Source organism: Cytophagaceae bacterium ABcell3, assembly GCA_030913385.1.
GTDB lineage: Bacteria > Bacteroidota > Bacteroidia > Cytophagales > Cytophagaceae > ABcell3.
This window is the reverse complement of the sequence record CP133159.1, coordinates 1,444,902-1,560,244: the sequence shown is the minus strand read 5'-3', so window position 1 is coordinate 1,560,244 and position 115,343 is coordinate 1,444,902. Positions and strand designations below refer to the sequence as shown.

Annotated in this window: 95 protein-coding genes, 1 tRNA gene, 2 pseudogenes and 1 riboswitch (2 of these 99 cut by a window edge); of the genes and pseudogenes, 48 read left to right on the top strand and 50 right to left on the bottom strand. The window is 39.2% G+C overall.

What is annotated here, in order from left to right:
• Positions 1-155 carry the start of an endopeptidase La gene (gene lon, locus RCC89_06510; GenBank protein WMJ75646.1) on the bottom strand. Its footprint begins 2,290 nt before the window's first position, so only the first 155 of its 2,445 coding nucleotides appear in the window; the start codon lies at positions 153-155; the stop codon falls past the left edge of the window.
• 288 nt (positions 156-443) lie between these two features.
• On the opposite strand from lon, the gene RCC89_06505 reads away from it, so the two are divergent.
• Positions 444-2,501, top strand: coding sequence for an OmpA family protein (locus RCC89_06505; GenBank protein WMJ72813.1), 2,058 nt, complete (start codon positions 444-446; stop codon positions 2,499-2,501).
• Positions 2,502-2,536: 35 nt separating this feature from the next.
• Here RCC89_06505 and RCC89_06500 read toward each other — a convergent pair whose 3' ends face one another.
• The 3 genes from RCC89_06500 to ribD form a co-directional block, all read right to left on the bottom strand.
• Entirely contained in the window at positions 2,537-3,415 is an 879-nt protein-coding gene (locus RCC89_06500; GenBank protein WMJ72812.1) for a hypothetical protein, read from the bottom strand.
• Positions 3,416-3,787: 372 nt separating this feature from the next.
• The gene (locus RCC89_06495) at positions 3,788-7,780 is read right to left on the bottom strand and encodes an AAA domain-containing protein (GenBank protein ID WMJ72811.1); all 3,993 of its coding nucleotides are present in this window, start codon (positions 7,778-7,780) and stop codon (positions 3,788-3,790) included.
• 385 nt (positions 7,781-8,165) lie between these two features.
• Positions 8,166-9,197 (bottom strand): bifunctional diaminohydroxyphosphoribosylaminopyrimidine deaminase/5-amino-6-(5-phosphoribosylamino)uracil reductase RibD, encoded by a 1,032-nt coding sequence (gene ribD, locus RCC89_06490; protein ID WMJ72810.1) that lies wholly within the window; start codon positions 9,195-9,197, stop codon positions 8,166-8,168.
• Positions 9,198-9,237: 40 nt separating this feature from the next.
• Here ribD and prmC point away from each other — a divergent pair, with 40 nt between their 5' ends.
• The 12 genes from prmC (at position 9,238) to RCC89_06430 (ending at position 21,163) form a co-directional block, all read left to right on the top strand.
• On the top strand, positions 9,238-10,086 hold the full coding sequence (prmC, locus tag RCC89_06485; GenBank protein ID WMJ72809.1) for a peptide chain release factor N(5)-glutamine methyltransferase: 849 nt from the start codon (positions 9,238-9,240) through the stop codon (positions 10,084-10,086).
• A gap of 142 nt (positions 10,087-10,228) precedes the next feature.
• Positions 10,229-11,119, top strand: a complete 891-nt coding sequence (locus tag RCC89_06480) for an SPFH domain-containing protein (GenBank protein WMJ72808.1) — start codon at positions 10,229-10,231, stop codon at positions 11,117-11,119.
• A 597-nt stretch (positions 11,120-11,716) separates the two neighbouring features.
• Positions 11,717-11,809, top strand: a riboswitch (TPP riboswitch).
• A 65-nt stretch (positions 11,810-11,874) separates the two neighbouring features.
• Positions 11,875-12,078, top strand: coding sequence for a sulfur carrier protein ThiS (gene thiS / locus RCC89_06475; protein ID WMJ72807.1), 204 nt, complete (start codon positions 11,875-11,877; stop codon positions 12,076-12,078).
• 52 nt (positions 12,079-12,130) lie between these two features.
• Positions 12,131-13,990 carry a phosphomethylpyrimidine synthase ThiC gene (thiC, locus tag RCC89_06470; GenBank protein ID WMJ72806.1) on the top strand — a complete coding sequence of 620 codons (1,860 nt, stop codon included), beginning with the start codon at positions 12,131-12,133 and terminating at the stop codon, positions 13,988-13,990.
• Positions 13,991-14,104: 114 nt separating this feature from the next.
• Entirely contained in the window at positions 14,105-14,785 is a 681-nt protein-coding gene (locus RCC89_06465; GenBank protein ID WMJ72805.1) for a thiamine phosphate synthase, read from the top strand.
• Positions 14,760-15,509 (top strand): hydroxymethylpyrimidine/phosphomethylpyrimidine kinase, encoded by a 750-nt coding sequence (locus RCC89_06460; protein WMJ72804.1) that lies wholly within the window; start codon positions 14,760-14,762, stop codon positions 15,507-15,509. The genes RCC89_06465 and RCC89_06460 overlap by 26 nt, the downstream gene beginning before the upstream one ends.
• Positions 15,502-16,149, top strand: coding sequence for a thiamine phosphate synthase (locus RCC89_06455; GenBank protein WMJ72803.1), 648 nt, complete (start codon positions 15,502-15,504; stop codon positions 16,147-16,149). The genes RCC89_06460 and RCC89_06455 overlap by 8 nt, the downstream gene beginning before the upstream one ends.
• On the top strand, positions 16,146-16,922 hold the full coding sequence (locus tag RCC89_06450; GenBank protein WMJ72802.1) for a thiazole synthase: 777 nt from the start codon (positions 16,146-16,148) through the stop codon (positions 16,920-16,922). Before RCC89_06455 ends, RCC89_06450 begins: the two co-directional genes overlap by 4 nt.
• Positions 16,923-16,937: 15 nt before the next feature.
• Entirely contained in the window at positions 16,938-18,068 is a 1,131-nt protein-coding gene (gene thiH / locus RCC89_06445) for a 2-iminoacetate synthase ThiH (GenBank protein ID WMJ72801.1), read from the top strand.
• A gap of 30 nt (positions 18,069-18,098) precedes the next feature.
• Complete coding sequence (moeB, locus tag RCC89_06440) at positions 18,099-19,244, top strand: molybdopterin-synthase adenylyltransferase MoeB (protein ID WMJ72800.1); 1,146 nt, start codon at positions 18,099-18,101, stop codon at positions 19,242-19,244.
• 133 nt (positions 19,245-19,377) lie between these two features.
• Positions 19,378-20,097, top strand: a complete 720-nt coding sequence (locus RCC89_06435) for an outer membrane beta-barrel protein (protein WMJ72799.1) — start codon at positions 19,378-19,380, stop codon at positions 20,095-20,097.
• Between the two features lie 673 nt (positions 20,098-20,770).
• Positions 20,771-21,163, top strand: a complete 393-nt coding sequence (locus RCC89_06430) for a hypothetical protein (GenBank protein ID WMJ72798.1) — start codon at positions 20,771-20,773, stop codon at positions 21,161-21,163.
• A 454-nt stretch (positions 21,164-21,617) separates the two neighbouring features.
• Here RCC89_06430 and RCC89_06425 read toward each other — a convergent pair whose 3' ends face one another.
• Positions 21,618-25,391 carry a two-component regulator propeller domain-containing protein gene (locus tag RCC89_06425; GenBank protein ID WMJ72797.1) on the bottom strand — a complete coding sequence of 1,258 codons (3,774 nt, stop codon included), beginning with the start codon at positions 25,389-25,391 and terminating at the stop codon, positions 21,618-21,620.
• 395 nt (positions 25,392-25,786) lie between these two features.
• Between RCC89_06425 and RCC89_06420 the strand changes: the two genes are divergently transcribed.
• Positions 25,787-26,398, top strand: coding sequence for a hypothetical protein (locus RCC89_06420; protein ID WMJ72796.1), 612 nt, complete (start codon positions 25,787-25,789; stop codon positions 26,396-26,398).
• Between the two features lie 340 nt (positions 26,399-26,738).
• On the opposite strand, the gene gcvP is transcribed toward RCC89_06420, so the two are convergent.
• The 3 genes from gcvP to RCC89_06405 form a co-directional block, all read right to left on the bottom strand.
• Positions 26,739-29,600: an aminomethyl-transferring glycine dehydrogenase gene (gcvP, locus tag RCC89_06415; protein ID WMJ72795.1), complete on the bottom strand. Its 2,862-nt coding sequence runs from the start codon at positions 29,598-29,600 to the stop codon at positions 26,739-26,741.
• Positions 29,601-29,787: 187 nt separating this feature from the next.
• Complete coding sequence (locus RCC89_06410) at positions 29,788-30,882, bottom strand: AI-2E family transporter (protein WMJ72794.1); 1,095 nt, start codon at positions 30,880-30,882, stop codon at positions 29,788-29,790.
• 63 nt (positions 30,883-30,945) lie between these two features.
• Entirely contained in the window at positions 30,946-31,263 is a 318-nt protein-coding gene (locus RCC89_06405) for a hypothetical protein (protein WMJ72793.1), read from the bottom strand.
• 239 nt (positions 31,264-31,502) lie between these two features.
• Here RCC89_06405 and RCC89_06400 point away from each other — a divergent pair, with 239 nt between their 5' ends.
• Entirely contained in the window at positions 31,503-32,063 is a 561-nt protein-coding gene (locus RCC89_06400) for a methyl-accepting chemotaxis protein (protein ID WMJ75645.1), read from the top strand.
• A gap of 180 nt (positions 32,064-32,243) precedes the next feature.
• Positions 32,244-33,656, top strand: coding sequence for a T9SS type A sorting domain-containing protein (locus tag RCC89_06395; GenBank protein ID WMJ72792.1), 1,413 nt, complete (start codon positions 32,244-32,246; stop codon positions 33,654-33,656).
• Positions 33,657-33,745: 89 nt separating this feature from the next.
• Here RCC89_06395 and RCC89_06390 read toward each other — a convergent pair whose 3' ends face one another.
• The 5 genes from RCC89_06390 to RCC89_06370 all read right to left on the bottom strand — a co-directional run bounded on the left by RCC89_06390 (position 33,746) and on the right by RCC89_06370 (position 39,631).
• On the bottom strand, positions 33,746-34,336 hold the full coding sequence (locus tag RCC89_06390) for a hypothetical protein (GenBank protein WMJ72791.1): 591 nt from the start codon (positions 34,334-34,336) through the stop codon (positions 33,746-33,748).
• Between the two features lie 46 nt (positions 34,337-34,382).
• Positions 34,383-34,835 (bottom strand): hypothetical protein, encoded by a 453-nt coding sequence (locus RCC89_06385; protein WMJ72790.1) that lies wholly within the window; start codon positions 34,833-34,835, stop codon positions 34,383-34,385.
• Positions 34,836-34,986: 151 nt separating this feature from the next.
• Complete coding sequence (locus RCC89_06380; GenBank protein ID WMJ72789.1) at positions 34,987-35,349, bottom strand: transposase; 363 nt, start codon at positions 35,347-35,349, stop codon at positions 34,987-34,989.
• 720 nt (positions 35,350-36,069) lie between these two features.
• Positions 36,070-37,920: a monovalent cation:proton antiporter-2 (CPA2) family protein gene (locus RCC89_06375; GenBank protein ID WMJ72788.1), complete on the bottom strand. Its 1,851-nt coding sequence runs from the start codon at positions 37,918-37,920 to the stop codon at positions 36,070-36,072.
• Between the two features lie 400 nt (positions 37,921-38,320).
• Positions 38,321-39,631: a DEAD/DEAH box helicase gene (locus tag RCC89_06370; GenBank protein ID WMJ72787.1), complete on the bottom strand. Its 1,311-nt coding sequence runs from the start codon at positions 39,629-39,631 to the stop codon at positions 38,321-38,323.
• Between the two features lie 86 nt (positions 39,632-39,717).
• Here RCC89_06370 and RCC89_06365 point away from each other — a divergent pair, with 86 nt between their 5' ends.
• Together RCC89_06365 and RCC89_06360 are read left to right on the top strand one after the other, a co-directional pair.
• A complete protein-coding gene (locus tag RCC89_06365; GenBank protein WMJ72786.1) occupies positions 39,718-41,052 on the top strand; it encodes a dihydroorotase in 1,335 nt (444 codons plus the stop codon).
• Positions 41,053-41,118: 66 nt separating this feature from the next.
• Positions 41,119-41,192, top strand: a tRNA-His gene (locus RCC89_06360).
• A 299-nt stretch (positions 41,193-41,491) separates the two neighbouring features.
• Here the strand turns inward: RCC89_06360 and RCC89_06355 are convergent.
• Entirely contained in the window at positions 41,492-41,893 is a 402-nt protein-coding gene (locus RCC89_06355) for a response regulator (protein WMJ72785.1), read from the bottom strand.
• A 298-nt stretch (positions 41,894-42,191) separates the two neighbouring features.
• Between RCC89_06355 and RCC89_06350 the strand changes: the two genes are divergently transcribed.
• Complete coding sequence (locus RCC89_06350; GenBank protein WMJ72784.1) at positions 42,192-44,330, top strand: hypothetical protein; 2,139 nt, start codon at positions 42,192-42,194, stop codon at positions 44,328-44,330.
• A gap of 50 nt (positions 44,331-44,380) precedes the next feature.
• A complete protein-coding gene (locus RCC89_06345) occupies positions 44,381-44,749 on the top strand; it encodes a heavy-metal-associated domain-containing protein (protein WMJ72783.1) in 369 nt (122 codons plus the stop codon).
• Positions 44,750-44,834: 85 nt separating this feature from the next.
• Here RCC89_06345 and RCC89_06340 read toward each other — a convergent pair whose 3' ends face one another.
• From RCC89_06340 to nusB, 8 genes are all read right to left on the bottom strand, one after another.
• Positions 44,835-45,224 (bottom strand): hypothetical protein, encoded by a 390-nt coding sequence (locus tag RCC89_06340; GenBank protein WMJ72782.1) that lies wholly within the window; start codon positions 45,222-45,224, stop codon positions 44,835-44,837.
• Between the two features lie 89 nt (positions 45,225-45,313).
• Positions 45,314-45,946: a dephospho-CoA kinase gene (gene coaE, locus RCC89_06335; protein ID WMJ72781.1), complete on the bottom strand. Its 633-nt coding sequence runs from the start codon at positions 45,944-45,946 to the stop codon at positions 45,314-45,316.
• On the bottom strand, positions 45,927-46,784 hold the full coding sequence (locus tag RCC89_06330) for a hypothetical protein (protein WMJ72780.1): 858 nt from the start codon (positions 46,782-46,784) through the stop codon (positions 45,927-45,929). The genes coaE and RCC89_06330 overlap by 20 nt, the downstream gene beginning before the upstream one ends.
• 101 nt (positions 46,785-46,885) lie before the next feature.
• Complete coding sequence (gene yajC / locus RCC89_06325) at positions 46,886-47,203, bottom strand: preprotein translocase subunit YajC (protein WMJ72779.1); 318 nt, start codon at positions 47,201-47,203, stop codon at positions 46,886-46,888.
• Between the two features lie 33 nt (positions 47,204-47,236).
• Entirely contained in the window at positions 47,237-47,713 is a 477-nt protein-coding gene (locus RCC89_06320; protein ID WMJ72778.1) for a DUF1573 domain-containing protein, read from the bottom strand.
• 11 nt (positions 47,714-47,724) lie between these two features.
• Positions 47,725-48,735, bottom strand: coding sequence for an isocitrate/isopropylmalate family dehydrogenase (locus RCC89_06315; protein WMJ72777.1), 1,011 nt, complete (start codon positions 48,733-48,735; stop codon positions 47,725-47,727).
• A complete protein-coding gene (locus RCC89_06310) occupies positions 48,728-49,036 on the bottom strand; it encodes a YtxH domain-containing protein (GenBank protein ID WMJ72776.1) in 309 nt (102 codons plus the stop codon). The genes RCC89_06315 and RCC89_06310 overlap by 8 nt, the downstream gene beginning before the upstream one ends.
• A gap of 13 nt (positions 49,037-49,049) precedes the next feature.
• Positions 49,050-50,219: a transcription antitermination factor NusB gene (nusB, locus tag RCC89_06305; protein WMJ72775.1), complete on the bottom strand. Its 1,170-nt coding sequence runs from the start codon at positions 50,217-50,219 to the stop codon at positions 49,050-49,052.
• Positions 50,220-50,398: 179 nt separating this feature from the next.
• On the opposite strand from nusB, the gene RCC89_06300 reads away from it, so the two are divergent.
• Positions 50,399-52,192, top strand: a complete 1,794-nt coding sequence (locus RCC89_06300) for an ABC transporter ATP-binding protein (GenBank protein ID WMJ72774.1) — start codon at positions 50,399-50,401, stop codon at positions 52,190-52,192.
• 112 nt (positions 52,193-52,304) lie between these two features.
• On the opposite strand, the gene RCC89_06295 is transcribed toward RCC89_06300, so the two are convergent.
• The gene (locus RCC89_06295; protein WMJ72773.1) at positions 52,305-53,384 is read right to left on the bottom strand and encodes a mannose-1-phosphate guanylyltransferase; all 1,080 of its coding nucleotides are present in this window, start codon (positions 53,382-53,384) and stop codon (positions 52,305-52,307) included.
• A gap of 27 nt (positions 53,385-53,411) precedes the next feature.
• Positions 53,412-54,380: a KpsF/GutQ family sugar-phosphate isomerase gene (locus tag RCC89_06290; GenBank protein ID WMJ72772.1), complete on the bottom strand. Its 969-nt coding sequence runs from the start codon at positions 54,378-54,380 to the stop codon at positions 53,412-53,414.
• 71 nt (positions 54,381-54,451) lie between these two features.
• On the opposite strand from RCC89_06290, the pseudogene RCC89_06285 reads away from it, so the two are divergent.
• The 7 genes and pseudogenes from RCC89_06285 (at position 54,452) to RCC89_06255 (ending at position 62,745) form a co-directional block, all read left to right on the top strand.
• Positions 54,452-55,162: pseudogene (locus RCC89_06285) on the top strand (RecQ family ATP-dependent DNA helicase).
• 89 nt (positions 55,163-55,251) lie between these two features.
• Positions 55,252-56,790: an IS5 family transposase gene (locus tag RCC89_06280; GenBank protein WMJ72771.1), complete on the top strand. Its 1,539-nt coding sequence runs from the start codon at positions 55,252-55,254 to the stop codon at positions 56,788-56,790.
• A gap of 23 nt (positions 56,791-56,813) precedes the next feature.
• A pseudogene (locus RCC89_06275) lies at positions 56,814-58,286 on the top strand (RecQ family ATP-dependent DNA helicase).
• Positions 58,287-58,468: 182 nt separating this feature from the next.
• Positions 58,469-59,767 (top strand): phosphoribosylamine--glycine ligase, encoded by a 1,299-nt coding sequence (gene purD, locus RCC89_06270; GenBank protein ID WMJ72770.1) that lies wholly within the window; start codon positions 58,469-58,471, stop codon positions 59,765-59,767.
• A 72-nt stretch (positions 59,768-59,839) separates the two neighbouring features.
• Entirely contained in the window at positions 59,840-60,994 is a 1,155-nt protein-coding gene (ricT, locus tag RCC89_06265) for a regulatory iron-sulfur-containing complex subunit RicT (GenBank protein WMJ72769.1), read from the top strand.
• On the top strand, positions 60,978-61,472 hold the full coding sequence (locus tag RCC89_06260) for a gliding motility lipoprotein GldH (GenBank protein ID WMJ72768.1): 495 nt from the start codon (positions 60,978-60,980) through the stop codon (positions 61,470-61,472). Before ricT ends, RCC89_06260 begins: the two co-directional genes overlap by 17 nt.
• A 157-nt stretch (positions 61,473-61,629) precedes the next feature.
• Positions 61,630-62,745 (top strand): AI-2E family transporter, encoded by a 1,116-nt coding sequence (locus tag RCC89_06255; GenBank protein ID WMJ72767.1) that lies wholly within the window; start codon positions 61,630-61,632, stop codon positions 62,743-62,745.
• 2 nt (positions 62,746-62,747) lie between these two features.
• Here the strand turns inward: RCC89_06255 and RCC89_06250 are convergent, their stop codons facing one another.
• The 3 genes from RCC89_06250 to aroC all read right to left on the bottom strand — a co-directional run bounded on the left by RCC89_06250 (position 62,748) and on the right by aroC (position 66,045).
• Positions 62,748-63,326: a NifU family protein gene (locus RCC89_06250; GenBank protein WMJ72766.1), complete on the bottom strand. Its 579-nt coding sequence runs from the start codon at positions 63,324-63,326 to the stop codon at positions 62,748-62,750.
• A gap of 362 nt (positions 63,327-63,688) precedes the next feature.
• Positions 63,689-64,954, bottom strand: coding sequence for a dicarboxylate/amino acid:cation symporter (locus RCC89_06245; protein ID WMJ72765.1), 1,266 nt, complete (start codon positions 64,952-64,954; stop codon positions 63,689-63,691).
• A gap of 8 nt (positions 64,955-64,962) precedes the next feature.
• Positions 64,963-66,045 (bottom strand): chorismate synthase, encoded by a 1,083-nt coding sequence (gene aroC, locus RCC89_06240; protein WMJ72764.1) that lies wholly within the window; start codon positions 66,043-66,045, stop codon positions 64,963-64,965.
• 582 nt (positions 66,046-66,627) lie between these two features.
• Between aroC and RCC89_06235 the strand changes: the two genes are divergently transcribed.
• Positions 66,628-66,813 carry a hypothetical protein gene (locus RCC89_06235; GenBank protein WMJ72763.1) on the top strand — a complete coding sequence of 62 codons (186 nt, stop codon included), beginning with the start codon at positions 66,628-66,630 and terminating at the stop codon, positions 66,811-66,813.
• A 9-nt stretch (positions 66,814-66,822) separates the two neighbouring features.
• Here the strand turns inward: RCC89_06235 and queG are convergent, their stop codons facing one another.
• The gene (queG, locus tag RCC89_06230; protein ID WMJ72762.1) at positions 66,823-67,752 is read right to left on the bottom strand and encodes a tRNA epoxyqueuosine(34) reductase QueG; all 930 of its coding nucleotides are present in this window, start codon (positions 67,750-67,752) and stop codon (positions 66,823-66,825) included.
• A 426-nt stretch (positions 67,753-68,178) separates the two neighbouring features.
• Entirely contained in the window at positions 68,179-69,207 is a 1,029-nt protein-coding gene (ruvB, locus tag RCC89_06225) for a Holliday junction branch migration DNA helicase RuvB (protein ID WMJ72761.1), read from the bottom strand.
• A 120-nt stretch (positions 69,208-69,327) separates the two neighbouring features.
• On the opposite strand from ruvB, the gene RCC89_06220 reads away from it, so the two are divergent.
• From RCC89_06220 to RCC89_06210, 3 genes are all read left to right on the top strand, one after another.
• On the top strand, positions 69,328-70,068 hold the full coding sequence (locus RCC89_06220) for a class I SAM-dependent methyltransferase (GenBank protein WMJ72760.1): 741 nt from the start codon (positions 69,328-69,330) through the stop codon (positions 70,066-70,068).
• A gap of 12 nt (positions 70,069-70,080) precedes the next feature.
• Positions 70,081-70,824: a ZIP family metal transporter gene (locus RCC89_06215; GenBank protein WMJ72759.1), complete on the top strand. Its 744-nt coding sequence runs from the start codon at positions 70,081-70,083 to the stop codon at positions 70,822-70,824.
• A gap of 172 nt (positions 70,825-70,996) precedes the next feature.
• A complete protein-coding gene (locus tag RCC89_06210) occupies positions 70,997-71,788 on the top strand; it encodes a hypothetical protein (GenBank protein ID WMJ72758.1) in 792 nt (263 codons plus the stop codon).
• Between the two features lie 50 nt (positions 71,789-71,838).
• On the opposite strand, the gene RCC89_06205 is transcribed toward RCC89_06210, so the two are convergent.
• The 6 genes from RCC89_06205 to RCC89_06180 form a co-directional block, all read right to left on the bottom strand.
• A complete protein-coding gene (locus tag RCC89_06205; GenBank protein WMJ72757.1) occupies positions 71,839-72,378 on the bottom strand; it encodes a hypothetical protein in 540 nt (179 codons plus the stop codon).
• A gap of 282 nt (positions 72,379-72,660) precedes the next feature.
• The gene (gene yiaA, locus RCC89_06200; protein WMJ72756.1) at positions 72,661-73,110 is read right to left on the bottom strand and encodes an inner membrane protein YiaA; all 450 of its coding nucleotides are present in this window, start codon (positions 73,108-73,110) and stop codon (positions 72,661-72,663) included.
• 233 nt (positions 73,111-73,343) lie between these two features.
• The gene (locus tag RCC89_06195; protein WMJ72755.1) at positions 73,344-75,134 is read right to left on the bottom strand and encodes a LysM peptidoglycan-binding domain-containing protein; all 1,791 of its coding nucleotides are present in this window, start codon (positions 75,132-75,134) and stop codon (positions 73,344-73,346) included.
• A 31-nt stretch (positions 75,135-75,165) separates the two neighbouring features.
• Entirely contained in the window at positions 75,166-76,476 is a 1,311-nt protein-coding gene (gene rseP / locus RCC89_06190) for an RIP metalloprotease RseP (protein WMJ72754.1), read from the bottom strand.
• A 22-nt stretch (positions 76,477-76,498) separates the two neighbouring features.
• On the bottom strand, positions 76,499-77,677 hold the full coding sequence (locus tag RCC89_06185) for a 1-deoxy-D-xylulose-5-phosphate reductoisomerase (GenBank protein ID WMJ72753.1): 1,179 nt from the start codon (positions 77,675-77,677) through the stop codon (positions 76,499-76,501).
• Between the two features lie 98 nt (positions 77,678-77,775).
• Complete coding sequence (locus RCC89_06180) at positions 77,776-79,272, bottom strand: GH3 auxin-responsive promoter family protein (protein ID WMJ72752.1); 1,497 nt, start codon at positions 79,270-79,272, stop codon at positions 77,776-77,778.
• Between the two features lie 161 nt (positions 79,273-79,433).
• Here RCC89_06180 and RCC89_06175 point away from each other — a divergent pair, with 161 nt between their 5' ends.
• A complete protein-coding gene (locus tag RCC89_06175; GenBank protein WMJ72751.1) occupies positions 79,434-80,861 on the top strand; it encodes a trypsin-like peptidase domain-containing protein in 1,428 nt (475 codons plus the stop codon).
• Positions 80,862-81,312: 451 nt separating this feature from the next.
• On the opposite strand, the gene dnaA is transcribed toward RCC89_06175, so the two are convergent.
• Positions 81,313-82,734 (bottom strand): chromosomal replication initiator protein DnaA, encoded by a 1,422-nt coding sequence (gene dnaA / locus RCC89_06170; protein ID WMJ72750.1) that lies wholly within the window; start codon positions 82,732-82,734, stop codon positions 81,313-81,315.
• A 333-nt stretch (positions 82,735-83,067) separates the two neighbouring features.
• Here dnaA and RCC89_06165 point away from each other — a divergent pair, with 333 nt between their 5' ends.
• Together RCC89_06165 and scpA are read left to right on the top strand one after the other, a co-directional pair.
• Positions 83,068-84,126, top strand: a complete 1,059-nt coding sequence (locus RCC89_06165) for a methylmalonyl-CoA mutase family protein (GenBank protein ID WMJ72749.1) — start codon at positions 83,068-83,070, stop codon at positions 84,124-84,126.
• Positions 84,107-86,152: a methylmalonyl-CoA mutase gene (gene scpA, locus RCC89_06160; GenBank protein ID WMJ72748.1), complete on the top strand. Its 2,046-nt coding sequence runs from the start codon at positions 84,107-84,109 to the stop codon at positions 86,150-86,152. The genes RCC89_06165 and scpA overlap by 20 nt, the downstream gene beginning before the upstream one ends.
• 117 nt (positions 86,153-86,269) lie before the next feature.
• On the opposite strand, the gene RCC89_06155 is transcribed toward scpA, so the two are convergent.
• From RCC89_06155 to pyrR, 6 genes are all read right to left on the bottom strand, one after another.
• Positions 86,270-86,833, bottom strand: coding sequence for a DUF502 domain-containing protein (locus tag RCC89_06155; protein ID WMJ72747.1), 564 nt, complete (start codon positions 86,831-86,833; stop codon positions 86,270-86,272).
• Between the two features lie 13 nt (positions 86,834-86,846).
• Positions 86,847-87,734: a 4-hydroxy-3-methylbut-2-enyl diphosphate reductase gene (locus RCC89_06150; GenBank protein WMJ72746.1), complete on the bottom strand. Its 888-nt coding sequence runs from the start codon at positions 87,732-87,734 to the stop codon at positions 86,847-86,849.
• 2 nt (positions 87,735-87,736) lie between these two features.
• Positions 87,737-88,441 (bottom strand): (d)CMP kinase, encoded by a 705-nt coding sequence (gene cmk / locus RCC89_06145; GenBank protein WMJ72745.1) that lies wholly within the window; start codon positions 88,439-88,441, stop codon positions 87,737-87,739.
• 643 nt (positions 88,442-89,084) lie between these two features.
• Positions 89,085-90,455, bottom strand: coding sequence for a pyridoxal-phosphate dependent enzyme (locus tag RCC89_06140; GenBank protein WMJ72744.1), 1,371 nt, complete (start codon positions 90,453-90,455; stop codon positions 89,085-89,087).
• Positions 90,456-90,599: 144 nt separating this feature from the next.
• Positions 90,600-91,529 carry an aspartate carbamoyltransferase catalytic subunit gene (locus RCC89_06135; GenBank protein ID WMJ72743.1) on the bottom strand — a complete coding sequence of 310 codons (930 nt, stop codon included), beginning with the start codon at positions 91,527-91,529 and terminating at the stop codon, positions 90,600-90,602.
• 3 nt (positions 91,530-91,532) lie between these two features.
• Complete coding sequence (gene pyrR / locus RCC89_06130) at positions 91,533-92,081, bottom strand: bifunctional pyr operon transcriptional regulator/uracil phosphoribosyltransferase PyrR (GenBank protein WMJ72742.1); 549 nt, start codon at positions 92,079-92,081, stop codon at positions 91,533-91,535.
• Positions 92,082-92,682: 601 nt separating this feature from the next.
• Here pyrR and RCC89_06125 point away from each other — a divergent pair.
• A complete protein-coding gene (locus tag RCC89_06125) occupies positions 92,683-93,069 on the top strand; it encodes a hypothetical protein (protein WMJ72741.1) in 387 nt (128 codons plus the stop codon).
• A gap of 381 nt (positions 93,070-93,450) precedes the next feature.
• On the opposite strand, the gene RCC89_06120 is transcribed toward RCC89_06125, so the two are convergent.
• Positions 93,451-94,533 carry an LptF/LptG family permease gene (locus tag RCC89_06120; protein WMJ72740.1) on the bottom strand — a complete coding sequence of 361 codons (1,083 nt, stop codon included), beginning with the start codon at positions 94,531-94,533 and terminating at the stop codon, positions 93,451-93,453.
• A 5-nt stretch (positions 94,534-94,538) separates the two neighbouring features.
• A complete protein-coding gene (tgt, locus tag RCC89_06115; protein ID WMJ72739.1) occupies positions 94,539-95,669 on the bottom strand; it encodes a tRNA guanosine(34) transglycosylase Tgt in 1,131 nt (376 codons plus the stop codon).
• Between the two features lie 71 nt (positions 95,670-95,740).
• Here tgt and RCC89_06110 point away from each other — a divergent pair, with 71 nt between their 5' ends.
• From RCC89_06110 to rsmG, 5 genes are all read left to right on the top strand, one after another.
• The gene (locus RCC89_06110) at positions 95,741-96,841 is read left to right on the top strand and encodes a glycosyltransferase (GenBank protein WMJ72738.1); all 1,101 of its coding nucleotides are present in this window, start codon (positions 95,741-95,743) and stop codon (positions 96,839-96,841) included.
• 132 nt (positions 96,842-96,973) lie between these two features.
• Entirely contained in the window at positions 96,974-97,360 is a 387-nt protein-coding gene (locus RCC89_06105) for a hypothetical protein (GenBank protein ID WMJ72737.1), read from the top strand.
• A 31-nt stretch (positions 97,361-97,391) separates the two neighbouring features.
• Complete coding sequence (locus RCC89_06100) at positions 97,392-98,312, top strand: transposase (GenBank protein ID WMJ72736.1); 921 nt, start codon at positions 97,392-97,394, stop codon at positions 98,310-98,312.
• A 541-nt stretch (positions 98,313-98,853) separates the two neighbouring features.
• On the top strand, positions 98,854-99,462 hold the full coding sequence (locus tag RCC89_06095) for a sigma-70 family RNA polymerase sigma factor (GenBank protein ID WMJ72735.1): 609 nt from the start codon (positions 98,854-98,856) through the stop codon (positions 99,460-99,462).
• A complete protein-coding gene (gene rsmG / locus RCC89_06090; protein WMJ72734.1) occupies positions 99,462-100,082 on the top strand; it encodes a 16S rRNA (guanine(527)-N(7))-methyltransferase RsmG in 621 nt (206 codons plus the stop codon). The genes RCC89_06095 and rsmG overlap by 1 nt, the downstream gene beginning before the upstream one ends.
• Before the next feature lie 179 nt (positions 100,083-100,261).
• Here the strand turns inward: rsmG and RCC89_06085 are convergent, their stop codons facing one another.
• Together RCC89_06085 and RCC89_06080 are read right to left on the bottom strand one after the other, a co-directional pair.
• Positions 100,262-100,867: a hypothetical protein gene (locus RCC89_06085; GenBank protein WMJ72733.1), complete on the bottom strand. Its 606-nt coding sequence runs from the start codon at positions 100,865-100,867 to the stop codon at positions 100,262-100,264.
• A gap of 523 nt (positions 100,868-101,390) precedes the next feature.
• Positions 101,391-102,281: a diacylglycerol kinase family lipid kinase gene (locus RCC89_06080; protein ID WMJ72732.1), complete on the bottom strand. Its 891-nt coding sequence runs from the start codon at positions 102,279-102,281 to the stop codon at positions 101,391-101,393.
• A 315-nt stretch (positions 102,282-102,596) separates the two neighbouring features.
• Here RCC89_06080 and dnaE point away from each other — a divergent pair, with 315 nt between their 5' ends.
• Entirely contained in the window at positions 102,597-106,100 is a 3,504-nt protein-coding gene (gene dnaE, locus RCC89_06075) for a DNA polymerase III subunit alpha (GenBank protein ID WMJ72731.1), read from the top strand.
• A gap of 52 nt (positions 106,101-106,152) precedes the next feature.
• A complete protein-coding gene (trxA, locus tag RCC89_06070) occupies positions 106,153-106,473 on the top strand; it encodes a thioredoxin (GenBank protein ID WMJ72730.1) in 321 nt (106 codons plus the stop codon).
• 472 nt (positions 106,474-106,945) lie between these two features.
• Here the strand turns inward: trxA and RCC89_06065 are convergent, their stop codons facing one another.
• Entirely contained in the window at positions 106,946-107,560 is a 615-nt protein-coding gene (locus tag RCC89_06065) for a redoxin domain-containing protein (GenBank protein ID WMJ72729.1), read from the bottom strand.
• 644 nt (positions 107,561-108,204) lie between these two features.
• Here RCC89_06065 and meaB point away from each other — a divergent pair.
• From meaB to RCC89_06050, 3 genes are read left to right on the top strand one after another with little or no spacing between them, the layout of a single operon-like run.
• On the top strand, positions 108,205-109,215 hold the full coding sequence (gene meaB, locus RCC89_06060; protein ID WMJ72728.1) for a methylmalonyl Co-A mutase-associated GTPase MeaB: 1,011 nt from the start codon (positions 108,205-108,207) through the stop codon (positions 109,213-109,215).
• 45 nt (positions 109,216-109,260) lie between these two features.
• Complete coding sequence (locus RCC89_06055) at positions 109,261-109,980, top strand: phenylalanine 4-monooxygenase (protein ID WMJ72727.1); 720 nt, start codon at positions 109,261-109,263, stop codon at positions 109,978-109,980.
• Between the two features lie 2 nt (positions 109,981-109,982).
• Positions 109,983-110,543: an acyl-CoA thioesterase gene (locus RCC89_06050; GenBank protein WMJ72726.1), complete on the top strand. Its 561-nt coding sequence runs from the start codon at positions 109,983-109,985 to the stop codon at positions 110,541-110,543.
• Between the two features lie 12 nt (positions 110,544-110,555).
• On the opposite strand, the gene RCC89_06045 is transcribed toward RCC89_06050, so the two are convergent.
• Entirely contained in the window at positions 110,556-112,595 is a 2,040-nt protein-coding gene (locus RCC89_06045; GenBank protein WMJ72725.1) for a Na+/H+ antiporter NhaC family protein, read from the bottom strand.
• A 112-nt stretch (positions 112,596-112,707) separates the two neighbouring features.
• Between RCC89_06045 and RCC89_06040 the strand changes: the two genes are divergently transcribed.
• Entirely contained in the window at positions 112,708-113,376 is a 669-nt protein-coding gene (locus tag RCC89_06040) for a class I SAM-dependent methyltransferase (GenBank protein ID WMJ72724.1), read from the top strand.
• Here RCC89_06040 and RCC89_06035 read toward each other — a convergent pair.
• On the bottom strand, positions 113,373-113,615 hold the full coding sequence (locus RCC89_06035) for a hypothetical protein (GenBank protein ID WMJ72723.1): 243 nt from the start codon (positions 113,613-113,615) through the stop codon (positions 113,373-113,375). The genes RCC89_06040 and RCC89_06035 overlap by 4 nt on opposite strands.
• 127 nt (positions 113,616-113,742) lie before the next feature.
• Between RCC89_06035 and RCC89_06030 the strand changes: the two genes are divergently transcribed.
• Positions 113,743-114,138: a response regulator gene (locus RCC89_06030; protein ID WMJ72722.1), complete on the top strand. Its 396-nt coding sequence runs from the start codon at positions 113,743-113,745 to the stop codon at positions 114,136-114,138.
• Between the two features lie 51 nt (positions 114,139-114,189).
• On the opposite strand, the gene RCC89_06025 is transcribed toward RCC89_06030, so the two are convergent.
• Positions 114,190-115,343 carry the end of a glycosyltransferase family 2 protein gene (locus RCC89_06025; GenBank protein ID WMJ72721.1) on the bottom strand. The gene runs 1,375 nt beyond the window's last position, so 1,154 of the gene's 2,529 nt are visible here — the last part of the coding sequence; the start codon falls outside the window, past its right edge — the gene reads right to left on this strand; its stop codon occupies positions 114,190-114,192.

Here is a 115,343-nt window from a genome sequence, read left to right as displayed (position 1 = left end):
TGCCTTCCTACAGTAACAGGTATAACTACTCCTGGGAACAAAACCGTATTTCTAACCGGGAGTATAGGAAGTTTTTCAGGGATATCAATTTTGTTTAAATTTTCCTCTTCTTCTGGAGACAGTAGAGGGATTAGGTCTCCTCCGTCAGATTCCATAAATCTGATCAAAAGATCCTGATTATTCTCTTTTTCCAATTCCTTCTTCGACTTATTCATTTACCACAAAATAGTGTTATGCCAATTTGACATAAAAAAATCATTATTTACCAGATCCTTCATTGAAATGGTATAATTTATATAATTACAAGACTTATGCCAATATTACGACTAATTTTTTTTAAATACGTAGTAATATTGCTGGCATGATTTAATTTAGTTAAATTTAGGCCATACAGCGAAAAATTTTAATACAATTACGGAATAGTTTTTGCAGCTTTCAACCCAATGGTAAATTATCTCTTACAGAAGTCATATTTTTTCATTCTCTTGTTGCTGATCATCACCTCTACCAATGTATTGGGGCAAAAGAGAAACAAGTACCATAGCTCCTCTCTGTCTTCAAAAGGAACATTGAACCAAATAAGTGCTGAGCATCAGTTTACATTTCATAATATCAATAAAACACCTTATTACCACAACCAGTCGAAATACAAAGAAATAAAAAAGCTGGAAGAAAAAGAGAACCTTGAGAAGCTGCTTCCGGCACTTGAGGAGTATGTACGTAACTTTGGTATTCAAAACTTTTCAAGAGACATCAGCTTGCTTTGGAAACTGGGACAACTTTATGAAGTTACCGGAGACAAAGAAAAGGCAAAGTTTATTTACACCATCGCTTTAAAAAACACGCCAAACAAAGGGGAGGATGAACGAGTCAAGCAGTATTTTTCTAATTGGGACAGGAATATTGAAAAAAACTTTTATGTGCCTTTGGAAGAATATTACGAATTGGTGGACTACAGGAGAAACATTGACACCCTAAGGCCTCCTAAAAGTGTATTTTTGAATATGGGGGAATTGGTAAATGATATCAAATACCCAGACTACGGCCCCACTATCAATGTGCAGAGCGACATGATGATATTTACCAAAAGGAAGAAAAGGTTACGCCAAGGCAAAATAGAGCTTGTAGAATCTGAAGACCTTTGGTATAGCAAAAACTACGATGGCTTTTGGGATGAGGCAGAACCTTTTGACCACCCGGTAAACTCGGCATGCAACGAAGGTTCCGCAACAATTTCCCGCGATGGCAAAACCTTATATTTTACGAGGTGCAAGGTAGCAGGCTTTCAATACGACTGTGCAGACGTAATAGGCAACTGCGACATTTATGTCACCCACAAGAAAGAGGACGGTACTTGGGGCAAGCCTGAAAATTTAGGGGAAAATGTAAACACAATCTACTGGGACAGTCAACCTACACTCTCTCATACCGAAGATACTTTGTACTTTGCATCAGACAGGCCTGGCGGCTTTGGGTTATCAGATATTTGGTACACCTATAAAAAGTCAAATGGCACCTGGGCCAAAGCAAAAAACATGGGACCGGTTATCAACACCCGTGAAAATGAGGTTAGCCCATTCTATCATCCCAAATACCATGTCCTTTATTTCAGCTCCAAAGGTCATTTGGTCAATTTTGGCAATTTCGATATTTATAAGTCCACAAGAATCAATGGACAATGGCAGGAGCCAAAAAACATTGGCCCGCTCGTCAATGGAGAAGGTAGCGAATACTACTTTACTATTGATTCAAAATCTAAAGACCTCTTTTACGCAAAGTCGGAGTTAAAGAACCCGGACAACCTAGACCTCCACTCTTTCCCTCTGCCCATGGAAGCTCAGCCCCTAGCCACAACAAAGTTCTCTGGCAGTTTGAAAGACTCCATTTCAGGAGAATCGTTTGAAGGGATTGTATCTATCATTGACATTACAAATGGTGTAGAAGTAGCGCCAAAGTTTATCAAGCTAGACGGGTCTTTTGAGTTTGACCTAATAGACCAAAACGAATACCTGCTTGTCATACAAGGTGACGATTTTTTCAGGATTGAAGAAAAGTTCTTCCTTGATGGGGATGTAAACTATGATATAAAAACCCCATCCATCAAATACAACAAATGGAAGTTTGCATCTCTTGAGTTCGAACCAGGAAAGTCCAAAATATTACCGAAGATGGAAGCGGACTTAAATAAAGTGGTAGACTTTATTGTAGACCACCCTACCTTTAAGCTTAAGATCTCTGGCCATACAGACTCTAAAGGAAACGCAGACCATAACCTCCAACTTTCCAAGCAAAGGGCTCAGTCTATTAAAGAATATATTGTTGAGAAAGGCAAGGTAGACAGAGATAGGATTGAAGCTTTGGGCTTTGGAAGTCAAAAACCACTGGTAGAAGAAAAAACCGAAGCGGACAGGCAGATTAACAGAAGGGTTGAATTTGAAATCATAAAACCAGGCGATAAAAACAAGGCTCCAGAAGACCCTGAAGCAATATCTGACTTTTAGAAATAAATAACAAAGTTCGATACTGACTGCCTATATTATTTCTCCTTTTGTTTCTTTTGCTCAAACAAGAACATCTGCCCTTGTTCATTAGACACAATAAAATCGGTTTTGTTGATAAATACCAATCCCTCAGCCTGTTTAGAACGAGGGAACCTTTGGCAAAGGGCAGGTACTGAAAAATCTATTCCCTCTTCCCCGACGCCATATACATAAACCCTTCCATAACCCAGCAAAGCGAACAAACTACCATCAGGATTAATATCTGCCGCAGTGATCATGCTTCCCAACCTGGCACTGTCAATAGGTGCTGCAATATACGATCCCGCCTGGTCAGATAAACTATACAGTTTCACATTTTTATCGCCCCAATTCTTTGAGAATAAATAGAGGCTGTCTTGGTACCAGTAAAAAGCTTCACAGTCAAAGTTTCTTTCTTTTTTTGGAGGAGGGAACGCTTCTTGGTTTTTATAGGAAAACTGAATCTTTTCTGCTTTGCCGTCCAGTCCTGCTGGCACTTTATAGATAACGAGATCCTTGCGTTTGTGGAAGTTGTTTCCAAAATCTCCTATGTAAATATTGCCTAACGAGTCTTGCGCCAGGTCTTCCCAGTCGTGGTTTACCGCCCCAGAGATCTTATATGAATCGAGCAGCTTTCCTTGTTTGGTAATCTTAAACAAATAAGGCTCGCCGCCACTGTCGTTGTGGGTATACAAAACAATAGAATCTTCACTTGCATAGGCCAAGGCCAATCCTGACGATTCTGGCACCTCTTCAGGCAGACTACCTATGCGCGACACTTTATATTTAAGGTTTTCAGGATATCCCTTAAAACCGTTATGTTTATTGTCAATGGCGCAAGGGCAAATAAGATTCTTAAGAAAAACGTAGAAAGTAAATATTTTAATTTTCAGCATTAGGGTTACCCATTTAGATATCTTATGCTTTATTAGCTTACATAGGCTAGCTTAGTTACTTTTTGCCTCGCCGGCAGGGCCTTACTTTTTTTCTTGGACAAAAAAAGTAAGCAAAAAAGTCAAGGCCTGTGATGAAATTTGCTAAACTTTATTAACCATTACGCTAAAAAATTTGAAACTCACCCTCCTTGCGTCGGGCTCAAACAGCAAATTTTTTGGCCGCTCCATGGTTATAAAGTTCTTAACGCAATTTCATCAATGGCCGCCTAATTTTCTAACAATGGCACATACCGCCATTTAAGGAATGGTCGTATAAAGCATTTTATCATACAAAAAAAACTTATTACTTCCTAGAAACTTAAATGGGTAATCCTATTCAGCATTAAAAGCTTTCCTTATCTGATCCATGGTTTGGGTTTTACTGTCCCAGAACTGTCGACTAAACACTTTGCGTACTTTCCATTTTTTCTCTTTCATTGACAAATGAGCGTATGCATGGAAATCTTTTACAGAAAGCGCCTGATGGTAAATATTGTCATCTGTTAGCAGCAAGCCTACATACCTGTTGTTCGCCTTAACAGAAAGATCTGCAAAAGGCATATCGTCAAGAAGTTCTGGGTCTTTTTCTGTCCTTACATCCAAAAGTCTTTTCCTCAAATACCAGTCACCTCTGTTAATATCCGTCTCTTGTCCTTTAGGCTTATAATTCCCATTTGAAACCTCCCAAGCATATTGGAGATAGTCTTTAAGCAATTTAGGCCCTAAATTCTTCACATGGTCTACCTTCAGTTGGTTCGGCAAAATACTACTTACCAAAAATATTTTATGCCGTGCACGGGTCACTGCTACATTCAGCCTGTTTTCCCCTTTCTCCGCATTTAGACTACCAAACTGCATAGCAAATCTTCCATTTTTATCAGGCGCATACCCAACAGAAAAGATAATTACATCCCTTTCATCACCTTGGACATTTTCAATATTTTTAACAAATAAACTCTCTGGAACAGTCTTTTTGTTTTTAATAGCCCACTCATCTAACAAGTCCCTAATATAGCTTTGTTGCTTATAGTTAAAAGTAACAATCCCCACGGACTGCTCACTATTCTCAAAATAAGCAGACGCCAGTTCCACTACTTTATCAGCTTCTTCACTATTAATGCTGTTTTCCCACAAGCCATCAACTTTCACATATTCAATAGCAGGCGCTTCGTCATTCACAACCCTTACATCAGGCAACAATTTTAAAGTGTTTCGATAAAAGTTTTGGTTAGAGAAACTGATCAATTCAGGCGAACGGCTACGATAGTGCCCCATAAGTTGCACCTGCATTAAATATTTAGAAGTCAAATCAAGAAGAGAATCTACGGCCAATTCTGGTGTGTCGTCTTCTTCTTCATCCCACCTCACTTGATACATATCATTAGGCGCTAATTGCTTGTCATCGCCAGTTACTACTATTTGCCGTCCTCTATACATCGCCGGGATCCCCTTTTCTGCATAACATTGCGAAGCCTCATCAAAAATGACCAAGTCAAACAATTGCTCCATAGGGAATATAGCCGAAACAGTTTCAGGTGACGCCATCCAACATGGCATAAGCTCAAAAAGTTCCTCAGAGAAAGCAGAAACCAGCTTTCGAATCGGCCAAATACGCTTCTTTTTGCTCACCTGGTGTGCCAAATCCCGGTAAGTGACCATATTGTTCAGGCGGTTATAACTGGCATTGGCATACGTCCTTTCACGGGCTTTCATTAAAAGAATCTCGCGGCTCAGCTTTATTTTTTCCTTCACCGCATCCTGAAGCCCTTTTTCAGCCTGCTCCATTTTCAACGAAGACACCATCCGCAATACAGGATACTTAGACTCAATTTGCTCTATCCATTCTAAGTGTAAGCTATTGATAAACAATTTTTCCGCACAGGAAGCACCTCCGTCCTTTACTTCATCAAATAATTTTTCCATGACACTCAGTTCATGGCTAGGCATCTCTGCCGTAATTTTATCAAACTCAGCCAATGAATCGAAGTCTTTTTTCAATGCTGCTGCTAGCTGAAGCGGGTATTCATAGTCTGCAAGAATCTTACTAATCTGCCTACCTGTAAAATACTTCAACCAGTGCGTTTTTTCCTGGGGCACTTTGTTCACAAGCGTCAAGACTCTTTTTATAGCCTTTACAAAGTCTTTCTGAGACGTAGAAGGAATATTAAGATAATCCTTAAGTACCCTCAGCTCAAGCAAAATTTCTTTGGCAGCCAAGGCAAGGTGTTGTCGGTGCATCCACTCCTCCATGGTATGCATGTTTTTGTCTTCTGGAACATCCAATAGCCATACCGCCTCGTTCATCTCTGTAATATTATGCTCCAGGTTCATACGGTTGTCTAACCGCTGGAGAATTTTCTCAAACCCTTCTCTGTTCCACTCCAAGCCATTAGCCACAAAAACCCTTTTCAACAAAAAACGATCTTTAGAGAACAAACGCCAATACAGCCATTTATGCGGTTGTTTACGGGCCTGAAAAGCTTTTTCCACTGCCTCCCGCACCACAACCAACTGTGAAGACTCAATGGATTTTTCTAAGTCCTCTCCTTTAAAACACTCCATAACCTGTTTCTCACGAATAAGAAACCAGTTTATATCTGTCTGTTTATTAAGTACAAACTGCAAAAACTCGTAAACTGCAGGATCGTCTACAAGCTCAAGCAGTTGCTCTGCTTTGTCCCTTCTGTCATTTAGCCACTCACATTCTTCAAAATCCAAAGGTGTATCCAGTACTTCCCTAAGATTATCAGCTAGTTCTGCCTGAAAAAACGGAATATAATCTAAAAGCCTTAAAATTTCTTTTTGGTCTGACAGTGCAAAATCCTTAAAAGACACCCTGTCGTTCCACAGGTATTCAAACCTTCTAAACCTTTCAGCATAAGGAAACCATGCATGAATTTTCCTTACAAATGCATCCTGATCTCCAGATTTAAAATGCCGAAACTCCTGCTTTAAAGGTATATGACGTTCTTCTGGGTCACTATTTAGGTAAAGCTCTTTAACAGATAGTCCAAACTCTTTGTCGTCGTACAAGGCCTGCCTGAACTCTTCAAGTTCTTCAGTAACCTGGTCAATCTGCCTGCTGGTTTGCAAAAACTGCCTTTCAAGAAAGATTGAATCCAAGCTGTTGTTCTTATACTTATACTCACTCAGCCGCTCAGTTTGATGATGAATCTTTTGATAAATAGCCCTTCTATCATTCTTAAAATCATGTACCAGCCCTACAAAGTCGGTAAGTTCATACGCTTGCAATCTTTTGTAAACCACATCAAGGGCAGCCCTTTTTTGACACACTAAAAGAACCCGCTTTCCGGTAGCAATAGAATCAGCAATCAGATTACAGATCATCTGAGATTTACCAGTACCGGGAGGTCCCTGCACTACTACAGAATTACCTTTTTTTACTGCTTTAATGGCATTTTCCTGAGAAGCGTCCATTTTATACGGCGTAAAAAACTGCTCTTCTTTAATTTTGCTCAGGAAGTGAAAACCCGTGCCACCTTTATCATCAATATTTGTTCTGGAAACAAAAAAGTCTTCGAGATCTTTAAAGTTATTGTTATCAATGATTTGCTCGTAGTCAGGAACCAGCCAAGAATCGGCCTGAGGGAAAATACCCAAAACAGCTTCAGGAAGAAGTTTAAGCTCACCATTGGCAGAACCTTCTTCAAAATCGGGCTTTTTAAATTGCTTAAAATCAACAAGCTTATCTATAAATAAATCTTGGTTAAAATTAATTTCCAGTGGACTTTCTTTGAGCAATTCATAAAGCTTAGTCCTAAACATCTGGCTTTCTGAACCAAAATCACTTATAGACGTTTCAATTAAATTTTCATCTAATGCAACCTGATTAAAATAGGCATAAGCCAACAGAAAAGATTTGTTTAGCGATGCGCTTTCTCCTTCTCTCTGAACCATCAGCCATTGATTACCTGAAATTTGCAATTCCACAGGAAAAAACATCAAAGGACATCTGACCAATGTACCGTCATTGAACCGCCCTTGCACAAAAGGCCAGCCAACATACAAGTCTTTCCCCCCTCGCTCTTCATAGATAAAATTGTCCCGTCTCATGACCATCCTCAGCCTACGGCTGGCATTATTTACCCGCTCTTCTCTGCTATCAGCCACATCACACAATGGAATTTTCGCCTTACCAGCTATCAATTGGTCAATTAATGTAAAAGAAGGCGTGTTTTTATAGAGAAAGTCAAAAGTATGTAGATCAATATCCTGCTGAGCAGACAAACGTAACAAAAGAAGCGATCTATTGGAACTGCTTAAGTTTGTCAACTTCCTCAAAAATGATGTTAATATCTTTTGCATTCAATTTTCTATATAATGATCCAAGTCAGCTTATAAACAAGGTTAATGATAAACCAGCCATAACCCTGCCAAAAAAGAATTTTCAAGAAATTCTTGCATCAAAAGCTGATTTAACCTGAATTACTCAATAGATTTCGTCATGAGAGGCAAATAAACAATAAATCAGCACATTGGGGTGGCAAAGCATAGCAGCGCTATGCTTTGCCCACCCAAATGTGAGCGAGACGACTGATTTGAAGTTATTTTGCTACGTAATAGAAAGTTCTATTGCATATTTCAGGTTTAATATACCGGTGATAATACTACATACCTTAGCACTTTGTTAACGAAAAAAACACTATCAGGTTTTAGGTCATTTACTAACCTAAATGAAACCCTCTTTAAATTAAGCTATAAGGTTACGAATTATTCTCAGTTCATCACCTGCGACGTCGTCAATGGTTACCGTTTCTCCTCTTAAACGGGGAGCTGCTATCCCTTCGCCAAAAAACGCTGCCCCTTTAAATATCCTAGCTTCATCCCACAGGTTGCAATCAACGAGGGCTTTAAACAAACCGCTCCCCCCCTCTACAAAGACAGACTGTACATTGCGTTTATATAAATCCTGCATTACATAGTACAAAAAAGGCTCCTGCCCACTGATTTTGACATACCTTTTATGGTCATGCTCCTCATCCTTTATTGAATTGTATACATAAGTGAGCCCTGATCCAAACATAGCGGCATTATCTGATATTTTGAGTTTGCGATCAATCAATGCCTTGATCGGATCTTTTCCATACCAGTCCCTGACATTTAACTTAGGGTCATCATAAAATGCTGTGCGGGTACCTACCATAATGGCATCCTCTTCTGAGCGCCACTTGTGCACCAACATCCGCGAATAAGAATTACTGATCCACTTTGAATCATAGTTAGACCTTGCAATAAAACCATCAGCTGTTTCTGCCCATTTAAAAATAATGTATGGTCGCTTTTTATTGATATAGGTAAAGAAGCGCTTATTAATTTCATCTGCTTTATCTTCCAATACGCCTGTATCCACCTCAATACCTGCTGCTTTTATCTTATCGTTGCCTTTGCCACACACCAAAGGATTAGGGTCGGCACTCGCCACCACAACCCTTGAAAAAGGATACTGAACAATTAAATCAGCACAGGGAGGCGTTTTGCCATAATGAGAGCATGGCTCAAGTGTTACGTACAAAGTGGCTCCCATAAGGTCTTGTTTATGTCTAACACTATTGATCGCATTTACCTCAGCATGAGCTTCTCCATATTTTTGATGCCAACCTTCTCCTATAATCCTTTTATCTTTAACAATTACACACCCTACCATGGGATTGGGGCTTACGTTGCCGGCTCCTTTTACAGCTAGCTCAAGCGCCCTTTGCATAAAAACCTTATCCTGATCCATAAGTATTCTTATATTTGAAAAGCTAAAATAGATAGTTCCAGTGGGAAATACAGCAAAAAAACTATTTGATTCAACATATTCAGCCTTACAATTGCCCGATGAAAATGAAAAAAAAGCCATTGCCTATGTGCTTTTGGAGCATTTTGGAGGAATTGAGAAAAAAGATATACTAGTTGACAAAGCACTTTCAGAATCCGTAGTCATCCCCAAAGAAATCATAACCAGGCTTAACCAAGAAGAGCCATTGCAATATATCCTTGGCGAAACTGAGTTTTATGGAAGGAGGTTTCTGGTAAACCCTTCCACTCTGATTCCACGTCCAGAAACAGAAGAACTGGTAAACCTGATGATCCAGCAACACAAAAACAAACCCAACCTTGAAATTTGCGATATAGGAACCGGTTCCGGCTGTATACCCATAACCTTGGCCGCCGAACTCCCACAATCCAAAGTTACCGCTACCGACTTTAGCAAAACGGCTCTTGAAACAGCCAAAAAAAACGCCGATCTAAACCATGTTCAAGTCCAATTTATACTTCATGATATATTAAAAGCCCCCCTTCCACAACCTTTTGATATTATAGTCAGCAATCCCCCTTACGTCACCGAGGCAGAAAAAGGACAAATGGAAAAGAATGTGCTGGACCATGAACCTGCCACAGCACTTTTCGTACCTAATGACAATCCGCTACTTTTCTATAAAAGGATAACCCAAGAGGCCTCCGAGAAACTAAAACCTGGCGGGTGCCTGTATTTTGAAATAAATGCACAATTTGGGAAAGAAACCGCTAATGAACTTAAAAAAGCCGGTTTTTCTGATATAAAAATCATTAAAGACCTCTGTGGAAAAGACAGGTTTGTCTCGGGCAGTTTGCAAACCACTGTTTAAGCAAATTAAACGCTATAACCACTACAGCTTTAAAAACTGGCAAAGTTATTGCATGATCGGTAAAAGAAGCAATCTAACAAACAAAACACAGTTTGCAGAAGATTGCCATTATGTTATTTTTTTACCACTTAAAAGCACGATTATGAAAAATATCATCCGTTCACTATTAATCGCCGTATTAGTCACTTCTCTTCTTACTAGCTGCGCAGTAGTCATGCCTGATCAAGTAGCGGTCAAAAGAAGACTAGGAAAACTGGACAATGTGTCTAAAGAACCTGGAACCGTAGTATTCAACCCTTTTACAACCAAAGTAGTTAGGGTGTATGTAAGAACAAAAAATGTAAACATCAACGAGAGCTTACCATCACGTGAAGGGCTTACCATTCAATCAGAAAGCTCTATACTGTATAGCTTAAAAGCCGCTGAAGCACCAAAAATTTTAAAGGAAACCGGTCTAAATTATGAAATAGATCTTATACTCCCAGTATACAGATCAGCAGCGGCAGACATCTGTTCACAATATGATGCCAAAGACATGCACAGTGCAAAAAGGGCACAAATAGAAATTGCCATTCAAGAACGTATGGCGAAAGTTTTAGAGCCTAAAGGCTTTATTATTGAACAAGTACTCTTAAAAAACATCCAGCTTCCTAGGCGGATAAGCGAGTCAATTGAAAGAAAGCTTGAAGCGGAGCAAGAAGCCCTGCGAATGGCCTTTGTTTCTGAAAGGGAGCGCAAAGAAGTGGAGCGTCAAATCATTATAGAGGAAGGCAACAAACAAATGGCCATTATCAAAGCAGAAGGTAAAAAACAAGCAGCCATTATAGAAGCTCAGGCAGAAGCGGAAGCACTGGAAATACAAGGGCAGGCTTTAAAGAAGTATAACCTACTGGTTGGAAATTCCTTATCACCTAATCTATTAAAGTTAAAACAAATAGAGGCATTCCAGGGACTTTCTCAAAGCCAAAACTCAAAACTCATGATCATGGACAAAGAGACCCCTATCATGAACATGTTTGGCGGCAAAGATTAAACGAATAGGATTACCCATTTAGTCATCTAATGTTTTAATTAACTTAGCAAGGCTCGAATAGTTGCTTTTTGCCTCGCCGGAAAGGCCTTACTTATTTTCTAACAATGGCACATACAGCAAATTTAGAAAGACAGCTTAAAGCATATTATTATACAAGTAAAAAAATATTACTAAATAGGTAGTCCTATAAACTAATAATAACTCCATATAAGCTCCGGCGCCTTAACATTAGGAGGCCGGAGTTCTTTTTTTCTAATTTCACCCGTTTTTCTTCTTCAAATACCACCCAAACGCCCACTCTCCCAAAACAAAAACTAAGGACATCAAACACTAAGCTTCTAAACAATAAATCAAGAAATTGGTTATACACCCAAAACCTGACTAGGTTATAACTTGAATTATGCAATAGCTTTTGCCATGAGGAGCGAAGCAAGAATCAATCAGCGCTTTTTGGCCGCAAAGCATAGCAGCGCCATGGTTAGAGCAAAGCGTCTGATATGAAATAGTTTTGCTGCGTAATAGAGCGTTCTAGAGCACAATTAAGGTTTAAATACCCAGAGAAACTTGAATTTTAAAATATATCTATCTACATTTACTCAAGTACTTTAGGGGTGCCTGAACAGGGCTGAGATTATACCCTTTGAACCTGATGCAGTTAGTGCTGCCGAAGGGAAAAGTTTCGTATAACGTACGACTCTCCTGTCATTTGTCATTCTCCCCTTCTGTTTATTCACACTTAAAATCTTCTGTGAAAAATGGAAATCTTTATTAACAACGAAAAAGCCACTGTTGACACTGGCAAAAACCTATCAGATTTACTGAAGGATATCTCCTTGCAGGAAACTCGTGGCATAGCCATAGCCATCAACAACCAAGTAATACCTAAAAAAGGATGGAGTGAATATGCCCTCAACGACAAAGACAGGGTAACCATAATCACTGCAACACAAGGAGGTTAAAAACTACTAAAAACAAATCCAGAATTATTTTCCCACTAAAAAATATCAAAGTATGAAAAAAGACAAAGTACCAGGACAGGAGAGCATAACCAGAGACCCTTTTCCGGCCTCAAAGAAAGTGTATGTTCCGGGAAAAATCCATGATATAAAAGTTGCGATGAGGGAAATATCCCTTGAAGATACTATTCATAAATTTGCCAACAAACCTGCTGAAAAGAACCCTTCTGTTACAGTTTATGACACAAGTGGACCTTACACAGATGACAATGCAGATATAAATCTAAAAAGCGGACTGCCAAGGCTCCGTGAAGAATGGATCCAAAAAAGAGGCGATGTTGAAGAGCTACCAGACGTAACCTCAAGTTACGGCAAGCAAAGGGCGGAAGACGAAAACCTAAAGCCTTTACGCTTTGAACACATCAAAAGACCTCTAAAGGCAAAGCCAGGTGCCAACGTTTCCCAACTGCACTATGCAAGAAAAGGTATTATAACGCCTGAGATGGAGTATATTGCCATACGTGAAAACCAAAGAATCGAAGAGGTAAAAGATACCATGGGCCAACATAAAGGCCAAAGTTTTGGTGCCAATACCCCAAAAGGTCTTATTACGCCAGAATTTGTAAGAGATGAGGTGGCGGCAGGAAGGGCTATAATCCCAGCCAACATAAACCATCCTGAAAGTGAGCCTATGATCATAGGCCGTAATTTTTTGGTAAAGATCAATGCCAACATAGGCAACTCTGCTGTTTCTTCAAGCATTGAAGAAGAAGTAGAAAAAGCAGTTTGGGCATGCCGTTGGGGCGCTGATACCATTATGGACTTGTCTACCGGCAAGAATATCCATGAAACTAGAGAGTGGATCATCAGAAACTCGCCAGTACCTATCGGAACCGTACCTATTTACCAAGCACTTGAAAAAGTAAACGGCAAAGCCGAAGACCTAACTTGGGAGATTTTCAAAGACACTCTTATAGAACAAGCAGAACAAGGTGTTGATTATTTTACTATTCACGCCGGAGTACTTCTACGTTATGTTCCGCTCACTGCCAAAAGGGTAACAGGCATCGTATCGAGAGGCGGTTCCATTATGGCCAAATGGTGCTTGGCGCATCACAAAGAAAGCTTCCTTTACACCCATTTTGAGGAAATATGCGAAATCATGAAGGCTTACGACGTTTCCTTCTCACTTGGTGATGGACTAAGGCCTGGCTCGATTGCCGATGCCAACGATGCTGCACAGTTTGCCGAACTAGAAACTTTAGGCGAACTGACCAAGATTGCATGGAAACATGATATTCAGGTAATGATCGAAGGCCCTGGTCACGTACCAATGCACATGATCAAAGAAAACATGGACAAGCAATTGAAAGAATGCCATGAAGCACCTTTCTACACGCTTGGGCCATTAACTACAGATATTGCGCCTGGTTATGACCACATTACCTCTGGTATTGGTGCTGCTATGATCGGTTGGTTTGGCTGTGCTATGTTATGTTATGTAACTCCAAAAGAACATTTAGGACTTCCTAACAAGAAAGACGTTAAAGACGGTGTAATTACTTATAAAATAGCTGCCCACGCCGCAGACCTTGCCAAAGGACACCCTGGCGCACAATACAGAGACAATGCACTCAGCAAAGCCAGGTTTGAGTTTAGATGGCAAGACCAGTTCAACCTTTCACTGGATCCAGATACGGCCAAAGAATTCCATGACGAAACACTTCCTGCCGAAGGGGCTAAAGTAGCACACTTCTGCTCGATGTGCGGCCCTAACTTCTGCTCTATGAGGATAACGCAAGACGTTAGAGAATTTGCCGAAAAAGAAGGGCTGTCAGAAGATGAGGCACTAAAGAAAGGAATGGAAGAAAAGGCAAAAGAGTTTGCTGAAAAAGGTGGACAGATCTATTCTTAATATGGGCTGAACATTTTCCCAACAATGGGTTATAGTTATACTTCTGAATAATTCATAACCACCATACTGCCTGAGAAACTGTGACCTCAGGCAGTATTAAAACAAATTTATCTTATGAAACTGGCCATTTTCAGTGCTCCCGAATATTATGAAGGCGAAGAAAAGTTAGTAGAAACTTTTCTGGGCGCAGGACTGGAGTATTTCCATCTGCGGAAACCCGGATGGGAAGAAACCCAGTTCCATAAATACCTAAAAAAGATCCACCCGATATTTTATAGAAAAATAATTCTGCACGGCGGGTTTGGCCTGATCAAAAAATACAACCTCAAAGGCATTCACCTGAATGGAGAGGCCATAAAAATGCGCAAACTAGAAGAGTTAAAATATATTATGAAGGGCGCAAGGATCCGAGGTCTGAAAATAAGTTCTTCTGCCCATTGTTTTGAAGAGCTTGAGCAGTATGGAAAAAACTTCAGCCACTTGTTCTTAAGCCCTGTTTTTGACAGCATCTCCAAAAAGGGGTATAAAACAGGTTTCAACCTCAATGAGATAAAGGAGAAACTTGACAAACGAAGAGAAGAGCGCTCCGCGACAGAAATATGGGGTTTAGGAGGAATTAATTCAGAAAACCTGCCCAAAGTCTTTCAAGCTGGCTTCACAGGGGCTGCTGTATTGGGTACAATCTGGAACAGGTATACTTCAGGTGGAGCGGATATGGCATTTGATGAATTTGAAAATTTAAAACAAGCTTATTCATTGAGCAAAGAAAATGATAGAGAGACCTTCACTTCTTAGCATTGCCGGCTTTGACCCAAGTGGCGGAGCAGGCATACTTGCTGACATAAAAACCTTTGAAAATAACAGGGTTTATGGGCTAGGGATTTGCTCAGCCTTGACTTTTCAAAATGACAGTGAGTTTATAGGATTGAAGTGGGTTCCTGAAGAAGACATTAAGCAACAAGCAGAAGTGCTTTTTAGAAGGTTTCAGCCTGAGTGGGTCAAGTTTGGGCTTATTGAAAACTTGAAAGTCCTGCACAACTTGGTATTTTGGTTAAAGGAAAGGTTACCTAACACTCAAATAGTTTGGGATCCAATATTAAAAGCCAGTGCGGGATACTCTTTTCATAGCGACATCTCGCTAAAAGAGGTGCAAGAAATAGCAAGCGAGCTTTTGCTCATAACGCCCAATACAAATGAAATGAGGCAAATGCTGCCAGAACTAACCGCTAGCGAAGGTGCAAAATATTTAAGCAAGTACTGCCATGTTTTATTAAAAGGCGGGCATTCACAGGGAGATACAGCCAACGATATATTATATAAATCAAATGGCACTGAAGTAGTTTTTAAAAGCAAAAAATTAAACTTGGACAAGCATGGCACAGGCTGTGTGCTGTCATCTGCCATTTTAGCGAACCTTTCTAAAGGATACGACTTGGAAGAGGCTTGCAAAGAAGGAAAAGAATATATTACAGACTTTATTAAAAGCCATCAAGGCTTATTAGGTTATCATTATGCCTGAAATATCAGATTTACATTATATTACACAAGACCATGTAAAAGATTTCTCTCATGCACAATTAGCGGAAGTAGCTTGTCAGGGAGGAGTCAAATGGGTACAGTTGAGGACAAAAAATGCCTATGAAAAAGACTGGGAGCTACATGCATCACAAACACAAGCAGTTTGTAAAAAATACGGGGCAAAATTTATCATCAATGATAACCCAACCCTAGCCAAAGCGCTTAAAGCAGATGGCGTCCATTTAGGAAAAACAGACATGGATCCTGCAGAAGCCAGAGAAATTTTAGGAAAAGGCTTTATCATAGGCGGTACAGCAAATGACTTTGAAGATATCCTTCGACTAGCTGATGCCAATGTTGACTATATCGGACTCGGTCCATTTAGGTTTACCCAAACCAAAGAAAAACTTAGTCCTGTTTTAGGGTTGGAAGGGTATCAGAAAATTATGGACCAATGCCGGATCAATAACATACATATTCCAGTCATAGCCATTGGAGGAATAAAGCCCGAAGACATAAATGGCATATTAAAAACAGGAATACATGGTATAGCTGTTGCTTCAGCCATTAACCTTGCGGAAAACAAACAAGAAAGTGCCGCACGATATATAGAGACTTTAGAAAAAGCTGCATTATCATGACAAAATTAAAAATAGCAGATAAAGAATTTACTTCCCGCCTATTCACAGGCACAGGAAAGTTTAGTTCCGGAAAATTGATGGAGGAGTCGTTACTGGCATCGGGTTCTGAATTGGTAACCGTTGCCTTAAAACGTGTGGACATCCAGAACAACAAAGATGAAATCCTCCCCTATCTCCACCACCCACAATTTAACCTCCTGCCCAACACTTCTGGGGTTCGCAATGCAAAAGAAGCTGTTTTTGCAGCCCAGCTAGCCCGGGAAGCACTGGAGACCAATTGGCTTAAACTGGAAATACACCCAGATCCAAAGTATTTGCTCCCAGATCCTGTGGAAACTTTAAAAGCCGCTGAAGAGCTGGTTAAGCTAGGATTTGTTGTCCTACCTTATGTTAATGCAGACCCTGTACTTTGCAAAAGACTGGAAGAGGCAGGAACAGCAGCCGTTATGCCTTTAGGGTCACCCATCGGAAGCAACAATGGACTGAATACCAAAGCCATGCTAGAGATCATTATAGAGCAAAGCAAAGTACCAGTAGTAGTCGATGCAGGCATAGGTGCCCCCTCGCATGCCGCTGAAGCCTTGGAAATGGGCGCAGACGCAGTATTGATCAATACAGCCATTGCCGTTTCCTCTGACCCTGTACAAATGGGCAAAGCATTTAAAATGGCGGTAGAAGCAGGCAGAATGGCTTATGAGGCCAAGCTTGCCAAACATAACAAGCAGGCACAGGCAAGCAGTCCCCTTACAGCATTTCTTGACGAAATTGGTTAAAACGAGCTACTTAGTATGAACAAATCATTTGCAGATATATTTTCATCCTGCAGTTGGGATGAAACAAAGGAAAGTATTTACAGCAAAACTGCCGAAGACGTAAAAACAGCCCTTCAAAAAACCAAAAGAAATTTAGAGGACTTTAAAGCCTTGATTTCGCCCGCAGCAGAGCCTTTTCTTGAACAAATGGCTTTATTGAGCCACCAAATTACGAGAAAGCGCTTTGGCAATACCATGCAAATGTTTATTCCTATGTACCTGTCCAATGAGTGCCAAAATATATGCACCTACTGCGGCTTTAGCCTGGACAACAAAATGCGTCGTACTACTTTAACAGAAAAACAAATACTGGACGAAGTAGCTGTTATAAAGTCTTATGGCTATGACCATTTGCTATTGGTAACCGGAGAAGCCAACAAAACGGTGGGTGTACCCTATTTTGAAAAAGCTTTGAAATTGGTCAAACCACACTTCTCACATATTTCATTGGAAGTGCAACCATTAGACCAGGATGAGTATGAAACGTTGATTCCTCATGGTTTAAACACGGTGCTGGTTTATCAAGAAACATACCACGAAGAAAACTATAAGCTCCACCACCCAAAAGGCAAGAAGTCAAATTTCCTATACCGCCTGGAAACCCCAGACCGTTTGGGCAAGGCAGGAATTTACAAAATAGGCTTAGGAGTTCTTATAGGCCTAGAAGACTGGAGAACAGATTCTTTCTTTACTGCCCTTCATCTGGACTATCTAGAAAAAACCTATTGGCAGACAAAGTACTCTATTTCTTTTCCACGCCTCAGGCCATATACCGGCAACCTTGAACCCAAAGTAAACATGAGCGACCGGGAACTGGTACAACTTATCTGTGCATATAGGATCTACAATGAAGAAGTCGAGCTTTCCATGTCGACCAGAGAAAGTGAGAAGTTCAGGAACAATGTTGTAAAACTAGGCATTACCTCCATGAGCGCAGGTTCGAAAACAGACCCAGGAGGTTATGCAGCAGGGATAGAAGCACTAGAGCAATTTGAGATATCAGACGAAAGGACTCCTGCTGAAATTGCCTGCATGCTAAAAGAACAAGGGTATGAACCCGTGTGGAAAGACTGGGACAGGGCTTACCAATTTATGGAAGACCTTTAAACATTAGAAACATTTTAACAAGCAAGACCCGTGTTAACACCCGAGGAATTAAAAAGATATAATCGCCATATTATACTTCCAGAGTTTGGAAAAGAAGCACAAGAAAAGTTAAAAAATGCCAGTGTTTTAGTCATTGGTGCTGGCGGTTTAGGCTGTCCTGTGCTTTTGTACCTTACTGCTGCCGGCGTGGGAACCATAGGGATTGTTGATTTTGACACGGTAGACAAAAGCAACCTACACAGACAGGTGCTTTTTTCTGTAAAAGACACAGGCAAGCTCAAAGCCGAAGTAGCTGCAGAGAAGCTTGCTGAACAAAACCCTTTTGTAAACTTTAAGGTACATACCGAGAAACTTGACCGGGAAAATGCACAAGCCCTTTTCGCACAATATGACCTTGTAGTAGATGGCTCTGACAACTTCCCTACCCGGTATCTGGTAAGCGACGTCTGCACCATACAAAACAAACCGCTCATTTTTGGGTCTATTTTTAAGTTTCAAGGACAGGTTTCTGTTTTTAACTATGTAGATGAGTCGGGCAAGAAAGGGCCTACGTACAGATGCCTTTTTCCTGAACCGCCATCGCCTGGTTCGGTTCCGAACTGTGCCACTATTGGCGTTTTGGGCGTACTTCCAGGAATGATAGGTAGCATACAAGCAAACGAAGCCATTAAAGTAATTACTGGCATCGGTCAACCGCTAGTAGGCCGGCTCATGATGCTAGACGCACTGTCAATGGAAACGACTACCATAAAAATAATGGCCGTGGAAGAAAATTTCAAAAGAACCAATCTGGAGGCCGACTATGAAGCGTTCTGCAATCCTCCAACACCAATGCCGGAAACAGAAACAGAGGAGTACAAAGAAATTTCAGTAAAAACCTTGGAGCAAAAATTAAATGCACAAGAAGATATTTTCCTACTGGATGTCCGGGAACCTCATGAATCAGAAATTTGCCAGATAACAGGAAGCACGCTTATTCCTATGCGTTCCGTATCTGAACAAGTAGAAAAAATACCAGAAGATAAACCCGTTGTTGTTTATTGCCATCACGGAATGCGAAGTGCTTGGGTGGTAAAGTTTCTTTCCGATGAGTTTAACTACAAAAACCTGTACAACCTAGAGGGGGGCATTGACCAATGGGCAGCTAAAGTAGATAAAGGGATGAGCAGGTATTGACGGGAAACCGAAACTGTATTTTTCCTATCTTGGTTTGGAATTAACTCATAACAATAACATTTTCAAGAAGAAATAATAAACAAAAAAGAAGAATTTTATATCTTAGTATAATAATTTTTATCCCTTGCTAGTTATGAGATCTTCAGTTTTTTCTTTATTGTTTCTTTTGCCATTCATGGTTTCTGCCCAAATTACAGAAGTTGGCGAGTTCCTAAACTTCAGGGCAGGGTTGCTTTTTTCTCCAGACTTCACCTACCGTACACTGCGGGGAGATATGGAAAATAATGTCCGGCAATTACGGGACCACTATGAACTCCCCAAAACAGGGTTTACCGGTGGTGTGAACATGATATTCAGGTTTCACAAAAAACTGGCTATAGAAGGTGGCTTTCTTTACAGCAACAAAGGTGAAAGAACAAAAACCGGCAATTACAACCTTATTGTATTTAATGAGGACGACCCGCTGAGACCAGACATGCAAGCCTCTTTTATCAACACCTACCGCTATCTGGACTTGCCCATTAAGTTAAACTATTATTTACGCCCTAAGCATATAGCCATCTATATATCTGCCGGTATATCTCCCAATATTTTCCTTGGACAGTCAACTACTACTGTAATAGACACCGACGACAGCCGCATTCACATCCGACGCACCCTAAGGAATCATAACTTCTCATCTGTCGACCTGGCCGGCCTTATAGCATTGGGATTTGACATAAAAGCATCGCAAAGGTGGAGCATCCGCTTTGAACCTACCTTCAGGCACTCTTTAAGATCTATTATGGATACTACTTTGAGGACATATTTATATTCTGCCGGGGTTAATACGGGGGTGTATTTGATGTTGTAGGGTATTTGGAAAAGGCTATGCTCGCTGGGACTTCTTTGTTGTCTGAATCAGAACTCACAGAATAAGAGAATTTTCAGAATGGAGGGAAAGTCTAATTTCTCCTGAAGATTAGTCATTCTACCTTTTATGCTCACTGTAGCTTGCAGCTACAGCAACACACTATCAAATTAAAGCCGTATTGCCAAAGGTAGCTTGCAGCTACCAAAATGTACTAAAAAAAAGCCCCCCGATACTCGCTGACATTCTTTGTTGTCTGAATCAGAATTTTTAGAATTATAGAATTTTCAGAATGGGGGGGGAAGAAGATTGGGGACTCTGCTCGGTTTCCATCTACCAAAACATATAAAAATGCCCTTCTATCTAGAAATGCTCACTGTAGCTTGCAGCTACAGCACCATACTATCAAATAAAGCCGTATTGCCAAAGGTAGCTTACAGCTACCAAAACGCACTAAAAAAAAAGCCCCCCGATACTCGCTGACGTTCTTTGTTGTCTGAATCAGAATTTTCAGAATTTTAGAATTTTCAGAATGGGGGAAGTTCAATTTCTCCCGGAGATTTACTGGCAATTTTATAAAGGTTTGATTTTTGAATGTATCATGACAATGGAGGTTTGTATAAATGCTCTGTTCGGTTTCCATCTACCAAAACATGTAAAAATGTCCATTACCAGAATGCTAAAAATAATCTTCCCTTCCATTGCTATTCTAGGTCTTATAGGCTGTAAAGGAAGAGAGTTTAGTGTTTATGTAATTGTTGAACCATCTGCGGAAGAATGTGATGATTATAATGTTATTTGGAGAGTTGATTCTATAATTAATGAGAAAGAAGAGTTGATGAACAAGTTTGTTTACTTACTTAATAGCAAACAGGAGTATGAGGAAACTACAAAAGGGAAAAAGTTTTTATTGAAAGGAATTTTTATAGATAAAGTTTTAAAGTCAGATTTTACTAACTGTGGTAAAGTTTTTAGGTTTAAAGATGAAAGCATAATTCCCTTGGCGAAGGAGCGATATCTAGATTTGCAATCCAGCCATTTGTTGTCTGAATCAGAACTCACAGAATAAGAGAATTTTCAGAATGGAGGGAAAGTCTAATTTCTCCTGAAGATTAGTCATTCTACCGTATATGCTCACTGTAGCTTGCAGCTACAGCAACACACTATCAAATTAAAGCCGTATTGCCAAAGGTAGCTTGCAGCTACCAAAACGTACTAAAAAAAAACGCCCCCCGATACTCGCTGACGTTCTTTGTTGTCTGAATCAGAATTTTCAGAATTATAGAATTTTCAGAATGGGGGAAGTTAATTTTCTCCCGGAGATTTACTGGCAATTTTATAAAGGTTTGATTTTTGAATGTGTCATGACAATGGAGGTTTGTATATGTAGAAGCATTGTCGCTACACCTACAGAGCCACCTGAATTGATTCTCTAAATAACAGTTAGATAACTAAAAACAAAAAGGCCTGAAAGGCTAATAAAGCCCTCCAAACCTTTTGTCATTAAACTAAAACAAAGAAATTTACTTTTGCACAACCACTCTTTTATGGTGCACTTCGCCCGTGTTCATATTGTTTACGATCAACAAATACAGTCCATTCTTTAAAGAAGAGATATTCAAGTTCACGTGGTCGCGTGTAGCGTTGTCCATATACACTAACCTACCGCTTACGTCTAATAATTTGACAGAAACAGCAGGGTTGTTGTCGTCAAACCTTAAGTTTAGCACATTGTCCGCAGGGTTAGGGTACACGGACAGCCATTCACCCACGAGGGCCTTGCTTTCTGCTTTCAGCGGGTCTTCTATGATTACCTCCTCTATACGCTCAGGCATGGTAAACTTAGGCACTATATTTACATAAACAGAATCCGCACTGCCGTTATAGGAAACCCTGAGCATATCTAGCCCTTCGACCACGCCAGTAAGTTGACCGGATGACTCAACAGAAAAATAATCTAAAGTAGAAGAAGACTGGAATGATGAGTCAAGGCGAATTACCCTGTGAGAGCCATCATTGTAAAAGGCATCTACGTAACAGGTCAGGCTTGTGTCTTTCATGATAAACAGCTCTGGATTATCCCCTGTATGAATTTTCACACTGTCTATTTCCACCCCTGGTTTCAACTGCACTTCAAAACTGATCGTGTCCAGGACAATTGCGGCATTTACCGTATCAAAGACCTCTGCGGTCAGCAAAAGCTTGCCGTAAGCATTGTCAGGAACTTTAAACTTGACTTTTTCAGTAGCCTCGGTAATTATACCGTCCAACAGGTCTATATTTTCCCCATAAAGGGATATTAGTGTAACGGCTCCTTCATACTGATCCTTAACAATATCGAACTCTACAGAATCTCCTGGATAATAAACCACTTCTTCGGAAGGCCCTTCAAACACAACAGTCGGAAGATCTTCAATATCATGACTATTTGCCATTCTTGCCGAACCACTTAAAAAAGGACAGCTTTCACAAAAGCTATATTCTAACCTCGGAGGGTTAAACCCTGAAGTCGAAAACATTTCAGCATCAGACTTTTTACCGAGGAGGCCAAAAACATTCAGTTGTGTTTCTAGGTGATCATAAGAACCTTCCACCTCCTTGATACTGGTAAAGCTTTCGTGTGCTACAGAATAAGATGTATCGTATGACACAGCCAATGTATCCATACCACCAATCTGGCTTTCTACGGCCACTACACCATCATTGGCATCTTTAAAAATCAGGCGTTCCAAGAAATAATCTGCCAATCCTTTTTCAATACCTAACCTGTCCGCCACCCACAAAATAAAATCGGTAGCCACAGATTCAGAAGCATCTCCTGCTTTTTTAGCAACTGTAGTCCTTAGTATAATACCTTTAATACCAGTTGCTGCTTTTAATACGGCAGCAACCGACTGTACTGCTCCCCCCACTGGGGTAAGCATAATCAAATCCATTTCAGCTTCGGATATCCCATATACAAAAGGGTCTGCTATAACATGTGTGGGAACACCCTTCTCACGCTCAGCCTGCAATCCGGCGGGGCTGTTCAGCTCATGCAGAAAACCAGAAGTGGTTTTAAGTTCCTGCTCATAATGCAGGTTTATATTTGTAGGGGGGATTGGCAAAGTTCTGTCATGATAATAAGAAAGTGCAGTTCCTCCAGAAAAAGGAACAAATTTTTTGTACTTCTCATGCTTAGGGAAGACCTCATCCTTAAAGGTAGGGTACATGATAAATTCACCTAACCGAGAATTCGCAGTGCGAACACCAGCTCCCGTAAAAATAGGCACATCAATAATACGTTCATCTGAAAGCAAATCAATATATTGAGATCCGGAGTTAGGTACATGGATGGCAATAAACTTGTTGATATCCTCTCTATACATTTTCTGTATATAGTACCTCACCCCTAGGCCACCTGTGCTATGACCCAGAACATCTACTTTACCAAAAGAAACTCCCTTTTCTGCACAGATCCTCTTCATATCATCTATCTCGTCACGCAACTGATAAGCCATACTTGATGAAGGAAACCCTATGAACATTTCATCAAAGCCACCACTGCGTACCATAAAATCTTTGTACTGCCCTGTCTCTATAAGAAAATCTGCCATGTTTCTTGTGCGGGACTTTTCACTAAAAATTCCATGCAACATTAAAACTGGTGGCAATACCACCCTAATCCTTTCGGAATACAAAACCTCGTCGGAGGTTTCGTCATACAGCTCTACCGTAAAAAACCTTCTGCCTTCCGTGTTCGGCAAAGTATAAATCGATGGCAAGAACTTAGGATGGTAATACCTAAACTTAGCACTGTCAGAAACATCGTTCTCCATAATTTTACGGAAGTAGCCATATTCATCATCATTCCCAAGCACGTTTTCTTTAATCCTCATAGAAACGTTTTCTGCATTACCACCTCTCCACACAAACATAGTAAGGTTAGACCCGTCTGCTGCTACTTCTGCCATATCATCTGCTACATCACAAGCGAACCTGCCAAACTTGCCTACACGGTACCTGAGGGAGTCTGTACTAAAAGCACTGGTAGTATAAAGTAGTGGGTTATAAAATCTATAGTCTATCTTTAAAGAGTACATTTCCAAGCCGCCAAATTTCACTGAAGCAACTCCTTCATCTGTAGCTATCCACAACTTGTCATCTTTATCAAAAGCAACACCGGTTACATTATCAGAAGGAATATTGCTATTCTCTGTATTGAAATAGTAATAATTGTCCAGATCACCTAAATCGCCTTGTCCTTGATAAACATAAAGGCCTTTAGTGGTACCGATTGCAACTAAGTCAGAGTTTTCGGAAGCCGATATGGCATGCCAATTAACAGAAGCATCAGCGCTAGCATCCAGCACATAATGCCAAGTATTAGGCTTATTAAGTTCATGGAAATATTCATAGACTCCAAAGCCATGGCCAAACCTTAACCCCACCCATATATTGCCATTCCTGTCTACTGTCATAGCTTCTGCAGAGACTGCAACCGAAAGGTCAAAGGGCGTATTGTTTTCATTGAATGAGTGGACAGCACCCATTTTTAATCCAGCGCCCCCTCCTGGAATATTAAAAGCCCTGATCCTAGAATGTAAAAAACAATCGTTCATCCCTTTCCACCCCAAATACATTTTCCCAGGCCCAGGTGCCAATACTTCACAATTCCTAACACATCCAGACCCCATCAACGGTGTTACATTCAAACCACGTTCTGCATCCAATAAACCTACACTAGAGTACTGGGTAGTCGGTCTGATTTCACTAAACCGATCAGCGCCTGGATCCAATATTGATACTCCACCAGGATTAAAATAAGTACCTACACCTTGAACATACAAGTGGGAGTAAGTTCCCGCTGCCCATACACGCCCTATACCATCAATGGCAACAGATTGCATACGTGGTGATGGCAAACCATAACCTTCCCTATCGTTGTTGGCGAAACTAAAGAAATATTTTTTCTCATCACTGCCATTAGGTGAAATATAACTTACCCCTCCTCCGCTAGAACTAAAGTCAGTGCCTCTCTGGGCTATCCATACACCTCCTTCGCTATCTGGTACGATCTGCATAATATGATGTTCTCCTAAAAAAGCAGACCTGCTCCAGTTATTACCATCATATGAGTACAGTCCACTTTTATCAGTCCCTAACCATATCCTGTTCTGTTCATCAACAGATAAACAAGTATAATTTCCGGAAGACGCCCCTACTTCATGCAGGTCGAAACAAGATTGTGCATACCCGAAGGGCAGACACATACAAATAAAGGCAAGAGGCACAATAACACTCCTAATCGATTTCATATGACTTTTTTTTGGTGTAAATTAAATTAGTTGCAAAAAGACTATAGATGAAGAAATAAAGATAAGCCTATATTATGGTTTTTACTTCACAAACTTGAGGAACGTACCTTTTGACTTTACCAAATAGCAGTTTGCGCACAGGAACGTAAAAGTCATTTCTAAACTTCAAAAGCTCCATCTTTTGCAGATGAGCGGTAAAATAACATAATTATAGAATGAGGATTGCACAGTTTCGGCTTTAGCCACTTCCAACCATCAGATCAATATAGCCGCTGATTGCATAATTAGGCAGATAATGCGTGTTATCTAGCGGCGTGATTCATTAATAATTTGGAGAGATTCCGTAGCTCTAAGCTACAGATAGCAGGGAATTTGATAAACCTAAAAAAGAGAACATGAGCAAAATAACACTTATTATTATTTGTAAAGCTTCCCTATTGCTCCATGCTTATTCTTCTGCACAAAACCTTCCTGTTCAGAAAAGTTACGGAGATACAATTATGTTTAATATAAATGCCTTTTACAAAAAATGGGAAAAAGAGGACATAAAATATGTTGAGGTTTTCAGCAAAAAGGACTCAACATTAATCTGCTCATATTCAACATACAAAAACAAGTTATATGGAATAAGGAGCTTATACAATTCTAACGGCAGACTATCTAGTTCCGAAAACTTTATAGATGGCCAATTAACTGGAACAGCAAAAGAATATTATTGGAATGGCAATGTAAGGGCTGAAGGAAAATATGAGTTCACTAGGGGCAGAGGCTCTTTTAAAGACTCTGTTTGTATAGAGAGTTCTTTTGGGGTAGGTGACATAAGTTGTTATGTACAAAACTATCCCTCTCCCAAAGTAGGCAAATGGATATATTATTCAAACAATGGGAAAAAATACATGGAAGGAAGCTATGCTGACAATAATCGGGTAGGCACATGGACAATCTATGACCCAAGGACTGGGAAAGAAAAACAAAATATATATTACCCAAAAATCACGGACAAATAGAACAAAGCAAAAACAAAGCCGGCAATCGGTTAGAAGTAGATCACCGGCTTTTACAAAGTTCAGTTTCGCTAAATGAATATTCTAATTAGGGCCTGCTGAAAAAGTCACAAGTGTGCAAGATACGCATGGCCTTACATGAAGACGTATTGGAATACTTCGAATGCAAGGCCATAAAGTAGATTGTGCGCTTGTGGCTAGCCCAAAAAAGTATTGGGTTAAAAGCTTCTCACTTTAATGTGCACGGAAAAATAAGAAATAACCGAAAAAACCTTGCAACCACACCTCCTAATTCTTATACAAATATCAACAGATCAATATTTTGGGCGTTTTTCAGCGCGCCCTAATTAACTTCCTCCTTATAGGCTTCTATAGGCACGCAAGCACAGAACAAATTCCTGTCGCCATAAGCATTATCTATACGTGATGCTGATGGCCAGAACTTAGTTTCTTTTACCCAAGGTAATGGGAAAGCAGCTTTTGATCGGCTGTAAGGCCGGTTCCACTCATCAGAGGTAACATCCTCTGCTGTATGAGGGGCTTTTTTAAGTACATTATCATCTTTATCAGCAACACCTTGCTCAATTTCTTTGATTTCACTACGTATAGCTATCATAGCCTCTGCGAACCTGTCCAGCTCTGCTTTAGATTCACTTTCTGTAGGCTCTATCATCAAAGTTCCAGGTACAGGGAAAGAAACTGTTGGAGAATGAAAGCCATAATCTATTAAGCGTTTGGCTATATCTTCTACCTCTATGCCAGCAGACTGTTTAAACTCACGGCAGTCGAGAATAAACTCATGCGCGCACCGTCCATTGGTTCCAGTATACAGCAGCGGATAATGCCCTTTCAACCTAGACATTAAATAATTGGCATTAAGAATGGCCATTACAGTTGCATTTTTCAGCCCCTCGCCTCCCATCATGGAAATATAGGCATACGAAATAGGCAGTATAAGCGAACTTCCAAAAGGTGCGGCAGAAACAGCAGGCACGGCATTTTCACCACCTGTTGGCACTAAGGTATGACCTGGAAGATAAGGTGCCAAATGTTTGGCGACACCAATAGGTCCCATACCTGGCCCTCCACCTCCGTGAGGGATACAAAAAGTCTTGTGCAGGTTCAGATGACAAACATCAGCGCCAATTTCCCCAGGACTGGTCAGCCCTACCTGAGCATTCATATTGGCACCGTCCATATACACTTGCCCACCCGCATCATGTACGATATTTATTATCTGCCGTATAGTAGTTTCAAAAACCCCGTGTGTAGATGGATATGTAACCATCAGGCAACTGATTTTTTCACCATGTTGAGCAACTTTTGCGGTAAGGTCTTCAACATCTATATTTCCTTTCTCATCACACTTAACAGTTACTACCTTCATACCTGCCAAAACCGCACTTGCCGGATTAGTACCATGGGCAGAAGAAGGTATTAATGCAATGTTCCTATGTTCTTCCCCTTTACTATCATGGTATGCTTTTATCACCATTAGTCCTGCATATTCACCTTGCGCCCCAGAGTTTGGCTGAAGCGAAACGGCAGAAAAACCAGTTATTTCTGACAGCCAGTTTTCTAAATGCTCAAATAACTCCATGTAACCTTGGCACTGATCATCAGGGACGAAAGGGTGAATATTGGCCATTTCCGGCCAGCTCACAGGCAACATCTCGGTTGTAGCATTAAGCTTCATCGTACAAGAGCCAAGGGGTATCATGGAGTGTACCAAAGAAAGGTCTTTGTTTTCAAGCTTCTTCAAGTACCTCAGCATCTCATGCTCCGAATGGGCATTATTGAAAACGGGGTGCTGTAAATAGGTAGATTGCCGAACTAGATCCTCAGGAATGGCGGCTTCTCGTTCTTTTACAGTAAAAGAGCGCTCAGTAAAAATTTCTACAATCTGCTCAAGATCATCTGCTGAAACAGTTTCATCTAAAGAGATTAAAATATATTGACCTTCATATCTAAAATTAATGCCCGCTGCCACTGCTTTTGCTTTGATCTCTTCAACTTTTTCACCAGCATCAATTTTAATAGTATCAAAGAAGTTTAGATTCAACTGTTTGAACCCAAGATCTTCAAGTGCCAGCGCCAATCCAGCCGTAGCCTTGCTTATTCGAGAAGCTATGCCTTTGATCCCTTTAGGGCCATGATAAACGGCATACATTCCAGCCATTACAGCCAAAAGCACTTGTGAAGTACAAATATTGGATGTCGCACGCTCTCTTTTAATATGCTGCTCCCTCGTTTGCAAGGCCATACGATAAGCAGTTTTACCTGCCGCATCTACAGATGCACCGATAATCCTTCCGGGCACAAATCGCTTATGATTTTCCTTCGTGGCAAAGTAAGCTGCATGAGGCCCTCCAAAACCCATAGGGACACCAAAACGCTGGGTAGACCCTATAGCCACATCCGCACCTAATTCACCAGGAGATTTGAGTAGAGCTAAGCTCAAAATATCAGCAGCCATACAAACCATTACATCTGATTGATGCGCAGTGCCTATTATTTCGGAGTAGTCTACAATGGCACCATCTCTATCCGGATACTGCAAAAGCATACCAAAAGCTTCACTCAGATCGACACTTTCATCAATTTTACACACGACTACCTCTAACCCTAATGGTGCTGAACGCGTTTTTAACACCTCAATGGTCTGCGGGAAACATAGATCCGAAACGATAAATTTTGTTGCTGCCGCTTTTGCCCTAGGACGTAAGGCATACATCATGGTCATAGCTTCTCCAGCGGCTGTGGCCTCGTCTAACAAAGATGCATTGGCAATGTCCATGCCTGTTAGATCAGCGACCATAGTCTGGAAATTCACCAAAGCTTCCAACCTCCCTTGGGCTATCTCAGACTGATAAGGTGTGTAAGCGGTATACCATCCTGGATTTTCTAAAATATTTCGCTGAATGACCGCAGGGGTTATGGTATTATAATACCCCAAGCCAATATAAGAACGGAAAACCTTATTTTTTCCCGCTAGTTTCTTAAACCTGTTAATAAAGCCATACTCATCTTCAGCTACAGGCAGGTTCAATTTTTTACTAAGTCTTATATCAGCAGGAACAGCTTGCTCTATAAGCTCATCTAGAGAAGCAGCCCCCGTAGTGGACAGCATATCAGGTATCTGAGAGGCATTGGGTCCAATATGCCTCTGGGAGAAAGAATAAATGTCAGCAGATAGGTTGCTCATGATTAAAATACCTAAAGAAGGAAAAGAAGTTATATTTGAGACGCAAAATTAGTATATTCCTTGATTAATAAATGCCTTAACCAAACCTCTGTTAATAACTTTTTCCGATTTCAGGCTAAAAACCTCTGCTCAAAAGCACTTAAACAAAAGAACAATCAACAGAGAATCAACATATTAAAAACAAATTTCATTTTCTAAACCATGACTTGATTTTATGATACACTTTTTGAAAAGTAGTTACCTCGTCTTTGCCTGGGTCTGTCAATAAAAAACCATAAGGTTTTAGTGGCTCTACCACTTTACAGACTACTTTAAGTATAGCAAGCAAAGGAATAAACAATACCATCCCAGCCGGCCCCCAAACCTCTCCTCCTATGAAAATAGCCAATATAATGGCATAAGGGTTTACACGAACTTTAGTCCCAACTATGTTTGGGGTAATAATATTACTTTCCAGAATTTGAAGCACCCAGAAGTATAATGCAATGCCCACAGGAAACCACAAACTGTCTTCCATTACCAAAGCGTATACGACAGGAAGGATAGAGCCAATAAAAGTCCCAACAATAGGTATAATATTTAACACAGCAGCAATTACACCAAACAACAAAGCTTGATCTAATCCTATGGCAGAAAGAAATGAAACGTTTGACACTGCCAAGATCAGCACTACCGTAAAAATGCCAGTAATGTACTGAAAGACAATCTTCTTCTCATTTCTTATAATACGGCGGATATCCTCATGCCTTTCTTTAGGATTTGCCCGGTATAGGAATTCCATATAGTAAGACCTATAAAACAGCATAAAAAACATAGACATAGGAATTAAAATGGAAGCAACGACTAAATCGGAAACGGCAGTTGCCACGCCTTGCATAAAACCGCCAACTTCATCTCCTGTGCCATGTTCTTCCAAAAATTCTCGTTGCTCTTCTGGCGTTATATCAAACCTGTCATGAATCATTTGTTGAAGCTGGAAGGTAAATTTATCTACCTCCTGCTCTAATTGCGTTACCTCCTCTGTTAACCTGTCCATTTGCCAAAGCAGAAAAAGAAAAAAACCAAGAATAATAAAAATCATGGAGAGCGTAGCATGAAAAGAAGCGGCACCCCTGGATAGCCCTTTTTGTTCCATCCACTCTGCAAATGGCAACATAAGAAAAGCAAAAAGCAGGGCTATAAAAACAGGAATTATAACCGTCCGACCTATAAAAAGTATAAAAAATAAGGCTACTAGCCCTATGAGTATCATTACCCATTTAACGTAAAAAGGAGTCTTCATGAAGAGCAAAAAATTTACTATTCATTAAAGACTCCTTACCAAGATATTTTGTTTAACTCTAGCTTATTTTAAAGAGATCTTATCCTCTTCTTTACTAGCACCTGCAATGGCTTGTATTTTATCCTGCTTCAACACATCTTCAATTTCCTTGATCTTTTCCCTTGTAGTACTAATATAACTTTTCTTTTCCTTATAAATATTCGCCATTTCCCTTAAACTCTTTTCATCCATTTCATAAAAAATTCGAGAAGCTTTTTTAGCAGATTTTTCTTGCCCTCCTAACTTCATCAATATATCCTCTCCCATACGAAGTGAAATACTAAGTGTGGGAGGTGCTATGTCTGGTAGTTTTGTTTGGCAGCCGCAGGTTACCTCTGGCACTGCGTCTTTGTTTGATACTATGATGCTGTAGCTACAAGCTACATTGAGCGTTAAAGGGGGCTTCGTTGTAGCGAAGGTTGGTTTGTGAAATTTGGAGTTAGCGGGGCAAAAAATCCTGTTAATTCTATAATCCTGAAAATTCTGATTCAGACAAAAAAACGGAAAGCCCCTAAAAACCTTCCGGTTTCCCATTTTCTTTTTTTTCTCAACTCACGTTACGCAAGCTATAAGCTTGCAATATTTTAGGTCTAAGATACGCTATCGCTAATCTTAGACCAGTAGGGGAGATCTCCCGGCAAACAAATATTTTGGCGCTCAATGCTGCTGTGGAGGCAGCCAGAGCCGGGGAGGCGGGAAAAGGCTTTGCTGTAGTTGCTTCCGAAGTGCGTAAACTTGCTGAACGCAGTAGGCTAGCTGCTGATGAGATTCATGAATTGTCAGCAAAGGGCTTGTCTATTTCGGAGCATTCCGGGAAGTTGCTGGATGAGACTGTTCCGAATATCATTAAGACTTCTAATATGATTAATGAAATCAATACAGCGAGCATCGAGCAAAAGTCTGGTGTGGATCAAATTAACAACGCCCTTCAAATGTTAAATCACACCATTCAGGAAAATGCGGCTACTTCGGAAGAGGTTTCTTCCGCTGCTGAACACCTGCTTAATCATGCTAATTCTTTAAATGAATCCGTAGCCTTTTTTAATACCGAGGATGGTGGTAGAGGGAGTATTAAAAGAGTAATGGTAAATGTAAGAAGTGCAGTGCAAGAAACACCTGAAGGCCTCGCTCTTCAGTTATGATCTATGTTCGATAAATACCTTATTTTAAAAAAAGTCCTGTCATGCAGGGCTTTTTCTTTTTTATAAATAGTATAAATTTTATTTTTTCTATGGCTATTCATGTAAATAGATTACTTTTAAACTTTAATAAATTATGAGTTTAAATAGCGAACTCGGATGTTTAACCCTTAATTTTTTACTATGAAGAGATTTCTACTTTCAGGTTTTCTGCTTTTTTCAGTGTTGGTATCCTATGGGCAAGGTGAGTGGGAAAAATTACCTCATGTTTTTAGCTCTTATTTAACAGCCTTTCATACCTACGATAATCAACTATTTATCGGGGGTAATTTTACTCAGATAGATGGCCAAAGATCCATGCACTCTGCCGTGTATTCAGGAGGCAACATTACCAGACATCAGAATTCCCAGCAAGGAGGAGGTGGTTTTGATAGCTTCACCGAATATAATGGAAGGCTAATAGGTGGCGGTAGTGCAACTGTTGGCAGCTTTTCTATTAGTGCTGCAATGGTGTTGGAATGGGACGGCACAAGTTGGGGAAATAGCAGTTTGCGTTTAAATCACAATGTTAGACAGGTGATCACATTCCGTGATACATTATTTGCAGCAATGCCAGGAGAGTCAACAAGTTTTGCATATGCAGGGTATTACGCAGGTTCAGGTTGGCATCAGGCTGGTGGAGAATTGGATGCTATGCCTTTTTATATAACCTATAATGACAACTTATATGCTTATGGCGACTTTACAGAAAGCGGAGATGCGTCTGTAAAATATTTTGCTAAATGGGAAAATGAAGGTTGGGTCCAGGCTGGCTCAGGAGAATACAGACCAGTTGCTCCGGTTGTTTTTCAAGGAAAACTGTATGCATTTGCGTTAGAAAGCACCGATTTTGGTGCCAGGGTTCATAAGCTTATAGAATGGAATGGTTCTGATTGGGAAGTTGCTTCTGATCAGAAGTTAGTAGTTAGTTGGAATAACATTAGAGCTGTAACGGCAGATGAAGATAATATTTATGTGGTAGGAGATTTGGCAATGGCTGGAGATAAAGCGGTGAAAAATGCTGCCCGGTTTGATGGGAATGAGTGGCACCCAATGGGAGAGGCTTTAGATGATGTTTTAATTAATGCACTTCATATTTACGATGGATATTTATATGCAGGTTCAGCACTCGACTTCGATACACGTGAAGCTTATTTGTTTAGATTTCCTTTAAATGCTCTTGATGAGGAGCCGGATGACAATGGCGATGGATCTGCTGATAATGGGTCATCTGATGATAACGGAGGTAGCGATAATGGAACTGCTGATGAAAACGGAGGTGATGATGATGGTTCTAATGATGATGATAATACTACATCTGTAGGTCTTGAAGAACAAACGAAGCCAGCCTTCTTTTATGACTATCAAAACAGAAGTTTGGTGTTCGAAAAAGCACAAGGGTATGTTTGGATTTACAAATCAGATGGAAGGATGGTTTGGGATGGTATGGTAAGCAGTAACCAACTAGTAGGTCTGCATACGTTTTCTGATGGACTTTACATAGTTAAGTACCAAAATGGCTCTTTGGTTGATACTAAAAAGGTTATCGTTTATTAATTTGACCAGCTAAATAAAAAAAAGCCGCGGGGAACTATTGTAACCGCGGCTTTTTTCATTCTCCGGTGTATATATGCGCAGTCGGTATTTTATTTGGCCTGGTGCTTAATTAAAAGCTCTGTTTGTTCAAAAGCGACACTTTTTCTGATATTGAGAATGATGCTCATGGCTTCATTTAAGTACATATTTTTAAATAATAAAGATCTTTCTGGTACTTTGTAGTACTCTTTCAGGGCAGCAAAATTTTCGTTTAGGGCTACTTCAAAGGTAGATTCCGGGTAGTTTTTCTTTAATTCTTCCAAAAAGGTGTCCAGTGATTCCAGGAAAAACTTATTTGCATGACTCCTTAAGGTATTTTCTTTGTAGAAGTAGATATCTACCAGTTCATCTCCTGGCAGTCCGATATATTCTACATTTTCGTTGTATCCTCCGGTAAAGGAAACCAGTTCGAAACTTATTTTCCTCAGGTTGTCATCAAAAACCTTAAAGAACACAAGTTTTTGGTGCAAAGTGCTATCATTGCCTATGAGCTCATTGTTGATTTGGTAGATCTTTGTAGGGTGTAGATCCATGAGCTCGATACGCTTCAATGCGTTGTTCAATCTATCAGTGCTGTTTTTAGATGATTTCTTGCACGCGAGAAGAGAAAGGAAAACAATTATCAGTAAGCACTTCTTCATGTATTTGACCTGTAAGTAAAAAGCAAAACCTTGGTTTAAAAGATCCTTAAAGGATGGACTTATTTATAAAACCATCTTCTAGCATAGCTTTCTCCGCTTTTTCTTTATTCTGCTGACTTGTTGGTTGGTCCAGATAATAAGCCAATGACTGTTTTTTATTGGTTAAAGCTATAAGTTTGTCATCTACTAAACTTTGGATAATTTCCAAAATAGTCTTATCCAGCTCTTCAGGTACGGTTTCTTTAGCACTATACTGGGAGGCCATTTCATAAACAAATTCATGAATGGTTCTTTGTCCATTTGCTTCCAGAAAAACCAGTTGGGGCCATGGATCCATAGTAATCATTCTCGGAGCATGATTATCTACTACATGGATCATATTTTGATCAAGCCAATCCCATCTGGCAAGTCGGATAAAATACTTGTCTTTGGTATCTGAGTTTTTTAACGTTTCAAACGGAGGAAGTTCTTTTTTCTTTTTCTTAAACAGGCCAAACATGGTTTATGTGATTTTAAGGACTTTATCTAAAGTAAGGATTATTAGAAAAACTTTCCAATTGACAAGAATATAATAAGTTCTAAGATACGCTATCCCCCTCTGGTCAAAGTTTCAGCGAAGCATAACTTTGACCCAAAACCTATGCAAGCTTTTAGCTTGCGTATATAATATTCAACAAGCCTTTACCACTGCTATATAAATACTCATGTGCTTCTGCAACAAAACCTGCCTCTACAGGATTTTGATGAAGATAATTTAGCCGCTGATTAAGCAGTTCATAGTTTGAAAGCTCAATAGGATGGTTATTTTGTTGCCAGAATTGATAGTCTTTGTTGTTCGCATTCTTTTTTCCGGCACGTTTGAACATCCATAGCAGCCACTCTCTTCTACTCTCACAGCTATATTCTTGAATACATTTAATAAGCTGTTTTGAAGTATGCCTCTTCATATCTCTGATAATATCAGACAAACTTGCTGTTTCTGTACTTATTATCAAATGTACATGACTTGGCATAATGCACCAGGCATATAATTCTAATCCTTTATTTTTAATGCAATAATCAAGTGACTCAACTACTATATCAAAACCCGCCTTACAAATACATCAATCCAGTTGATGGTAGCAAAAGATACAAAGTAAAGCTGAGAGTGATCATGAAATAAGTATTTCCTGCCCATAGTTAAAAAAATGACAGTGTATAATATAAAGATATGGCTTATGATTTAGTAAGGCAAGCTAAAAGCTTGCCATAGGTCGAAGTTACACTGCGCTAAACTTCGACTAGAGAAGCAAAAAATCCTGTTAATTCTATAATCCTGTAAATTCTGATTCAGACAAAAAACGGAAAGCTTATCCAAAAGACATTCAGGATTCCCATTTTGTTTTTTCTCAACCCACGTTACGCAAGCTACAAGCTTGCAATATTTTAGGTCTAAGATACGCTATCGCTAATCTTAGACCAGAGAGGGAGCGTAGCATGAAAAGAAGCGGCACCCCTGGATAGCCCTTTTTGTTCCATCCACTCTGCAAATGGCAACATAAGAAAAGCAAAAAGCAGGGCTATAAAAACAGGAATTATAACCGTCCGACCTATAAAAAGTATAAAAAATAAGGCTACTAGCCCTATGAGTATCATTACCCATTTAACATAAAAAGGAGTCTTCATGAAGAGCAAAAAATTTACTATTCATTAAAGACTCCTTACTAAGATATTTTGTTTAACTCTGGCTTATTTTAAAGAATCTTATCCTCTTCTTTACTAGCACCTGCAATATCTTGTATCTTATCCTGCTTCAACACATCTTCAATCTCTTTGATCTTTTCCCTTGTGGTACTAATATAGCTTTTCTTTTCCTTATAAATATTTGCCATTTCCCTTAAACTCTTTTCATCCATCTCATAAAAAATGCGAGAAGCTTTTTTAGCAGATTCTTCTTGCCCTCCTAACTTCATCAATATATCCTCTCCCATACGAAGCGAAGTATCAAGATTTTCACGGTACACCAAATCAATACCTTCATTGAGTATTTCATAAGCATAGTGACGGTTTCTCACCCTAACAAGCAACTCGAGATTAGGAAAATACTTTTTCGCTTTTCGGACAATCTCTAGAGTTTTTTCAGGATTATCGACAGCCACTACCAAAAGCTTTGCCTCTGATGCTCCCGCAGATTTAAGCAGGTCTTCTTGCGATGCATCGCCATAATATACTTTAAACCCGGTTTTGCGCAATAGGTCTACTTGGTCAGAGTCATGGTCAAGATAAGTAGCTTCTATACCATTTGCTTTAAGATAACGACCTATGGTATAGCCAAAAGTACCAAAGCCCGCAATAATAACAGCATTTTTGGTTTCTATCTCCTCTTCAGCCACTGCCGGAGTCTCTTCCTCTCGCATAGTGCCAATATTCGGAAGAATAAACTTTTCATTTACTAACATTAATAAAGGGGTCAGGGCCATAGATATAGCCGTTGCAGCTAACATAAACTGAATCAGTTCAGGCGGAAACATTTGCAAGTTTGAAGCAAAGGAAAATAGCACAAAACCAAACTCTCCTGCCTGACACAGGCAAAATGCAAAAATCAAATTATGGTCTGTATTTAACCGGAAAGATTTCCCCAGTCCAAAAAGCACCAAACCTTTTAGTGTCATTAAACCAAAAACAAAAGCCACCATTTGCAGCGGATACTGCATAATCAGCGCAAAATTGATCGAGGCGCCAACGGCAATAAAAAATAAACCCAGCAACAGCTTCTTAAAGGGGAAAATATGATTTTCCAGCTCATGTTTATACTCACTACTTGCCAATATAACACCTGCGATAAATGCACCCAACGCAGGACTAAGCCCCACAATGGTCATAAGCACAGACACACTGATCACAATCAGAAGAGCCGCAGCAGTAAACAACTCTTTCATATCCGTACGTGCTATAATTCTAAAGGCGGGAGGAACCACAAACTTTCCAGCAAGCACCACCAAAACAATGGATCCAATAGTCACCACCGTTTCTGCCCAAGCAGGCAAACCCTCAAGCATAGGATGCGATTCGCCTCCAACTCCTTTGGTAACTGCTAGCAAAGGTAAAAGGGCAATAATGGGTATAACCGCAATATCCTGAAAAAGAAGTACCGCAAAAGCACTCTTACCGGAAGAAGTTTTCATAAGGCCTTTCTCATTCAGCATCTGTATCACAAGGGCTGTGGAGGACAATGCCAATATTAAGCCTAATGCTATGGACTGTGCCATGCTCAAGCCAAATAGCAAGGAGATGCCAGCAATTATAACAGCCGAAAGGAGTACCTGCATCCCCCCTTTCCCTAAAATAAGCTTCCGCATTCTCCATAAAGACTGAGGCTCCAGCTCCAAACCTATAACAAAAAGCATCATTACAACACCAAATTCAGCGAAGTGCAAAACACTTTCACTATCCTCCCCCAGTCCTAGTACGGCAGGACCTACTAGTATACCAGCCAATAAATAACCTAAAACAGATCCAAGTCCTAACTTTTTTGCAATCGGAACTGCTAAAATTGCTGCCGCCAGATAAATAATAGCTTGAATAAATATGGAATCTTCGTGCATGACTTTATGGTCGGATTAAATAAGGTAGATTATATATTTATAGACTTAAAGATATTTCTACAAAAGGGAAAAAAACAACAAATCATTTTTTTTTATACAGAAAGTATATCGTAAACGAACACGACCATGTAAATATATCACCTGAGAGAAAAAATACGTCGGCTTTAGCCAATAAAGATACCCATCTACCGTGTCACCTCAAATCTATAGGCAATAACCTTATTTAATTTAACTTAAACCTGGATGCATTAGATTTCGTCATGAGTGCCAAAAGAACAAAAAATCAGCGTATTGGGTTTGCAAAGCATAGTGGTGCTATGGTTAAAAACCACATGCGAGCGAAGCGCCTAATTTGAAGTTATTTTGCCACGCAATAGAATTTCTAATGCATAGGTTAAACTTACCTCCCCCTCTTTCCTTTGCCCGACCTGCTTTTCCCATAAGTTTTCTGGCTTTTACCTTGAGCCCGGGACTTACCTTTCTTCTCATGAAAAGCTCCTTTAAAATCAGGGTTGTCCCGTCTTTTAACTGCATCAATCTCCCTAGCCATTTCCTGCGCTTCATCAAAAGGTGTTTTTTCTATAGAAACTTCCTCAGGAATATCCTCAAAAGGAATAGACATTCTAATTATCTTTTCAATTTTGGCTATATAGTATACATCTGGCTCAGTCACAAAAGTAATGGCCTCACCAGTAAGTCCCGCCCTGGCCGTCCGGCCAATGCGATGTACATAATCTTCATATATTACCGGCACATCAAAATTGATAACATGGCTTACCTTTGTCACATCTATCCCTCTTGCGGTCACATCTGTTGAAACCAGAATCCTAACTTCTCCATTTTTAAAAGCCTCCATGGAATTTATTCTGGTATTCTGTCCTTTATTGGCATGAATTACACGCACATTCTCATCTACTTTCCTTTCTATGAACTTAAAGACATTATCAGCATTGGCTTTATTGCGGACAAAAATGATAACCCTATTGAATACACCTTCTTGTTTTAAAAAATAATCCAATAAGTTAATCTTAGTTTTGAAGTTAGGAACCCTGTATGCAACCTGGTTGACAGTCTCTGCTGGCGTTGCCTGGGGGCTTACTTCTATTCTCATAGGGAATTCCAGAAACTCTTCGGAAAGTTTTACTACCTTTTCAGGCATAGTGGCAGAAAACAACAGGTTTTGTCGTTTGCGTGGAATAATTTCAAGGATCCGCCTTATTTGGGGCATAAAACCCATGTCCATCATTTTATCTGCTTCGTCCAGCACCATGGTCTTCAGCCCTTTGACCACCAGTTCACCTTTCAAATAAATATCCATAAAACGCCCTGGTGTAGCCACAATAATATCGACACCCTTTTGCACAGCTTCGATCTGCCCTTTAGGGCCTACTCCACCATAAAGCGTTGCATGTCTAATATCTGTGTATTTAGCCAATACAGTAATATTATCAGCAATCTGCATGGCCAATTCACGGGTAGGCGCAAGAATCAAAGCCCTAGGGTTCATACCCTGAGCAAATTTGATTTTCATAAGCAAAGGGAGTAAAAACGCAGCCGTTTTACCTGTTCCAGTCTGGGCAACTCCAAGTATATCATGCCCTGCCATTATTTGGGGAATGGCTTTTTCTTGTATCTCTGAAGGCTGTACATAGCCTGCTTCCTCTATAGCATTAAGCAGTTGCTTGTTAAGGCCAAAATGATCAAATGACATATTTTTTTTAATTTAAGGCAGATAAATCCCACACTTTAGTAGTTTTGCAAAGGTGCAAAAAATTAACAACACTAAACTTTTTATTTATGGGATCTATACTTATTGTCAATGCAAATATAGTCAATGAAGGAAAAGTAACTCAGGGAGACCTACTAGTAAAAAACGGACGTATAGAAAAAATCGGAAAAAATATTTCTGAAAATGCAGATAAGACAATAGATGCCGCAGGCAAATACCTAATCCCAGGCATCATAGATGACCAGGTGCATTTTAGAGAACCTGGCCTAACAAATAAAGCTGAAATATATACCGAATCAAGGGCAGCAGTGGCAGGAGGCGTGACATCCTTTATGGAAATGCCCAATACAGTCCCTAATGTGCTGACACAAGAGCTGCTGGAAAACAAATATGCCATAGCGGCAGAAAAATCCATTGCCAACTATTCCTTCTTCATGGGGGCATCCAACGACAATCTAGAAGAAGTCTTAAAAACGGATGCCAAAAACGTATGCGGAATAAAAGTTTTCATGGGCTCCTCTACTGGCAATATGCTGGTCGATAACGAGAAGACACTAGAAGGTATTTTTAGCCGCTGCCCTATGCTTATTGCTACCCACTGTGAAGACGAAGAAACGATTCGTAAAAACTCAGCCCTGTACAAAGAAAAATATGGCGACAGCATGCCAATTTCTATGCACCCTGAAATCAGAAGTGTAGAAGCTTGCTATAAATCTAGCTCTATGGCTGTGGGGCTGGCCAAAAAATATGGCGCCAGACTGCATGTCCTACATATTTCTACAGCAGACGAGCTAGAACTATTTGACAACAAACTTCCGCTAAAAGACAAAAAAATCACCGCTGAGGTTTGCGTACACCACCTATGGTTTAGCAAAGACGATTATGACCAATATGGCACTTACATCAAATGGAATCCTGCGGTAAAAGAAAGCAAACACAAAAAAGCGCTATTACAGGCCCTAAAAGACGACATTCTCGATATCGTCGCCACGGATCATGCCCCACATACCAAAGAAGAGAAAAATCAAAATTACTGGAAAGCGCCTTCTGGAGGACCTCTTGTGCAGCATAGTTTCAATATCATGTATGAGTTTTGCCGGAAAGGCGAACTCTCCATAGAACGATTGGTAGAAAAAATGTGCCATGCACCAGCCACTATGTTTGATATTAAAAAAAGAGGTTTTATCAGAGAAGGATATTTTGCAGACCTGGCCTTAGTAGATACCAATAGCCAATGGAAGGTAAGCAAAGAAAACCTATTATATAAGTGTGGCTGGTCTCCACTTGAAGGTCAAAGCTTTACATCTAAAGTAACACACACCATAGTTTCAGGAAACCTGGTATGGGAAAATGATAAAATAATAGAAGGGAGCCTCGGCCAAAGACTTACATTTGACAGATAAAAAAAATATAAAGATTTAGTTGAATATTAAACTTTATTAGTGTACTTTTGCACACATATTAAGACGGTGGGTGTAGCTCAGTAGGTTAGAGCGCCAGATTGTGGTTCTGGAGGTCGTCGGTTCGAAACCGATCATCCACCCTTAAAAAAACTGACAACATTACGTTGCCAGTTTTTTTTATTTTAAGCACGTTATTTCTTTTTTGTGCAACTGCTTTAGCCTCATATTTGAAGTATTACAACAACGCTTGCAAGACTAAAAACCTCAAACACACGTTTCCCTCGAATACTGCTGTACTACTAAAGCTCAATGTCGGTTCATTAAGAAACCTCGCAGCATTAGGCAAAGAAGCATGCACACACCCTCAATAAGAGCAAAAACGAATGATAAAAAAAGATACCTGAAAGATAAAAATAGAGAAGAAAGAAAAAAGAGGGGATTATTTTTCTATTTTGGCTTCATCACCTAAAGCATTCAATAGTTTTTCCGGCGTTAGGGGCTTTTGGATGTAACCATGAACTTGAAAATGCTTAACCCGTTGCATATCCTGAGGATTTAAAGAACTTGTAAGCATAAAAATCTTGATATGCTCCTTTCCTGAAATATTTAAGCTTCCGAACAATTCCAAAAACTCAAACCCATTCATCGCTGGCATATTAATATCCAGGAGAATAACATCAGGAAGTTCATTTTTTACAGTATTTAACAAAAAACGAATCCCTTCCTCACCATTGTCCAGAACAAAAATTTGCTCTGTCAGGTTAAGTTTCTTAATTAACTTAGAATTAATAAAGTTATTGATAGGATCGTCGTCAATCAGTAGAAAACTTTTATACATCATCAAAAGCTTGGTTTAAAAAGAATTTAATAATTAAACTGATTTATTAAACATTTTGTTATATTTCTTACAAAGAATTTTTCAACATTCCTCTATTTTGATAACAAAAAGACACCATTGGCACAAAAGCACTAATCGCTGAAAACCAAAAATTTATAACACAACCCCCAAAAACAAGTCCGTTATAAGCTCCAATTACAATGACAAACAAAGCTAAAAAAATAACATTAACAATCAGGAACTTTGAAACTTTACCCGTTGTTCCAAGCAAGGTTGGAATATGTTTTGATAAATACCTCCCATGAACAATTGGCTCCTTCTAATATTTTTACTGCTATCGCCCGCAGCATGCTTACTTGCACAGGAGGAAACCTATGCACCTTATGGAGGCCCCTTTACCCCTGCAGGAGACCTACACATGCTTGTGGTTTTGGCGGGGTTCGAAAACGACTGCGCCCCTGACCGTCCTGAATACAATCACAATTTCTGGCCTCAGGAAGATGGTCAGAATCCTGCATGCCAATCGGCTTTCGACGGAATTGAGGAACTCTTTTATAGCACCTCAGACCAATTTTCACCCGATGCAAAAGACCTGAGTATTTCTAATTTCTTCTACCAGTCATCAAGAAATAGCCCTTCCAGCAAACCTTTTAGGGTAACAGCGGACATATTTCCTGAAAGAATCAACATTGACGGGAATAGGCCTAATAACAAAAAAGTCTTTGAAGCTATTGAAGAAAAATACCCAGACTTCGACTGGAGCAGATACGACAACAGAACCAACAACCCTCAGTTTACTTTTGACAATAGCACTTCAGACCCCGACAATATTATAGATTACATTGTAGTCATATGGAGGCGTCCTGGTTTGTCTGGCTATGCTTCTACTTCTAATTACACTTTTAATCAGGACAGCAAAGACACAAGTAACATTTACAAAGTAGCATCAAAGTCCGGTTTTACAATAGATGGTTCTCTTTTCAATCTGACAGGAATAAAACAGATTTTCCTTCATGAGCTTTCGCATAGCCTTTACAACTGCCCTCATCTTTTTGGGGTCAATGGGGTTTGCGGCTCCTATTTTCATGCCACTAATGGTTGGGGAATGATGAAATTTGGAGAAATCACCTCCACCCCAAATGCGTGGGAAAGCTGGTACAATGGATGGATAGATTTGCCTAAAAACAGAGACCTAAAAGATATCTCTGACAATGGCACATACATTCTAGATGACTTCATGAACACGGGCGATGCCATGCGCATCAAGATCCCCTATACAGACGACCAATACTTGTGGCTCGAAAACCATACAGGAGAAAACATCTTTGACCAAAGAACCAATTTGCTTCAAGATGCCAATGAAAACCATATTCCTAAAATGGAGCATGGCCTACTAATGTATGTTGAAAATCTAACCGATTCCCGAAACACGCTTATAAAAGCACTTTCATCTGATTATGCCAATGGCATTAAGGCAATGCACGCTGAAGGAAACTATGACTATAAAATCCACGACTATAAAAAAGCCCCGGAAATCTGGGACAATATGGTCGCAGACTTCAGCATTGCGGCACCCAATCCAACTGGCGCACATAACCATATAACCTTCATCCGGCACGACTTTGGCCTTGACAGTAACGAGTCTAAGATTGTATATCGAGACTTTACCAATAATAGGTGCCAAAATTCTGACTGTAAATCAAACGAACACACCCCAGTTTGGAAGCGAGATGGCGTTTTTACTTTTGACAACCTTGGAATCAACATGGCTTTTGGCAATAAAAGTTACGAACAAAAAATAGGCCTTAGCCACAATCCGCATATAGTAAACCTCCAGAGGTATGATAAAGCATCTCAAACATCAGAACCAGTCATTCTCCACTCACTGTCAGTAAATGTACACCCCAAGTTACCGGACGGACGTATAAAAGTTGATATAAAGTTTGACGATAACACGATTACTCAAAACCAGAGGTTCACAGGAAATTTATTGCTACCAGAAAAAGGTAATTTAAATGCTAGCTTACACATACAACCGAGAAAAAAATTACGGATTGAAAAAAGTGGAACCCCTGACCGGCATACAAAAGGAAAGGTATTAGAAAACGGAAGCACAGAATTTCCAGACTTTACCAATCCTAGTATATTGACCCTTTCTGAAGGAAGTCATTTGATAATAGACAACAAGGCAAAGCTTATCATCAAAAAAGGCTCTACCTTAAATATTGAGAAAGGGGCTACACTAGAAATTAAAGAAAAAGGCAAGCTAATCGTTGAAAACGGTGCATATATTAATATTCAACAAGGAGCAAACATTAACGCCAACAACATCCAACAGCTAAGACTGGGAACCTATGCCACAGCAGGCATAAACCCGCTTTTAAAACATAATACAGAAGCAGGTCTCTCAATAAAAGAAATAAAAAAGGTCTTTTACTAATAAATTGATTTTTTTAAATTGTTCGTTTAAAGTAAAATAGTAAACTGAGTATGAAACTAAAAAATATTAAAATTGCAGCCATAGCCTTACTTTCTCCTATGTTATTCTCTTGTGGTGGTGACTCAGCAGCATTAACAGAAGAGTCTTTCTATGTTAGAGGAAACTGTGGCATGTGCGAAAAAAGAATCGAATCTACTATTAAAGAAATACCTGGCGTGTCCAGTGCAGACTGGGATGTAAAGTCCAAAAACCTAACGGTATCTTTCGATTCAACAAAAATTGACGTAAAAACTTTACATAGCGCAGTAGCCAATAGAGGCCATGAAACAAAAGAAGTTGACATGGACCAAGAAGCTCATGACGACCTACCTCAATGTTGTCAAAAATACAACCATGGCCATGAAAACGATGAGCATTAAGACCTGCCAACCAAGCTACTGAAAACTATTATAAGTAATATTCAGGATGTGTAATAAAATTTACACATCCTGAATTTGGCAAAGATCAAGAAGAGTTTCTTATCATTCTTTCTCTTAAGTAGTCTTCATCCAGCAATTCAAAAACAGTTAAATCGTGGAAATTGCGAGTAACTTTTTCGAGATCATTCTCAAGATAGCTTGAATTCCCATATAGCATTTCCTGCTTAACATTACCAGAACCCGTTCCACGAGTAAAGTACAACCCAACATAATCACCTTCACTACGGTCGATTTTATCAACCGCCTCGTTTACATGCTGATTAACTTCTTCAGGGTGTCTTGCTGGAATACCTAAATAGCAAGTTAGATCGCTTTTTTCTTTCCTATGTTCAGGGTATTTGTCTATTAGAAACCTTGTAAATGCCTTTTCCGCCTCCTGATCTCTAAACCTGTAAACCACTACAAAATTCCTCATGCCTCTTCTTTTTTAAGTCATTCTATATAAAGAAAACTTAAATAAGACTCAAACCGTTCAGAAGACCTTTGGGCGCAAAAATAAATAACCTACTGTTGCTTATCGGCAGGTTGGTTTTCGTAAATCAAGATAAAAAGCTCGTGCAATTTGATAACCTGAGGAGTAACCATGTTTACTCCATCATTATAGATTACATGATCACATTTGGAAGTCTTCTCCTTTTCAGGCATTTGGCTTTCCATAATCTTTTTAACATCATCTTCAGTCCTAAAAGAATCTCTCGCCAAGACACGTTGCATACGGACTTCTTCCGGCGCATGCACCATAATGGTACGAAAAAGTTTCTTATATGAACCAGATTCAATTAATAAGGCCGCTTCCTTCAACACATAAGGCGAATCGGGATAACTTTCCGCCCATTGGTCAAAATCTTTACCTACCGCAGGGTGTACGATGGCATTAAGCTTTTCTAGTTGTTCTTGGTTATTGAACACGATACTTGCAAGCGCCTTCCGGTCGAGTGAACCTCCATCATTGAAAATAGCACTTCCGAACTCTGCTGCCAGCGCTGTTTTCAGGCTATCATCATGTTGCATTAACCATTTTGCACGCTCATCAGCATTATAAACAGGAATGCCTAAAAATTGAAAAATTTTACATACGGTAGTTTTCCCACTACCGATACCACCGGTAATACCAATTTTAAGAGGTTTTCTTGACATGTTTAACTTTTACAGCAGATGGTGTAAAATAAAAATCACTTATGTAATCAGGCCCAGACACTAGCTCTGGAACAATTGTCGAATCTTTCAGGTCAAGCTTTATAAAATTCAGAGCAATACGAAAGTCTTCTTCGCGAGCTTTGTTTTTATGCTCATCCTTTACATGATAGGTCAATATCACCTTTTTATCTGGCACTATCCAAGAGGTATCTCCAGGAAAATTCAACCTTTTCACTTGCAACTGTTTGCTTTCCTGTACAAAAAGAGAAGTATTGAAGCGTACCTTAACTTCCTTAGGTTCATATTTGACCAAGCTATTGAAAACATGCTCAATCCTAATGTTTTCAGAATAATTGTCTTTAATATTTTTTCCAGGAATAGTGACCCTAAGGGTATCAGGCAGATTCTCAATAACAGATGCAGGTCCTCTAAAAGAAACTGTATCAGGACTTATAGCAATAGGAGAAACCATTCTATATCCTGCTGCCAAGGGTATGCCCACGCTATCTGCCTTAATCCTGATAACTTTTGAGGCTTTCCTTTCAAAATTAAAATAAAGCGTATCAGTAACCAAATAGTTTATCCTCAAATCGCCGAATTCCTGTTTCAAGGCAGGCATAATTTGCGAGGAGGTAACATAATTCCGGTCAGGAAGATTTTCGGGTTTAATGACAATTGGCCCATTATGGAAAGAAAGAGATTTTCTCAGTAGTTTCCACCCGTAGCCAGTAGCATTTACCTTGACCCTATCAGGCAACTTGTCAAGAGGAATGACCTGATCAGATTCATAATGTATTTCAATAGGGTAGGTAATATTGTCAGTAATATCTTTGTTCATTGCACTAAAAAACCAGAAAGTGCAGGCAGTGAGTACACAAAGTACTACTGCCTGCCAATCCGCTTTTATACCAAAGATATTTTTGTTATCTGATGCCAATATTATTTACTATCCTGTGCTTTTTTGCTGACTTCCATAGAGACAGACGACTTTTCAAACTTCAGTTTGACCCCTTTGTCCACTTCAAGTATGATGGTATCATCAGACTCTATGCTGCTAATCCGTCCATGCAATCCACCAATAGTAACGACACTATCGCCTTTTTTAAGGCCTTCTCTATAAGCTTTTTGCTCCTTCTGTTTTTTTTGTTGAGGTCTAATCATGAAAAAGTAAAATATCACGATTATCGCTGCAAAAAGGATCAAAGTACTCATGCCTCCCCCACCTGGATCAGCCTGCAAAAAAATCAAGTTCAACATTTTTATTAATTAGTTAAGGTTATTTTTATAAAATTAGTTTCTAACAGGACCAGCAGAACTGTCAAGTTTTCTTACATTAGCTTTTACGTGCAAAACGGTTTCAGCAGGATCTGTATTAGCAGTAACTGTAACAGTCTTGTCAATTACACCAGATTTTCCTGAGCTATTGTACTTAACTTCGAGCTTTCCTTCTTCACCCGGAGCTATTGGATCTTTAGTCCACTCCGGTACAGTGCAGCCACATGAGGCTTTAGCGTCAAGTATTCTTAAAGGTTTGTCACCTGTGTTAGTAAATTTAAACACATGTCCTACTACTTCACCTTCAAGAATGGTACCGAAATCATGTTCCATTTCTTTGAAAGATACTTCAGTAGTACCCATTTCTTCTGTTTTTTTCTTTTCAGAATCTAAAGAGACAACACCAGCTTCATTTACTTTTTCTGGGCTTTCACAAGAAGAAAATACACCAACAGAAGCCGCAAGAAACAATACAAGAATACTTTTTTTCATAACAATGGCAATTAAACCTTACTTAAATTTTCAATTACGTTCGAAGTAAATTGTTTAGTATTAGCCTTTCCTTTTAAATCGCCGGTTCTGGTTTCTTCATTGGCCAGTGCCATATCGACAGCTTTAGAAATTTTGCTTGCATGTTCAGTCAACTCAAGATGCTCAAGCATCATTATTCCTGATTTTAGCAAAGCCGTTGGATTTGCAATGCCTTTCCCTGCTATATCAGGGGCAGAACCATGCACAGCTTCAAAGATAGCAACATCTTTGCCCATATTAGCTCCTGGCGTAATGCCTAAACCTCCGACCAAACCTGCACACAGGTCAGAAAGGATATCACCAAACAAATTAGTAGTAGCAATTACATCAAAGTTTTCAGGCCTTGATACTAACTGCATACACATATTATCAATTATTATGTCATCTAGTTCCACTTCAGGGAAATCTTTTGCAACTTTTTTTCCGGCGTCCAAGAAAGTTGCCCCTGCAATTTTCAAAATATTAGCTTTATGAACTAACGTAACACGCTTTCTTTTATGCTTTTGTGCATATTCAAAAGCAGAACGAATCAACCTTTCACAACCGTTTACAGTAATTCTGCCAATAGAGTCAGCAATACCTAAACGCTCGTCAAAAATTTCTAGTCCAGCATAAAGACCTTCTGTATTTTCCCTAAAAGTGACAAGGTCAACATTGTCAAACCTGGTTTTCAATCCTGGTATAGATTTGCACGGTCTGATATTAGCGTGCAAGTCAAAGTATTGCCTTAACTGAATATTGACACTTTTAAATCCTTTTCCAACCGGAGTAGAGATGGGGCCTTTAAGACCTATTTTATTCCTCTCTAAAGACTCCAACAAAGACTTTGGGATCAACTCCCCTTTTTTGTCCAAAGCGACCTGCCCTGCATCTTCTTCCTCCCAGCCAATAGGTACGCCTGCCGCGCTAAAAATTTCTTTTACAGATTCGACAATCTCTGGACCAATACCATCTCCGGGCATCAAAGTAACTATCCTACTCATGCTCTTTTTTGTTTTTAATTTGATCAATCAGGTTTTCTACATCGTTAAGAAGCGCTTCTGCCTGCTTCTTAGCTTCATTAATAATTTTCTGACCTTCCTCCCTTGCAGCACTAGGGGGCAGATCATTTTCAGCCATTAATTGATCAACAATTTCTTCGAGCCTTTTCCGGTATCGCTCTACCTGAAAACTTAAACGGTCTCGTGTATTTTTACCTTTGTCGGGTGCGAACAATATTCCTGCTGCCGCACCTGCTGTAGCGCCTGCAAGAAATGCTAATAATGTCCCTGATCTTTTACTCATGGCCAAAAAATTTTTATTTATTATCAATTAAACCTCTTCCACTTTTCCTGATCAACCCTTTGTCTCCCAATTCGAGGGCAAGACTATCGAGCAATCCATTAATGAACTTTTTGCTCCGGGGCGTACTGTATATTTTTGAAAGTTCTATATATTCATTGATGGTAACTTTGACTGGAATGCTAGGGAAGTATAACATCTCCGCAAGCGCCATTTTAAGAATTACATTGTCAGTAGAAGCAATCCTTTCAATATCCCAATTCTCTGCTTTCCCGGAGATTATTTCTTCTAACCTACCTTCATTACTCAATGTTCTTTCAAAAAGTTCAACAAAAAATTCTTTGTCTTCTTCCCAGTTTGGAGACAGCTCAATCAACTCAAGCTGGTCTTCCGGGGAAGATACTTCCTTAAAAGTCTTGTTTATCAACCCGCTAATAATGCTTTTATTCTCTGCCCAGCTAATATCCTCCTCCTCAAAATATTCACGGGTAATTTTATTCTTAAAAATAAGGTTTTTAGCTATATAAACAACAACCTTTTTGTCTTTTTCAAAATCGGAGCTGCCTGAATTCAAGTATTCGAGGAATGTTTCGTCCTTAAGCAGTGCTTCTTTGTAAAACTTTTTAACAAAACTGGAAGGCCATTTGATGTTACGCCTTGCCCGCTCTTTTTCCAGTTCAGCACTTCCTCTTAGTATACCCAGCAAACTGTTTTCCGCAAATAGCTTGCCGGAAACACCATTCCCGGCATTTTTTAGATATCTTGATTTTTTTTCGTTTTCATATTCCAATGCATAATCACCTAGCTCAATAATGAGGTTAAGTATGCCAATGTATCTGGAATAAATATCTTCGGTATCCTCTTTTAGTAGTCTTAAATAATGTCTTTGATCTTTTTTGTTAGAATTATAGTATTGATCAATAGCATTATGCACCACTTCAAGTACATGTTCACTCTCTTTGTCTGCTGCTGGACTTCCTGATTTGTAAGCTTGCTCAAACAGGGCTTTTGCTACTTTTTTATTTGCCTCAAGCTTTTTTAGGTCTGGACTTTCGGCTGCATTTAGGTCTGGAGCATAAGCTTCATCTATATACACAGCCGCATTGTGATAGTTAGAAATCTCCGACTGCTTTAAGGCATATAATGCCTGCATCACTTTAATTCTTAATAACCTTCTGTTTAGCATTACCCTTTTTATATGATCTGTATCCGATTCAAAACTGTAAAGAACATCTTCATTATAACTTTAGCTCCAATTAAAAGTAAATAAATTTACCTTTCGGATTTTAAGTAAGGCAATATTAAGGTATTTTTGGCTCCTTTTCAATTTAAGCGGGGACAGAATTAAAAATTTCATTCAAAAGCGTGGCTTCATTAACTTATTTAAATAAATATCTATACAAATACAAAAAAAGACTTCTTCTTGGAGTAGTATTTGTAATATTGGCCAATATTTTTGCCACCGTACAAGGGCCTGTCATAAGAGAAGTTATAGATTTTCTGTCAGTTGCATTTCAAGAATACCAACAGGTTGAGCAAGAGGACGCCAAAGCAGCCCTGAAAAGTGACATTTATGCTTCCATTACCAATTACAGTTTACTCATCATAGGGCTAGCCCTTGTCAGCGGTATTTTTCTATACTTCCAGCGCCAATTGATTATTGGTGTTTCCAGGTATATTGAATATGACTTAAAAAATGAAATATACGCGCACTATCAAACACTGCCGCTGACTTTTTACCGCAAGCACAGTACTGGCGACCTTATGGCCAGGATTTCGGAAGATGTAAACCATGTCAGGATGTATTTAGGCCCTGCCCTCATGTATGGCATCAACCTTACCATTCTTTTTTTTATTATTTTAAGCTACATGCTTTCTGTCAATGTCAGCCTGACCTTATATGCCTTATTGCCGCTTCCGCTGCTTTCCTTGAGCATATGGTATGTTAGCACCATCATAAACAAGAAGTCCACCCAAATACAACAAAGCCTCTCTACCCTGAGCAATTATGTTCAAGAAGCTTTTTCAGGCATAAGGGTAATCAAAGCATTTGTAAGGGAAAAAAACAGTACCGAAAGATTTATAGATATAAGCAATGATTACAGAAAACGTTCGCTAGAGCTGGCCAGGGTCCATGCTTTTTTTCATCCGCTGGTGTTGATGCTGACAGGTATCAGTACCATTATTATCATTTATGTCGGGGGCAGAAAAGTAATAGGCGAGGAAATATCTTTTGGAAATATTGTAGAGTTTATTTTCTACCTCAACAAACTTACTTGGCCTTTTGCCTCTCTTGGATGGACCACTAGCCTGATACAAAGAGCCGCCGCTTCCCAAACCCGAATCAACGAGTTTTTAAATACCAAAACAGATATTGTCTCTAAAAAAAATATCCGAAAAGAAATAGAAGGAGGAATTGAATTTAAGAATGTCAGTTTCGTATACCCTGACTCGGGTATAAAAGCATTGACTGACATTAGTTTCAAGACACCTCCCGGTGCATCTATAGGCATTATTGGAGCAACAGGCTCTGGGAAAACTACACTAGCCAACCTCATCTGTAGAATGTACGACCCTACAAAAGGTTCTATTGAGATAGACGGGGTCAATAGCAAAGATTATGACCCTAGCCATTTGCGTAGCCACATTGGATATGTTCCTCAAGATGTTTTCCTATTTTCTGATTCGATAAGGAACAACCTTACCTTTGGGGCTGGACAGCTTCCTGAAAACAAAGTGGTACGATATGCTGAACAAGCTGACCTGCTTGCAAACATCGAGGCGTTTCCTAAAAAGTTCGAAACAGTCTTGGGAGAAAGGGGAATTACCTTATCTGGTGGTCAAAAGCAAAGGCTGAGTATAGCTAGGGCCATTGCCAGAGAGCCTAAAATACTGATCCTGGACGACTGCCTTTCTGCGGTGGACACAAAAACAGAAAACACAATCTTGAACTCCATTAAGCAGGTAATGAAAAACCGAACTACTATTATCATAGCACATAGGATATCTTCAGTAAAGCTTGCTGAAAATATCATTGTCTTGAGTGAGGGCAAGATAGTTGAACAAGGTAAACATAAGGAGCTGCTTCAGAAAAAAGGGCTTTACAGAGACATGTACCAAAAACAACTTCACGGCTTTGAGGAACATAAGGATCAGTAGTAGTAGGTATAGAAAGGAACCCCGTGGGCAGGTAAAAATGTATGATAGACTATTTTCGGGTTAAGGCGGCAAGGTTAACTTTTCTGGAAAAATCAACCTTACCGCTCCCATATCAGATATAGCGTTTATCTTTTCTAGCTTTTACATCAGACACAAAGTCTTTCACCCGCTGCTCGTCCGATTTACGGCAAATCATAAGTACACCATCATATTCAGCCACAATAAAATCCTCCAAGCCATCTATGACCACAAGCTTGTCAGATGGAGTTTTTACAATACAATCTTTGGTATCATAAGTCAAGATATCACCTTGTAAAACATTTCCGTCTTCATTCTTATCTAAAATATCATACAACGACTTCCAGGTACCTAGGTCAGACCATCCAAAATCACTTAAAACTACATACACATTCTCAGCCTTTTCCATAATACCATAATCAATAGAAATATTTTTACACAAAGAATATGCCCTATTGATAAAAACTTCCTCCTGATCAGTATAGTATGACTTGGCCCCTTCTTCAAACACATCTGCCATTTCAGACATGTGGGTCCTAAAGCTATTAATGATATTTTTAACACTCCAGACAAATATCCCAGCATTCCATACAAAATCGCCACTTTCCAAAAACTTCTGCGCAAGCTCTAACACTGGCTTTTCAGTAAAGGTCTTAACTTTTTTCAACCCTTCTGAATTGTCATTAATATATTGGATATACCCATAGCCTGTATCAGGCCTGGACGGTTTAATACCCAAGGTTATAAGATTGTCAGATGCAGATGCAGCTTCCAGCGCAAAGAGAATCTTCCTTTTAAACTCTTCTTCTTTTAATATAACATGGTCCGAAGGCGCCACTACCACGTTAGCCTCAGGGTTTTTCTTTTGTATTTTATAACATGCATAAGCAATACAAGGGGCCGTGTTTCTGCCAATTGGCTCAGCCAAAATTTGATCTTTGGACAAAAAAGGCAACTGTTCCTTTACAAGGGAAACATAAGCTTTATTAGTCACTATAAAAATATTTTCCAGTGGACAAACCCCCTCAAAGCGTTCCACTGTTTGCTGAATCATGGATTTTCCAGTACCAAGGACATCGTGAAATTGCTTTGGATGCTTTTCCCTGCTGAAAGGCCAAAACCGGCTGCCAATGCCACCGGCCATGATGACCGCATAATAATTTTTGTTACCCATAGGATTATAAAAAGTTAAAATAAAAATTTAAATCAGTCCTTCTTTCAGAAGGTCATGAATATGAATAAAACCAACGACCCTCCTATTTTTTACTACCACAAGTTGGGTAATGTTTGAGCCTTGCATCATATTTAATGCATTTACCGCATATTCGTCATGCTCAATAGTACGCGGATTGGCAGTCATTATATCAACCGCTTTAATATTAGCCATGTCCTCAAACTTGTTGAGCATCCTTCTCAAGTCACCATCAGTAATGATACCGCACAATTCCCCTTCTTCATCAACGACTGCTGTCGCCCCAAGCCTTTTTGAGCTAATCTCAACGATAACATCCCTCACCGAGCTTTGACTTTTGACCAAAGGCAGTTCATGCTGAGGATAAATATCCGAAACCTTCAGATAAAGTTTTTTTCCTAAAGCCCCACCCGGATGGTAGGTAGCAAAATCCCTGCTGGTAAAATTACGGCTTTCAATAAGGCAAACAGCCAATGCATCTCCTAGCGCAAGCGCTGCCGTAGTACTGGTAGTAGGCGCCAAGTTATGCGGGCAAGCTTCCCTTTCTACAGATGCATTTAAAACAAAATCAGAATTTTTAGCAAGGTAAGAATTTTTATTTCCCACCAAAGCCACCATTTTCGCCTTCGTTCTTCTAATCAAAGGCACCAAAACTTTTATCTCAGAAGTGTTACCACTTTTGGAAATACAGATAACCATATCGTCTTCTAAAACCATCCCCAAATCTCCATGAATGGCGTCTGCTGCATGCATGAAAACGGCAGGAGTTCCGGTAGAATTCAATGTTGCCACAATCTTGCTTGCAATAATAGCACTTTTACCAATGCCAGTTACCACCACCCTTCCCTTTAATTTGAGTATTGCTTCCACACACCTTTCAAAATCCTCATCAACAAACTCTACAAGCTTACGGATAGCATCGGCTTCATTTATTAAAACATTTCTTGCTATTAAATTAATATTTTTTGCTAATTTCAAGGTATATCTTTGTGTTAGGTTTATACTGACACAAATATAAAATTTTAAAAAATAAATCTGTTAAGATAGAAATGTTAGTCGAGAATGAATTAGAAGTTACCGGAAAGCTCAAAGAAGTTTTTGGTTATTCTCAGTTCAGAGGAAATCAAGAGGCAATTATAAACAATGTACTGTCAGGCAAGAATACTTTTGTAATCATGCCTACAGGAGCAGGCAAGTCATTGTGCTACCAACTGCCAGCCATTCTTCTGAAAGGAACTGCGATTGTCATATCACCACTGATCGCATTGATGAAAAATCAAGTTGACCAGTTGAATGCTGTCGGTATTAATGCCCGATTCCTTAACTCTACACTAACAAAATCGGAAGCAACCAAAGTCAAAAGAGATACCATTAGCGGGGAAATCAAACTTCTGTACGTTGCGCCTGAGTCTCTAACCAAAGAAGAAAACATTACTTTTCTAAAAAAAGCCAATCTTTCTTTTATAGCTATAGACGAAGCCCATTGTATCTCTGAGTGGGGACATGACTTCAGACCTGAATACCGCCGAATAAAATCAATCATTGAGGCTATAGGTTCTTTACCCATTATAGCACTTACGGCCACTGCTACCCCTAAGGTGCAGATAGATATCCAAAAAAACCTGCAAATGGAGGATGCCTGCATTTTCAAATCTTCCTTCAACAGGAAAAACCTTTACTATGAAATCAGGCCAAAAAAGGAACCTAAAAAGCAATTAATCCGCTTTTTAAAAAACAATAAAGGTAAGGCGGGCATTATTTAGGGTCTGCTTAGAAATAAAAAATAGCGGCATTAAGAGGATTTTAGAACTATTTTTATGAATTTGAGGGAGTCCAAGTGCAAAGAAATATGCAGAAGACCCCTAAAAGGCGTGCACCACGCTGCGAATATTCAAGTCCCAGCCAGTTGTCAATTATTGGTTTCGAGACACCGTTTCATAATCAGCTTGACCCCAACAACCGGTGGGTTTTGCTCAGCAACAAAATTCCATGGGATGAACTTGTCAATCTCTACAACAAACGCAATCCTCCAAAAAAGACAGGGAGACCGGCGCTTAACCCTCGTGTGCTGATTGGAGTGGTGATCATCAAGCATATCCTCAACCTGGATGATCGTGAGACAGTTGCCCAGATTACCGAAAACATGTATCTGCAATACTTTCTGGGGTACAGTTCTTATATCAAGGAGCCTCCATTTGATCCATCTTTGTTTGTAGATATCAGAAAACGGTTGGGGCAGGAACTTATCAATGCGATGAATGAAAGGATCCATGAGTTTTACATGGAAAAAGCCCCAAAAAAAGTTGACAAAACTACGAAAGGAAAAAATGACCCTCCTTCCTTTGCCAGTGGGCAAGAGTCTAACAAAGGAGAGGCAATCTTTGACGCAACTGCCTGTCCTCAAGATATCATTTACCCAACCGATTTGGGGCTGCTGAACAAAGCAAGGGAAATCACCCAACAGATCATAGATGAGCTTCATTGTAAAAATACCCAGGGGAAGAAACCAAGGACTTACAGAAAAATAGCTCGTAAAACCTATCTGAAGGTGGCCCAGAACAAGAATCCATCAAGAAAAGTAATTCGCAAAGGGATAAAAGCCCAGCTCCAATACCTTAGAAGAAACTTCAAGACCATTGAAAAGCAGCTGGACAGCTTTGAGGTTTTTCCTTTGTGTCATCGTACACAGCGGTCATACTGGGTCATTCAGACACTTTATGAACAACAGCTTGGCATGTTTAAGAACCGGGGCCACCATGTAGCAGATCGGATTGTTAGTATCCATCAGCCTCATGTGCGACCTATTGTACGGGGAAAGTCACGAGCCAAAACTGAATTTGGAGCCAAGATCCACCTTAGCATGGTGGATGGTTTTTCCTTTCTGGACACTGTGTCCTGGGAGGCTTTTAACGAGGGCAGTCATCTTGTTGATTACGTTGAAAAATATCGGAAACGGTTTGGTTTTTATCCTGCCAAAGTACTGGCAGACAAAATTTACTGCACCCGTGAAAACCGGAAGTGGTTGAAGGGAAAAGGAATAAAACTGGCAGCCAAACCTTTGGGCAGGCCATCCGCAAAGGCAGTGGAAAACCACGTAAGTCCAGGAGAGAGGAATCCGGTTGAAGGAAAGTTTGGACAAGCAAAAAACAGCTATGGGATGAACCGTATCCGTGCCAGACTTAAGAATACCAGCCAAACGTGGATCGCCTCAATAATCCTGGTGCTCAACCTGGTCAAATTGACCAGGCAGGCACTCTATTTTCTGAGTTTTTCAGCATGGCATAAGTCAATTTTTAACATAATTCGGGGTCTGAAAGACGTATTTGAAAGGATGACAATAAAAAACCGGCCTGGCGAGCGCTCAGGGCCGGTTTTTTACATATGTTAAATTTGAGTTTTTCAGCAGACCCTATTTATTGTCTGAGCAGGAAAAAAGTGGAGGAGATAGCAGAGCTTCTTAAAGTAAATGATATCAAAGCACTCCCTTACCATGCAGGACTCGAATCGTCAGTTAGGATGAGAAATCAAGATGCTTTCCTGAATGAAAATGCCGAGGTTATTGTGGCTACCATTGCTTTTGGTATGGGCATTGACAAACCTGATGTACGCTTTGTTATACATTATGATGCCCCTAAATCTTTAGAAGGGTATTACCAGGAGACTGGACGTGCCGGAAGAGATGGACTGGAAGGCAACTGCTTGATGTTTTATAGTCAAGAAGACCTGCAAAAGCTTGAAAAATTTAATAAAGATAAATCCGTCACCGAAAGGGACAATGCCAAACACCTGTTGCAGGAAATAGCGTCATACGCTGAATCTTCTGTTTGTAGAAGAAAACAACTGTTACATTATTTTGGCGAACACTTGGAAAAAGATTGTGGATTTTGCGATAATTGCACCAAACCTAAGGAAAAATTTGAATCTATGGAAGAAGTTCTTCTTGCTATTAATGCAGTACTACAAACAGAAGAAAGATTTGATATCAATCATCTTACAGATGTGCTTACCGGCAAGGAAAACGAATATACCAAAAGCTATAACCACAATAAACTAAAGGTATTTGGCAAAGGAAAAGACAAAGAACCTGAATTCTGGCACTCGCTATACAGACAGATATTGCTAGACGAGTACCTGGAAAAGGATATGGACAACTTTGGTGTATTGAAAGTGACTGACAAAGGGATTGATTTTATAGAAAACCCAAAGCCTATCACCCTTTCTAAAGACCATGACTATACAGAGGAAGCTTCTTTGGAAGACGTAGAAAAGGAAGCAGCCAGCAGCAAGGCATATGACCCGGCGCTTTTTGATGCATTGAAAAAACTGAGAAAAAAGCTGGCCAAGGAAAAAGAATTGCCGCCTTATGTTATTTTTCAAGACCCTTCCTTGGAAGAAATGGCCACTGTATACCCTACCAACAAAGAAGAACTCGCACAGATCAACGGGGTAGGTATGGGCAAGGTTACCAAGTTTGGCAAACCATTTCTGGACTTTATTAAAAAATATGTTGACGAAAACGACATTGTTACAGCCTCTGATGTTGTTGTAAAATCTTCTGTCAATAAGTCTAAAATAAAGATTTTCATTATCCAGCAAATTGACAGGAAAATAGACCTGGAAGAAATTGCCGAGGCAAAAGGCCTTTCTATACAAGAGCTTATAGAAGAAATTGAGCATATCTGCTACTCTGGCACCAAGTTAAATCTTAACTATTACATTGACCAAATAATGGATGACGACCGCCAAGAGGAAGTGTATGACTATTTTATGAATGCTGAAAACGACAGCATCAGCTTAGCCATTAATGAACTTGGAGAAGACGATTATTCAGAAGACGAAATCAGGTTAATGAGGATCAAGTTCTTGTCCGAAATTGCAAACTAACATGCAAGCTTTTTTATCCAAAATTGGCAAAACCAAACTTTTCTCTTTCGAGGTAAAAAGTCTTGGCAGAAATGTTTTTTTAATGATATAGAAATAAATTATTTAGTTTTGTCAGGAGAATTTTTCTTTACTAGAAAAGTTCTCCTGACAATTTTTTTAACCACTAACAACGTTTTTTAAGAATGAACATATTAATAGTAGGATCGGGAGGAAGAGAGCACACCCTTACCTGGAAAATAAAACAAAGCCCTTTATGTAAGAACCTTTATGTGGCGCCAGGCAATGCTGGCACTGCATTATTAGCGGAAAATGTAAACATTGGCGTTGAAGATTTTTCAGCCCTAGGCAATTTTTGTAAAGAAAAAAATATTGAAATGGTAGTGGTGGGGCCGGAAGTGCCTCTGGTAGCAGGTATCAAGGATTACTTTAAGGGCAAAGACGACCTTAAGCACATTGCCATTATAGGGCCTGACAAAAAAGGGGCTATTCTTGAAGGGAGCAAAGACTTCTCTAAAGACTTTATGGCAAGGCACAACATCCCTACCGCAGCATCCAAAACTTTCACCTCAGCAAACCTTGAAGAGGGCTTACAATATATTGACAACCATAGTGTGCCAATAGTGCTAAAAGCGGATGGTTTGGCAGCAGGGAAAGGCGTTGTTATCTCCGAAACCAGAGAGGATGCCAAAGCTACGCTAAAGGATATGCTCTTAGAAAGCAAGTTTGGGAATGCAGGTAGTAAAGTAGTAATAGAGGAGTTCCTGAACGGTATTGAAATTTCTGTGTTTATATTATCGGACGGCGACAATTATATTGTTCTGCCAGCAGCCAAAGACTATAAACGAATTGGCGAAGGCGATACCGGCCCCAATACAGGTGGTATGGGCGCTGTCAGCCCTGTACCTTTTGCCAACCAGCAATTCCTCGATAAAGTAGAGGAAAAAATAATAAAACCTACTGTTGAAGGTTTAAAGAAAGAAGGTATTGACTACACAGGCTTTATTTTCTTTGGATTAATGAATATTAAAGGTGATCCTTACGTTATTGAATATAATGCCCGTTTAGGGGATCCTGAAACTGAAGTGATCATTCCAAGGTTAAAGAATGACTTTGTAGAGGTTTTGAAAGCTATGGCCAACAAAACACTTAATAATATACAGGTAGCATTTGACGAAAGGCATGCAAGTACTGTTATGCTTGTGGCTGAAGGGTACCCAGGAGATTATGAAAAAGGCAGAAGAATACAAGGACTGGACAAAGTGACTGACAAAGATGTGCTGGTATTTCATGCAGGCACCAAGCTTTCAGGCGACGATGTCCTTACCAATGGCGGAAGAGTCATTTCTGTAACGGCTTATGGCGATAATATGAAGCAAGCATTAGAGAAAGCCAAAGCAACAGCAGAAATTATTGACTGGAAAGGCAAAAACTATCGAAAGGATATTGGGCTTGACCTTCTTTCTCTTTCTGCCGCCGAATAAGTTTTTTTAAAAGGTTTTAACTCAAAAAAAATCTGGCATAAATAATTTATTGTTTTTAAATCAAATATATACATGGCATGTGGCAGTTGTACATCAGGAGGATGCGGCACTGACGGCAAGACTGGATGTGGTAAAAAAGGAGGCTGTAGTTCCGGCGGTTGCAATAAACTCAACAGCTTTGATTGGCTAAGTAATATGGAGGCTGACATTGTTGGCAGCCGATTTAATATAGTAGAAGTTAGGTTTAAAGCAGGACGAAAAGAGTTTTTCAGAAACGTAGACAACCTGGACCTTACGACAGGAGACGCAGTCATTGTCGAAATGCCTGCGGGGCATCACCTAGGACATATTTCTATGTCGGGTGAACTGGTAAGGCTCCAGATGAAAAGGAAAAGCATTGCAGATGACGATAATATTAAAAAAATTTATCGCATTGCAACGCCAAAGGATGTTGAAAAGTTTGAATCGTCCCAAAACCGCGAAACCCCTACCTTATTCCGTACACGACAGATTATCCAAGAGCAAAAATTGGATATGAAGTTGACAGATGTGGAGTTTCAAGGAGATGGCACCAAAGCTACTTTCTACTATTCTGCAGATGACAGGGTGGACTTTAGAGAGCTGATCAAAATTCTGGCCTCTGAATTCAAAGTCAGAATTGAAATGAAACAAATAAGCCTCAGGCAAGAAGCTGGTAGGCTTGGCGGGATTGGTTCATGCGGTAGAGAGCTTTGCTGTTCTACTTGGCTTACTGACTTCAAAAGTGTTTCAACTTCTGCAGCCAGATATCAAAACCTGTCGCTGAACCCTGCAAAGCTTTCTGGTCAATGCGGCAGGTTGAAGTGTTGCCTCAATTATGAGTTAGACACCTATATGGATGCGCTAAAGGACATTCCTGAAGTGGAAGACCCTTTGCTTACAGAAAGAGGCAAAGCCGTATTACAAAAAACTGATATTTTCAGGAAAATCATGTGGTTCGGCTATGATGACGAAACCATCTGGCATCCTGTACCTATAAACCGGGTCAACCAGATTCTGGAAATGAACAAAAAAGGCAAAAAGCCTGCTACACTCGAACTTAATGTGGTGGACGAAAAAGAAACTACCAAAAAAGAACAGAGTGATCTTTCCAGGTTTGATGACAAGTTCAACAGAAAGAAGAAAAAGAAAAAAAGAAAAAAAAGAAAAGCCCCACAGAATGATACAAAAAATGTCAGGGATAAGTAAAAGGATCCTTTCAGGGCTGGCAGTGATAGTCACTCTATCATTGGCAGCCTGCGACTCCTCCCGAATCTACGAGACTAATGTAGACCTTTCAGAAGATGCCTGGAGTATAGAGGACTCTTTATCTTTCAATTTTGAGATAAAAGACCCTTCTAAAAAATACAATATATTGTATAATATCAGATATACAGAAGATTACCCTTTTTACAATTTGTATATTAGCCATAGCCTAACAGATTCTCTAGGTCAAAAAATACCAACGACTCCACAACCTCAAAACATGGACTTGTTCAGGCCGACTACAGGAGCACCTTACGGAAGTGGCATATCTGATAATTACGACCACAGGATTCTGGTTCTCCAAGATTTCCAATTTCCCCATAAAGGTAAATACCATATGCATGTACACCAGTTTATGCGGGAGAACCCTCTTAGAGGAGTACGATCTTTCGGAATCTGTGTAGAAGAAGCACAGGAATAAGAAAAAAGCCGGCTATTCCGGCTTTTTTATACCTCCCCGCTCACTTTTTCTTGTTTGTATGGTATATTATAATCAGTTGCCATTTTGAGCCATAAACTATTTTATAAGGCAGTGGTTTATACTAGACAGACTTTTTAAGTTAATTTTTTTCTTAATAATGGAACAGGATATCCTGAAAAAATATACCTTACTACTAGCTTTTCTTTTTCTTTTCATCGGAGGGTTATATGTTACGAGAAGTTTCCTAATTCCTTTTTTTGCAGCCGCCTTAATTGCTATGCTGTTACTACCATTAGCAGACTTTTTTGAGCGCTTAGGAATCAACCGGGCAGTATCCATCATCTTTTGCCTCATAGGCGTATTGACGCTACTGGGCGTTTTGATATTTATGACCAGTGTTCAAATTCGATTGTTTGCAGACGATCTTGCCTTATACCGATTTACTATTGCAGACAGGTTTTTCAGCCTGAGGGAGTTTATTAGCGAAAACTTTCAAATTACACATGAGGAACAAGCCGCATACCTACAAGCAGAGTTAGAGTCTTTGATAGTATCAGCAGGCGCCTGGCTCAGGAGTGCCATATTAATGACCAGCAATTTCCTGATGACCATTTCCATAATGACGTTCTATATTTTCTTTTTCCTGTTTTATAGAGACAAATACCAGCGTTTTTTGCTAATGATCAATAAGCAAGAAAACCATGAACGGACTTTATACATTATAAAGAACACTACGAATATGACCAAAGATTACCTTGCCGGTGTCCTAATCGTAGTTTTGGTATTGACAATAGTAAACTCCATTGGCTTATGGTTTATGGGCATCCCCCACCCTTTTTTTCTAGGGCTCGTTGCTGCTGTATTAAATATTATACCCTTCATCGGCTCAGTAATAGGAAGCGTAATCCCAATGGTGATAGCGTTCCTTTCAAAAGACTCAATTTGGTACGTGTTTGCTGTGGGGATATTTTTTGTAGTTGTCCAACTTATTGAAAGTTATGTTCTGACACCCAACATTACAGGAGGAAAAATAAGGTTGAACCCAATGGCCACCATAGTAGCTCTCATCATTGGAGGATTGTTATGGGGAGTAGCTGGAATGATATTGTTTATACCATTACTGGGGATACTAAAAGTGCTTTTCCAACACATTGAATATCTCAACCCCTATGCGTATCTGATAGGGGCTGAGACAAATGATAAAGAAAGTATAATTAAACGCCCCGGTTTTAAAAGGTGGGTGAGGCGCTTTTTTAGTAAGTGGCGAAAATAAAATTATAAATTCTCCGCCACTACTTCTTTTACTTCAGGAATCATTTTTTTCATCAAGTTCTCAATACCAGACTTGAGCGTTACGGTTGAGGAAGGGCACCCACTGCAAGATCCTTGCAAAAGTACCTTAACGACACCATCTTCATATGACCCGAAGCTAATAGCGCCTCCATCCTGCTCTACCGCCGGACGAATGTACTCATCCAATAACACCTTGATCTTTTGAACGATTTCTGGATCATCACTAGAAATAGCGTTGTTAATTTCAATTTCTTTCTTGAACAAAGGCTTACCCTCTTCCAGATATCCCCTTATCAATTCGCGTAACATAGGTGTTACCTCGATCCATTCTATATCTTCTGCTTTAGTAACTGTTACAAAATTAGCGGTGATGAAAACCCTCTTTACAAAAGAGAACCTAAAAAGGTCTATTGCCAAAGGGCAGTTTTCGGCTTCCGTTACCGAGGCATAATCTGCAATACCTTCTGGAAGCAACATTTGATTAGTTACAAATTTCAGAGAGTTTGGATTAGGACTAGCCTCTGTATAAATTTCTATATATTGCTTGTTGTCGTTTTCCATTGTATAAAATAATTAATTATTTAATTTCTTTTCTATCCGGCTTAGGAACCAACTCATAGGAATAGTACATCCACTTCCCTTATACAAATTGCGTTATTTTTTTGTTCTCTAAATGCGCTACCGCTATATATTCAGCTATAAATTTAACAAAAAAATCAAAGTTAAACCTGAAATATGCAATAGAACTTTCTATTACATAGCAAAACAGTTAGTCGCTTCACTCCATTTGTGCCTTATCCGTATCGCTAACCTCAAAAGTGCTGATTCAGGATTATTCTGTTCCTAATAAAGAAATCTATAACATAATTCAGGTTATACAACTCTTGAGGCAATTTGATTTTAGCCCAAGCAAACACTACTGCTTACTCATCCTTTTTCTCAAACCTGTCCATGACTATAGAAGCAACAGCATCGCCAGAAACATTGACGATACTTCTGCACATATCCAATATTCGGTCGGGGGCCATTATTAGGGCTACACCAGCCGCAGGCACACCAACAGATTCAAGAACAATTACCAAGGTTATCATTCCAGCACCGGGAACACCAGCAGCGCCAACAGCAGAAAGTGTGGCCGTCAAAACAATAACCATTTGCTGAACAAAGCTCAGGTCGAATCCAAACACCTGCGCTATAAAAATAGCCGCAACAGCTTGATACAAAGCTGTTCCATCCATATTAATGGTAGTGCCTAAAGGGAGGACAAATCCTGCGACCTCTGGACCAACTCCTAACTTCTTCTCAACCCTGGTCATAGTCACAGGCAAAGTGGCGCTACTTGAACTAGTAGAAAATGCCAAAATCAATGCAGGTCTCATTGCTACAAAAAACTCTTTATACTTCAAGCCACCCAATTTCATGTACAACAGTGGGTAAAAAACCAGCAACATAAGAACCAATCCGGCAAGAACAGTCAGTGCGTAATACAGCAATGCCAGAAGCAATTGGAAGTCACCGGCAGTTTCTGTAATAATGGCAGACATTAACGCAAAAACACCAAAAGGTGCAAAGTACATGATATAGCCAACCATTTTAATTAAAAGCTCATTGGCACCCTCAAAAAACTGCATAACAACAGCCCCTTTTTCTGCCGGTATCTGCACAAGTGCCAACCCTGCCAATAGAGCGGCAAAGACTACTTGCAGCATACGGCCATTATCAGACATAGCTGCAAAGATGTTATCGGGAACCATTTCAACAAGTGGAGTTAGCGGGTGCCTTTGCAGCATTTGCGCTGCTTCAGCCTTATCATCAGCAGGCCCGCCATACCGCTCCATAAGGTTTTCCCTAAGTTCGTCTGGTAAAGCAAGCCCCGGATTAGTCAAATTAACTAATGACAAGCCTAAGAGAATAGAAAAAGTACCGGTAATAAAAAAGAGCAAAAGGGTTCTCAAGCCCATCCTGCTCAATTTAGAAATATCTTTCAAACGTGAAATACCGGTAATAAGCGAAGACACGACCAAGGGGATCGCCACCATTTGGAGCAGGCGGATAAATATAGTACCAAATGGTTGTATATACTGCTGGGTAAAGTTAACAGCACCTATATAAGAAGCCACAAACCCCCATAGAAGCCCAACGACCAACCCAATAATAATCCAGCCTGCCAGCGATATGTTTTTCAGCAAACGCAAAATCAGCCGTTAACTTTTACTGCTTTGTTGCGAAGGTAAAAATCCGCTATGACCAAAGCAGCCATCGCTTCTACAATAGGTACGGCCCTAGGCACGACACAAGGATCATGGCGCCCTTTGCCTGAAACAGTCACCGTTTCACCGTTGATATTAACAGACTCCTGATCCATCATAAGCGTAGCGACTGGTTTGAACGCTACCCTAAAATAAATATCTTCACCGTTAGATATGCCTCCTTGTATACCTCCCGAATAATTAGTTTTAGTCTTTACTTTGCCTTCTTCCACATAAAAAGCATCATTATGCTGAGAACCATACATTTCCACACCATCAAACCCACTACCATATTCAAAGCCTTTAACCGCATTTATGCTCAACATAGCCTTCCCCAGTTCTGCATGCAACTTATCAAAAACCGGCTCCCCAAGGCCTACTGGCGCACCTTGTATAACACAAGAAACCACACCACCAACCGTGTCTCTGTTTTTCCTGGTTTCATCAACAAAAGCAATCATTTTTTCCGCTGTTTCAGGATCAGGGCAGCGAATTATGTTATTCTCTGTGGCAGAAAGGTCTAAAACTTTATAATCCTTTTCAAGCTTTACAGGGCCAGCTTGTGAAACATAGGCCTGAACATTTACACCTAGCGAAGCAAGCATTTTTTTAGCCACAGCACCAGCAGCGACCCTGGCAAGGGTTTCTCTGGCAGAGCTACGTCCTCCACCTCTATAGTCCCTTATACCATACTTTTCCTGATAGGTATAATCAGCGTGAGAAGGACGGTACCTGTCGGCAATGTGGGAGTAGTCTTTGCTACGTGCATCGGCATTGTACACCATCATGGCAATAGGAGTGCCTGTTGAGCGCCCCTCAAATACACCGGAAAGAATTTCTATTTCATCCCCCTCTTTACGCTGGGTGGTAATTTTTGATTGCCCAGGCTTCCTTCTGTCTAGCTCCTGCTGAATATATTCTGCATCAACCTCAATACCCGGGGGGCAACCGTCTAACAATACCCCTACTGCAGTTCCATGCGACTCGCCGAAAGTGCTTATTTTAAAAATCTTTCCGTATGTATTACTCATTTTTCAATAAACGCATTTACAACTATTAAGCAAAATAATAAAATTCTTGGTAGAAATTGAACACAATTTTATTTAATCTGATGCATTCAAGTATGTTTATCAAGCTCAGACAACTTCTTTGAACCTAGACATGCTTATCTGTAAAGACCCGAAACAACTACAAATCAACATCTTTTCAAATAAAACCAGCCCAAAACCGCTAAAAACATTAAAAAAACACAGCTGTTACAACAAAGCTTTGCTGATGCACCTAAAAAGTTGAAAAAAAAGTTAAACATTATCCCCCCTGAGCGTGTAATTGTATCAAGAGTATGAGTAACTGACGGCAAATAAAGCATGTAACTTTACCAAGAAAAAGTTGAACAATTATTAAAAAACAAACAAGCAGATTGTTGGCAATAAAAAGAAACCTTTCTCGTAATGTACATAAGGAATATAATCATTAACAGCAAGTAAAATATTGATTAAATAATCGTCAGCACTTGTATTGAATATAAATATTTAATAAATTTAGCTATCTGAAACGATGTAAGCTTATGCTGAAAATTTCAGAAATTTTTAAACAATTAAACCCTGTTTATTATGCTTGAATACCAAAAAATGATCCTTCAAAAGGTTAGCTTCGATCAGCACCTTTTTGAAAAGGAACTCAGAAAAAGCACCAGGGATCTTTTAAAAGAAGAACTCATTGAACTTAAAAAGTGGTGCTATGAAAATTTTGGTCAACAATTTCATCATGTACTGAAAAAATGCTTCAGAAACATGTAACTGCGCTTGTCACGTCTTATTAAAATTTACATTTCTTACGAAGCCGTTAAGCTTAGCCCGTTTAACGGCTGATTTTTTAAATACCTTTCCAAACACTTCCTGAGTCATCTCTTCCCAGTCTTCTTTTTTCATCGCTTCCAATTCAGGTGTTGGGTTAAACTCCGGAGTTTTATGTGGCTTGGCAAAACGGTTCCACGGGCAAACATCTTGGCATATATCGCACCCAAATACCCAGTTTTCAGTTTTCCCCTTAAACTCTACAGGTATATTCTCCTTGAGTTCGATGGTCAGATAAGAAATGCACTTACTACCGTCTACTACATAAGGCTCTACAATGGCATTAGTAGGACAAGCGTCTATACATTTAGTGCAAGTACCACAAAAGTCACCTACAGGGCCATCTTCTTCCAAATCCAGGTCTATAATAAGCTCAGCAATAAAGAAGAAACTGCCCATGTCACGGTTCAAGAGGTTGGAGTTTTTCCCTTGCCAACCTAGTCCACCTTTCCTTGCCCATGCCTTATCCATAACAGGTGCAGAGTCAACAAAGACCCGCCCTTCTATGTCACCGATCTCTTCTTTTAAGGCATTCATCATACTTTTCAGTTTATCTTTTATGATAAAGTGATAATCCTGTCCATAAGCGTATTTGGAAATTTTATATGAACTGTCAGGCAATTGTTTCTCAGGAAAGTAATTTAAAAGGAGAGAAACGACCGTTTTAGCACCTTCTACAAGTTTGGTTGGGTCTAAGCGTTTGTCAAAATGGTTCTCCATCCAAGCCATAGAACCATGCATATTTTGCTTAAGCCATTTTTCGAGTCGAGGAGCTTCTTCTTCAAGAAACCCAGCTTTGGATATACCACAGTAGTCAAACCCAAGCTCCTTGGCCTTTTGCTTCACTATGGCGGTATTTTTGGCTCTGGTTATAGAGGACATGCTTTTATAAATTATTTAATAGGGTTACCCTCTTAGATATCTTTATGTGTTATTAGCTTACTTAGGCTCGCTAAGTTACTTTTTGCCTCGCCGGCAGGGCCTTACTTTTTTTCTTAGACAAAAAAAGTAAGCAAAAAAGTCAAGGCCTGTGATGAAATTTGCTAAACTTTATAACCATTACGCTATCCCGATAGCTATCGGGATGAAACTCACCCTCCTTGCGTCGGGCTCAAACAGCAAATTTTTTGGCCGCTTCATGCTTATAAAGTTCTTAACGCAATTTCATCAATGGCCGCTTTATTTTCTAACAATGGCACATATCGCTATTTAATAAAAGCAGTTTAAAGCATTTTATCGTACAAAAAAACTTATTACTTCCTAGAGACTTAAATGGGCAATCCTATTATTTAAATTACACTACCGCAATCAGTCGAAAAGACTGCCTGATTGAGCAGGAGGTGAAACACCTAGGTGTGTATAAGCAGCTGGCGTAGCTTCCCGTCCACGAGCTGTCCGCTTAATGAAACCCTCCTTGATAAGAAATGGCTCATAGACCTCTTCAATAGTTTCCGCTTCTTCGGAGCAAGCAGTAGCAATGGTTGAAAGTCCAACAGGCCCTCCCTTAAATTTTTCTATAATCACCTGAAGAATTCTGTTATCCATTTCATCCAAGCCGTTTTGGTCAACATTGAGGGCATTCAAAGCCACTTTGGCGATATCGAGCGTAATAGTTCCGGTTCCTTTCACTTGAGCAAAATCACGTGTCCTGCGCAATAAATTATTGGCAATACGTGGCGTACCCCTACTCCTTCTTGCTATTTCGAAAGCAGCATTATCTTCAATAGGGCTTCCCAAAATTGCTGCTGACCTTTTAATGATCTTTGAAAGCAATTTTGAGTCATAATACTCAAGTCGCGAATTAATACCAAACCTGGCACGCAAAGGAGAAGTCAACAAACCTGCACGCGTAGTAGCCCCTATGAGGGTAAAAGGGCTCAAGCCAATTTGAATAGTTCTGGCATTAGGGCCGGAATCCAGCATGATATCAATCTTATAATCCTCCATGGCAGAATATAAATATTCTTCCACCACAGGATTGAGACGGTGTACCTCATCAATAAAAAGCACATCACCAGACTCGAGGTTGGTCAACAAACCTGCCAAATCTGAAGGTTTGTCCAAAACCGGCCCTGATGTTATTTTTAATGTAGCCCCAAGTTCATTGGCTATAATATGAGAAAGTGTAGTCTTTCCTAAGCCTGGAGGGCCGTGAAGCAACACGTGATCTAGAGCCTCACCTCTATTTTTGGCTGCCTGAACAAATATCTTCAGATTATCCATAATCTGAGGCTGACCTGTAAAGTCTGAAAAACTCAAAGGACGAAGCGCCTTTTCAATTTCTTTATCTGCTGAAGAAAGACCCTCGCCGTCTCCTTGTAAATAATCTTCTCTCAAAACCTGAATATTTTTTACTAATTTAAAACTATGCTTACTCTCTTCAAAACAAAATATCACCCATATGTAGAACGAAAGTCAAGATTCTAATGTAAATTTGTAAAGGCGAATTAGAGAAATATGCAAATTCAGGAAAAGGAATGGTTTACAGATTGGTTTAATTCACCATATTACCATATTCTATACAAGAACAGAGACAAAAAAGAAGCGGCACTATTTATAGACAACCTCTGCGGATACCTGCAACTAAAAAATGGGCAAAAAATACTAGATGTTGCGTGTGGCAAAGGAAGGCACAGTATTTATTTGAACGACAAAGGCTATGATGTAACAGGCATAGACCTTTCAGAAAAAAGTATCCGTCAGGCGCAAAAAGCTGAAAACAACTCGCTAAGGTTCAAAGTATGTGACATGCGTCAGCTAAATGCCAAAGAAGCGTATGATGTGGCACTGAACCTCTTTACCAGTTTTGGATATTTCGACAAGGAAGAGGACAACCTGACAACTATAAAAAACCTCTACCAGTCCCTTAAACCAGGGGGAAAGCTTGTCATAGACTTCATGAATGCCAGAAAAGTCATTGATTCTTTGGTTTCCGGTGAATGTAGAACGATCGAAAACATTGACTTCTGTATTTCAAGAAGGGTTGAAAATAATTTTATAATAAAAGAGATAAGTTTTTATGTAAATGAAAACAAGCACATTTATGAAGAAAGAGTGCAAGCCCTCTTTTATGAAGATTTCATCAAATATTTTAATTTTGTAGGCTTTTCTCCTGTGGCTATCTTTGGCGACTACAACTTGGGACCTTATGTCCCTACTAAGTCTGATAGAATGATCTGGGTGGTAGAAAAGAAATAAACCTGTGCTTTCATGCTTTTCAATGTAACTATACTTTTCCTAACGGCCCTGCTAGCGGGAATGGCTGTATTCTTCATTCCCCGTTTTGACCAGAGCCGGTTCAAGGTAGCCCTTTCCTTTAGTGGCGCATATCTCTTTTCAATCACGGTCATTCACATTATTCCAGAACTGTTTCAAGAAGCACCGGATATCAGGCATGCGGGCATATTCGTTTTGGTTGGTTTCTTCATGCAAATGATTCTTGAGTTTTTCACCACCGGAGTAGAACATGGCCACCTGCACCACCACAACCATGCCCCAGGACATACAGCACATGTCCCTTATGCTATTTTTGCGTCTTTGTTCGTACACGCTTTTCTAGAAGGCACTTTACTGGTACACCCTTCGCACAACCATGGCCACGACGATGGCAACACACTACTCTATGGTTTGGTTATACATAAAATTCCAGAGGCTTTTGCCTTAATGTTTGTGCTTCTTTTTAGACTCAGAAGCAAGACAAAAGCATTTGTACTATTGGTGCTTTTTGCACTGGCGTCACCTGCAGGCTTGTTGGTCAGCGATGTTTTGCACCACGGCAATTTTATTTCTGAAAATGTCTTCATCATGCTTTTTGCCATAGTAGCGGGCAATTTTCTATATATCTCCACTACTATATTCTTTGAGAATAGCCCGGAGCATAAGTTTAAGGCAAGCAAGCTTTCTGTATCATTACTAGGTGCCGCCATGGCCATACTGGCAGAGTATATGTTGTAAGCCAATTTTCCTTGTACCTTTTCACAATCAGAAGCAATCGTACAAATTACACTTGCTTGGTTTGGCCAAGTTATGATTACTGAACAAAAACTACCTTCTAAAGTATAAGCAAATACATTAGTAGAATTTTTGTATATTTCTGAAGAAAAACAAACTGAAAACACCAACCTTTATGAGACATTTGATATTAGCCCTGACCTGTAGCCTTGTGTGGCTCACCTCCTGTCATATGGAAGCAACGACGAAATTTTATGCTGACAGAACTGGCAGTGCAGAAGTATATATCAGTTTGGATGACCATTTGGCGAGCCAAATGAAAAATGAAGGAGATTCAGAAGCCCCTACTTATAACGGCACAAAAGTAAAAGACCTTCCCAGAGACTGGACCTCTCTTTATGATATGGCCCTAGCCCAAAATGACAGTGCTGCATTGTTGGACAAAGACACTGTAGAGCTGATGAAGCTGATCCAAGTAAAATTCGACATCCGCAATGAGAAGTTCAGAGGTTATGGTTTCAGGATTGACAGAGCTTCTGAAAAAGAATTTATAGATTTCGCAAAAACTATAGAATCATTTCACCCTGCTGCGTCAGTGGACAAAGAAAAAACTGAAATGTCAACGCAGGCGTTGAAGGTAAGCTGGGATGGCCAAAAATTAATCATTCCATTGGGAAGTCAATTAGATGATCCACAAGACAATGAAAACACAAAAAAAGTAAACGATGAGCCTGATCCTGCCTATGACATGATCAAGACAATGTTTGAAGATGCCAATTGTTCTATTACCTATAGGTACGCCTTTGAAAATAAAATTAAGAAAATTAAAGGAGAACATGACTTTTTCAGAAAAGTAGACGACCATACGGTAGAATTTAAACTAGACTTTATGCAACTGATGGAAATGTCTGAAAAAGGCCAGACCTTAAAAAAGAAAGACGAGGTCGTAACGGTATTTGTAAAATAAGAAGCCCAAGCTCTAAAAAAGCGGAAGAATAAGGGTTCTTCCGCTTTTTGCTATAAAGCCTTTCCTACTGCTTCTTTAAGCTCATTCAGCTTCATTTTACTACGTCCTTTAATATTCAACTCTTTAGCCTTAATATACCAGTCAGCTTTTTTCACTTTATGCCCTTTCTCTGAATAACCAGCTTCCTTAAATGCTTTCTTTACAGCTGGTGTCCATGGTACTTTTTGTGTACCTTCCCGAGAAGCCTCTTCCTTCATTCTGTTAACCTTTTCTTTTTCTCTGTCAGGAAGTTTTTTCCAGACTTTTTGGGGCAGGTACCTACGAGTTTTACCATTTTTTCTGGCCCGTGGAGCGTCGTCAATAGTTTGCCAATCTTGATCCGTCCATTCTATTAAAGAAGCGGCTTCCTCTTTATTATTATCTTTGCGATATCCCCCTCCTGCTTTTTCATACTCTTTTACCAATAATTGGCTTTTTCTGGCAGACCACTGACCTTTTTTACCGCCTTTCCCTGATTTCTTTATTTCTTCTTTTAACCTTTCCCTTAACCCAGGGTCAGTGTATTTCTCTTCATAATCTTTTCTGCTCATGGATATTTATTTTTAAATAAAAGCTTGATTGAAGAAATATTGTTTTTCACTGTAACAGGAGCAGACTAAACCACTATTCTCCAAAAATAAAAGCACAAATAGAAAAAGCAGGCTTACGGGCCTGCTTTATTTTATCCAGACTTACTGGTCTGGAATTGATCCTAAACTAATTCTCCACACTTTATCCGTCCCATCATTGCCACAAACTTTCCATTTTCCTTCAATCCAACAGCTCTTTAATGTGGCCTTCTATAATATTAACCACAGTAAGACAAAAAAAGTTTACTTGACATCAGAATCTATAATTTCCGGTTTATGAGGCGACTTAAAATCACCCCGATCTCTCTTAGATAGCTGTTGACTGTCCCGGGTATTTTTTTGTACCGCAATGGCTCCAAACAATGCCAGCAAAAAAGAGAATGCATAGAACCCTTTTTCGCTAGGGAGCAATTCGGCTTTCCATAAACCGACTGTAAGCAGCAAGATGGCCAAAATGGTAGAGAACCAGCTAATACCATAGTAAATGTCAGTCACAGGGATTCCCTCCAGCCTGTCCCTAACAGTTTTTTGTACAGACACCACAGCAAACAAACCGTACATAAGTACAGTAAAATAATAGCCTTTCTCATTAAGGGGCATTTCTGCATTGTAAAGACCGATTAAGTAACCAATCATACCAGCTCCAAGCGCTATCCAAGAGGTGGCAATAAAAGCATTAGATGGTTTTTGCATATTTTAAATTTTAAATTAAAAAAACTAGAGACAAAAGGCTTTTAAAACATTAAAACATAGATATAAAAAGCCAAACTAAACAAAAAGTACTATTAACACAAATAAAAGATTTACACAATACTGCTTAACACCGCAAATATCCAAGTGTTTCAAACTTCTACAAAAAATGGCTTAAAGCAAAAAAAGGAATGTCCTTTAGACACTCCTTTTTTCTCATAAAAGAGAATTAATTTCTATGGAGGAGGTAACTCTTTAATAATCCTATTAGCAATTTTTTCTACATTATCACTTACCACATCATAAATATAATTAGAGTTTGAATGATAATAGGTTCTAAATTTATTACCCGCAACTTGATTTCCTTCTTCATCAAATATTGAAAAGTGGGTAATAAAAACTCTTTCATAGTTTTGCGTAGCCCTATCTAAGCAGTTCTCATAGTTGGTCTTTACTTCAAATTGATTTATAAACACATAATAATCTACACTGTACTTATAATTAAAGTAAGAGAAAAATTCAGGATTCTTAACGATTACCCCAAAATATTTACCGTTGTCTTTTGCTTTGATAGCTTTTTGCGAACCTTCTGAGGCATTTCCGGAAATCTTTTCTTTTTGACGGCTAAACCATGCTTTGGCAGATTCTTTAATAGTAGCTTTCTTCACCTCTCCTTCTTCTGGCTCCTCTTCTTCATAATTTGGGTTATATAAAATTTCCTGATAGTTATAAGTTACTGAAGAGTAAATTTTATTGATATCGCTCAAAGAGTCTTTAGCTCTGCCTCCCAGCAAATGAATAGTTTCATAGCCTGGAGCCCTCAACATAGCATTTAGCCTTCTTCGAAAGACTTGCCTTACTTTAGTACTAGAGATATTAGACCTTTCTGCAAATTCCGCATCTGCATCAGAAAAATATAAATAAGGATCAAAAGGAATAACAAGCACCTGCTTCATCTCAGGGTCAAAAGGATACTGCTCATCGGAAAAACTTTGCGAAGGAGATGTAGCCTTTTCTAAACTTTCGCCTTTTTCTTCAGCCACCAACTCTTCCTTTTTCACCGACTTTTCTTTAAGGTCTTCCTCTTTTATAGCCTCTTTCTCTTCGACACTACCTTCATTCTTAACAAGTACTTCTTCACTACTTTCCTCTTCTACCGTAGCTTTCTTCTTTTCCACCAGTCCCTGTTCTGCTTTTTCTGCTTTTGCCGGAACTTCCTTGGCTGGTTGCTCTTCTTTTACAACTTTTTCATCTTTTGGTTGATCCGTACTTAAAGAGCGTTCATCTTTTTCTGGCGAACCTTCTTTTACAACCCGCTCTTCTTCATCCTGCTCTTTGCTAGTTTCTTTATTTTTCTCTTCAATTAAGACAAGATTGCCAACTTGAGGTCCCTTGCTAGCTTTTTCGGCATGAGTAACTTTCTCATCATCTTCTTCGACCTTTTCTCCACTTTCCTTGTTCTTTTCTCTAACAACTTCTTCTCCTTTTACTTCTACTTTTTTATCATCCTTTTCTTTTACATCCTTAATTTGTTTTTCCGTCACCTCTTCATTTTGTTCTTCAGACGCTTTAGCCAAGGTTTCTCCTTTATCGTCTTTTTTCTTATATCCCACTACGATTTTTTGACCTACTTTCAAATCAACACTATTCAGCTTCATGAGATCCCCTACTGGCACATCATACTTTCGGGACAAAGAGTAGAGTGTTTCACCCTTTTCCACAACATGGTAAATTTTATCCTTATCCTCTTTGTTTTTCTTGGCTAAGTCTGGATTATAAGGGATAAGAATTTCTTGACCAACTTTCAACCCATCTACCAACTCCGGGTTAATTTCCATTAGGTCAGAAATCTGCACACCATATTTAGTAGAAAGTCCATAAATAGTTTCTCCAGGCATGACACGATACCTAATATGAACTTTCCCTTCTACTTTAGAAACTCCTATTGAATCTTCGGCACAATCAAATGCCTGGGCATTGAAAATTGATGCAAAAACCAACAGTAAAAAAACTGTAATTTTTCTCATACTAGAAAACATATTATTATCTATGGCTTAATCATGTAAAAATCTTAATAATGTCATTACCAAAGGCAAACACCATTAGAGATAAAAGAATCACCATTCCAACTTTTTGTGCATTTTCTAAGAATTTATCAGAAGGCTTACGTCCAGCTACCATCTCATAAAGCAAAAACACAACATGTCCACCATCCAGCGCTGGTATAGGCAAGAAGTTCATGAATGCCAAAACCATAGAAAGCAGTCCTGTTAGAATCCAGAATTTTTGCCAGATCCATTGTCCGCCAAACTCTCTTGCAATACCAATAGGCCCACTGATAGATTGGCTGGCACCGATTTCACCTCTAAAGATTTTACTGAAACCTCTTACTGTATTGGTTATTACAGCAAATGCATCATGCGTACCTTTAGGAATAGCCTCTCCCAAACTATAATACTGGGTTTCTTTTTCAAGAAGGTCTCTAGGGACAAAACCTATTCTACCATTTTCATCGACTTTAACAGAAAGGGTTTGCTTCTCATCATTTCTTACGACATCTACTTCAACTTCCTTAGAAGCATAATCACCTAAAACAGCCTGTAATTCATGGAAATAATTAATTTCATGCTCGCCAACCCGCACAATTTGATCACCTTCCTGCAAACCTGCCTGATCTGCTGGGGTACCATCCACCACCCTTCCTACATCGAAAGGATACATAGGCATAATAAATTGGTCTTTACGATCTGAAAGCCTTCCAACAAAATCGTCAGGGATTTCTACATGAACCGTATCACCATTTCGAAGCACGGTATAATAGCTTCCAGAAGTCAACAGCACATCAGCGCTAAGCACTTCAGGGAACCTTTGGTATTCACGGCCATTCACCTTTATGATGCGGTCACCGGTTTGCAAGCCTATTTCTTGGGCCAGGTCAAGAGCCACAATCCCTCTTTTATTAACCTCTTCAGCTGTGAGATACTCTTCACCATAGTAATAAGTGACCATAATGAAGATGAATATACCAGTAATGATATTGACAATAATCCCGCCCATCATGACAATAAGTCGCTGCCATGCAGGCTTTGCCCTAAACTCATGCGGCTCTGGCTCAGAAGACATTTTATCTGTATCCAGAGATTCGTCAATCATGCCAGATATTTTCACAAAACCACCCAAAGGAACAGCTCCTATAGAGTATTCGGTTTCGCCATATTTGAATCCAAAAATTTTAGGAGGAAAACCAATTGAAAATTTTTCCACCCTCATTCCAAAGGCTTTAGCAGCGAACATATGTCCTGCTTCATGAACCCCCACCAAAATAGACAAGGCCAATAAAAGCTGACCCGCCATAATAAGTGCTTCCATATAATGCTTTTAACTATTAAAATTAAACCTTAAACCGCATTTCAGCAGCCAGTTTCCTTGCATCACAATCACTTTCGATATAATCTTCAAGCTTTGGATCTGCTACGAAACTAATTTTTGACATACAATCTGAAATCATTTCAGGAATTTCATTAAAACTGATTTTTCCCTGAAGGAAATCGCTAACAGCAATTTCGTTGGCAGCATTCAAAACACAGGGCATATTACCTCCTTTTTCCATGGCTTCATAGGCCAATGACAAACATTTGAAAGTATCCAGATCGGGAGCTTCAAATGTGAGTGAAGGGTAGTCCACAAAGTTGAACCTAGGGAAATCTGATTTTACTCTTGACGGGTAACTAAAAGCATATTGAATAGGCAATTTCATATCAGGCAGTCCCATTTGTGCCTTTATAGACCCATCTTCAAACTGAACCATGGAGTGTATAATAGACTGTGGGTGCACGATAACTTCAATTTGCTCATTTTGCAGTCCAAATAACCACTTAGCCTCAATTACCTCCAGCCCTTTGTTCATTAAAGTAGCGGAATCTATAGTAATTTTGGATCCCATACTCCAGTTGGGGTGACATAGCGCCTGATCTATGCTTACATCTTTCAAGAAATCTTTATTCTTTCCTCGAAATGGTCCTCCAGATGCTGTTAGAATTATTTTTTCTATTGGATTATGAAACTCACCCGCTAGGCATTGAAATATTGCTGAATGTTCAGAGTCAACAGGATAAAGATTTACTCCTTTTTCTCTGGCCAATCTAGTGACCAAAGCCCCTGCAACAACCAATGTTTCTTTATTGGCCAATGCGATATGTTTTCCGGCACCAATAGCCCTCAACACAGGTTTTAGTCCTGCATATCCAACCATAGCGGCCAAAACCATATTGATGCATTCCATTTCCACCACCGACAAAATAGCTCGCTCTCCTGCATAAACTTTGATACCCAACGGGTCCAAAGCTCCAAAAACCTTGTCATAGTGGGCTTCATTCCCAATAACAACAGTGTTAGGTCGAAATTCTACAGCCTGCTGTATCAACAAATCTGCATTGTTATTAGCAGTTAGAACTTCTGCTTGGAACTTATCTTTATGCGTTCTTATAACATCAAGAGCTTGGGTACCAATAGATCCGGTAGATCCAAGAATTGCAATACGCTTCAAGCCAATTTTCTCCTCGGCAGACATCAAAAATTAATAATAACAGTAAATAAGAAACATATAATAAACCTTAACAATTCCCATAAACAGGAAATTGTTTAAATTCATCCTCCTAAAATAAGGAATTAAACGCGAAACTTTGTCAAAGCATCAGCTATTTTTCTATTATCAGAAAGTCTAGGGACTTTGTTTTGCCCGCCCAACTTTCCTATAGATTTCATATATTCCACAAAAGCACCTTTTTTAAGGGGGGTTAGCTTTAAAGGCCTTAAGATGCTTCCCGTAATTAAATCATCATAATAAGTGTTCAACGCTACCATGGCCTTATCTAGCTCGGAGGCAAAAGCACCCATATCTTCTGGGTGATTAGCAAATTCGACCATCCATTCATGATGAGGGAGGCCTTCTGCAGGAGTTACCTGAGGGGCAACTGTAAACTCCACCACATCAGTTCCAGGGAACATCTCCAATACTTTTTTCATTGCTTTTTCCACTTCCTCACCAATCACATGCTCTCCAAATGCAGAAATAAAATGCTTTATCCTGCCAGTTACGACAACCCGATAAGGGTCGGTAGACACAAACTTAACCGTGTCGCCCAGTGAATAGCCCCATAAACCGGCATTAGTATTTAAAATAACAGCGTAGTTCACACCAGTTTTCACCTCTCCAATGCTCAACCGTGTAGGGTTGTCATTAAAATACTCGTCTGCAGGAATAAATTCATAAAATATTCCACTATTCAACAACAGCAACAAACCTTCTTCTTTCTGAGAATCTTGAAAGGCAATAAAGCCCTCTGAAGCCGGATAAGTCTCAATAGAATCAATCCTTTTGCCTATTGACTCAAACAATTTAGCTTTATATGGCTCAAAGTTTACACCTCCATAAACAAAAACGGAAAATTCAGGAAAAACATCCTTGATTTTCTTGCCTGTCCTTTCAATTATTTTATCAAAATACATTTGCACCCATGGCGGTATACCTGAAATCAGGCTCATCCGTGCATTGAGGGTTTCGTCAATAATTTTATCAAGCTTTTCCTCCCAATCTTCTATGCAATTGGTTTCATAAGAAGGCTTCTGATTGCTCCTTAAGTATTCTGGCACATGGTGGTTGACAATGCCAGAAAGGCGCCCAACATATATGCCATTTTTTTTATGCATTTCAGGACTCCCAGAAAGAAATATCAAGTTTTTATCAAGAAAAGCAGATTTTCCTGTTTCATGTATATAATTCAACAAAGCATCTCTGGCAGCATTGATATGATAAGGAATGGACTCTTTTGTAATAGGGATATACTTAACTCCAGAAGTAGTACCTGAGGTTTTGGCAAAGTACTTAGGCTTTCCTTTCCATAATACATCCTTTTCGCCTTCAACCACTCTGTTCACATAAGGCGAAAGCCCTTCGTAATCACGGATCGGGACATTTCGTTTAAAATCTTCATGATTTCTTATTGAGCTAAAATCATGATCTCTACCAAATGCAGTATTGCCCCCACCTTTTAAGAGGTACTGCAAAACCTTTTCCTGAGTTTCCACAGGAGAAGCCGTCCATTTTCTCTGCTTTTTCACAACAAAAGCAGCAAAAGGTTTACTTAAAAAAGATCTTATACCCATAATTATAGCAAAGATAATGATAAAAACATTAGAGAAAATTGTTTTAGTTATATCTTCAGTAAAAGAAGTCCAATTTTCAGAATACCAAAAAATTTTTTATCCCGTTAAATTTGCATACTTTTTGCTTATAGACAATCCTAAACCTCAAATATTTTTCTCTCATGAAAAGCCTATTAAAAATTCTACTTATATCTTTGGTTGCAGGGTCAACCGGCGCATATATCTATAGCAAGTTCAGCCCCCAAATACAAGAGGTTATATACTATCAAAGCCCTGATTCAAGCCTCAACACCTTAAGGTTTGCCAGCGACAAAAAAATGACGGAAATAAATCAAGATTTTGTTTCCGCTTCATCTTTAAGCACTCCTTCGGTAGTTTTTATAAAAACCGCTTCCATGCAGCAAAGCCAAATGAGCATGTTCGACTGGTTTTTCGGAGGTGGTAACCAAAGGGTTTCCGGCTCTGGTTCTGGGGTAATATACACCCACGATGGATACATAATCACGAACAACCATGTTATAGACAAGGCCGATGACATAGAAGTGATCCATAACAAAAGAACCTATGCCGCAGAAGTAATAGGCAGAGACCCTTCTTCAGATTTGGCAATATTAAAAATTGACGCCGAAGATCTTCCAGCTGTAAAGTTAGGACACTCACATAAAGTAAATATCGGAGAATGGGTGTTGGCAGTAGGCAACCCGTTTAACCTCACCTCAACAGTAACCGCAGGTATAGTAAGTGCCAAAGGACGTAATATAAATGTAGTAAGCAGCCAGTTTCCAATTGAGTCTTTTATTCAAACAGACGCGGCTATCAACCCCGGCAATAGTGGAGGGGCATTGATCAATTTGCAGGGAGAGCTTATTGGAATCAACACAGCCATTCTATCAAAAACAGGTTCATATACAGGGTATGGTTTTGCAGTCCCTTCTGATATCGTAAAAAAAGTAGCTAAAGATTTAATTAAATATGGAGAGCTTCAAAAAGCTTTCTTTGGTGCCAATGTCAGTGACTTGAATTTTGAACTGGTGCAAGAGCTTGACTTAAAAGTAAAAACTTTCGACGGTGTGTTGGTTGACGTCATTCAACAAAGCGGCGCCGCACAAATCGCTGGTTTGAAAAAAGGAGACATCATTATAAAACTAGACGAGGTTGATATCCTTCACAAGAGCAACTTTGATGAGTTTTTGGCTTGCTCATCTCCTGGCGATGAAGTTAAGGTAACTTATATCAGAGGCGGAAAAATAAAAGAAGGGGTTGTTACACTTACCAACAGAGAAGGAACCACCGATATCCTCAAAAGAGAAATTTTCACAGCGGAATCACTAGGTGTTGACTTAGAGGCCATTTCGAAAGTAGAAAGAGACAAAATGGGCATAGAGGGTGGTGTGAGAATAGTAAGAGTAAAAGGCGGGTTAATCAGGAGGTTAGGCATTAACGAAGGTTTCACAATTATTTCCATCAATAAAAACCCAGTAACAACCCCTCAGCAGGTAGAAGAGTATTTAAGCAATGCCAGAGGAAGGGTTATCATTGAAGGCATTACGACAAATGGAGTAAGAGGGCACTATTCATATATCTTCTAACAAGACAGCTTTTCAGTAAAAAAAGGGTTTATTTTAAAATAGTAAGACCTTTTTTAATGAAACCTGAAACATGCGAGAACTATCCATCATGCAGCGATAACTTTAAACCAGCAGCTTCGCTCATATTAACACCTTAAAATATAGTGCTGCTTTTTTTGCAACCCAAAAGTACTGATTCATGGTCATTTTGCTCATTATGACGAAATCTATCGCATAATTCAGGTTAAAGCAACACATACAGGTTCTCCTTAATATTATGGACAATGAGCTTTTTTAAAGACAAGGCACGAAATGCTTTTGGAAAATGAATTATGGAACAACGACAATGAAAGGAAAAAACAGACAAACTTTTACGCCAAGACCTTAGTGTGCTAATAAAAAAAATCCATTTTACCATATCGTAACTGGTATAGTAAAATGGATTTTCACCAAATACACATTAAAACAGACTTTATACTGAAGACTTAAGCTTAAGGCGTTTAGTCAGTTCCTGCATGGTAGCATTAAACTTTTTATCAGTATCCATCATATCATTAACTGCCGAAATGGCATGAATAACAGTACTATGGTCTCTGTTTCCAAAATGGTACCCAATGGTCTTAAGTGACATATTGGTATAATTTTTTGAAAAATACATAGACACCTGTCGAGCGATGACAATTTCTCTTTTTCTTGTTTTAGCTTTTAATGAATCTACCGGAACATTAAAGTATTCAGCTACAAACTTTTGAATAAAGTCGATACTAACTTCACACTCTATTTCCTGAACAATGTTCTTTAAAGTATGCTTAGCAAGCTCAAGGTCTATTTCTTTCTTCGTCAACGACGACTGTGCAATTAGAGAAATGAGCACACCTTCCAGTTCACGAATATTAGTATCTATACTATAAGCTAAGTATTCCAACACATCGTCAGAAATCACAATTCCTTCGTGCTCTAGCTTTTTCTGAATAATAGCAATACGAGTTTCAAAATCAGGCTGCTGCATATCTGCAGACAATCCCCATTTAAAACGAGAAAGTAGACGTTCCTCCATACCTTTGAGGTCTTTAGGAGGCCTGTCACTTGTCATTATAATCTGCTTACCGGACTGATGTAGGTGGTTAAAAATCTGGAAGAAGGTTTCTTGTGTTTTTTCCTTACCGGCCATAAACTGTACATCGTCTATGATCAGCACATCTACACTCAGGTAAAAGTTATAAAAGTTCTGAAAAGTATGGCTCTTTATTGCCTCTATATATTGGTTCGAGAATTTCTCTGATGCTACAAAGTGCACCGACTTTTCAGGGAACCTACAGTTTACTTCATTGGCAATAGCTTGAACAAGGTGCGTCTTGCCCAATCCGGTACCACCATATATCATCAGTGGGTTAAAAGAAGTAATACCAGGTTTGTTCGCAATGGCATAACCAGCTGATCTGGCCAGTCTGTTGCAGTCCCCTTCTATAAAAGTATCAAAAGTATACTTTGGGTTTAGAGGAATGCCAAAAAGATCAATATTCCTATGATCGGCCGAAGGCTTAGGTGGAGCTGCTTGACGCGCTGCCGCTGCAGAAGCTGCCGGCCCTGAAGTTGGCATATTAATGGTATAAGGCTTAAATTTTTCATTGCCTTTGTCCATTATAATAGAATATTCTAATCTACCTTGAGGTCCTAACTCCAGGTCAATTGCTTTTCGTAATACATTAACGTAGTGCTCCTCTAACCACTCATAAAAAAAATGATTAGGAACCTGAATCGTTAGTACTTCATTTTGTAGTCGAACGGGCACAATAGGCTCAAACCACGTCTTAAACGTTTGTTCACCTATGGTTTCCCTAATAAAACGGAGACAGTTATTCCAAACTGCTTTACAGTCTTTTACTACGTACATAAGAATTCAATTATGATAAAAAATCCCACCCTTTTCTTTAGGGGGAAACAAATTTGTCAAAAAAATATTTAACAAAAAAATCAGAAAAGACTTGATTTTTTGATAACCTCTCAGGCTCTTGAATAATCAAATGTTAAATAAAAAAAATATTCAAAAAATCATATAAATTCTTTAAATTTTAAAAATGCAAAACTTGAGATATTTAATGGACAAAAAATTAAAAATTGTACTATTTCAACACACATAATATTATTTTTTTTGAATTCAAGTAAAAAAAATTATTTTTTTCCATTAGAATCTTAGACCTTATAGCTTTAACCCGTATATATTAGTATGAAAGATTTTTCAGACATATTTCCAGACCCATCCTATGAACAGTGGCTAAAGAGCGCTGAAAAAGAAACAGGCAAAAAAGTAAATGCTTGGGAACCATATCAAGCAATAAAACTCTTGCCTTTGTATATAAAGAAACAAACACCTTATTCATTTCACCTACCTAGCAAGAACAAAAAGTTCATAATCAGAGAAAACCAAGTCCAAACCATAGAGCAAGCCAAACAGGCTATGGAACTAGGTGCGGAAGGGGTAATGATTGACGAACGCAGCCCTGACATATCAAACATAGTCAACTATTGCACGTCCAAAGCCTCTATTCATATTAAGGCAGGGCAAACTGCTTCAGCCATATTAGCTCAGCCCGAGGGAAGGTTACTGATCACTAACACCGGCTCTTTTATATATAACCTAGCACAAGAAAATACAGAAGATATGGCCAAAGACTTTGCTAGCAACATAAGTTTTGCCAAAGATACGCCTTTTCGGCTGTTAGAAATAAGATATACAGCCACCGCCAACGAAGAACAAGATCCTGCGGAAGAGCTCGCCATATTGCTGCATGAGGCAATGGAAATAATTTACAAGCTCCAACAGAAAAACATTGCTACTGATATAATTTTAAAGCACCTGTCTTTTTCCGTAAGCCTTAGCAATAAGTTTTTTCTATCATTGGCTAAAATAAGGGCATTGCTATACCTGTGGAAAGAGATCTCTCAGCAATACAGCAGTAACCCGACCACAGTGCCTATCCATGGTTATACAACAAGAATAAAAGGCACGGCTGAACAACATTACATATTGCTCAGTAATACTATTCAAGTCATGAGCGGTATTGCCGGAGGCTGCGATTCTGTAGAAATAGAAAAGTTAGAAAAGCATGAAAACATTAGCGACTACAACAGGAACATCGGGCACCTGCTCCACCATGAAGCGTTTTTCAATAAACAACCTGACCCTGGTGCAGGCTCGTATTATATAGAACAAGCGACTAAAGCAATTTTTGAAAAAGCATTAAAAATCATGAAGGAGAAGAAAAATGCGTCCAGACTTAAGTAAAATAAAGTATCCTGCCCAAAAGCAAACCAAAGCCCTTTTCGATGCTTCTGCTGGGCAACCTCCGTTTCTTCGCGGCCCATATGCTAGCATGTATACAGGAAGGCCATGGACGATCAGGCAATATGCAGGGTATTCAACAGCAGAAGAGTCGAATGCATTTTACCATAGAAATTTAAAGGCAGGCCAAAAAGGTCTCTCCGTCGCGTTTGACCTTGCAACGCACAGAGGTTATGATTCTGACCACCCAAGGGTAACTGGCGATGTAGGAAAAGCAGGTGTGGCCATTGATACAGTAGAGGACATGAAAATACTTTTTAAAGGAATTCCTCTAGATCAAATATCTGTATCTATGACCATGAATGGTGCCGTCATACCAATTCTGGCTTTTTATATAGTTGCAGCCGAGGAGCAAGGTGTTTCCCCCGACCAACTAAGCGGAACCATACAAAACGATATTTTAAAAGAGTTTATGGTTCGAAATACGTATATCTACCCTCCTGCCCCATCGATGCGCGTTATAGCTGACATTTTTAGATACACTTCTAAGAATATGCCAAAGTATAATTCCATCAGCATAAGCGGCTATCATATGCACGAAGCAGGAGCCACGGCGGAGATAGAATTGGCCTATACACTTGCAGATGGCCTGGAATATGTACGCACAGGTCTAGAGGCAGGAATTGTCATTGATGATTTTGCTCCAAGGCTGTCGTTTTTCTGGGGTATTGGCATGAACTTCTTTGCAGAAATAGCCAAAATGCGGGCTGGAAGAATGTTATGGGCTGGCTTAATGAAGCAGTTTAGCCCTAAAAAAGAGAAGTCGTTGATACTACGCACACACTGTCAGACCTCTGGCTGGAGCCTTACCGCCCAAGACCCTTACAACAACGTTATACGGACTTGTATAGAGGCCTTAGCGGCTGTCCATGGCCACACTCAGTCTTTACATACCAATGCATTAGACGAAGCATTGGCATTGCCGACAGACTTTTCAGCAAAAATAGCCAGAGATACCCAACTATTTCTGCAAAAAGAAACGGGAATATGCCAAGCAATCGACCCTTGGGGAGGCTCTTGGCAGGTAGAAAGTTTAACCCAGGAGCTATGTCAAAAAGCAACAAGTTTAATCAATGAGGTCGAGCAAATAGGAGGAATGACTAAGGCTATTGAACAGGGATTACCCAAAATGAGAATTGAAGAAGCTGCGGCCATTAAGCAGGCTCGTATTGATTCCGGCAAAGATGTCATCATCGGCTTAAATAAATACAAGCTTCCAGAATCACAGCAAATAGATCTTTTGAATATCGACAATAACGAAGTGCTGCAAAAGCAGTTAATTAAATTAAAGGAGGTAAAAGAAAACAGAAATAGCGAAGAAGTAGATGCGGTTCTGGAAAAGGTCTACAGATGTGCAGAAAGTGGCCAGGGCAACTTATTGGAAATAGCTATTGAAGCAGCCAGAAAAAGGGCCACATTAGGAGAAATATCAGAAGCAATGGAAAAGTCTTTTGGAAGATATAAAGCAACCGTAAACCCTGTATCTGGCGTTTATTTGCGTGAGTCTTCAACACAGGAAAATGTAATAGAAGCCAGGAAACTCTCTGAAGAGTTCATAAAACTGGACGGCAGAAGGCCAAGGATATTAGTAGCAAAAATGGGACAAGATGGCCATGACCGAGGGGCAAGGATTATTGCTTCTGCTTTTGCGGACCTTGGGTTTGACGTGGACATTGCTCCGCTATTCCAAACACCTCAAGAGGTTGCGATGCAAGCCATAGACAATGATGTGCATGTAATTGGCATCTCTAGTTTGGCCGCAGGACATAAAACCCTTATCCCTGCTTTGATAAAGGAGCTAAAAGATGCTGACTCAGAACATATACTTGTCATAGCAGGTGGCGTAATTCCGCCAGATGATTATGATTTTCTATACAAAAATGGGGTAACAGAAGTATTTGGCCCTGGAACCGTAATACCAGATGCAGCTGTCAAACTTCTTAAGAAGCTTTCGGAATTGTATAGCTAAAAATAACGAACCCTTAACCTGGATTAGTGATACTATGGTTAAAAACCAAATGCGAGCGAAGGTCTGATTTGAAAATATTTTGCCACGCAATAGAAAGTTCGAATGCACATTTCAGGTTTAATAATTCAACCCAGAGACACCACCCGAGACTATAAACTTCATCACCTCGGAACTTTGTGCATCTAGCAAGATAATATGCTCTTTGGGAACAATAGTTAAGTTACCTGAAATATTATAGGAGTGTGGGAAATAAACAGCAACCTTATCTTCTAGCTTTAATCGTTTTAAATCTGTTTGAGTGAGAAATCCCAACCGACAAATATCAAAATCTTTATTAATCCTGACAAGAACGGGTATATTGAATTTTTTCTTTTCACCCACAAAAGCACCCGTAAAATCCTTTACTGAGGAATATATGAGGTTAATGACAGGTACTTTATATAAATAATTTTCGACAACAATGAAAGCAGGCTTGGCTATAAGTGTAGAGGCCAAATAACCAATAAAAGTAATTAGCCCAAGTATCAAGACCAATCCCATACCTGGGTAAAGTTCTACATCAAATATTTTGGGGATCAAGCTATCTAACCAAGAAATAGCTGCATAAATGATAAAAATGGTTATACTAACAGGTATAACAAAAAGTAAACCCTGTAAAAAATATTTCAGGAATTTCGGCATAAAACAAAATAACTTAAACGGCTTCCATATTTAACATCAACTTTTCAATATGATCGGCAACTTTCTGCATAAGCCACATAGGAGTAGAAGTAGCCCCACATATACCAACAGAGTCCCCTGGTTCAAACCATTCGGCGTTTATTTCAGTTTCATTTTCCACAAAAAAACTTCTTTCATTAATATTTTTACAAACACCAAACAATGCTTTCCCATTACTGCTTTTCTTCCCGCTAACAAACACAATGATGTCATGTTTCGTTGAAAACTCCTGAAGCTGAGGCTCTCTATTCGAAACTTGACGGCATATACTATCATTATATACAAAAGCTGGCTTTTCAGAATCGTTACCTAGTCTTTCTGCAATTTTATCCTTGATAGCATAGAAACCTTTGGTACTTTTAGTTGTCTGGCTATACAAAGTAACAGGCTTGGAAAAGTCAATCTTATCAAGATCCTCCTCAGAAGTAACAATAATAGCTTTGTTGCGCGTTTGTCCGGCAAGCCCTACCACTTCTGCATGTCCTTGCTGTCCATAGATAACAATTTGCCCTTCTACATCCTGCATTTTGTCCCAAGAAGACTTAACTCTGTTTTGCAGTTTCAAAACTACTGGGCATGAGGCATCAATAAGTTCAATATTATTATCAAGTGCTAATTGATAAGTCTCAGGCGGTTCTCCATGAGCTCGTATCAATACTTTGCAATCTTTTAGGTTCTTTAGTTCCTCACGATCTATTATTCTCAACCCTTGTTCCTTAAGCCTTTTAACCTCCATACTGTTATGGACAATATCGCCCAGGCAATATAAGGCTCCCCCATTCCGCATTTCGTCTTCAGCCATTTGAATGGCAAATTCAACACCAAAACAGTATCCAGAGTTTTTATCTATAGCTATATTCATTTTCAAGGTGTTAACAAACGAGTATAATCCTCAATAATTTTCCCTGTAGCGAGATTAAGAATATAATCAACCTGCTCGTCTATGGTCATAAAAGTAGTGTCTAGAATAAAAGCGTCATCTGCTTTTTTCAAAGGACCTTCTTGACGTGTAGTGTCCATGTGGTCCCTTCTGGCAAGGTTACTTTTGATCACATCAAGATCTACCACCTGCTCTTGATCAAAAAGTTCTTGCTGTCTTCTCCAAGCCCTGACATTGATGTCTGCTACCATGAACATTTTCAGTTCTGCCTCTGGGAAAACAGCTGTACCAATGTCACGGCCATCCATTACCATCCCCCCTTTTTTCCCAATCTTCTTTTGCTGCGCAACCATAAAATGCCGAACATCAGCAATAGCACTTACCTCGCTCACCTTTTCAGTAATATACATTTTACGTATTTCATCTTCCACATTCAACCCGTTTAGGTAAGTTTCATTACGCTCTTGTTTGGTATTATACTTAAACGTAATTTGAATTTCACCGAGGGCTTTTGCTATATCCTTAGGATTGGTTAGGTTGATATAATTTTGATGGAAATATAGTGTTGCAGCTCTATACATAGCACCGGTATCAATATAACTATATCCCAACCTTGAGGCAACGATACGAGCTGTAGTACTTTTCCCACATGCAGAATAACCATCCAGTGCTATGATAATCTTTTTCATATTACCAAATATACTATTTTTCCGACAGAATATTAAACAAGGCTACATTTTTACCAGAAAACCGAGAGGCGTAACTTGTAAATCAATTTTACCAAACCCAAGGCTAGCAGTCTTTCATTGGGCAAGGCATTGGCCCTTTCTTAGGTTGCTGCTTTCCTTTTTTAGACTTATGATGTGGCGCTCGTGTACATGACTCCAAACTAACAAGAGAAACAGAAAGGAACACTACGATTAAAACACATATTTTTCTCATTGACTTAATTATTAATTATAAACCAATTTTTCTATTATCTAAAGTTCCAAGCATCGGAACGAAAAATACTCTTACTGATGTATTCATTTGACCTTTATATCCGACCAACTACTATTTTTAAAAGAGCCTTGTGCACATTTAATACCAACTGAATCACAATGCCATCAGCTATGAACGTTTCTATTTCTCAATATACAAATATTTTCTTTTTTTAGTACAAATAAGTTTTGCTGTGCATCCCCCACTAACCACTAATATGCAACAGGGTTTATAAATTTCCAGGGAACTTCAGTTCATTGTTAAAAAAATTAGTACAGGAAATACCTTGGCAGTTCTAAAATAAAAAAGCGCTAAAAATAATTTTAAGCGCTTTTTTAATCGAAATAAATATTAATTATTAATTGCCATGAGCAAGTCTGCCTGAGTGATAATGTAAACTTTATTGTCCGTATCTCTTACCAAAAGCGCTGAGTTGTCTTTGGTAATCAATGAAGATAATACATCTAACGTATTGTCAAGCCCAACAAAAGTAAAAGGCTTGTCCATAATCTCACTAACAGGCTTCTCTCGTAAAGAGGGGTTTTCGATGAGCTGCTTTAACACTTTAGAGTCTATTAAGCTCCCTACGATATTCTCTCCATCCATAACAGGTATTTGCGAAATGCCAGCATCGCTCATTTTTTTGATAGCATCGCCTGTGGTGTCGTCGGATTTAATGGTTATAAGGTTTCCGTTTCGCTTTTTATATTCTATAATTTGTTTGGCCGTAGCAAATTTGCCTGTCTCGATAAAACCATGGCTCTTCATCCAATTGTCGTTATAAACCTTCGCAAGATACCTGGTACCATGGTCAGGCAAAATAATGACCATCACGTCATCTTTCTGAAGATTTTCTCTGGCATACTCTAAAGCGCCATAGACAGCAGATCCTGCCGACCAACCTACAAAAAGTCCTTCTTCCCTGGCCAACCTACGGGTCATAACCGCCCCATCTTTATCTGTAACTTTAACAAAAGTATCAATTAAGTCAAAGTTGACATTCTTAGGAAGTATGTCCTCGCCTATCCCCTCTGTGCTATAAGGGTACACTTCATTTTCATCAAAAATTCCAGTTTCTTTATACTTCTTAAATACAGAGCCATAAGTATCAATACCCACAGATACTATTGAAGAATTTTGCTGCTTCAGGTAACCTGACACACCGCACATAGTACCTCCAGTACCCACACCGGCTGCGAAATGTGTTATTTTTCCCTCGGTATCCCTCCATATTTCAGGCCCTGTAGTTTCGAAATGAGCGGCCGTATTGCTCAAGTTGTCGTATTGATTAGGGTAAAAGGAGTTAGGGATATCCCTATTTAATTTGGCCGCCATTGAATAATAAGAACGGGGATCAGAAGGTGCTACATTGGTCGGGCATACAATTACTTCAGCACCTAATGCACGTAGTACGTCTATTTTTTCCTGCGATTGCTTATCGGTAGTTGTAAATATACACTTATAGCCTTTGGAAATAGCTGCCAACGCAAGTCCCATTCCTGTATTACCAGAAGTCCCTTCAATAATAGTCCCTCCCGGTTTTAAGATACCAGCTTGTTCAGCATCTTCAATCATCTTTAAGGCCATTCTGTCTTTTACAGAGTTACCTGGATTGAAGTATTCAACCTTTACCAATACCGTACCCTTCACCCCTGCTACAACTTTATTCAGTTTTATAAGTGGGGTATTTCCAATAGTCTCTATTATAGAATTATAAATCATAAAATAACATGTGTGGATAACAAATCAGCTTTATCAATAAAGACACCTTCTGATTCTAATTATATATATATATATTATTAAACTAACAATGCTTTAACTGAGTAAGTTTTAACCTCGCCTCCGTTTAAAAGCATTTTATAGCATTTAATTAATAGCACCTGCTAATAAGTACAGAACAGCCATCCTGACAGCTACTCCATTCTCTACCTGGTCAAGTATAATAGAATGATGAGAGTCTGCCACGTCACTGGACAACTCTACCCCTCTATTAATTGGCCCAGGGTGCATGATCACAATTTCTTTGTCCAAGCTATCTAACAATTCTTTGTTTATGCCATAATACATAGCATATTCCCTAAGAGAAGGGAAATACTTAATCGTTTGCCGCTCCAATTGGATACGCAACACATTGGCCACATCGCACCACTCCAAGGCTTTTCTCACATCCAGTTCCACTTTTACCCCCAAAGAATTAATATAGGTCGGAAGTAGTGTATTAGGGCCACATACCATCACTTCAGCACCCAGTTTCTGCAAAGCAAAAATATTGGACAGCGCCACACGAGAGTGCAAAATATCTCCGAAGATACATACCTTTTTACCGGCCACATCCCCTGTTCTTTCCCTTATAGAATAAGTATCGAGTAAAGCTTGAGTAGGATGCTCATGAGTACCATCGCCTGCGTTGACTATTTTGGCATCTACATGCTTGGCCAAAAAATGGGGTGCGCCTACACTGGCATGTCTCATTACGATCATATCCACCTTCATAGCCAATATGTTCTTTACCGTGTCAACCAATGTCTCGCCCTTTTTTACAGAGCTAGAAGAAGATGAAAAATTGATAACATCTGCAGAGAGTCTTTTTTGGGCCAGCTCAAACGACAGTCTTGTACGGGTAGAATTCTCAAAAAAAACATTCGCAATTGTAATGTCTCTCAGTGAGGGTACCTTCTTTATTTGCCGGTTTATAACCTCTTTAAAGTTGTCAGCAGTTTCAAAAATAAGTTGGATATCTTCCTTTTTCAGGTCTTCTATCCCTAACAAATGCTTTACACTAAGTTGTTGCTGCATTACCTATGCCTGGTTCTTGTTTATTAGCCAAATATTATCTTGTTTCTTTCCACCTTCAGTAAGCTCCACCAGCACTTTTTCTGATTCAAGGCAATTGACCTTCTTTCCAATGTAGTTTGCTTGAATGGGTAGGTCTCTACTGTACCTTCTATCTACCAAAGCCAACAACTCTACTTTTTGAGGTCGTCCAAATGCTATCATGGCATCCATTGCGGCACGTACGGTTCTTCCGGTGTATAAGACATCGTCTACCAAAACTACTTTCTTGCCTTCCAACAAAAAAGGAACCTGCGTTGCATTAGCCTTTAAGGGAGAATCCTTTCTACGGAAGTCATCTCGGTAAAATGTCACATCTAAAAAGCCAAGGTTGATTTCTTTACCTAAAATCTCCGAAAGCTTCGTAGTAATCCTTTTGGCCAAAAAAACTCCTCTGGGTTGAATACCAAGTATTACAGAATTCTCAAAGTCGTCGTGGTTTTCTATAAGCTGATGACTTAACCGCTCAATGGTTATGTTTAAAAGACGGCTGTCAATTATTATCCTTTTTCGCATTCACTTTGAAGGTTTAGCACAAATATAAAAAATAATATAATAGCTCATGAGATCTTCTTGCTTTCTATATACATCTCACTCCAATATTTTACCCGAAATTAAAAAGACACCTTTAACTTTACAGTAAACAAACATTGAAAATTAAGCAGTTCACGTTCATATGCACCTTTCCTTTGGCACTGTCGCCCCTAATTTATTTCCCAAACAGTGTTTGACGTTAATCCTGGTGCTCCTAATGACGAAATCTATTGCATAACTCGAGTCAAAAAATAGTTACACGAACCGCAACCTTTCCCTATAAAATACCGTAGGCTTTTCCAGACACCTTGGCTGAAACAAAAGGACATCGCCAAAAACTGCTGTTAATAAGCTATTTACAAAAGCTTACGTTCTGACAGATATTTATCGACACTGAAAAAGCTTCTGACTATTTAGTTCAGTCTCTAAGCCACTTAAAACAAAAGTGCTTCTGGATTTAACATTTTTTTTGAACAAATTTCAGGAATAAAGTTATACTATTTGTTCAATATTAGCCATTATTTATTGGTAAAATATAAAGACAATTTTGTATTATTGTAATTTAGAAAAACCGAAACAGTCTATGAAATTTAAACATAAGCTACTTCTAACCCTAGTTGTAACATTGTACAGCCTATCACCAGTTTTTGCCGGTCCAGGACTGCAAGTCAGAGTTTTCCAGGACGATCTAAGGGAAAGCAGAAAAGCTTATGTAAGTGTATTTAAAAAGAACAAAGATGTTTCTGACAGATTTGAAGTTAAAGAGTTTGAAGTGATACTCCTAAACACCCAAGGTCGTGTGAAATGGACAAAAAAGATAGAAGACTCTGTAGAGATAGATTTATCAGAAGAGGATTTCAGGATTTCACAAGGAGAGCTTATCATTATAAAAAACGCCCATATTATAGATAAGAAAAAGGGAGACTGGGAAATTGTTGAAGATATTTCAGACAGATACCTTATAAGGTAAATAAAAGGGATTTCTCTCACTGCCTTAAACAAGTAGGGGCTGCTGAAAAAGCCACGCCTATGCGTAGCCACAAAGCATGTCTTGTGGCTACGCCAATCCAAAATAAACTATTAAACTCAGCTATTCTCAATAGACTTTGCTAGTAAAACTAGTAAAAAAAGAAAAATCAAAGAACCTTTCACCTATACCTCGTAAAGTTTTATTTAATCCTAACCAAATAACATTTCGGACGTTATTCAGCATGCCCTAAGCAGAAGTTTTATATTAGCTTTACTTCCATCACTTGAATGGCGTTTACCAAGTATAAAAAATGAGAAAGCCTCACACGAAACTTATTTATCATGCGAGGCGAAATGTTATACAGTTGTATTTAAAAGAGATTTATTTAGGAACACTCTTATAAAGCATCAAGCCAATAATAGAGAATACTGTATTTGGCACCCAAGCAGCAACCAATGGCCCCATAGATCCCACATGAGCTAAATTTCGACTTAAAATAACAAAAATGATATAAATAAAGGCTAAGAAAAACCCAAATGCGATCTTAAAGCCAGTTCCCTCCCTTGACTTTCTGGCAGAAACCACCACGCCTATAACGGTAAGAATAAGAATAGCAAAGGGGTAAGTATACCTTTCATACTTTTCCGTTAGAAAAACTTCTATATTTTCAGCGCCCCTTTCCTGAAGCAGCAAAATATGGTCTTCCAACTCGTTAAGCGTCAATGTTTCGTGACGTGAATAATTATCCCCAAAATCCTGAGGATGTAAATTGATGAGTGTATCTGCACGGTCACCAAAGCGCAGGGACTCCTTACCATCTTTAAACTCCCTAATGGAGTATTTTTCCAACCGCCATGTTTCCGTATCCTCCTGCCAGACAATCTTATTGGCTTTTAATTTAGAGTGCATATCAATTCCGTCAATATACTCCAACGTAAACTGATACCCGACATCCATCATGTTATTATAGCTTTCCAGATACACATAAGTTTCTGGAGCAATTTTCATATGGACATTTCTACCATCAAAATGATACTTATTCCTAAGATATTGATTTTCAAAACCAATCCGTTTTTTATTGGCATCAGGGATTACCCAGCCTATGAGACCAAAAGTAAGGATACCAATTAAAATAGAAGCGGCAACATATGGCATCAGCAAACGGCGAAAACTGACACCACTACTGAGCATAGCTATAATTTCAGTATGGGCAGCAAACCGTGCTGTAACAAACACAGCCGCAATAAATATTGTAATGGGGCTGAGCATGTTTGCCAGGTAAGGGATAAAGTTTAAATAGTATACCAAAAAGATTTCCCGCGTAGTAACATCGCTGCTGAGAAAATCCCCATTTCTTTCTGTATAATCAATCACACATATTACCAGCACCAAAAGGACTACAGTAAAGACAAAGGTCTGCAGGAAATTTCTGAAGATATACCAATCCAGAAGTTTTATTCGCATAAAATTTATAGTCTTTGCATGACTTGTTTAACCATTTTATTCTTCCATGCAAGAAACGTACCTTTCTCAATCTCTCTTCTTGCTTCATCCATAAGCCATAAATAAAAAGAAAGGTTCTGCACACTTGCTATTTGACACGCAAGGATTTCTCCCGAAACCATTAAATGCCGTAAATAAGCTTTAGAATACGTTTCATTCACAAAGCCTCCTAACACTGGGTCCAATGGGGAGAAATCGTCCTCCCACTTTTTATTACGTATATTAAGAATGCCCTGAGTGGTAAAAATCATACCATTGCGGGCATTTCGAGTTGGCATCACACAATCGAACATATCTACACCTAAAGCAATGTTTTCCAACAAATTTGCAGGTGTACCTACGCCCATTAAATACCGTGGTTTATCCCTAGGGAGAATACTGCAAACCTCCTCTGTCATTTCATACATCATTTCTGCAGGCTCTCCCACCGACAATCCTCCTATGGCATTGCCTTCCCGTCCGGCTTCGGCGATAGCCTCTGCCGACTGGCGCCGTAAATCTTTGTAAGTACTCCCCTGAACTATAGGAAACAAAACCTGTTTATAACCATACTTATCTTCAGTACTATCAAAACGATCGCAGCACCGTTTAAGCCAGCGGTGGGTCATTTCCATAGAGTCCTTGGCATATTTATAGTCACATGGGTAAGGAGTACATTCATCAAAAGCCATTATGATATCGGCACCAATGGTGCGCTGAATGTCCATTACATTTTCAGGAGAAAAAAAGTGAAGTGATCCGTCTATATGCGACTTAAAAGTAGCTCCTTCTTCTTTAATTTTCCTGATATCAGACATAGAATATACCTGATACCCGCCACTATCGGTCAATATAGGCTTATGCCAGCCGTTAAACTTATGAAGCCCTCCGGCCTTTTCCATAATTTCTAGACCTGGCCGCAAGTATAGGTGATAGGTATTGCCAAGGATTATTTGCGCTTTTATATCTTCATTAAGCTCACGCTGGTGCACAGCTTTTACAGAACCTGCAGTGCCTACAGGCATAAATACAGGAGTTTTTATTTCTCCATGCCCGGTAAATACAGTACCAGTCCTAGCAGAGCTTTCATTGTCTTGATGATCTAATTTAAAAAACATGGCTTAACCTATATATTTTTTATAAAGTTATTTGATTAATATTGTATGACCATAAAAAATGCGAAAATACATTGACTCTGGCAATTTTTTACTTATTTCTTCTGTGTATCTGTATACAAGTTTACTTTTACCTTTACTACTTTCCAATTCTGCTCTTCCATAAAGACAAATCTACCAGGGCTGATACAGAAAGCAAGGTTTCCATAATCGTATGTGCACATAATGAATACAAAAACTTAAAAACATTAATTCCAAGGCTACTTTCTCAGGAATACTTAGAATATGAAATAATAATAGTCAACGACCGATCCAACGATAAAACTTCCACACTCGAAACACTCTTTAAAAACGACAAACTGAAGTTTGTACATATTAACAAAACACCTAAAGGCTTTACTTCTAAAAAATATGCATTGACAAAAGGCATAGAATCAGCAAAAAATGAAATTATACTTCTTACTGACGCAGATTGTGTACCTGCCAGCAACCTTTGGTTAAAAGAAATGAGTGAGAAAAACACTCCTCAATCGCCAATTGTACTGGGATACTCTCCTTATCAAAGAAAAGCAGGCCTTTTGAACGCTTTAATAAGGTATGAAACTATTTACACCGGCATCCAATATTTATCCGCTGCTCTTCGAGGCGCACCATACATGGGTGTAGGCCGAAACCTATGCTACAGAAAAAACCTGTTTAATGAGAACAATGGACTTGAAAGCCATAAAAACATCACAGGAGGAGATGATGATTTATTTATAAAAGATGTAGCAGACAAGCACGAAGTATCGATAAAAATCACCCAAAAAAGCCAAACGATCTCAACCCCAAAACATACGTGGAAGGGTTGGTTTATTCAAAAAAAGAGACACCTGAATGCAGGAAAGCATTATAAAACACAACATAAAGTAATGATAGGAGCATTAAACCTTTCACATATATTATTTTATACTACTTTTTTTTTATTGCTGCCTGCTTATGAAGAAAAGCTATTACTCTTTGCTCTTTTCTTAGGGCGGGCTATTTTAACCACCATCACCTTTTCATTGATCTCATACAAACTCAAGGATAAGCTACAGTGGTATTTACTCCCCATATTGGACCTAATATATATAGTAAACTATATCATTTTTGGAGCAACCGCTTTATTTTCAACAACAAAAAAATGGAATTAAGCCTAGAGCATCAACAGGAAACTATATTATATTAAACCCAGCAGTATTAAACGCTATACTTTATAGGAAGATATTTTGGCTCACACGTAAAAGTTGGGGAGTCTTGGTTTGATTTGTTAATTTTAAGGCAAGATGAAAGAAAGCATTATTGCCCCTTTTTTGCCGGAAGGCATACTAGATTTTTTTGAAATAGAAGCTGTAATAGAGCTATGTGACCTGAACAGCAAAAGAGCTTTTTATAAAATCAACCTCATTGAGCAGAACCGGCTATTAGGAAAGCATAATCCTGAAGAGTACGAGTCTAAAGGTTTTTATGAACCTAAAATTGTTCAAGATTTCCCTATCAGGGGAAAAGCCGTTTATCTTGAATTTAAGCGACGAAGGTGGAGGCATAAAACATGCAAGAACAAAATAGTTTACAATGACTATTCATTTGTAGCTGAAGGCTCTAAAATCACTCAAGAGCTTTCAGATTTTTTAAAAGGTACAGGTCGAGACCCGCGAAGATACCATTGGTAACATTGGCAGCTATTATGAGGTCAAAGGGGATTTGTTGAGGAGGCACTATAAGAAGAAAAGCAGTGGGTTTAAGCAGTGGGAACAAAAAGAGCATGCAGAGGACTATTTGGTCTTTCCGGACAATATCGGAGAGCATCTTAGTATAGACGAAGTTGCACTGTCAAAAGGAGAGTTGTACACTTTTATTACCAATAAAAACGGGAGAGGCAAAAAAGGCTCTTTGGTAGCTTCTGTAAAAGGCACATTGTCGGCAAATATCATACAAGTCCTAGAGAAAATCCCTCTGGAACAAAGGAATAAAGTAAAGGAAGTAACCCTTGACATGGCAAAAAACATGGAGTCATCCGCAAGAACATGTTTCCCCATGGCAAATTTGGTTACAGACCGCTTTCATGTAGTAAGGCTGGCCCTGGAGGCTCTACAACATATAAGGGTCAATCAAAGATGGGTTGAACTAGATATGGAAAACAAGGCTATCGAAGCTGCCAAAAAGAATGGCGTTAGGTATAAAGCACCCTTATTGCCCAATGGGGACACCCCAAAGCAACTTTTGGCCCGCTGCAGGTATGTCTTTGCCAAAAAGAAAGCTGATTGGACTCAAAGCCAAGAGCAGAGAGCCAACATAGCTTTTGAAAATTATCCAGACCTCAAAAAAGCTTATGACCATGTTCTTGGGTTTAGGCTAATATATGAAAGCAACACAAAAATATCCGCTGAAAAAAAGTTTGCTGAATGGATCAATAAAACTCATGAGATGGAAACCAAGGAATTTTTAACGGTAGCAAATACAGTAAGCAACCATATGAGCAATATTCTAAACTTCTTTGACAATAGATCTACCAATGCAAATGCGGAATCTTTTAATTCAAAAATAAAGCTCTTCAGGGCAAATTTAAGAGGCGTTGTAGATACAAGGTTCTTCTTGTTCAGGCTCTCTAAGCTTTTTGCTTAAATCCCCAGAAAAATACGGTGACCCGATATTTTGACAGTCTCAACAAATTGGCAGAAATAAACGCAGTAAATGTCCGTTTAAAAAGAGACGGCATGGAATTGGGGAAGGACAAAATGCCGAGATCGCCAAGTAGTTCTTAAACCTGAAAGATGCAATAGAGCTTGAGCTTGCTATTAGGAAGCCAAGCAACGTAAAGTCAGTCGCTTGGGTCACATTTGTATCTTAACCATAGCGCTGCTATGCCTTGCGACCTAAAAGTGCTGATTTATTGTCATTTCGCTCCTCATAACGAAATCTATCGTATGATTCAGGTTAGAATAGTAAATGCCTGGACAAATAAAATATTACTTTTTTCCTACGTCAATACCTTAATTATTATAAATTTATTAGTTTTGAGAACTGTGTTAATTATTATTATTTTTGCTTTTAATGGGGAAAGCTGAAATAAACTTAAAAAATACAGGTTACTATTCTTGTATCGACTGTATGCAGGATAATTATTAGTAGTTTACACAGCAGCTTTATTTGCAATAACAAACAAATGGAATTAGGAAATAGAGAGTTTTCAGACAAAGCCAAAAAAGACTTTCAACTGATAGAACTCGCAAAAAACGGCGACGAAAAGGCTTATGCAGAACTGATGAAACGGTACAAAAAGCCGGTTTATCACATGATTTTGAAAATGGTTAGGAATGTAGATGATGCAGAAGATCTTACCATTGAAGCATTTGCCAAGGCTTTTAAGAATCTTGAAAAATTCAACCCGGACTATACGTTTAGCACATGGCTGTTCCGCATAGCCACTAATAACTGTATCGACTTTATTAGAAAGAAAAAGCTAAACACCACAAGTATCAATTCTGCTTTTAAGGATGACAACGGCGAAAGTGTTGATGTGGACCTAAAAGACAGCAACCTAGATCCACAGGAAGAAGCCATAAAAGCCGAAAAAATTGAGATTATTCAACAAATCGTTACCCAGCTACCTCCTAAATACCATTTACTGGTCAAGCTTCGCTATTTTCAAGAGCTTTCTTATGATGAGATAGCTACTGAAATTGGGTCACCGCTAGGAACTGTAAAAGCACAGTTGCACAGAGCCCGGGAATTGCTTTATGACCTAGTAAAAAACAGCAGAGACCATATATAATGGAACTGATACTAAAGTACTTTCCGAACATTTCGGAAGAACAGAAAAAGAAGTTTGAGCAACTTGAGTATTTATACAAAGAGTGGAATGAGAAAATCAATGTTGTTTCAAGAAAAGATATAGATCAGCTTTACGAAAGGCACATACTACACTCCCTTGGCATTGCAAAAGTCATTCAATTTAAAGCTCGAACTTCTGTTTTAGATATAGGAACAGGGGGAGGTTTTCCCGGTATACCTCTAGCGATAATGTTCCCTGATGTTCATTTTTTTCTGGTAGACTCTATTGGAAAAAAAATAAAAGTGGTCAAAGCCATAGCCGAAGCACTTGAGCTGAATAATGTCAAAGCGGAGCAAATAAGGGCAGAAAAGATAGATGAGCAGTTTGACTTTATCGTAAGCAGGGCCGTTACTGACCTTAAAACCTTTAGAGGATGGACTAAGGGAAAATTACTCAAAGGAAATTTTAACACCCTAGATAACGGAATCCTTTACCTAAAAGGCGGAGATTTATCAGAAGAGATTAAAGAAGTCAATAAAAAGGTAAGAGAGTTTCCCTTATCGGAGTATTTTCAAGAACCGTTTTTTGAAACCAAAAAAGTAGTTTACCTAAAAGCATAACAAAGAACAACACTTTGCAATGCAACTCTACTTCAGAACTTAAAAGAACTAGAGGAAGTCTTACCACCTACTAAAAGTGATCCTGTTGAAAAAAAGCAAATAATAAACGAGCAAAATTAAAGTAAAAAAGCCGACAATACATTTGCCGGCTTTTTTGTTCAAATCAAGATTATAATGTCTTAGAACTTAACGGAAACACCAGCTCCCGATAACGCTCCTCCACCAATTCCAATAAAAGTATGGATTCCAAGATTATCCATAATGAAATATCTAATACCAAACTCTGCTCTGTAAGCTAAACTGCCATCAAAGTTAAAGTTTATGTCATCGGTATCAAAATCACCTTCAGGGTCTGTTGTAGAATACTCCAATCCAGAAGAACGATAACCTACCCCAAGTGAGATGTATGGGTCAACCTTGTCACTGCTTCCCATGTGAAAGTTAATAGTAGGCATTACACGCCAACGAGGAGCACTTGCAGTATAAGTGTAAGTGTTAGTTTCTCCACCGCGAGTGACATCTTCTTCATACTCCACAACTGATGTAGCATAATTAAAGTGTACACCAAATCCAATACGTTCAGTAAGCAAGTATTCAACTTTAGCTCCACCAGGCCCAAATGATCTAACAGAAACGTTACCGCTAACGTCCATCTCAGCGGCCGTTCTCATAAAACCAGTCAACAAATTAGGGTAGCCATAATAAGCATCGATAAGAATTTCTCCACCGTCATAGACTTGAGCTTTAGCGGGAGAATAAGCAAATCCTGAAATAAGGATTAACATTGCTAGTAATTTTTTCACCATTGTGTAATAAATTTTAAAGTTAGTAAATAAAAAGCTGAAAGCACTCTTATAAAAGTCCTGTTATGCCAGATCGATCAATAACATAAAAAGAACAAAAAAGAAGAATGACTTACAAACAATGAACTAATACGACGGCAATTTAGAAAGGTTAAAAAAAATTTACAATTTATTTGAAAAATAAAATTCATAGATCAAGCAATGACCCGATCACCCTGACAGACCAAACACTACTTTCACCTACACATAACGGACACCCTTCTAAAAAACGACAATTTCAAAAACAAAAAACGAAGTTCTTAACAATAAAAAAATTACAATAAAATACAATTTAACAAAGCATAGAAAATCAAACATTAGCAGGTACTACAAATAGAATCAAGTGATTGCACAAGACTTAGGGAAACCTCATAAGAAAGCGACAACAACCTAAAAAATAAAAGCATACCCTTCAGGCGAATATCAAAATTAACAAAAGATGTTACATAAAAATTTGCTCTCTGCGTCAGACATTCCCTATCAAAACTTTAAGAGAGCTGGGATGTACTGTTACATTTAACTCTTCACCCATCAAGAGCGGTTCACCGTCAAGATGCACCATACCCTCGGTTTTACGCTTGAGCACGATTTTATTGGTGCGGATGATTTTGAGGTGTTTGCATCTGTTCATTGAACGGTTAAAAAGCCTATAACCAATATTAAAAATATCTCTTTTAGGGAAAGGCGATAAAATGCAGACATCAATCAGTCCATCACAAATATCGGCCTCGGGTGAAATGTAGGCATTGTTTCCATACTGTGCGGAATTGGCAAAAGTGATTAGAAAAGCAGGCACATTATAAGTCTTGCCTTCAATTTCTATAGAATAAGCATGTGGGACATAAGAAAAAAACTCTTTCAAGGCTGTAGAGACATACCCTTGAAAGCCCCGGCTTTTGAGCCCCGAAAACAAATGGCCTATATGAGCATCAAACCCTACCCCTGAAGTACAAAAAAATGGGCGGTCATTTACCGAACAGGTGTCAATAACCCTTTCTCGGTTTGAATTGATCAAAGCTACGGCTTTTTCAGGGTTCATAGGGATGTTTAAATGCCGCGCAAGTCCATTTCCAGACCCCGAAGGCACGATACCCAAAGCAGCATCTGTTCCAATTAAAGCATGACCAATTTCATTTATAGTACCATCGCCACCTACTGCAACAATCTTCTTAACCCCCTCCTCCACTGCCTCGCATGCCAACTCCTTAGCATTGCCAGGCCCTGTAGTATATACCACCTTGGGATTATAAACCTGTTTATCAACCAAACGACTTATATATTTAGCACATGCCGAAGCTTTACCGGAACCAGAGATTGGGTTTAATATAAATACGATATCTTCTTTGGTCTTCATCATTCACAGATATACTTCATGTCACAACATAACCATTTTAACCCGAATTAAGAAATAGAGTTCATAATGAATGTAAAAGAGCAAAAAAACATCGTATTCCCCACGCAAAACCGCATTGACTTTATTTCCAGGTAAAACCAGAGCGAAGCTAATGACTTAAATTAATTTTGACATGCTATAGAAAAACATTGGCACAATAGGGCTTAATTATAAGCAGAAAGGGTATGACTTTCTTTTCAAGAATATGTTCCATGAATATTTACCAAAAAACATCCGATATCGTTATCTTTATACGCTCAAAAGAAAAAACCAATTACGATGCCTGAGTTTGCTCACTTACATGTCCACACACAATTCTCCCTTTTGGATGGTGCCGCGGCCATTCCAAAATTAATGAAGAAAGCACAGCAAGACAATATGAAAGCCATGGCTTTGACAGACCATGGAAACATGTTTGGTGCTTTTAAATTTGTGGCAGAAGCCAATAAATATAATGTAAAGCCAATTGTAGGTTGTGAGTTTTACCTCGTAGAAGACAGACATAAAAAGCAATTCAGCAAAGGCAACAAGGATGTTCGCCGCCACCAACTTTTTTTGGCCAAAGACCAAAGCGGCTATCAAAACCTGGCCAAGCTTTGCTCTCTGGGCTATATGGAAGGCTTATATAGCAAATACCCCAGAATAGACAAAGAGCTGGTAGAAAAATACCACGAAGGGCTTATTGCCACAACCTGTTGCATTGGTGCAGAGGTACCGCAGACTATTTTAAAAAAAGGTGAACAAGAGGCTGAAAAAGTATTCAAGTGGTGGCTTGATTTATTTGGGGACGATTATTATATAGAACTTCAGCGCCATGACATCAAAGAGCAGGAGATTGTTAATGAAGTGTTGCTGAAATTCGCAAAGAAGTATAATGTTAAAATTATTGCTTCTAATGACTCTCATTATGTAGAACAAGAAGACTGGAATGCGCACGACATCCTACTCTGCGTCAATACCGGAGAAATGAAAAGCACCCCCATCATGCCTGACGAAGACGCTCCTAGGCCTGAAGGGCAAAAGTTTAGGTTCGGTTTTCCCAACGACCAGTTTTACTTCAAAACCCAAAAGGAAATGTCGCAATTATTCAGCGACCTTCCGCAGGCAATAGACAACACTGGTGAAATAGTTGATAAAGTCACCTCGCCTAAGCTAAAGCGGGACATCCTCCTCCCGAACTTTCCTCTACCAAAGGAATTCCCAACAGCCGATGATTTTTTACGGCATTTAACATTTGAGGGTGCCAAAAAGAAATATAAAGAGATCACTGCCGAAGTTGAAGAAAGGCTTAACCATGAATTGAACATCATCAAAACCATGGGATTTGCCGGATACTTTCTGATCACTTCAGATTTTATTGTAGCTGGCCGTGACTTAGGAGTACTAGTAGGGCCAGGAAGGGGATCTGCGGCTGGTTCTGCTGTGGCTTATTGCATTGGAATTACCAACATAGACCCTATTAAATACAACCTGCTTTTTGAGAGGTTCCTGAATCCAGAAAGGGTAAGTATGCCCGATATTGATACAGACTTCGACGATGAGGGAAGGCAAAGGGTGATAGACTACGTAGTGGACAAGTATGGCAAAAATCAAGTTGCCCAAATAGTAACCTATGGTAGCATGGCTGCCAAAATGTCTATCAAAGACGTTTCCAGGGTACTTGAGCTACCGTTAGCAGAAGCCAATGCCTTGGCAAAGCTGGTTCCTGACAAACCCGGCACCTCACTGGCGGATGCATTTAGGGATGTCAAAGAGCTGAAAGAGATTAAAGAAGGGAATGACCTCAAAGCAGAGGTACTTAAAACGGCAGCCATTTTAGAAGGGTCTGTAAGGAACACGGGCATACATGCTGCGGGTGTCATTATTGCACCGGATGACCTTACCCAATATATTCCCGTATGCGTATCTAAAGACTCAGACCTGCTTGTCACCCAGTTTGACGGAAAGGTAATTGAAGATGCGGGCATGTTGAAAATGGACTTTTTGGGACTAAAAACCCTTACCATTATTAAAGACGCCATAGCCATGATCAAAGAAAATCATGGTGTGGATATTCACCCAGACGACATTCCGCTAGATGACCCAAAAACTTATGAGCTTTATCAGCGTGGGGACACGGTAGGGACATTCCAGTTTGAGTCGGATGGTATGCGTAAGTACCTCAAGGAGCTCAAACCTACGAATATTGAAGACCTTATAGCCATGAACGCCCTGTACCGACCAGGCCCGATGGACTACATACCACTGTTCATCAACAGGAAACATGGTCGAGAGGAAGTAGTATATCCTCATCCACTGCTGGAGGGAATTCTCAGCAACTCCTACGGTATCATGGTGTATCAGGAACAGATCATGCAAACGGCTCAGATCATAGCAGGGTACTCACTGGGAGGCGCAGACCTTTTGAGGCGTGCCATGGGTAAAAAGGACAAAGAAAAAATGGCCAAGGAGCGGATCAAGTTTGTTGATGGTGCAGGCAAAATCAACAATATCCCCCCAGACCAGGCCAACGAAATTTTCGACGTCATGGAAAAGTTTGCCGAATATGGTTTCAACAGATCCCACTCTGCAGCCTATTCTGTAGTAGCTTTCCAGACTGCCTATCTCAAAGCCAACTATCCGGCTGAATATATGGCTTCAGTATTGACCCACAATAAAAACAATATTGAAAAAGTTTCCTTCTTCATGGACGAGTGCAACCGCCAGCACATTCCTGTACTAGGACCAGATGTTAATGAAAGTAGCATGAACTTTGCAGTTAACAATGAAGGGAAAATCAGGTTTGGAATGGGAGCCATCAAAGGCACAGGGGGTGCAGCGGTAGATGCCATCATAGCAGAAAGACAGGAAAACGGTCCTTTTGAAGACATATTCGATTTCTCTTCACGAGTCCCCCTCCGCTCAGTCAACAAAAAAACCTTTGAGGCCCTTGCATATGCTGGTGCATTTGACTGCTTTACCGAGTTCCACCGTGCACAGTATCTAACTGTACCTGAAGGTGAAACTGCCAATGTAATTGAAAAAGCAGTAAGGTATGGAAACGCTGTCCAAAATGAAAAGAACAACAACCAGGCATCCTTGTTTGGCGGAGAAGGACATGTAGACATACCTAAACCTAAAATCACGCCATGTGAACCTTGGGGAGATATCGAAAAATTAAAGTTTGAGAAAGAGGTAGTTGGTTTTTACATTTCAGGACACCCCCTAGATCAATTCAAGGTAGAGCTGGAAAACTTCTGTTCCTGCTCGCTTGACAAGGTAATGGAAACCCAAAACAAAGAGCTCAATATTGCCGGCATAGTAAGTAAGGTAAATATCCGACAAACCAAAGCAGGAAAATCATTTGCTTTGTTCAGTATAGAAGACTATAACGGCAGTTTGGACATGGCTCTTTTTGGTGAAGACTATATGAAATTTTCACACTTCATACAACCTGGAGAATTTCTCTATATGAAAGGTCGTGTCCAACAGCGCTTCCACTCCTCCGACCAGTGGGAGTTTAAACCAAACAGCATCCAGTTACTACATGATGTAAGAAACAGGGTATGTAAAAGTATGCAAATAAGCATACCGTTATCTGAAATGGGCCAAGAATTGATAGCATCTATAGAAAATATGCTTACGGAAAACCCTGGTTCATGCGAATTGAAATTCCTTTTTAAAGATGAACAAGAGCAAGTTAACGTAGAGATGGTCAGCCGAAAGTACAAAGTGGAGCCAAACAATACACTATTGGATCAGTTAAATCAATTGAAAGGAATCAGCTACAAATTTAGCAGTTAAGGGAAAAAGTCGTATTTTTGACAAAAGTATTGAAATTATAATTTTTTATACCATGGGAAAAGCAATAGAAATAACCGATTCTAATTTTGAGCAAATAACCAGTACTGACAAACCTGTATTAGTAGACTTCTGGGCTGAGTGGTGTGGTCCATGTAAAATGATTGGTCCTGTAGTAGAAGAAATTGCAGTAGACTATGATGGCAAAGCAGTAGTTGGAAAAGTTGACGTAGACACAAACCCTAATGTTTCTGCTAAATTTGGCATAAGAAGCATCCCTACACTACTTGTCATAAAAAATGGCCAAGTAGTAGAAAAGCAAGTAGGTGCAGTACCTAAATCAGTGCTTGTTCAAAAACTTGACGCACATTTATAAGAACATTAATTTATTGTCTATAAAAAAACCATCTTTTCAAAGGATGGTTTTTTTATGATTTTTTTTCCGGTATCACGGACAAATATACATTACCTACCTCTCTTTCATCGCAAGTTTTGCTTATAAGGACGAGGGTTGCGACCTTCTCTGATGGCATCATAAAGTGCAGCCACAAATACAACAAATATTGAACCTATTACTACAATCATAAAACTATCTAATTAAATCACATAAAAATTCAACTCTGTTATTAAACTAACAACTTAACTCCATTGATGTTTAAGCTAAAGACAGAAATTTCTTTCTTCTCCACTTACTAAGTTTTAACGAAATTGTGATTTTCCTTTATAAAAATAGTCCATTAAAACTCAATTAAAAATACAAAAGCACAGATCTCTCATAACATACCTATTAAAAGGCAACTCTCTACTACAAATAGACAACAATGAGATTCCCAACTTAAAGCAGCATATTACAACACCTCCCTAAATACAGCACCACCTTCTAAAAAAGACCATGGAAACAGAAGACAGTCAGCAACTTCAGTTTTAATCAAGGACATATCCTTTCCACTTGCTACTGCCTCTAATGCCAATTCAAGATAACTGGTTCCCATTTCACCTATTCCGCTTCTGCTCGTAATTGCACCTTTATACCTCAAGACTTTATTTTGATCTACGATAAAAACGGTAGGCCCTACCTCTGTAGATAACATAGCAGAAAGCCTAACATGCTTATCCAAGATAACCGGAAAGCCTAAATCATGCTTTTCAACATAAGCCTTAATTTCAGAAGATCTATGAGTGCCCCCTGACACTACGCCATAAAACTGTACATCTTCTCCAAAAGACTCAACAGATTCGTTAATAGCATCTAACTCATGAGATATGGAACAATCTGGATTAAAAAAGATAAAAACACTGGTTTGCCCCTTTACATGCTCATCTAAACATACCACATTACCAGACAAATCCTGAAACCTGCCTTGCAAGGACAATATATTTCCTGTCTTTTGAGCCAATAGTTCATGCCCCACAAAAGCAATCAGAAACACTAACACAAAAACAAAATTTAATAGCTTTTTCATAACGCACCTCCTTATTAAAAAAACGCATACTATATTAACGAAAATTTGCCCATTCAGTTAATCCAGCCACTCAAAACATTGAAAGTAAAAACACTACACACACCTAAAATCCCCTCCCGTTTTGTTAACTAAATATAAAAACCCAAACACATAAGGCATATGACTTTACTCATTACCTCAAATGACCCTTATAAGCAATATGAATAGGGCGCGCTGAAAAACGCCCAAAATATTGATCTGTATATATTTGTATGAAAAATAGGAGGTATAGGTGCAAGGTTTTTTCGGTTAATTCTTATTTTTCCGTGCACAATAAATTGAGAAACTTTTAACCCAATACTTTTTTGGGCTAGCCACAAGCGCACAATCTACTTTATGGCCTTACATTCGAAGTATTCCAATACGTCTTCATGTAAGGCCATGCCTATCTTGCACACTTGTGACTTTTTCAGCAGGCCCTAAATAGAGTAAAAACCCACTGCCGCATAAATTTCCAGCAATCACCTCTTAGAAATAAATAAAACCATTCAAGAAGTCCTAGAATAGAGCGGAAAGCACATAATTATGCTTATAAAAAAGCACAGGATAAAGCATATATTTACAAAAAGAAGTAACTTTATAATGAAACCAAAAACCTAAGCAAAGTGGCAACAGGAACATTAAAAATCCGCAGGCGCCTTAGTGTAGAGGAATATTGTGAAGGCATTATAAAGGGCAATAGAAGAACGCTTAGCAAAGCCCTTACCTTGGCAGAAAGTCAAAAACAGGAAGACCGGCAGCTATTTCAGGAAGTACTGCAAAAAGTAATGCCATATACAGGAAAGTCTTTACGGATTGGTATAACAGGCCTGCCAGGTGCAGGCAAAAGCACATTAATTGAAAACGCTGGCACCATGCTTATTGGGCAAGGGCATCAAGTAGCAGTACTAGCGGTCGACCCTAGCAGTGCTGTAACAGGAGGCAGTATACTTGGGGATAAAACAAGAATGTCCCAACTTTCGTCTATGCCTCAAGCCTTCATTCGCCCATCCCCTTCAGGCCATTCTTTAGGAGGTATTGCCGCAAAAACCAGAGAGTCCATTTTGCTTTGCGAAGCGGCAGGTTTTGACATTATAATCGTCGAAACCGTGGGCATAGGACAGACAGGAGCTGAAGTATATAACATGACCGATATTTTCTTGCTTATGCTATTGACAGGCGCAGGCGATGAACTACAAGCCGTTAAAAAAGGCATCAGCGAATTAGCAGATATAATAGTCATAAACAAAGCAGACGGTAATAATGAGGAAAAGGCTCAACAAATGAAAAAAAGCTTGGAGCAAATATTTGATCAAACAAATAAGCATGGAAATAAAAACATTTTACTCCACTCTTCCCTTAAAAGCAATAGAACAGAACACTTGCTTGATGCCATAAGCAATATGCAAAAGCATAAAATGCGCTCGGGACAGTTTCTACAGAAAAGAAAAACCCAAAATCTGGACTGGATGCATGCGGAAATCAACAAGTTGTTAATACAAGACTTTTATGAATCAAATATCTACCAAAGCGCCTCAGAAAATTATGAAAAACAGGTAATTGAAGGGTCATGCCCCCCGGCGCTAGCCGCCAAAAAACTACTTGAGGTGTATAGGAAAGGGATTAATAACTTTTAAAGCTGATAATTTCTGATTATTTTTCGGAAGTAAACCAGAGAAGTAATGCAAAACAAAATAATAAAATATACTGAGAAGGAACATAAAATTTGGTCAGTACTTTACAGCCGAATGATGCTATTGTTACCTGAAACAGCAGATTCTGCTATACTAGAAGGCTTGAAAAAAATTGGCTTCCCGTCTGATCACATACCTGATTTTGATGAGATAAATGGCCTGCTGCAATCTTTTACAGACTGGAAACTTGTTCCATTGGAAGAGATGGTTTCAGACAATGAGTTTATAGGGATGCTTGCAGACAAGAAATACCCTTGCCGTACCTGGATCCGCTCTCAAGAGCAAGTAGATTCAGAGGCAGATGTGTACGACATTTTCCACGATGTCCTTGGCCATACCCCTTTACTCACTAAGCCCAACTATTGTGCATACCTTCAGGGTCTAGGCAAGCTTGCCCTTGAATATATTAATAATGAAAAAGCCATTCTTACATTAAAAAGAATTTACTGGCACACGATACAGTATGGCTTGAAAACTTGTGGCAACTCTTTAAAAATATATGGTGCGCACCTGATCACTTCCAGAGCTGAAACTTTGTTTTCTACAAGTGCAGGCGTTCCTAAATATAATTTTAACCTCGAAAAAATTATTGAAACTCCTTATATAAAGAATAGGTTTCAAGAACGTTATTTTGTAATTGAAAAGTACGAGGAATTAAACAACAGTCTTTCAGACATAGAAAAGTTACTGAAAGATAAATACACCTAAAGATGGATTATTTCGGATATAAACCAGTCAGCTACTCAAGAACAACTATAACAGAGCTAATGATCCCCTCCTATGCCAACTTTGGAGGCAAAATTCACGGAGGAATACTATTGTCATTAATGGACAAAGTAGCTTACGCATGTGCATCTAAGCATGCTGGAAACTACTGCGTTACGGTTTCAGTAGACAATGTAGACTTCCTACAACCGGTAGATGTGGGAGATTTGGTATCTCTAAATGCCTCCGTCCACTATGTAGGCAAAACATCATTAGTCATTGGTATACAAGTTATTGCAGAAAACGTAACCAGCTCCACCGTCAAACATACCAATACCTCCTACTTTACCATGGTGGCAAAAGGTGACGACAATAAAACAAGAGAAGTACCAGGGCTTATTCTCGAAACAAGGTCTGAACTAAAGAATTACATTGAGGCGATCAAAAGGAAAGAAGCTAAGTTTAACTATAAACAGACGCTGGAGTACTTGCATGACAACTTGGATATTGACGAAGAGTTATCTAAACTTAAAAATGAACGTTGTAAGGTAGGGCTGCCTGACTAGCCAGCACCTACTCTACTCTTCATCGTCTTCATTTGTCTGGCTGGATAGTCCCTTTTCTCGCTGCGTCAAAATCAAAAAAGCAATCAACACCATTCCCAGTAAGTAGTTTAAAGACCAGTGTATGCCCAGAATTGAAACCAGTAGTACGACCACACTAATCACAGCTACTAATAAAACATAGGGGAACTGAGTTTTTACGTGTGCACGTCTATCGCAATCTGAGGCAATAGATGCTAGAATAGCGGTGTCAGAAACAGGTGAAACAAGATTGCCAAACACAGCTCCTGTTAAAATAACAGCAATCATATGGTAAAAGATATCTCTTGTTTCGTCCATTGACAAACCAGCCTCCATACTTATTACCCATGATGCAGGTACTAGAAGTGGGTACAAAATGGCCATGGTACCTAAAACAGAGCCAGTGGAAAAGGTAAAAAGAGCAGCTATGAAAAAGGTCAACAAAGGAATAAGCTGCGGAAAATAAAACCCAGAAAACACCGATGCCAAATATTCTGACGTTTCGAGGTTTTTAAGCACATCGGCAAAAGCCCAAGCAAAAATAAGGACCATAGCCACAGGCAACATCAATTTAAAGCCCATAAACATACTTTCTATAATCCCTCCAAAATCAGCCTTTCTATTAATTAGGGCAATAACAAAAGCCACCAACAGTCCAGAAAAAGAACCCCAAAGCAAGGCCACATAAAAATCTGAGTTAGCCAAAAGCACCCCTGCTTTAGTAATAACACCAGCACCATTGGTAAGATGCTCTAGGTTTTGCCATACACCTACAAAAGAGTATTCCCCTATACGCACCCCTTCATTGATCAACATTTCATATGAGTTTCTGGCTCCCGTATACTCCAAGCCTACTAGGGCCGTAACAATGACCACTGCCACCGGCAAAAACGCTTTTACCCAACTACTGCTACCTGTCTTTTCAGGATTAACCAACATATTCATATTGTTCTCTAGGTTCTTTTTATAGTCGGTATTTTCTTGCACAACCCCTTTGCCTCTGGTCAGGTCCACAGCCTTCTTCATATAGCCAAAGTCAATACCTGTAACAATGAGCATTATGATAAAAAATAGCATAAAAAAAGGGTAAAAAGCGTATTGAATAGATTGAAGAAAAAGTGCGTAGGCATCCTCCTCAATTGATAAATAAAGTGCCGCATCATTTATATAACCTAACTGAACACCGATCCATATTGAAACAAAGCCTATGGCAGTAACAGAAGAAGCTGTAGCGTGCACTATAAATGCAAGCTTTTCCCTCGACAGTCTATACCTATCAAAAAACGCACGCATAGAATGTCCGTTGATTAAGGTATTGGCATAAATATCAAAGAAAAGCAGAATGGAAAGACAGAAGGATGCCACCTGGGCAGACCTCCCCGACCTAACAAAGCCTGAAAGCTTACCTGCAAGACCAGCAATACCCCCACTTTTAGAAATTAAGGCCACCATACCTCCTATAAAAAAGGCAAAAAGTAAAATAGACAAATGTCTTACATCCAAGATGGCCTCAACGATATAGGTATCTACCACATTTAGCAATGCTGGAACTATATTGGAAACACGAAGTCCCGTAAGCAACAAAACACCTATATAAATACTTAAAAATAAAGAAACTACCACCTCTCTCAGAAGTATGGCCAGCAATACAGCAACTAATGGCGGCAACAAACTCACCCAAGCCGGAAAATGTCGAATATGAAGATAGCGTTGCACACCCGTGTCTGCAATTTCAAAGACAAACTCTACTCCCTCCTCTACCCTCGTGGTATAATAAGCCTCTCCACTCCTAAACTCTATTATGTTTGGATTGCCATTTATGATAACCTGGTGTTTCCCCGTAACACTTGAATCCCTAATACCTTCTTGATTTAAAGCCGTAATCACTATCTCAGAAAAAGATTCTCCTAATACCAAATCTGGTCCTTCTACGTTAAAGTTGTAAATAGAAGGCTCATCAAGGGCCAAAAGCTTCCAGGCTGGGGAAACGAGCAGTATTAAAAAAAGAAAAAGCTTAAAAAACTTAAATTTCATTATTACATTAGCCTGTACCAATATGGATAACTGCGCAATTGTTCTTTTGTTAGTAAAATTCAACTTTTAAGGGTTTACTAACGTACTTCATTAAAAATAAAGAAATTCCATTATGAATGATGCAAACCTTACCTTCTATGAAAATCTAGGGATAGACCCTTTTAAGGAGTTAGCTATTAAGGGAGGTTTTAATTCATTTGTAGACCTAGAACTTGCGTATCCATATTTAAAAGAGTCAAACAGCATTCTGGAAATAGGTGCTGGGTATGGTCGATGCATAGACTTCTTCCTAGAAAAAAAATTCCAAGGTACTTTAATTGGTATAGAGCAAAGCACTCCTATGGTAGCCCACTTGGAAAAGAAATATAAAGAAGAGATAAAGAAAGACAAAGTTAAGATCTATAAAGTAGACGCTAAAAACCTAAACCTATCCCAGAAAGTAGACGCTGCTATATGGATGTGGTCTGGCATAATAGATTTCTCCCCTGAAGAACAAAAAAAAACCATTAGTCTTATAAGTGACCACCTTACAGAAAAAGGGGCTTTGTTTATAGATATTCCAAGAATAGGGTTCAGAACCTACGCAGAGCATAAGGATTTACAGAACCTTCATCTGGACACCCCTTTCGGAAGCCTAAACTGCTACATACCAGATTTAAAAGACATCCAAAAGTATAGCTCCGTAGCTGGTTTTAATAAAATCACAAGCCTAGACTATAAAACCACTACCGATAAGGAGCGCACACTATATATTTTACACAAATACAAATGTTCCCATTAATTAATGGGAACATTTGTCATTAGCAAGAAAAGATCCTCGCAAAAGAACTCTTCTATATTCAATAATTTATAGTAGTTTTTACCATCCTCTTCTTTTGCCAGCATCACCATGGTAGCAGGATAAATTACCCGTTTCTCCAAGTTCTGTTTAGCCGTGGAAAACTCCTCCAAGCCATCGTAAACATCATCTTTTACCCTAAGTGCAATAGGGGTTTCAAATTCAAAAACATCTAAATCCATACCTCAACCCTTTCTAAATAGTTGAAACACCACCAGGCAATTTGCCAGATGTACATACCCTATGTATTAGAAAAACTAATTTTACAAAAGGTATGTTTAAATAGTAAGGGATAAAAAGGAGGCAAACATGCAAAAGTTAAATTGCGTACTTTTAGTGGACGATGACCAGATCAACAATTTCATCAACGAATCCATGATCAGGAGAATGAATCTGGCTGACAAAGTAAAAATCACTTTGAATGGCGAAGAGGCTTTACTTTACCTGGCCAAACATGGATCTCAGTTCGACTCTGATTTTCCTGAGTTAATCATTTTGGATCAGCACATGCCCGAAATGGAAGGGGCTGAATTCTTGGAATTGTTCAATCAAATAAACGCCAACAATGATAAAAAGGCAAAGATTGTGGTATTAACTGCGTCTGATAATCCTGATATCAAAGAAAAACTACAGAGTTTAGGAGTAAGGGATTTTCTTATTAAGCCTTTAACCGAAGAAAAATTAAAGAAAGTTATTGACGAGTAAGTACATTCTCATGCATAAATGTATTATCAATACCCTAAGTCATTTAAGTTTCTATACTTGCTTTCCTGTAAAGGACATCCATTTCACTTTGAACTTCTGAAGCTCATACATATGCCTGGTCAAAGATTTTGAGGTTACATAAGGGTTACCGCGAGACATTGACTCGTAATGGAACAGGCTTACATAAGGAACATACAGATTAGTATACCCTTCTGACTTTACTTTTAAACAGAAGTCCAAATCGTTACACTCTACTGCAAATTCCTCATCAAAACCGCCCACTTCTTTGTACAGTTTTTTGCTACACATAATGCATGCAGCCGTCAACACCTCAGACTCTCTAAGCAAATTGATCTGTCTAATGTTTTTACCGGTATCTCCATCTTCCCCCATAAAATCATGAAAAGCAACACATTCTTCATTAAGGGTAATTCCTGCATGCTGAATTTTGTTGTTAGGAAAAAGCAGTTTAGCTCCTACCACCCCAACGCGGTCTCTTTGCGCTTGACCCAACATTAGTTCAAGCCATTCCCCTGTAATAACTTCAGTATCGTTGTTTAAAAGTACAACATATTCACCTGAAGACTTCTCTACACCAAAATTAACGAGCTTTGAGAAATTAAATGGTATATCTTTTTTGTAACACTTAAAGTCAATTTCACTTTGATTTTCCCACTTTTCAATAAGCGTTAAAAAAGGTTCTTCTGTACTACCGTTGTCCACTACCAAAACTTCAAAGTCAGGATAGGTAGTTTTCTCAGCAATAGATTCCAGACACTTTTCCAAAACATCTGCTTTATCTTTGGCAGGTATGACAATTGACACTTTGGAATAGTTCTTGACCGGATACTTTACAGACAACACCCCTGGGTAAAGAAAAGAAGACTTCCCCCCTTCGCCTCTGCGCTTTAAAGACTGGTCTACAACATATTTATCTTCAAAAATCATTTCAGCTGGCTTTTTATTTAATTGCCTTCTATGGTAGCACACTTTAGGAGTATAAGCAATTTGAGAAGTATTTTCCGCTACACGTAACAAAAAGTCATACATATAGCTATGCTTATATTCTGCACTCAAAAGTCCTACTTTACCTAATAGACTACTTTTTAATATAAAACTACTTCCAATAATGTTATAATTATAAATAACATCTGGACTAAAATTAACTTTAGATACTTTGTTGATCACCTCCCCTTTAGCTCCAA

Excerpts from the sequence above, each read along its gene's own strand:
- RCC89_06505 (WMJ72813.1), top strand. The coding sequence starts at position 444 with ATGGTAAATTATCTCTTACAGAAGTCATATTTTTTCATTCTCTTGTTG.
- RCC89_06500 (WMJ72812.1), bottom strand. The coding sequence starts at position 3,415 with ATGCTGAAAATTAAAATATTTACTTTCTACGTTTTTCTTAAGAATCTT.
- RCC89_06495 (WMJ72811.1), bottom strand. The coding sequence starts at position 7,780 with ATGCAAAAGATATTAACATCATTTTTGAGGAAGTTGACAAACTTAAGC.
- ribD (WMJ72810.1), bottom strand. The coding sequence starts at position 9,197 with ATGGATCAGGATAAGGTTTTTATGCAAAGGGCGCTTGAGCTAGCTGTA.
- RCC89_06480 (WMJ72808.1), top strand. The coding sequence starts at position 10,229 with ATGAAAAATATCATCCGTTCACTATTAATCGCCGTATTAGTCACTTCT.
- thiS (WMJ72807.1), top strand. The coding sequence starts at position 11,875 with ATGGAAATCTTTATTAACAACGAAAAAGCCACTGTTGACACTGGCAAA.
- thiC (WMJ72806.1), top strand. The coding sequence starts at position 12,131 with ATGAAAAAAGACAAAGTACCAGGACAGGAGAGCATAACCAGAGACCCT.
- RCC89_06465 (WMJ72805.1), top strand. The coding sequence starts at position 14,105 with ATGAAACTGGCCATTTTCAGTGCTCCCGAATATTATGAAGGCGAAGAA.
- RCC89_06460 (WMJ72804.1), top strand. The coding sequence starts at position 14,760 with ATGATAGAGAGACCTTCACTTCTTAGCATTGCCGGCTTTGACCCAAGT.
- RCC89_06455 (WMJ72803.1), top strand. The coding sequence starts at position 15,502 with ATGCCTGAAATATCAGATTTACATTATATTACACAAGACCATGTAAAA.
- RCC89_06450 (WMJ72802.1), top strand. The coding sequence starts at position 16,146 with ATGACAAAATTAAAAATAGCAGATAAAGAATTTACTTCCCGCCTATTC.
- thiH (WMJ72801.1), top strand. The coding sequence starts at position 16,938 with ATGAACAAATCATTTGCAGATATATTTTCATCCTGCAGTTGGGATGAA.
- RCC89_06435 (WMJ72799.1), top strand. The coding sequence starts at position 19,378 with ATGAGATCTTCAGTTTTTTCTTTATTGTTTCTTTTGCCATTCATGGTT.
- RCC89_06430 (WMJ72798.1), top strand. The coding sequence starts at position 20,771 with ATGCTAAAAATAATCTTCCCTTCCATTGCTATTCTAGGTCTTATAGGC.
- RCC89_06425 (WMJ72797.1), bottom strand. The coding sequence starts at position 25,391 with ATGAAATCGATTAGGAGTGTTATTGTGCCTCTTGCCTTTATTTGTATG.
- RCC89_06420 (WMJ72796.1), top strand. The coding sequence starts at position 25,787 with ATGAGCAAAATAACACTTATTATTATTTGTAAAGCTTCCCTATTGCTC.
- gcvP (WMJ72795.1), bottom strand. The coding sequence starts at position 29,600 with ATGAGCAACCTATCTGCTGACATTTATTCTTTCTCCCAGAGGCATATT.
- RCC89_06410 (WMJ72794.1), bottom strand. The coding sequence starts at position 30,882 with ATGAAGACTCCTTTTTACGTTAAATGGGTAATGATACTCATAGGGCTA.
- RCC89_06395 (WMJ72792.1), top strand. The coding sequence starts at position 32,244 with ATGAAGAGATTTCTACTTTCAGGTTTTCTGCTTTTTTCAGTGTTGGTA.
- RCC89_06390 (WMJ72791.1), bottom strand. The coding sequence starts at position 34,336 with ATGAAGAAGTGCTTACTGATAATTGTTTTCCTTTCTCTTCTCGCGTGC.
- RCC89_06385 (WMJ72790.1), bottom strand. The coding sequence starts at position 34,835 with ATGTTTGGCCTGTTTAAGAAAAAGAAAAAAGAACTTCCTCCGTTTGAA.
- RCC89_06380 (WMJ72789.1), bottom strand. The coding sequence starts at position 35,349 with ATGCCAAGTCATGTACATTTGATAATAAGTACAGAAACAGCAAGTTTG.
- RCC89_06375 (WMJ72788.1), bottom strand. The coding sequence starts at position 37,920 with ATGCACGAAGATTCCATATTTATTCAAGCTATTATTTATCTGGCGGCA.
- RCC89_06370 (WMJ72787.1), bottom strand. The coding sequence starts at position 39,631 with ATGTCATTTGATCATTTTGGCCTTAACAAGCAACTGCTTAATGCTATA.
- RCC89_06365 (WMJ72786.1), top strand. The coding sequence starts at position 39,718 with ATGGGATCTATACTTATTGTCAATGCAAATATAGTCAATGAAGGAAAA.
- RCC89_06355 (WMJ72785.1), bottom strand. The coding sequence starts at position 41,893 with ATGATGTATAAAAGTTTTCTACTGATTGACGACGATCCTATCAATAAC.
- RCC89_06350 (WMJ72784.1), top strand. The coding sequence starts at position 42,192 with ATGAACAATTGGCTCCTTCTAATATTTTTACTGCTATCGCCCGCAGCA.
- RCC89_06345 (WMJ72783.1), top strand. The coding sequence starts at position 44,381 with ATGAAACTAAAAAATATTAAAATTGCAGCCATAGCCTTACTTTCTCCT.
- RCC89_06340 (WMJ72782.1), bottom strand. The coding sequence starts at position 45,224 with ATGAGGAATTTTGTAGTGGTTTACAGGTTTAGAGATCAGGAGGCGGAA.
- coaE (WMJ72781.1), bottom strand. The coding sequence starts at position 45,946 with ATGTCAAGAAAACCTCTTAAAATTGGTATTACCGGTGGTATCGGTAGT.
- RCC89_06330 (WMJ72780.1), bottom strand. The coding sequence starts at position 46,784 with ATGAACAAAGATATTACTGACAATATTACCTACCCTATTGAAATACAT.
- yajC (WMJ72779.1), bottom strand. The coding sequence starts at position 47,203 with ATGTTGAACTTGATTTTTTTGCAGGCTGATCCAGGTGGGGGAGGCATG.
- RCC89_06320 (WMJ72778.1), bottom strand. The coding sequence starts at position 47,713 with ATGAAAAAAAGTATTCTTGTATTGTTTCTTGCGGCTTCTGTTGGTGTA.
- RCC89_06315 (WMJ72777.1), bottom strand. The coding sequence starts at position 48,735 with ATGAGTAGGATAGTTACTTTGATGCCCGGAGATGGTATTGGTCCAGAG.
- RCC89_06310 (WMJ72776.1), bottom strand. The coding sequence starts at position 49,036 with ATGAGTAAAAGATCAGGGACATTATTAGCATTTCTTGCAGGCGCTACA.
- nusB (WMJ72775.1), bottom strand. The coding sequence starts at position 50,219 with ATGCTAAACAGAAGGTTATTAAGAATTAAAGTGATGCAGGCATTATAT.
- RCC89_06295 (WMJ72773.1), bottom strand. The coding sequence starts at position 53,384 with ATGGGTAACAAAAATTATTATGCGGTCATCATGGCCGGTGGCATTGGC.
- RCC89_06280 (WMJ72771.1), top strand. The coding sequence starts at position 55,252 with ATGCAGAAGACCCCTAAAAGGCGTGCACCACGCTGCGAATATTCAAGT.
- purD (WMJ72770.1), top strand. The coding sequence starts at position 58,469 with ATGAACATATTAATAGTAGGATCGGGAGGAAGAGAGCACACCCTTACC.
- ricT (WMJ72769.1), top strand. The coding sequence starts at position 59,840 with ATGGCATGTGGCAGTTGTACATCAGGAGGATGCGGCACTGACGGCAAG.
- RCC89_06260 (WMJ72768.1), top strand. The coding sequence starts at position 60,978 with ATGTCAGGGATAAGTAAAAGGATCCTTTCAGGGCTGGCAGTGATAGTC.
- RCC89_06255 (WMJ72767.1), top strand. The coding sequence starts at position 61,630 with ATGGAACAGGATATCCTGAAAAAATATACCTTACTACTAGCTTTTCTT.
- RCC89_06250 (WMJ72766.1), bottom strand. The coding sequence starts at position 63,326 with ATGGAAAACGACAACAAGCAATATATAGAAATTTATACAGAGGCTAGT.
- aroC (WMJ72764.1), bottom strand. The coding sequence starts at position 66,045 with ATGAGTAATACATACGGAAAGATTTTTAAAATAAGCACTTTCGGCGAG.
- RCC89_06235 (WMJ72763.1), top strand. The coding sequence starts at position 66,628 with ATGCTTGAATACCAAAAAATGATCCTTCAAAAGGTTAGCTTCGATCAG.
- queG (WMJ72762.1), bottom strand. The coding sequence starts at position 67,752 with ATGTCCTCTATAACCAGAGCCAAAAATACCGCCATAGTGAAGCAAAAG.
- RCC89_06220 (WMJ72760.1), top strand. The coding sequence starts at position 69,328 with ATGCAAATTCAGGAAAAGGAATGGTTTACAGATTGGTTTAATTCACCA.
- RCC89_06215 (WMJ72759.1), top strand. The coding sequence starts at position 70,081 with ATGCTTTTCAATGTAACTATACTTTTCCTAACGGCCCTGCTAGCGGGA.
- RCC89_06210 (WMJ72758.1), top strand. The coding sequence starts at position 70,997 with ATGAGACATTTGATATTAGCCCTGACCTGTAGCCTTGTGTGGCTCACC.
- RCC89_06205 (WMJ72757.1), bottom strand. The coding sequence starts at position 72,378 with ATGAGCAGAAAAGATTATGAAGAGAAATACACTGACCCTGGGTTAAGG.
- yiaA (WMJ72756.1), bottom strand. The coding sequence starts at position 73,110 with ATGCAAAAACCATCTAATGCTTTTATTGCCACCTCTTGGATAGCGCTT.
- RCC89_06195 (WMJ72755.1), bottom strand. The coding sequence starts at position 75,134 with ATGAGAAAAATTACAGTTTTTTTACTGTTGGTTTTTGCATCAATTTTC.
- rseP (WMJ72754.1), bottom strand. The coding sequence starts at position 76,476 with ATGGAAGCACTTATTATGGCGGGTCAGCTTTTATTGGCCTTGTCTATT.
- RCC89_06185 (WMJ72753.1), bottom strand. The coding sequence starts at position 77,677 with ATGTCTGCCGAGGAGAAAATTGGCTTGAAGCGTATTGCAATTCTTGGA.
- RCC89_06180 (WMJ72752.1), bottom strand. The coding sequence starts at position 79,272 with ATGGGTATAAGATCTTTTTTAAGTAAACCTTTTGCTGCTTTTGTTGTG.
- RCC89_06175 (WMJ72751.1), top strand. The coding sequence starts at position 79,434 with ATGAAAAGCCTATTAAAAATTCTACTTATATCTTTGGTTGCAGGGTCA.
- dnaA (WMJ72750.1), bottom strand. The coding sequence starts at position 82,734 with ATGTACGTAGTAAAAGACTGTAAAGCAGTTTGGAATAACTGTCTCCGT.
- RCC89_06165 (WMJ72749.1), top strand. The coding sequence starts at position 83,068 with ATGAAAGATTTTTCAGACATATTTCCAGACCCATCCTATGAACAGTGG.
- scpA (WMJ72748.1), top strand. The coding sequence starts at position 84,107 with ATGCGTCCAGACTTAAGTAAAATAAAGTATCCTGCCCAAAAGCAAACC.
- RCC89_06155 (WMJ72747.1), bottom strand. The coding sequence starts at position 86,833 with ATGCCGAAATTCCTGAAATATTTTTTACAGGGTTTACTTTTTGTTATA.
- RCC89_06150 (WMJ72746.1), bottom strand. The coding sequence starts at position 87,734 with ATGAATATAGCTATAGATAAAAACTCTGGATACTGTTTTGGTGTTGAA.
- cmk (WMJ72745.1), bottom strand. The coding sequence starts at position 88,441 with ATGAAAAAGATTATCATAGCACTGGATGGTTATTCTGCATGTGGGAAA.
- RCC89_06140 (WMJ72744.1), bottom strand. The coding sequence starts at position 90,455 with ATGATTTATAATTCTATAATAGAGACTATTGGAAATACCCCACTTATA.
- RCC89_06135 (WMJ72743.1), bottom strand. The coding sequence starts at position 91,529 with ATGCAGCAACAACTTAGTGTAAAGCATTTGTTAGGGATAGAAGACCTG.
- pyrR (WMJ72742.1), bottom strand. The coding sequence starts at position 92,081 with ATGCGAAAAAGGATAATAATTGACAGCCGTCTTTTAAACATAACCATT.
- RCC89_06125 (WMJ72741.1), top strand. The coding sequence starts at position 92,683 with ATGAAATTTAAACATAAGCTACTTCTAACCCTAGTTGTAACATTGTAC.
- RCC89_06120 (WMJ72740.1), bottom strand. The coding sequence starts at position 94,533 with ATGCGAATAAAACTTCTGGATTGGTATATCTTCAGAAATTTCCTGCAG.
- tgt (WMJ72739.1), bottom strand. The coding sequence starts at position 95,669 with ATGTTTTTTAAATTAGATCATCAAGACAATGAAAGCTCTGCTAGGACT.
- RCC89_06105 (WMJ72737.1), top strand. The coding sequence starts at position 96,974 with ATGAAAGAAAGCATTATTGCCCCTTTTTTGCCGGAAGGCATACTAGAT.
- RCC89_06095 (WMJ72735.1), top strand. The coding sequence starts at position 98,854 with ATGGAATTAGGAAATAGAGAGTTTTCAGACAAAGCCAAAAAAGACTTT.
- rsmG (WMJ72734.1), top strand. The coding sequence starts at position 99,462 with ATGGAACTGATACTAAAGTACTTTCCGAACATTTCGGAAGAACAGAAA.
- RCC89_06085 (WMJ72733.1), bottom strand. The coding sequence starts at position 100,867 with ATGTTAATCCTTATTTCAGGATTTGCTTATTCTCCCGCTAAAGCTCAA.
- RCC89_06080 (WMJ72732.1), bottom strand. The coding sequence starts at position 102,281 with ATGATGAAGACCAAAGAAGATATCGTATTTATATTAAACCCAATCTCT.
- dnaE (WMJ72731.1), top strand. The coding sequence starts at position 102,597 with ATGCCTGAGTTTGCTCACTTACATGTCCACACACAATTCTCCCTTTTG.
- trxA (WMJ72730.1), top strand. The coding sequence starts at position 106,153 with ATGGGAAAAGCAATAGAAATAACCGATTCTAATTTTGAGCAAATAACC.
- RCC89_06065 (WMJ72729.1), bottom strand. The coding sequence starts at position 107,560 with ATGAAAAAGCTATTAAATTTTGTTTTTGTGTTAGTGTTTCTGATTGCT.
- RCC89_06055 (WMJ72727.1), top strand. The coding sequence starts at position 109,261 with ATGCAAAACAAAATAATAAAATATACTGAGAAGGAACATAAAATTTGG.
- RCC89_06050 (WMJ72726.1), top strand. The coding sequence starts at position 109,983 with ATGGATTATTTCGGATATAAACCAGTCAGCTACTCAAGAACAACTATA.
- RCC89_06045 (WMJ72725.1), bottom strand. The coding sequence starts at position 112,595 with ATGAAATTTAAGTTTTTTAAGCTTTTTCTTTTTTTAATACTGCTCGTT.
- RCC89_06040 (WMJ72724.1), top strand. The coding sequence starts at position 112,708 with ATGAATGATGCAAACCTTACCTTCTATGAAAATCTAGGGATAGACCCT.
- RCC89_06035 (WMJ72723.1), bottom strand. The coding sequence starts at position 113,615 with ATGGATTTAGATGTTTTTGAATTTGAAACCCCTATTGCACTTAGGGTA.
- RCC89_06030 (WMJ72722.1), top strand. The coding sequence starts at position 113,743 with ATGCAAAAGTTAAATTGCGTACTTTTAGTGGACGATGACCAGATCAAC.